Source organism: Hyphomonas polymorpha PS728, assembly GCF_000685315.1.
In the GTDB taxonomy this organism is placed as follows: domain Bacteria; phylum Pseudomonadota; class Alphaproteobacteria; order Caulobacterales; family Hyphomonadaceae; genus Hyphomonas; species Hyphomonas polymorpha.
In genome coordinates, this window is the sequence record NZ_ARYM01000018.1 from 1 (window position 1) to 81,560 (window position 81,560).

Annotated in this window: 67 protein-coding genes; 22 read left to right on the plus strand and 45 right to left on the minus strand. The window is 62.9% G+C overall.

The features are described 5' to 3' along the window. Positions 1–852, plus strand: an 852-nt coding sequence (locus HPO_RS14325; RefSeq protein WP_035600215.1) for a hypothetical protein, incomplete at its 5' end; no start/stop codon positions are given. 521 nt (positions 853–1,373) lie between these two features. On the opposite strand, the gene HPO_RS14330 is transcribed toward HPO_RS14325, so the two are convergent. The 3 genes from HPO_RS14330 to HPO_RS14340 are packed head-to-tail and all read right to left on the minus strand — an operon-like array spanning position 1,374 to position 4,153. Next, on the minus strand, positions 1,374–2,069 hold the full coding sequence (locus tag HPO_RS14330) for a DUF6498-containing protein (RefSeq protein WP_035600216.1): 696 nt from the start codon (positions 2,067–2,069) through the stop codon (positions 1,374–1,376). Between the two features lie 42 nt (positions 2,070–2,111). Further along, positions 2,112–2,825, minus strand: a complete 714-nt coding sequence (locus HPO_RS19895) for a M23 family metallopeptidase (protein ID WP_051612649.1) — start codon at positions 2,823–2,825, stop codon at positions 2,112–2,114. Next, entirely contained in the window at positions 2,822–4,153 is a 1,332-nt protein-coding gene (locus tag HPO_RS14340) for a flavin-containing monooxygenase (protein ID WP_035600218.1), read from the minus strand. Before HPO_RS14340 ends, HPO_RS19895 begins: the two co-directional genes overlap by 4 nt. A gap of 113 nt (positions 4,154–4,266) precedes the next feature. Here HPO_RS14340 and HPO_RS14345 point away from each other — a divergent pair, with 113 nt between their 5' ends. The 3 genes from HPO_RS14345 (at position 4,267) to HPO_RS14355 (ending at position 5,763) form a co-directional block, all read left to right on the plus strand. Then, positions 4,267–4,758, plus strand: coding sequence for a PaaI family thioesterase (locus HPO_RS14345; RefSeq protein ID WP_051612650.1), 492 nt, complete (start codon positions 4,267–4,269; stop codon positions 4,756–4,758). Beyond that, positions 4,755–5,183: a PaaI family thioesterase gene (locus tag HPO_RS14350; RefSeq protein ID WP_051612651.1), complete on the plus strand. Its 429-nt coding sequence runs from the start codon at positions 4,755–4,757 to the stop codon at positions 5,181–5,183. The genes HPO_RS14345 and HPO_RS14350 overlap by 4 nt, the downstream gene beginning before the upstream one ends. Positions 5,184–5,268: 85 nt before the next feature. After that, positions 5,269–5,763, plus strand: a complete 495-nt coding sequence (locus HPO_RS14355; RefSeq protein ID WP_035600220.1) for a DUF6265 family protein — start codon at positions 5,269–5,271, stop codon at positions 5,761–5,763. Positions 5,764–5,773: 10 nt separating this feature from the next. Here the strand turns inward: HPO_RS14355 and HPO_RS14360 are convergent, their stop codons facing one another. Together HPO_RS14360 and putA are read right to left on the minus strand one after the other, a co-directional pair. Next, on the minus strand, positions 5,774–6,658 hold the full coding sequence (locus HPO_RS14360; RefSeq protein ID WP_035600221.1) for an RsiV family protein: 885 nt from the start codon (positions 6,656–6,658) through the stop codon (positions 5,774–5,776). Positions 6,659–6,668: 10 nt separating this feature from the next. Then, positions 6,669–9,803, minus strand: a complete 3,135-nt coding sequence (gene putA / locus HPO_RS14365) for a bifunctional proline dehydrogenase/L-glutamate gamma-semialdehyde dehydrogenase PutA (protein WP_035600223.1) — start codon at positions 9,801–9,803, stop codon at positions 6,669–6,671. Positions 9,804–9,995: 192 nt separating this feature from the next. On the opposite strand from putA, the gene HPO_RS14370 reads away from it, so the two are divergent. Continuing rightward, the gene (locus tag HPO_RS14370; protein ID WP_035600225.1) at positions 9,996–11,102 is read left to right on the plus strand and encodes a glycosyltransferase family 4 protein; all 1,107 of its coding nucleotides are present in this window, start codon (positions 9,996–9,998) and stop codon (positions 11,100–11,102) included. 18 nt (positions 11,103–11,120) lie between these two features. On the opposite strand, the gene HPO_RS14375 is transcribed toward HPO_RS14370, so the two are convergent. Further along, entirely contained in the window at positions 11,121–12,218 is a 1,098-nt protein-coding gene (locus HPO_RS14375) for a substrate-binding domain-containing protein (RefSeq protein WP_035600315.1), read from the minus strand. Positions 12,219–12,489: 271 nt separating this feature from the next. Between HPO_RS14375 and HPO_RS14380 the strand changes: the two genes are divergently transcribed. Further along, positions 12,490–13,686, plus strand: a complete 1,197-nt coding sequence (locus HPO_RS14380; protein ID WP_035600227.1) for a type III PLP-dependent enzyme — start codon at positions 12,490–12,492, stop codon at positions 13,684–13,686. On the opposite strand, the gene murI is transcribed toward HPO_RS14380, so the two are convergent. Next, a complete protein-coding gene (gene murI, locus HPO_RS14385; RefSeq protein WP_035600228.1) occupies positions 13,629–14,501 on the minus strand; it encodes a glutamate racemase in 873 nt (290 codons plus the stop codon). The two genes, HPO_RS14380 and murI, sit on opposite strands and share 58 nt — an antisense overlap. A 110-nt stretch (positions 14,502–14,611) precedes the next feature. On the opposite strand from murI, the gene HPO_RS14390 reads away from it, so the two are divergent. Beyond that, positions 14,612–14,935, plus strand: a complete 324-nt coding sequence (locus HPO_RS14390; protein ID WP_035600230.1) for a hypothetical protein — start codon at positions 14,612–14,614, stop codon at positions 14,933–14,935. Positions 14,936–14,940: 5 nt separating this feature from the next. Here HPO_RS14390 and HPO_RS14395 read toward each other — a convergent pair whose 3' ends face one another. Next, complete coding sequence (locus HPO_RS14395; RefSeq protein ID WP_035600232.1) at positions 14,941–15,372, minus strand: ester cyclase; 432 nt, start codon at positions 15,370–15,372, stop codon at positions 14,941–14,943. Positions 15,373–15,510: 138 nt separating this feature from the next. Here HPO_RS14395 and HPO_RS14400 point away from each other — a divergent pair, with 138 nt between their 5' ends. Beyond that, on the plus strand, positions 15,511–17,895 hold the full coding sequence (locus HPO_RS14400) for a transketolase (protein ID WP_035600233.1): 2,385 nt from the start codon (positions 15,511–15,513) through the stop codon (positions 17,893–17,895). A 206-nt stretch (positions 17,896–18,101) separates the two neighbouring features. Then, on the plus strand, positions 18,102–19,838 hold the full coding sequence (locus HPO_RS14405; RefSeq protein ID WP_035600235.1) for a diguanylate cyclase: 1,737 nt from the start codon (positions 18,102–18,104) through the stop codon (positions 19,836–19,838). A gap of 15 nt (positions 19,839–19,853) precedes the next feature. Here HPO_RS14405 and aguB read toward each other — a convergent pair whose 3' ends face one another. The 3 genes from aguB to HPO_RS14420 all read right to left on the minus strand — a co-directional run bounded on the left by aguB (position 19,854) and on the right by HPO_RS14420 (position 24,959). Further along, entirely contained in the window at positions 19,854–20,696 is an 843-nt protein-coding gene (aguB, locus tag HPO_RS14410) for an N-carbamoylputrescine amidase (protein WP_035600237.1), read from the minus strand. Positions 20,697–20,712: 16 nt separating this feature from the next. After that, positions 20,713–21,696, minus strand: coding sequence for an agmatine deiminase family protein (locus tag HPO_RS14415; RefSeq protein WP_035600239.1), 984 nt, complete (start codon positions 21,694–21,696; stop codon positions 20,713–20,715). A 92-nt stretch (positions 21,697–21,788) separates the two neighbouring features. After that, on the minus strand, positions 21,789–24,959 hold the full coding sequence (locus HPO_RS14420; protein ID WP_035600241.1) for a TonB-dependent receptor: 3,171 nt from the start codon (positions 24,957–24,959) through the stop codon (positions 21,789–21,791). 261 nt (positions 24,960–25,220) lie between these two features. On the opposite strand from HPO_RS14420, the gene HPO_RS14425 reads away from it, so the two are divergent. Beyond that, the gene (locus HPO_RS14425; protein WP_035600243.1) at positions 25,221–26,798 is read left to right on the plus strand and encodes an ArnT family glycosyltransferase; all 1,578 of its coding nucleotides are present in this window, start codon (positions 25,221–25,223) and stop codon (positions 26,796–26,798) included. Between the two features lie 5 nt (positions 26,799–26,803). Here the strand turns inward: HPO_RS14425 and msrA are convergent, their stop codons facing one another. The 4 genes from msrA to HPO_RS14445 form a co-directional block, all read right to left on the minus strand. Then, entirely contained in the window at positions 26,804–27,451 is a 648-nt protein-coding gene (msrA, locus tag HPO_RS14430) for a peptide-methionine (S)-S-oxide reductase MsrA (protein ID WP_035600245.1), read from the minus strand. Between the two features lie 150 nt (positions 27,452–27,601). After that, the gene (gene pbpC, locus HPO_RS14435) at positions 27,602–29,668 is read right to left on the minus strand and encodes a penicillin-binding protein 1C (RefSeq protein WP_241767929.1); all 2,067 of its coding nucleotides are present in this window, start codon (positions 29,666–29,668) and stop codon (positions 27,602–27,604) included. Between the two features lie 16 nt (positions 29,669–29,684). Next, on the minus strand, positions 29,685–34,682 hold the full coding sequence (locus HPO_RS14440; RefSeq protein ID WP_035600247.1) for an alpha-2-macroglobulin family protein: 4,998 nt from the start codon (positions 34,680–34,682) through the stop codon (positions 29,685–29,687). A gap of 87 nt (positions 34,683–34,769) precedes the next feature. Further along, positions 34,770–35,633: an SDR family oxidoreductase gene (locus tag HPO_RS14445; RefSeq protein WP_035600248.1), complete on the minus strand. Its 864-nt coding sequence runs from the start codon at positions 35,631–35,633 to the stop codon at positions 34,770–34,772. Positions 35,634–35,696: 63 nt separating this feature from the next. Between HPO_RS14445 and HPO_RS14450 the strand changes: the two genes are divergently transcribed. Further along, on the plus strand, positions 35,697–36,353 hold the full coding sequence (locus tag HPO_RS14450) for a tetratricopeptide repeat protein (RefSeq protein ID WP_035600249.1): 657 nt from the start codon (positions 35,697–35,699) through the stop codon (positions 36,351–36,353). Positions 36,354–36,450: 97 nt separating this feature from the next. On the opposite strand, the gene HPO_RS14455 is transcribed toward HPO_RS14450, so the two are convergent. Further along, complete coding sequence (locus tag HPO_RS14455; RefSeq protein WP_035600251.1) at positions 36,451–37,821, minus strand: leucyl aminopeptidase family protein; 1,371 nt, start codon at positions 37,819–37,821, stop codon at positions 36,451–36,453. 120 nt (positions 37,822–37,941) lie between these two features. Here HPO_RS14455 and HPO_RS14460 point away from each other — a divergent pair, with 120 nt between their 5' ends. Continuing rightward, entirely contained in the window at positions 37,942–38,808 is an 867-nt protein-coding gene (locus HPO_RS14460; RefSeq protein ID WP_035600254.1) for a tetratricopeptide repeat protein, read from the plus strand. A gap of 12 nt (positions 38,809–38,820) precedes the next feature. Here the strand turns inward: HPO_RS14460 and amaB are convergent, their stop codons facing one another. The 10 genes from amaB to HPO_RS20330 form a co-directional block, all read right to left on the minus strand. Continuing rightward, positions 38,821–40,323, minus strand: coding sequence for an L-piperidine-6-carboxylate dehydrogenase (gene amaB, locus HPO_RS14465; protein ID WP_035600256.1), 1,503 nt, complete (start codon positions 40,321–40,323; stop codon positions 38,821–38,823). A gap of 39 nt (positions 40,324–40,362) precedes the next feature. After that, the gene (locus tag HPO_RS14470) at positions 40,363–41,382 is read right to left on the minus strand and encodes a type II secretion system F family protein (RefSeq protein WP_035600258.1); all 1,020 of its coding nucleotides are present in this window, start codon (positions 41,380–41,382) and stop codon (positions 40,363–40,365) included. A 13-nt stretch (positions 41,383–41,395) separates the two neighbouring features. Further along, positions 41,396–42,427 (minus strand): type II secretion system F family protein, encoded by a 1,032-nt coding sequence (locus HPO_RS14475; RefSeq protein WP_241767930.1) that lies wholly within the window; start codon positions 42,425–42,427, stop codon positions 41,396–41,398. Further along, positions 42,427–43,908 (minus strand): TadA family conjugal transfer-associated ATPase, encoded by a 1,482-nt coding sequence (locus tag HPO_RS14480; protein ID WP_035600259.1) that lies wholly within the window; start codon positions 43,906–43,908, stop codon positions 42,427–42,429. Before HPO_RS14480 ends, HPO_RS14475 begins: the two co-directional genes overlap by 1 nt. 25 nt (positions 43,909–43,933) lie before the next feature. Next, positions 43,934–45,337 carry a CpaE/TadZ family protein gene (locus HPO_RS14485; protein WP_035600262.1) on the minus strand — a complete coding sequence of 468 codons (1,404 nt, stop codon included), beginning with the start codon at positions 45,335–45,337 and terminating at the stop codon, positions 43,934–43,936. Positions 45,338–45,371: 34 nt separating this feature from the next. Further along, a complete protein-coding gene (locus HPO_RS14490) occupies positions 45,372–46,082 on the minus strand; it encodes a CpaD family pilus assembly protein (RefSeq protein WP_035600265.1) in 711 nt (236 codons plus the stop codon). A 13-nt stretch (positions 46,083–46,095) separates the two neighbouring features. Beyond that, positions 46,096–47,703, minus strand: a complete 1,608-nt coding sequence (locus HPO_RS14495; protein ID WP_035600266.1) for a type II and III secretion system protein family protein — start codon at positions 47,701–47,703, stop codon at positions 46,096–46,098. Positions 47,704–47,705: 2 nt separating this feature from the next. Further along, on the minus strand, positions 47,706–48,551 hold the full coding sequence (cpaB, locus tag HPO_RS14500; protein ID WP_051612652.1) for a Flp pilus assembly protein CpaB: 846 nt from the start codon (positions 48,549–48,551) through the stop codon (positions 47,706–47,708). Between the two features lie 98 nt (positions 48,552–48,649). Further along, positions 48,650–49,165 carry an A24 family peptidase gene (locus HPO_RS14505; RefSeq protein WP_035600267.1) on the minus strand — a complete coding sequence of 172 codons (516 nt, stop codon included), beginning with the start codon at positions 49,163–49,165 and terminating at the stop codon, positions 48,650–48,652. A gap of 143 nt (positions 49,166–49,308) precedes the next feature. Next, the gene (locus HPO_RS20330) at positions 49,309–49,482 is read right to left on the minus strand and encodes a Flp family type IVb pilin (RefSeq protein ID WP_084324345.1); all 174 of its coding nucleotides are present in this window, start codon (positions 49,480–49,482) and stop codon (positions 49,309–49,311) included. A gap of 306 nt (positions 49,483–49,788) precedes the next feature. Here HPO_RS20330 and HPO_RS14510 point away from each other — a divergent pair, with 306 nt between their 5' ends. From HPO_RS14510 to HPO_RS14520, 3 genes are all read left to right on the plus strand, one after another. Further along, a complete protein-coding gene (locus HPO_RS14510) occupies positions 49,789–50,232 on the plus strand; it encodes a pilus assembly protein N-terminal domain-containing protein (RefSeq protein WP_035600269.1) in 444 nt (147 codons plus the stop codon). Between the two features lie 102 nt (positions 50,233–50,334). Beyond that, on the plus strand, positions 50,335–50,901 hold the full coding sequence (locus HPO_RS14515; RefSeq protein ID WP_241767931.1) for a TadE/TadG family type IV pilus assembly protein: 567 nt from the start codon (positions 50,335–50,337) through the stop codon (positions 50,899–50,901). Then, complete coding sequence (locus tag HPO_RS14520; RefSeq protein WP_035600270.1) at positions 50,901–51,521, plus strand: TadE/TadG family type IV pilus assembly protein; 621 nt, start codon at positions 50,901–50,903, stop codon at positions 51,519–51,521. The genes HPO_RS14515 and HPO_RS14520 overlap by 1 nt, the downstream gene beginning before the upstream one ends. A 4-nt stretch (positions 51,522–51,525) precedes the next feature. On the opposite strand, the gene HPO_RS14525 is transcribed toward HPO_RS14520, so the two are convergent. The 15 genes from HPO_RS14525 to HPO_RS14595 all read right to left on the minus strand — a co-directional run bounded on the left by HPO_RS14525 (position 51,526) and on the right by HPO_RS14595 (position 67,796). Beyond that, positions 51,526–53,013: an MFS transporter gene (locus tag HPO_RS14525; RefSeq protein ID WP_035600272.1), complete on the minus strand. Its 1,488-nt coding sequence runs from the start codon at positions 53,011–53,013 to the stop codon at positions 51,526–51,528. A 93-nt stretch (positions 53,014–53,106) separates the two neighbouring features. Beyond that, positions 53,107–54,531 (minus strand): UDP-N-acetylmuramate--L-alanine ligase, encoded by a 1,425-nt coding sequence (gene murC / locus HPO_RS14530; RefSeq protein ID WP_035600274.1) that lies wholly within the window; start codon positions 54,529–54,531, stop codon positions 53,107–53,109. Positions 54,532–54,547: 16 nt separating this feature from the next. Continuing rightward, complete coding sequence (locus tag HPO_RS14535; protein WP_035600275.1) at positions 54,548–54,907, minus strand: hypothetical protein; 360 nt, start codon at positions 54,905–54,907, stop codon at positions 54,548–54,550. Next, on the minus strand, positions 54,904–56,004 hold the full coding sequence (gene murG / locus HPO_RS14540) for an undecaprenyldiphospho-muramoylpentapeptide beta-N-acetylglucosaminyltransferase (RefSeq protein WP_035600277.1): 1,101 nt from the start codon (positions 56,002–56,004) through the stop codon (positions 54,904–54,906). Before murG ends, HPO_RS14535 begins: the two co-directional genes overlap by 4 nt. Beyond that, the gene (locus HPO_RS14545; protein ID WP_084324347.1) at positions 55,997–57,148 is read right to left on the minus strand and encodes an FtsW/RodA/SpoVE family cell cycle protein; all 1,152 of its coding nucleotides are present in this window, start codon (positions 57,146–57,148) and stop codon (positions 55,997–55,999) included. Before HPO_RS14545 ends, murG begins: the two co-directional genes overlap by 8 nt. Further along, the gene (gene murD, locus HPO_RS14550) at positions 57,145–58,560 is read right to left on the minus strand and encodes a UDP-N-acetylmuramoyl-L-alanine--D-glutamate ligase (protein WP_035600279.1); all 1,416 of its coding nucleotides are present in this window, start codon (positions 58,558–58,560) and stop codon (positions 57,145–57,147) included. Before murD ends, HPO_RS14545 begins: the two co-directional genes overlap by 4 nt. A 10-nt stretch (positions 58,561–58,570) precedes the next feature. Beyond that, on the minus strand, positions 58,571–59,764 hold the full coding sequence (mraY, locus tag HPO_RS14555; protein ID WP_035600281.1) for a phospho-N-acetylmuramoyl-pentapeptide-transferase: 1,194 nt from the start codon (positions 59,762–59,764) through the stop codon (positions 58,571–58,573). After that, a complete protein-coding gene (locus tag HPO_RS14560) occupies positions 59,764–61,200 on the minus strand; it encodes a UDP-N-acetylmuramoyl-tripeptide--D-alanyl-D-alanine ligase (RefSeq protein WP_035600285.1) in 1,437 nt (478 codons plus the stop codon). Before HPO_RS14560 ends, mraY begins: the two co-directional genes overlap by 1 nt. Beyond that, the gene (locus tag HPO_RS14565) at positions 61,197–62,633 is read right to left on the minus strand and encodes a UDP-N-acetylmuramoyl-L-alanyl-D-glutamate--2,6-diaminopimelate ligase (RefSeq protein ID WP_035600287.1); all 1,437 of its coding nucleotides are present in this window, start codon (positions 62,631–62,633) and stop codon (positions 61,197–61,199) included. The genes HPO_RS14560 and HPO_RS14565 overlap by 4 nt, the downstream gene beginning before the upstream one ends. Continuing rightward, positions 62,630–64,261, minus strand: coding sequence for a peptidoglycan D,D-transpeptidase FtsI family protein (locus HPO_RS14570; RefSeq protein WP_035600288.1), 1,632 nt, complete (start codon positions 64,259–64,261; stop codon positions 62,630–62,632). The genes HPO_RS14565 and HPO_RS14570 overlap by 4 nt, the downstream gene beginning before the upstream one ends. Further along, positions 64,258–64,638 carry a cell division protein FtsL gene (ftsL, locus tag HPO_RS14575; RefSeq protein ID WP_051612653.1) on the minus strand — a complete coding sequence of 127 codons (381 nt, stop codon included), beginning with the start codon at positions 64,636–64,638 and terminating at the stop codon, positions 64,258–64,260. Before ftsL ends, HPO_RS14570 begins: the two co-directional genes overlap by 4 nt. Continuing rightward, the gene (rsmH, locus tag HPO_RS14580) at positions 64,635–65,663 is read right to left on the minus strand and encodes a 16S rRNA (cytosine(1402)-N(4))-methyltransferase RsmH (protein ID WP_035600289.1); all 1,029 of its coding nucleotides are present in this window, start codon (positions 65,661–65,663) and stop codon (positions 64,635–64,637) included. The genes ftsL and rsmH overlap by 4 nt, the downstream gene beginning before the upstream one ends. Then, on the minus strand, positions 65,663–66,157 hold the full coding sequence (locus tag HPO_RS14585; RefSeq protein WP_051612654.1) for a division/cell wall cluster transcriptional repressor MraZ: 495 nt from the start codon (positions 66,155–66,157) through the stop codon (positions 65,663–65,665). The genes rsmH and HPO_RS14585 overlap by 1 nt, the downstream gene beginning before the upstream one ends. A 412-nt stretch (positions 66,158–66,569) precedes the next feature. Further along, positions 66,570–67,112 carry an alkylhydroperoxidase, AhpD family gene (ahpD, locus tag HPO_RS14590; RefSeq protein ID WP_035600291.1) on the minus strand — a complete coding sequence of 181 codons (543 nt, stop codon included), beginning with the start codon at positions 67,110–67,112 and terminating at the stop codon, positions 66,570–66,572. A 126-nt stretch (positions 67,113–67,238) separates the two neighbouring features. Beyond that, positions 67,239–67,796: a peroxiredoxin gene (locus tag HPO_RS14595; RefSeq protein ID WP_035600292.1), complete on the minus strand. Its 558-nt coding sequence runs from the start codon at positions 67,794–67,796 to the stop codon at positions 67,239–67,241. A gap of 120 nt (positions 67,797–67,916) precedes the next feature. Between HPO_RS14595 and HPO_RS14600 the strand changes: the two genes are divergently transcribed. From HPO_RS14600 to HPO_RS14610, 3 genes are all read left to right on the plus strand, one after another. Next, positions 67,917–68,834 (plus strand): hydrogen peroxide-inducible genes activator, encoded by a 918-nt coding sequence (locus HPO_RS14600; protein WP_035600294.1) that lies wholly within the window; start codon positions 67,917–67,919, stop codon positions 68,832–68,834. A gap of 127 nt (positions 68,835–68,961) precedes the next feature. Continuing rightward, the gene (locus tag HPO_RS14605) at positions 68,962–70,152 is read left to right on the plus strand and encodes an MFS transporter (RefSeq protein ID WP_035600295.1); all 1,191 of its coding nucleotides are present in this window, start codon (positions 68,962–68,964) and stop codon (positions 70,150–70,152) included. A gap of 85 nt (positions 70,153–70,237) precedes the next feature. Next, positions 70,238–71,221, plus strand: a complete 984-nt coding sequence (locus tag HPO_RS14610) for a bifunctional helix-turn-helix transcriptional regulator/GNAT family N-acetyltransferase (RefSeq protein ID WP_035600297.1) — start codon at positions 70,238–70,240, stop codon at positions 71,219–71,221. Between the two features lie 24 nt (positions 71,222–71,245). Here HPO_RS14610 and HPO_RS14615 read toward each other — a convergent pair whose 3' ends face one another. Further along, positions 71,246–72,727 carry a sigma-54-dependent transcriptional regulator gene (locus HPO_RS14615; RefSeq protein ID WP_035600329.1) on the minus strand — a complete coding sequence of 494 codons (1,482 nt, stop codon included), beginning with the start codon at positions 72,725–72,727 and terminating at the stop codon, positions 71,246–71,248. A 269-nt stretch (positions 72,728–72,996) separates the two neighbouring features. Between HPO_RS14615 and HPO_RS14620 the strand changes: the two genes are divergently transcribed. Together HPO_RS14620 and HPO_RS14625 are read left to right on the plus strand one after the other, a co-directional pair. Beyond that, positions 72,997–74,508: an inorganic phosphate transporter gene (locus HPO_RS14620; protein ID WP_035600299.1), complete on the plus strand. Its 1,512-nt coding sequence runs from the start codon at positions 72,997–72,999 to the stop codon at positions 74,506–74,508. Between the two features lie 103 nt (positions 74,509–74,611). Continuing rightward, positions 74,612–77,140, plus strand: a complete 2,529-nt coding sequence (locus tag HPO_RS14625; protein ID WP_035600301.1) for a hypothetical protein — start codon at positions 74,612–74,614, stop codon at positions 77,138–77,140. Here HPO_RS14625 and HPO_RS14630 read toward each other — a convergent pair. Continuing rightward, on the minus strand, positions 77,137–77,487 hold the full coding sequence (locus HPO_RS14630; protein WP_035600303.1) for a DUF2200 domain-containing protein: 351 nt from the start codon (positions 77,485–77,487) through the stop codon (positions 77,137–77,139). The two genes, HPO_RS14625 and HPO_RS14630, sit on opposite strands and share 4 nt — an antisense overlap. 194 nt (positions 77,488–77,681) lie before the next feature. Here HPO_RS14630 and HPO_RS14635 point away from each other — a divergent pair, with 194 nt between their 5' ends. Both HPO_RS14635 and uvrB read left to right on the plus strand, forming a co-directional pair. Next, entirely contained in the window at positions 77,682–78,131 is a 450-nt protein-coding gene (locus tag HPO_RS14635; RefSeq protein ID WP_035600305.1) for a putative periplasmic lipoprotein, read from the plus strand. 134 nt (positions 78,132–78,265) lie between these two features. Further along, positions 78,266–80,449, plus strand: coding sequence for an excinuclease ABC subunit UvrB (gene uvrB, locus HPO_RS14640; RefSeq protein ID WP_035600330.1), 2,184 nt, complete (start codon positions 78,266–78,268; stop codon positions 80,447–80,449). Here uvrB and HPO_RS14645 read toward each other — a convergent pair. Next, complete coding sequence (locus HPO_RS14645) at positions 80,446–80,958, minus strand: hypothetical protein (protein WP_157532861.1); 513 nt, start codon at positions 80,956–80,958, stop codon at positions 80,446–80,448. The genes uvrB and HPO_RS14645 overlap by 4 nt on opposite strands. Further along, the coding region (locus HPO_RS20730) for a hypothetical protein (RefSeq protein WP_162174052.1) at positions 80,945–81,560 on the minus strand (616 nt) is incomplete at its 5' end. The genes HPO_RS14645 and HPO_RS20730, both read right to left, overlap by 14 nt.

Here is an 81,560-nt window from a genome sequence, read left to right on the forward strand (position 1 = left end):
TTAATTTCTGGGAGGATTACCGATGAGCATTTTGACGACGCTCGAAAGTACCTCGAACTTCGCTCACCAAGTTCAGGTCTTATGTCGTTTTTGTTATTCAGAAGTGAGGACATTTTGCTCAGCTGGCTAACGCAGATGCTCGAAAACGACTTATACCTCTTCGACGGGAAGCAGACAGTCGTCAAAGTAGATAAAGCAGCTTTAAGGCACCGCTGGTATGTAGATCTAAATTCCGCAGTTGTCGCTGGAGAAGAATACGCAATTGATGAATACTCCGATGAGCTATCCAAAAAATTCAACTTCTGTGAGGCCATCACCCAAGAACAAATCGATCACTACAATGAACAAATTGCTGGCACACACAATGATGAGGCGTGGTCTAAACTTCAATCAGAAATGCTGAGCCGTTTTGGATTTACCAGACCACCCTTATTCATGAATGCAATCACCTTCGAGATTGACACTGTCCTTTACGATTTCGTTTTATCAAAGGACATTGACAATCCCTTCGATTTTGACGTTTGCGAACATGCAAAAAACTTAGCTCAATATCAGGGTTGGTTCGTGGTTACTCCAGAACCCCAGGTGACCCGAAATTGGGATTCATACTGGGCTGGAATAGCACAACGTGAACTTCGAAAAGACGATGCTGCTCTGGGTCGGACGAGCAACGACCTTGGAAAGGTTGGTCGCCCGAGAAAGCAGGAAGACGTTGCGGCTATCTACGGCAAGCTCTTTCCAAATGGTCATGGCACTCTGAGCTACAAAGAAATCCTGAAGCAAATTGAACAGACAACGGGCCTGAGCGCGTCCGTAGATACGCTAAAGCGCGCAATTCTTCAGTCGGAGTGAAGCAAAACACAGCAATATGAGAATTCATCCCCGATACGGAGTATTGCTGATTTTGCTACCCTAGCAATCCCATTCATCCTGAGCGATCTCTGTACGGCGCAATGCAGAGGATCGACAGTGCTAGACACAAGCGCCAATCGTAGTTCACCAATATATAAACGCCCATTTGCAAAGCTCTTGGGAAGAAAGGCTCTATTCCTGGTGGTGACAAAGCTACTTTCGGAATTGATAGACTGGATTTCTCCGTAGTGGGCTCAGGAGATGAGTACTCTGACGGGCTTTGTCCGTCGAGTGTGGCGAGGGGTTGGGTATTGGCGCAGCCCCCTCCGTCCGCTTCGCGGCCACCTCCCCCATAAACGGGGGAGGAGAAGAAACGTGTGGTTTGGTTGAGGGGGCGCGGTGATATCCTCCCTTGCGAAGCGGGGGAGGTGGATTGCGCGGGACGCGCAAGACGGAGGGGGCCTTGTGACGGAGGGAAGGTCCCGGATAACCGCTTTCGCGGCTTCCAGGATGACACGGGGTTAGACGGTGGCGCCCTTCCCCTCCACACGCTCCGCCAACTGAGCATCGCGCCTCATCCGGCGGCGGAGGGTGAGGATCATGCCGAAGGCGACGCGGATGAGGATGAGGAGGAGGACGCCCATCAGGGGCTCTTCCGCGCCGAAGGCGAACATGGCGCCCAGGATGATGGCGACATGCAGGGTGACGATGCGGCCATAGGGGGCGGTCATTTCGGCGTCGAGTTTTGTGCGGGTGATTTCTCCACGGGCGATGAAATCTATCAGGAAGACGGCGAGGTTTGCCGCGAGGATGGCGCCGAGGAACCAGAGCATGTGGGGCCCCGTGCCGAGCGCCCAGACGAGTAGGCCCTGAGGCGAAGGCAGGCCGATATCCTGGTTCGAGAAATTTGCGATGAAGACGCCATGGCCCCAGCAGAAGGCGCCATAATGGAAACAGAAGAAGGGCACGAGAAAGAAGACAGCCGCCCCGCTCATTATCCCCTTGCTGAGCTGGGTGAGGCCGGCCCCCAGCATACGGGCGGCGGCAAAGAGGCCGATGACGAGATTTTCCAGCCAGTAAAGCGCCACCAGCGGTGTAGCGCCCCAGCCGAACTGGAAGATGGCCCAGATCGGCAGAAGATCAACCGCCAGATTGAGCCAGGACAGCGGATCGGCATAGGCGCGCGCGATCAGCGATGGCGTGTATTTTCCTGTCATGGCGCCCCCCCTGCCCCGATCTCCGCCGGGGAGAGTTGCAGATCAGTATCCGGCCTGCAACGCCCCTTCATAGGGGGGGAAGGAGAAGGGATCGTGCGAGGTGAGGCCGAAGGAGCCGCTGGGATTGTCGATATTGCCGGTGAGGATTTCGTAATGCAGGTGGGCGGCCTGGGCATTGCCGGTGGCGCCCATCTGGCCAACGGGCTGGCCAAAGCCGATGGAGACGCCGGGCGTGATGCCCGGGGCGAAGTAATCGAGATGGGCGTAGCGCGTGTAGACGCCGTGGCCATGATCGAGCACGACATTCAGGCCGTAGCCGGAGGAATTCCTCGCCTCGATCACCCGGCCGGGCGCGCCGGAGTAGACGATGCCGGGTGGGCGGTTTGTCAGATCAATGCCGGCATGCAGGCGCCCATCCCGCTGGCCATAGCCGGAGGAAAGACAGACATCATTCACCGGCGCCGACGCCAGGATCACGCCATAGACGACGATGATGGGCTTGAACTCGGTCAACCAGCGCTCGCCATCCATCAGCGGCGCATTGGAGACGCGCATGCCGGGACAGGCGCGCAGATAGGCGTTTGGCTGAAACGGGCCCTGGGGCGGATTGCGCAGGTCTCCCGGCGGGCCGAAATCCACCGGCGGCATCCGCAGGATGGCCCGGGAGGGGCGCTGGTCGATGGGCGCGGGCGCGGAGGCGCAGGCGGCGGCAAGCAGAAGCGCCGCCAGAGCCAGACCAGACGCCCCTGCCCTCACGCGCCGACCTTTGCCCGTTTTGCCCCGCGCTCGATCTCTTTCAGCAGGTCGCGGACATAGAGATTGAAATCCACCTGCATCCGGTGGCGCGGGCTGTCGTAGAAATGGCCCAGATGGGCCTGTTCATCGGCAATCGTCACGCGGTCCATCTCCTCATGAGAAGGGAAAGCGTAGCGCCCCTGCAGCGCGGCGGCCACCAACTTTGACTGTTGTTCTGCAAAGTTAACCAAAGTGGGCAGCGGCTGGGCGAGGCCGAGGAAGAACAGCGTCTCGCGGCCGGGCTTCACCATCCGCTTGTAGAGGGAGAAGACGTTGTCTTTCGGGGTCAGCTCATCCTGCTTGAAGAAGGGGAAGGTGGTGTTGTAGCCGGTGGCCCAGACGATGGCGTCGATTTCCTCGGTGGTGCCATCAGTGAAGTGGACGGTGTTGCCGTCGAACCGGTCGATACCGGGCTTGGGAAGAATGTCGCCGCAGCCAACGCGGGTGAGGAATTCTCCGGAGACGGAGGGGTGGCCTTCCAGCGGCTCATGGTCGGGCTTGGGCAGGCCGTAGTCTTCCATATTGCCGATGGTTTTCTTGATCTTCTTCTTGGCGAGCGACCGGCCGAGGCTGGGCGGCATCCAAGGCGGCAGCACGGCCTTATCGGCGGGGCGGCCATCCATGTATTTCGGCATCACCCAGACGCCGCGGCGCATGGAGATGAACAGCTTTTCCGCAATCGGACGCTGGGAGAGCTCAGACGAAATGTCCATCGCCGAGTTGCCCGCGCCGACGATCATCACGCGCTTGCCGCGGAAATCATAGGGGTCGAACGGGTCGCGGTAGTGGTGGGAGTGGACCTGATAGCCGGTGAAATTGCCCGGATAGGTGGGCGTGCGGGCATCCCAATGGTGGCCGTTGGCGACGCAGACGGCATCATAATCGCGGGTTTCGCCAGTGGAGAGGGTGACGCGGTAACGCCCGCCGGGCAGGTCGGCGACATCGGTGACAGAGGTGTTGAAGGTGATGGTCTCACGCAGGCCGAAATGGTCCACATAGTCGTGGAAATACTGCAGCAGCTGGGCATGGTGGGGGAAGTCCGGCCAGTCGGCAGGCACCGGGTAATCCTCAAAGGCAAGGCGCCATTTGGAGGTGTCGATGTGCAGGGACTGGTAGCAGGAGGAAACCCCGTTGGGGTTATTATAATACCAGTTGCCGCCGATATTGTCGGACTTCTCGAAACAGTCATACGGCAGGCCGGCATCTTTCAGGCGCTTGGCCATGGTGAAGCCGGAGCATCCAGCGCCGATGATACATGTTTTGGGCTTTGCCGCTGCGTCAAATGCCATTTGGGGCGTCTCCTCTTCCGCCGGGGCGGGTCACGTTTGCCGTTTCTTTGGAATTGGTGCGATGTTATCCGGCTTGGATAAAGCGTCAAATCCGGACGCGGGGTAAGCCTCTTATGAATGATGACAAAAACGATCCCGACCGTATCGCCGCCGTGATGCGCGAACATGTCGACCTGATGAACTCGGCCGTGCCCTGGGGCAATGAGGTGGGGTTCCAGGTGACGAAGGTGGAGCGTGGGCATGTCTGGGGCCTGCAGCCCTGGGCGGAGAATTTGGTGGGCGACCCGGAGACGGGCGTGATCCATGGCGGGGTGATCACCACCTTCCTCGACAATCTTTCCGGCATGGCCTGCACGGCGGCAATGACGAAGCTGCGCTTTGTGGCGACGATCGATCTGCGGATCGACTATATGCGCCCGGCTGAAAAGGGCCTCGACATCATCGGCGAGGCCGAATGCTACCGGGTGACCAAAAGCGTGTGCTTTACCCGCGCCTGGGCCTATCACGAGACGCGCGACCGGCTGATCGCGACATCGGCGGGCACCTTTGCCATCAACAAGCCGCGCTTTGGCTCTCAGAGCCCGCAAGGAAAGACGCTGCCATGAACCCGAACCTGACAAATCCGCGGGCGGATGAAGTGGACGCCATCCTGAAGCGCGTGCCGTTTGCGCAGACGCTGGGTATGCGCTGCGAGGTGATGGGCGACGAGATGACGGCGATCCTGCCCTTCCAGGAAAAGCTGATCGGGAACGTCACCATCCGCGCGCTGCATGGCGGGGCGATTGCGTCTTTCCTGGAGCTGACGGCGATGCTGCAGGTGTTCCTCGTTTCCGACATGCCGCGCCCGCCGAGGCCGATCAACATCACCATCGACTATCTGCGCCAGGGCCATGCCAAGGATCTCTATGCGCGCGCCTTCGTGATGAAGATGGGGCGGCGGATGGCATCAGTCCGGGCCGAGGCCTGGCAGGAGAACCGGACCGACCCGGTTTCGGCCATCACGGCGCATTTCATGGTGGCGCAGGACTGACCAGGGCCCCTGCCCGCCCCCGAGAAGCTGCACTCATGGCTTCACACCCGGCGCCGGGGTGGTATCCTTTAAGGGGAACTTGCGGATGATCCGCTCGCACGCAAAGCAGACAGGCCCGGACGGGCCGGAGATTGGTGGACATATGAAACGCGCCTTTGTAGCCCTCGCCCTTGGCCTGACGGCCTGTGCCAGCGCCCCTTCAGCGGCCCATGCCGACGATCTCGACTGGATGAGCGGCTGCTGGCGCAATGACGACCGCAGCTACAAGGAAGTGTGGACCAAGCCCGAGCATGGCTATCTGTTCGGCTATGCGCTGAACCTCAATGGGGAGGTGGCGACCTATTTCGAGCAGACGCGGATCGAGCTGGGCACGCCGGCAACGTTCAATGCCTATCCGGGTGGCTTCGGGCCTTCGGCTTTCACCGAAGCAAGCCGCGGCCGGAACACGATCACCTTCGCCAATCCCTCCCACGATTTTCCGCAGCTGATCACCTATACGCGTGATGGCCGCCGGATGACGGCGACAATCTCGCGCATGAATGGTGACCGGGCCCAGACCTTCCAGTTCCGCCGTTGCTAGGCAGCGCCTGTTACTTAGGGTTTTCGGCCGGCAGGTCGGGCTCGCCGCCGAACCGGCCTTCCCAGGCGGGTGTCAGCTTGCCGGAAAGCTCAGCCGCCGGAACAGTGATCTCATAGGACCCTTCCGCATACGGGCCGGCATCATAGGGCGAGAAGAGCACGGTGATGCCACCGAACTTGCCAGCCTCGGTGGAGGGGGCAAGGGTGAAGTTCTGCCCGAACTTGCTGGCCGCCTCAGCGTCGCTGCCGAGGATTTCCTCGACTTCAGCGGGCACATTCTGCCGATGGGTATCATCATAGGCGCGCTCTGATTTGGCTTCGATCAGATGCTTCTTCAGGCTGGCGCCATAGCCGGACATATCGGTGACGACCGCCTCCAGCGAAATGGGGTATTCATCGCCGCGCTCATGCACGAGGCCGGTGAGGATGTAGTTGGGGTGGGCCCCGCCGGTGTCGACCATACTGAACTGCTCGATGCCGATCACATCGTCGGCCTGGGCAGACGGGGTGAAGCGGATTTCCATCGAATAGGGGCGGAACCAGTTTTCCTCGCCTGTGGCGGCAGAACGCTCACGCGCAGCTGTGCCATCAGCGATGGCATCGGCCTTGAAGGCCTCAAGCCGGGACTTGGCGGCAGTCATCAGATCTTCCGCGAGCGCCGGCTGGAACGCTGCAATGCGGGAATCGACCACGGCGCGGATGGTGTAATCATCCGCCGTTTCCTCGAAAACCGGGCTGCCGAGGTCTACCGGCAGCGGCGCGCTTTCAGGCGAGACGGTACCTTCTGCCCCGGCCTCTTCTCCCGAAGCGGCATCCCCGGCGGGCGCCTCATTTGCCGGAGCGCAGGCGGCCAGCACCAGCGCAGCGATCGATGCGGTGAGGAAAAGAGGTTTCATCGGATATTCCTTACAGGCTGAGCAGTTCGGGGTCTCCGCCCTGAGCGGTGATGTTGACACTTACCACGCGCTCTGTGGCGAAACGATGGAGATAATGGGGGCCGCCCGCCTTCGGGCCGGTGCCGGAGAGCCCCTCCCCGCCGAAGGGCTGGACCCCGACAACGGCGCCGATCATCGAGCGGTTCACATAGGTGTTGCCGACGGGGCAAGCCGTTTTGACCGCGTTATGGAAGCTTTCGAGGCGCGAATGGATGCCGAGGGTGAGGCCATAGCCCTTGGCTTTCAGGCCCGCGGCGACGGCGGCGACATTATCCGGATCATAGCGCAGGATATGCAGGACGGGGCCGAAGGTTTCCTCGCTGATCTGGTCGAGCGAGGAAAGCTCCACCAGGGCCGGACCGAAGCCATAGCCTTCTGCGCCGATCCTTCCAGCGTCCAGCTGGTGGAGGATTTTTGCCTCGCGGCGCATGCGCTCCAGATGCGCCCCAAGTGCCTTGCGGGCATCCGCATCAATGACAGGGCCAGTATCGGTTTCCGGCAGCGCCGGATCGCCGAGGGCGAGTTCATTCATCGCGCCGATCAGGCCTTCGATCAGATGGTCTGCGGTCGCGTTCGGCAGGAAGGCGATGCGCAGGGCCGAGCAGCGCTGCCCCGCCGAGCCGAAGGCGGAGATGATCATGTCGTCGATCACCTGTTCGCGCAGGGCGGTGGTGTCGACGAAGAGGCCGTTGAGGCCGCCGGTTTCGGCGATCAGCGGAATGATCGGGCCATCGCGGCCTGCCAGGGTGCGGTTGATGAGACGCGCGGTGGAGGTGCCGCCGGTGAAGCAGACGCCGGAGACGCGCAGGTCTGCCGTGAGGGCGGCGCCGACGGTTTCGCCCCTGCCCGGCAGAAGATGCAGCGCATCGGCCGGCAGGCCTGCCTTGTGGAAGAGGCGGACAGCCTCGAACGCCGTCAGCGCCGTCTGTTCGGCAGGCTTGGCGATAACTGCGTTACCGGCGGCGAGGGCGGCGGCGAGCTGGCCGGTGAAGATGGCCAGTGGGAAGTTCCAGGGGCTGATGCAGCAGAAGACGCCGCGCCCATGCAGGGAGAGATGGTTGGTCTCACCCGTTGGCCCCGGAAGACGCACGGGCCCGGCAAAATCATGCTCTGCCTGCTGAGCATAGTAGCGGCAGAAATCGACCGCCTCACGCACTTCGGCGATGCCATCAGGCAGCGTCTTGCCAGCTTCTCGCGCCATCAGGGCGATGAGCTGGGCGGCATTGGCCTCCATCACATCTGCCATGGCGTGGAGATATTCGGCGCGCTTGGGGCCGCCGAGATGGTCCCATTCAGGCTGGAAGGCGGTGGCCGCGTCCAGCGCGCGATGGATGGCGTCAGTGTCTGCCTCTTTCACCGCGCCCAGCGCCCGGCCGGTTTCTGCGGGCATACGGACGAGGTCTCCGCCGCCGGTTTCAGGTTTTCCGGACACGATGGGGCCTGCTGCATAGGCCGGGCCGTCATCCAGCACTTTCACAGCGGCCGCAAACTGACCACGCACACCTAACTGGCTGAGATCATGACCGGCAGAGTTGCGGCGGCCGGCGCCATAGAGGCGCGGCGGCGTCGGGATGCGCGGATGGCGGCGGGGGCCGATCTCCACCTTTGCAATGGGATCCGCGACGACATGTTCTGCAGGCACATCGGGATCGAGGAACGAATGAACGAAGCTTGTGTTGGCGCCGTTCTCAAGCAGGCGGCGGACAAGATAGGGCAAGAGGTCTTCATGCGCGCCGACCGGCGCATAGACCCGCACACGGTTTCCGGCGTCCGCGGCTTCATAGAGGGGCTCGCCCATCCCGTGGAGGCGCTGGAATTCGAAATTGGTAACGCCGGCCGCCTGGGCGAGCAGATCAACGGCGGCCAGGCTGTGGGCGTTGTGGGTGGCAAAGGCCGGGTAGATCGCGGGAGAGGCTTCCAGCATGGCCTTGACGCAGGCGAGGTAGTGAACATCCGTACCCTGCTTTGTGGTGAAGACCGGGAAGTTCGAATAGCCCTCGACCTGGGCGTTCTTGATCTCGCTGTCCCAATAAGCACCCTTGACGAGGCGGACCATGAAACGGCGATTGGTTTGCCTTGCCAGGGCAGCGAGACGCTCAATCACGGCGCGGGCGCGTTTCTGGTAGGCCTGCACGGCGAGGCCGAGGCCAGTCCAGTCTTTCAGCGAGGGCTCGCGCGCCAGACGCTCGAAGATCTTTAGGCTGATGACCAGGCGGTGGGCTTCCTCAGCATCCAGGCAGAGACCGATATTTGCCTTGGCAGCGGCCTGACAGAGGGAGAGCACACGCGGATACATCTCCGCCATCACGCGCGCTTCTTTGACGGCGAGATAGCGCGGATGGAGGGCGGAGAGCTTGACCGAGACGCCATTGGCCTTCTCAGGCGGCAGCGCCGGATCTTTATCCGCTGCCACGGCGGCGATGGCGTCGTGATAGGCCTTGTAATAGCGGTTGGCGTCTTCGGTGGTGCGGGCGCCTTCGCCCAGCATGTCGAAGCTGAAATGGGCGGCATCGCCCGATTTCACCATGCGGCGGCCACGTTTGAGCGCTTCGGAGACCGTCCGCCCCAGGACAAACTGTTCCCCCATGATGCGCATGGCCTGCATCATGGCAGCGCGGATGACCGGCTCGCCGCTCTGGCGCACGAGGCCGGAGACGAAATTGCCCGCGCCCTTCTGGGCATTTTCCGGCGCCCCGATGACACGGCCTGTCAGCATCAGGCCCCAGGTGGAAGCGTTGACCAGCCAGCTGTCGGACTGGCCCTTATGGGCACCCCAATCGCCCGAGCGGATCTTTTCGGCGATGAGATCGTCTTTCGTCTCGGCATCCGGCACGCGCAGCAGCGCTTCGGCGAGGCACATCAGGGCAAGGCCTTCGGAGTTTGACAGGCCGAACTCTTCCAGGAAGCTTTCCATCATGCCTTTGCGGCGGCCCTTGGCGCGGGCGATCATGACCAGCTCCCTGCCCCGGCGGACCGCGCCTTCGCGGATCGGCTGCGACAGTACTCCTTCCTTCAGCAGGCCCTCGAGAAGGGCCTCCTCATCAGCGAATTTCAGGGCGTCGAGCGCATCCCAGTCGAGCGCGGTCTGAGGCAGGGTATCGGGCATAGTGTGGGTCCGTCTGGCGAGGTCGGGGCAATATTCTGCCGCTTATACCTGAGCCTTCAGACAAGAATACCCCCATCGGGGGAGTGTCCCAAAACACCCCTGCGCCGCAGTGTCCCCCTTTACGCCCCGCGCCAAGCCCGTCAGATTGCGCCCGCGAAAGGCCCGCGGGGGGCCCACAACCATGGAGCCGGCATGCGCATCATGCTCGTCACCGATGCCTGGGACCCTCAGGTCAATGGCGTCGTACGCACGATGAAGCGCGTTATCGCCGAGACAGAGGCCATGGGCCATGTCTGGGAGATCGTGCATCCGGGGGATGGTTTCATGACCATGCCGCTGCCGACCTATCCGGAAATCAAGCTGGCGCTGTTTGCCCGCCGCAAGATCCGCGAGCGGTTTGACGAGTTTGAACCCGACGCGGTGCATATCGCCACCGAGGGTACGCTTGGCATGGCCGGGCGCGCGGTCTGCTTGACAGAGAAACACCCTTTCTCCACCGCCTATCACACGCGCTTTCCCGAATATGTCTCGGCGCGCCTGCCGGTGCCGGTCAGCTGGGGCTATTCCTTCGTGCGCTGGTTCCACAAATATTCGGGCAAGGTGATGGTGGCGACACCGTCTCTGCTGGACGAGCTGCGCCAGCAGCGCTTCATCAACCTCGTCTCCTGGAGCCGGGGGGTGGATACCGAACTGTTCAATCCGGCCAAACGCATCGAGGAAGGCGCGCCGGGCGACCCGTTTGCGGGCCTGAAGCGGCCCATCTTCCTGAATGTCGGCCGCGTCGCGGTGGAAAAGAACATCGAATCCTTTGCCGAGCTGGACCTGCCCGGCACCAAGGTGATCGTCGGCGATGGGCCGCAGCTGGAAGAGCTGAAGAAGAAATACAAGGATGTCGTGTTCCTGGGCGCCAAGTTCGGCGATGACCTGGCCGCCCATTATGCCAGCGCGGACGTGTTCGTGTTCCCCAGCCTGACCGATACGTTCGGGCTGGTGGTGCTCGAAGCGATGGCCGCGGGGACGCCGGTGGCCGCCTATGATGCCACGGGGCCGCGCGATGTGATCCCTGGTTCGGGCGCGGGCACGATCACGCCGGTGGGCGGCAATCTGCGCCAAGGGGCCATTGATTGCCTGCGCCTCAGCCGCGAGACCTGCCGGGCCTATGCGGAGACCTATAGCTGGCGGGCCTGCGCCGAGGCGTTCATCGAGAACCTGCAGCCCCTGCCCGCGCCCGAGCGTAAACGCTTCTGGCAGAAAATCCGTATCCGGCGCCGCAGGCAGCCGGCAGGGCCGGGCTTCTAGGCGCGTAGCTCAGGCCGATCAGTAGCCGCGGCTTTTGGCAACAAGCCGGGCTGCGATCTGCTGCTGCTCAAGCAGTTCGTCTTCATGCAGCGGCACGAGCCCCTGCTCCAGAAGATAACCGTCCGGCCCGGCGGCGCCGTCATCGACCGAAAATTCCACGAACTCTGCCAGTCCATCGACCAGCGGCAAGTTCTGTTCCTTCACATAGAAGAACATCAGACGGGCAAGTCCGTATTCCCCGGAATTGATGTTCTCGAATGTGGGCGCAATGCCGCTGAAAGCCGTGCCTTTGATGCGGTCTGCATTCTGCTCCAGAAAGGAAAAGCCCAAAACGCCCAGCGCTTCTGGAGACTTCATCAGAGACTGCACAATCGCCGAATCATGCTCGCCGAAATCGATCCACCGGCCATCCGTGCGGATGGTGTGGGACCGCAGCTTGAACGCGTCGGAATCTGAAGCTTTCAGGGCGGCCAGCTCAGGGATGCCGAGGGCGCCCTTCTCCATGCCCAGCTCGTTGAAAGCGTCCCGCGTGCCGGACGTGGGCGGCTGGCCAAACACCAGGATCGGAACGTTAGGCAGTTCGGGCGAGACTTCGCTCCAGCGGGTGTAGGGGTTCGGGATGAAGCCGCCCTTGCCGTCCGGAATGTCCTTGGCGAGCGCAAGGAACATCTGGGTTTTTGTCATGCTGAAATCCGGGCCGCCCTTGGCGTTCGCCAGCACGATACCGTCATAGCCAAAGGCCACTTCGGTAATGTCTGTGACCCCCGCTCTCCGGCAAAGCTCGCGCTCGGAATCGGTCATTGGGCGGGAGGCGTTGGCAATCGAAGGGGTGATCGGGCCTACGCCTTCACAGAAGGCCTTAAAGCCGCCGCCGGTGCCGGTGGATTCCACAATCGGGGTCGAGAACCGCGTGACCACACCAAACCGCTCCGCAACCGGCCGGGAGAAAGGCGCCACCGTGGAAGACCCGACAATCTTGATCTTCTGATCGCGCGCGATCGCCGGGACAGGCTTGGTGCCCGGCTCACCGGTATCGAGCTGCGAGAGGTCGCTCTGGCTGCAGGCGGCCAGGGCAAGCAGGCCGGCGCCCAGCAGGCTGATACGGCGAAAGAACATCGGGAGACCTCCGGGAACAGCGCCAATGCCGCAGAGATCGCGGCTTTCGGAGCGCCATTTTACCATGTTTGCAAGCGCTATCTGGCGCAGCACCGTTACCCTTTTGTGACAAGCTTATGTAACGGGCAAAATTTCTTCTTGCATGCCCGGGCATTGTACACTATTTCGACCCCTGAAATTCGATGTGGCGGACATCTGGGCTAACCCGATAAGGGGGGCCCCCTGTACTAACGCCCAAAGCTGGTTTGAAGCCCTTTGGAGGTTAGGTGTCATGCACACTTACGCGACCCCGTATCATATTGCGCGCGAGCAAAAGCCCGAGCTGCCGACCTATTGCTTCCGTCCGGAGCGCGTGACGGCCGCTGCGAGCTGGTTCGTGGAGAAATTCCCGGCCCAGGCTTTCTATGCCGTGAAGGTGAACCCTGCCCCGCACGTCCTCGACGCGCTGTGGGAAGGCGGCATCCGTAGCTTTGACGCGGCTTCCGAAAAGGAAATCGAGCTGATTCGCGGCCGCTTCCCGGACGCCCGCATCGCTTTCCTGCACCCGGTGAAACCGCGTCAGGCGATCCGCCGCGCCTACTTCAATCATGGCGTGCGCATCTTCGTCACCGACTCGATGGCCGAGCTGCAGAAGATTCTCGACGCGACCGACTTTGCAAAGGATCTGACGATCCTTGTGCGCATTGCCGTGTCGAACGAAGGATCGGCCCTGCCGCTGTCGGGCAAGTTCGGCGCCGGCGCCGCGGAAGCTGCTGATATCCTCAGCGTTGCCCGCCGCTATGCCGATGAGCTGGGCGTGTCGTTCCATGTGGGCAGCCAGGCGATGAAGCCTTCTGCCTGGGCACAGGCGATGGCAGATGCCAGCCGCGTCATCATCGACGCCGGCGTGACCGTGGACATCGTGGATGTCGGCGGCGGCTTCCCGGCCATCTATGCCGACAAGAACCCGCCGGCGATGGACGATTATGTCGCCATGGTGATGCGTTCGTTCGAGAACATGTTCGTTCTGGAAAACGCTGACCTGTGGTGCGAGCCGGGCCGCGCGCTGGTGGCTGAAGCCGAAAGCCTGCTGGTGGGCGTCGATCTGGTTAAGGGCGATGCGCTCTACATCAATGAAGGCTCCTATGGCGCGCTGTATGACGCCGTGCACGAGAACTGGGTGTTCCCGATGCGCGCGATCTCGGGTGACGGGCGCAAGCTGGGCCGGATGGTGGAATACACCGTCTACGGACCGACCTGCGATTCAGCTGACATGCTTCCCTACAAGGTCTGGCTGCCGGCCGGGCTGACCGAGGGCGACTATGTGGAGATCGGCAATATCGGCGCCTATGGCCGCTCGATGGCGACGCGCTTCAACGGCTTTGGCGAGTCCGAGCTGGCGATTGTTCAGGATAGCCCCTGGCCGTCGCTCTATGGCTCGGCCGAAGGCGCCGAAGTCATCTCGATCGGCTCGATGGCCACGAACTGAACCTCGGGAAAACCGTAGCGTCTCAGGACGCGGACGGTGGCCTCTTCCCTTTCAGGCGGACTTGTGAGGCAGGCTGTGCCTCCCTGTCCGCCTGATTCATTTCTGGCAGGCAGTACACGGATCGTCTGGCGGGCGATGGCCGCGCCGCTGTCGATATAGCTGACGGCGCGGGGCGCGGTGGCAATGAGCTGCCCGCGCACCAGCGGGAAATGCGTGCAGGCAAGCACCACTGTGTCAATCTCATCGCCGCCCGGCGCTTCGAACAGGGGTGCCTGCGCGGCGGCAAAGGCCTCCGGCGGCACGTCCTCTCCGCGGGCATGGGCCTCGGCGAGTTTGACCAGTTCCAGGCTGCCATGGAGGATGACGCGCTTGTCGCCCGCAAACTCCTCAATCAGGCGGGCGGTGTAAGCGCGCCTTATGGTGCCGGGGGTGGCGAGGAGGCCGATGGTTCCGGTCTCGGTCAGCCGGGCCGCCGGCTTGATGGCCGGCACCGTGCCCACGACAGGGATATCCAGCACGGCGCGCACTTCGGCCAGCGCCAGCGTACTCGCCGTGTTGCAGGCAATGACGAACACATCCGGGCGCACATTCTCAACTAGCGCCTTGGCCACCACCGGCAGGCGGGCGCGCAAGGCGTCGTCAGACTTGTCCCCATATGGGAAAAAGCCGGTATCGGCGGCGTAATGCACCGAAAGCCGGGGCCCCAGCGCCCGGATTTCCCCGGCAACCGTCAGCCCGCCGACCCCGGAATCGAAGACGAGAACACGCCCCCTGGCGGGCGAAGGTTCAAACGGGAAGGGCGCGTCGGCGGTCATATTCGCCAATTAAGACCATTCCTCAGCGGCGAAAACGGGGCGGAACCGGGCTTTTGGCATGAGATTTGTTGTGCGGCGCACAATAGCGGCGTAGAAAAAGAGCGAAGCTGATGGATATGAAACCGATGTTTGACTTGTGGCTGGCGCCCTGGCGCGCCTCTCTCGCCCTGACCTCCGCATCGCTCGACACGATGCTGGCCGTGCAGAAAAGCATGATGAGCTTCTCCTCAATCACCCTTGCGGACGGTTTTGACAGCGCGGATGAAAACTATATGCGCCAGGCATTCCAGTTGACCGCTGATGCCAATGTGCGCCGCTGGGCAGATGCAGCCGGCGTGCTGCAGGCTATGCCCGACTGGTATCATCAGGCGGCCAACGGCCCCGGCGCGGTCCTGACCGACATGTTCGACAAGGCGCGCCGCTCACTCGACTAAATGCCTCAGGCGAGCTCCAGCGCCCGCAGAACGGCCCCCTGATCGAAATAGGGCCGCTCGCAGATGATCTTGTCGCCGCCGGGCGGAAATTCGAAACTCGCCGCCATGCGCACCTTGAAGCGCCGGCCCGTCGGCGCCACCACCCTGTCTTTCAGGCGCAGCGGCCCCAGATGGGTTCCCGTCAGCCAGAACTCGACCAGCACCGTATCGCCAGCATGGGCGATGGCGATGATCTCGTTGCCCTGATCGGGAAAAGGCGTGCGCGAAGCATCGAAATAGCCGCGCACGGCCGCCTCACCGTCAAACACATTGCCGGAGCCATACATTTCGTAGCGGGGATGCTCGAAAGTGGCGATGACGGCGTCCCAATCATGGGTCACCTCCAGTGCCATATGGTCCTTAACCAGCTGAATGCGGCGCTCTGCCAGATCCGTCATGATCGCTCCTCCCTGTTTTTCGGAGGCTAACCCAAGACGCCCGCAGGGGCCATGGTGATCAGACCCGGCCATGGACTTGCGCGCATTCCTGAATTAGGCGGAAGGAAATGCCCTTCCCCAGCGAGATGGCCGAAATCCATGCCCCTTTCCATCGATCAACTGAAAACCATCGAACAGCGCCTGCTCTGGCTTGCGGCCTGGACCGTTCACAACGCCAATCATCTTCGTGAGAAGGCCGACGATGATGTGAAGGTGGGCGGGCATCAGGCGAGCTGCGCCTCGATGGTGTCGATCATGACGGCGCTGTATTTCAATGTGCTGCGGCCGGAAGACCGGGTGGCCGTGAAGCCGCATGCCGCGCCGGTATTCCATGCGATGCATTATCTGATGGGCAGCCAGACGCGCGAAAAGCTGGAAAACTTCCGTGGGCTTGGCGGGGCGCAGTCCTACCCCTCCCGCACCAAGGACATTGATGACGTGGATTTCTCCACCGGTTCGGTTGGCCTTGGCGTGGCCCAAACCGCATTTGCATCGATCATTCAGGATTACCTCATCGCCCGTCCGTGGACGGATTTCGGGTCAGGCAAACGCCCCGCCGGCCGCATGGTGGCGCTGGTGGGTGACGCGGAACTGGATGAGGGCAATGTCTATGAATGCCTGCAGGAAGGCTGGAAACATGGCCTGCGCAACACCTGGTGGATCATCGACTATAATCGCCAGAGCCTCGACGGGGTGGTGCATGAGGGGCTGTGGGCGAAGATCGAAGCGATCTTCAAGGCGTTCGGTTGGCGCGTGGAAGTGTTGCGCTTCGGCGCGCTGCAGCGGGCGGCCTTTGCTGAAGCAGGCGGTGAACGGCTGAAAACATGGATCGAGGCGTGCCCGAACTCTCTCTATTCGGCGCTGACCTTCATGGGCGGCGCAGCGTGGCGCAGAAGGCTGATGGATGATCTCGGCGATCAGGGAGATGTGGCCGCCCTGATCGAGCGCCGCTCGGACGCAGAGCTCAGTGATCTGATGAACAATCTGGGCGGGCAATGCCTTGAAACGCTGCTTGAAGCCTTCTCCCGCGCGGATGATGACCGCCCCACCGTGTTCCTGGCCTATACGATCAAGGGCTGGGGCACGCCGCTGGCCGGGCACAAGGACAACCATGCCGGCCTGATGACCAAGGCGCAGATGGCAGACTTCCAGAAATCCATGGGTGTGGCCGACGGCGAGGAATGGGAGCCCTTTGCAACGGTTGCCGAGCCCGGCGAGTTGCAGGTCGCGCTCGCGCAGGTGCCTTTCTTTGCCAAGGGCCCGCGCCGGTATTCAGCGCCGCGTGTTCCCTCCCCCGGCCCGGTATTTCTGGATGACGAAATGCTCTCGACCCAGGCGGGCCTTGGCAAGATCCTCGACGCGCTCGCCCGCGGCGACAGCGAACTTTCCCAGCGCATCCTGACGACCTCCCCGGATGTGACGGTTTCGACCAATCTCGGCGGCTGGGTGAACCGGCGCGGCCTGTTTGCCCGCGAAGCGAAGGAAGATACCTTCCGTGAGGAGAGGATTCCTTCCGCGCAAAAATGGGCATTCTCTCCGGAAGGCCAGCATATCGAGCTGGGCATTGCAGAGATGAACCTTTTCCTGCTGCTGGGCGCGGCAGGCCTCTCCCACTCCCTGTTTGGCGAACGGCTCCTTCCGGTCGGGACGGTCTACGACCCCTTCGTGGCCCGGGGCCTCGATGCCATGAACTATGCCTGCTATCAGGACGCTCGCTTCATCATCGCGGGCACGCCTTCGGGCGTCACACTTGCCCCGGAGGGCGGCGCACACCAGTCCATCGGCGCGCAGCTGATCGGCATGAGCCAGGACGGCATCGTTTCGTTCGAGCCGGCATTCCTGGATGAGCTCTCGATCATCATGGACTGGAGCTTTGATTATCTCCAGCGCGACGGCGAAGGCGACCCGGACGAACGCACCTGGCTGCGCGATGAGACAGGCGGCTCGGTCTATCTGCGGCTTTCTACCCGGCCCGTGGAGCAGGTGCGCGCCTGGTCCCGCGAGGACGCCGCTTTCCGGCAGGGCGTGATCGATGGCGGCTACTGGCTGCGCAAACCCGGCCCGAATGCCGAAGTGATCATTGCCTATCAGGGGGTCATCGCGCCGGAAGCCATCAAGGCGGCCGCCCGCATCGGCGAAGCCCGGCGGGATATCGGAGTGCTGGCCGTCACGTCTGCCGACCGGCTGAACTCGGGCTGGACCGCTGCCCGCCGGGCCCGCGCGCGCGGACAAAAGACTGCCCTCAGCCAGATCGAACGGTTGATGGAGAGTGTGCCGCGCCATGCGCAGCTGATCACAGTGACAGACGGGCACCCCGCAACGCTGGCCTGGATTGGCGGCGTGAAGGGCCATGCCGTGACGCCGCTGGGCGTTGAGCATTTCGGCCAGACGGGCACAATCGCCGATCTTTACCGGCACTTCATGATTGATGCCGACGCGATCGTCTCGGCGGCCAGCCACCTGTCCCCCGGCAAGAGTCTTTAAGCCCTCAAGGGCCCATCCTGTTGCAGACAGGGCAGATATGCTGAAACTTTCTTGCGCTCGGGAGAAGAATTCACGCGTTAAAACAACGTGATATTTACCGGTTCATCATAAACCAGGAGTTGGAGCTGGTGCGGTTTATGATGATCTGCCTAAGGATAAAATCAGGCCTTTGGGCAGCCGCCGTCTGCGCGGCGCTAGGATGGCTGTTGCTACCGCTTGCGGCCTTTGCCGGCGAACCCCTCCGCGCGATGGACATAGCCGGCCTGCCGACCGACGCGGCGTTCACCCCCACTTTCCAGTTTGCTGAGGACATAGACCCTGCCCGCGCGCCTGAAGATGTGATCGCATCTGCTGGCACACTGGATTTCAAGCCAGCAAGTAGCAGGATACCCCAATTTTCCGCCTGGCAGAGCGATGTATGGCTTCGCTTTGCGCTGAAGAATTCCAGTTCGGATGTGCAGTCCGCAAAGTTTGCCCTGCGGTTTCCCTATCTGCAGCGCACCGATCTTTTTGAAGTACATTCTGACGGCAGTCTGCACCAGAGCACTGCAGGATCTGCAGTTGCGGTTACGGGCACCGGCGTCGCAGCGGCCTATCCCGCTTATCATCTGCTTGTGCCCCCCGGCGAAAGCAGGGAATATTTTGTCCGGGTACGCAGCTCCTCCCTGATCGTTCTGCCGGTGATTATTGCCTCAGAAGCCAATTTTGCGCGCCGCATCGCCTTGGAAACGCTGGTCTGGAGCCTGATTATCGGCGCGGCCCTCTCCTTTGCGGTCTATGCGGGCTCCATGTCGTTTGCGGCAGCCAACGGATCATTTCGCATCTACATCTGCTTTGCCCTCTCGGTGGCGATCTATATCCTGCTTTCTTCAGGGCTCGTCACCGCGATTTTCGGCATGCACTTGCATTTCAATTTCGGCCGGATCGTGTTTTTCACGCAGGCAATGATGATGGCCTTCGGCACCATGTTCATCATGGTGTTTCTCGGCATGGAGAAGCAGGCGCCGCGCCTTTATCGTATATTCTATGCTATTGCCTTCATCAGTGCACTGACCGCCATAAGCGCGGGCCTTCCCTCCTGGATCGGGCGAACCAGCTTTTACATCGCCACCGGAGCAGGTCCTGTCATTCTGGTGGCCGGGTTGGCGATCATGGCGTCGAGCGGGGTTGCGGGAGCACGCAGCGCGTTGATCGCCTGGCTGCCCTGCCTGCTGGCAACGGTATGGATTCACCTGCGCATGGCGGGCGTGACGCCCTATCTGCCGATCAACCTGTTCCTGCTGCCGCTCGCCTTTGCCTTCATGCTGGCCTATCTGAGCGCGGTGCTGGGCGGTCAGGCGCGGCAGGCCGAGTTCTGGTCAAACTCAGATGCAATGACCGGCCTTGGCAACCGGCGTCTGCTGGACCGGATCTGCGAACTGGAAAACCGCCAGACAAGCGAACGCTACAGCGCCGCCGTCGCGATTGATCTCGACAATTTCCGGCTGATCAATGAAACCTTTGGCCATACGGCTGGCGATGCCGTCCTCGTGTCGATGGCCGAAAAGCTGCGAGTGCACTTTGGCGGCCGGGGCGATATTTTCCGGACAGGCGGGGACGAATTCCTGATCCTCGGATACCACTGGCAGAGCCGAATGGACATCATCACCCAGGCCAACACCTTCCTGCAATCGGCCCAGGCCGCCCTGCAGCATGAGGGAAATTACATCAACGTGGGCGCGAGTATCGGCATCGCCTTCCACGATCACCGGACGGGCTTTGCTGGCATGCTGCGCCAGGCCGACGCAGAGCTATACCATGTGAAATCGTCCGGACGCGGCGTAATCCGCATCGCAGACCAGCGCAAACGCGATCGCCGCCGCAGCGAACCGGTTATCTTTGCCGACAATGATGACACTGAAGAACGCGTTGCCCGGATGTTCGGCACATCTAACCGGAACTGAATCGGCGCGCGGCGTCTAGACCAGAATTTCGTAGAGATCCGTTCTCCGGTCACGGAAGAAACCCCACGCAGCCCTTGCCCGGTCGACATGGTCCAGATCAAAGGTGGCAAGGATCACGCCCTCCTGATCGCGGTCCATATCCGTGACGATCTCACCTGTCTCGTCGGTGATGAAGCTGGTCCCGTAGAAAACCTGCCCTTGCTCGTTGCCCACACGGTTTGCTGCGACGACGGGAATGACATTCGCAACAGCGTGCCCCTGCATGCCCCGGCGCCAGCGCGCGGCGGTATCGAGGGAAGCGTCCTGCGGCTCGGCGCCAATCGCGGTGGGATAGAGCAGCACATCGGCGCCCATAAGCGCCATTGAGCGGGCCGCCTCCGGGAACCACTGGTCCCAGCAGATGCCGACGCCAATGCGGCCCTTCATCGTGTTCCACACGCGGAAGCCGGTATCACCCGGCCGGAAGTAGAATTTTTCCTGATAGCCCGGCCCATCAGGAATATGGCTTTTGCGATAGACGCCAAGCGGCGTTCCATCCGCATCGATCACCACGATGGAGTTGAAATAGAGCGGGCCTTCCTTCTCATAGATCGAGACCGGAATAACCACCCCAAGTTCTGCAGCAAGCTCCGAGAGCTGATGAACGGCCGGATGCTCCTGCCATTCGATCGCGCGGGCGAAATGCTCTTCTTCCTGCGTCTTGCAGAAATAATAGCCGCAGAAAAGCTCCGGAGGCAGAATGACATCTGCGCCTTTGGCGGCGGCATCGCGAACGAAACCGGCAACCCGGTCGATATTTTGCTGAGCATCATCGGTGGGCGTGAACTGGATGGCGGCGAGCGTGATCTTGCGGGTCATGGGCAGAGCCTCCTTCTCAGGCGGGGATTTCGCGGGTCATGCAGTGGAAGCTTCCACCGCCCGCCAGAATGGCGCGCGCTGGCAGGCCGATGACTTCGCGGCCCGGAAACAGCGCCTTGAGTTCAGACAGGGCCACCGCCGAGAAGCGGTCTTCATAGATTGGCACCAGCACGGCGCGGTTGGTAATCGTGAAGTTCATATGGCTTGCCGGAACCGGTACGCCATCCCCGAAATGCACAAAGCCCGGCGAGGGTATGCTCGACACCATCAGGCCATGGGACACGAGCGTCCGCTCTATCTCCTGCAGGGTCTCGGCATTGGGGTCGTTCTGATCAGAAGGATGCTGGCAAAGCACATGGCCCGGCGCGATGAAGCGCGCGATGTTATCGACATGGCCATCGGTATGATCGTTCATCAGGCCATCCCCCAGCCAGATGAACTCGTCCACGCCGAGGGCGGCTGTCAGGCTCGCCTCGATCTCCGCCTGGGCAAGGTGGGGGTTGCGATTGGGGTTGAGCAGGCATTGGCGGGTTGTCAGCAGACGGCCTTCGCCGTCCGCATCGATGCCGCCGCCTTCCAGGATCATGGCATGGCGGCGCATGGGCAGGCCTTCGACGCCGGCAACAGCGCCGGCCGTCTCGGTGTCGCCGTCCATCAGGTATTTTCCGCCCCAGCCGTTGAAGCGGAACACCTGTGCCTGGCGGGAAGCGCCGGCGCCGGTCACGATCGGGCCGGTATCCCGCAGCCAGATGTCGCCGGTCGGGATCTCGACGATCTCCCCTGCCCCGCCGGTGGCGAGCCGCGCAGAGGCGGCCGCCTCCCGTGATCCACAGGCGATCTTCACTGGGACGTATTCAGCCGCCTTGCGGATGAAGGCGGAAACTTCCGACCGGGCCGCTGTCAGGTCGCCGCCCCATTCCTCGGCAAGGCGGGGCCAGCCGGCCCAGAGGGCCGCTTGCGGGGCCCATTCGGGCGGAAGATGCAGGGTTGTATCAGTCATGTCATCCGGGCCTTGCCACAGCTTGGGTCAAACGAAAAGGGCGGCCCCGAAAGACCGCCCCCTCATATAGTGAGCCTTCAGCGAATTTCCGCTTAGAAGGTGTATTTCAGGCCGAGGCGAACCTGCCAGAGCGAAGCCGAGTTGATCGCCGAAGCGTTGTCGACCGCCGGGCTGAACGAAGTGACGATCAGGCGGCCCTGTGCGTCGATTCCGCTGATTCCGTACAGCTGGGCGTTGCCGGGGAAGCCATGCTCTTTCATCACGCCCCAGTCATCGTTCAGCAGGTTGCCGACATTGCGGATGACCATGAATGCTTCGGTGCGGTCATCAGCGCGCAGGCCCGGGAACTCCTGGGCGAGACGGATGTCGAAGCGCGAGCGCCACGGATCGGTCTGCGAGTTACGGTCAGCGATCGTACCGCGCATCGCGCTCAGGTCGCTGTTGCTGTTGATGTAGTTCACGAGGTTCTGCACAGCCGTGGCATTGGACGACGGCGACAGAACCGGGTCGTTCACGCCGGTCGGGATGTAGGCCAGGTTACGAGCGGAGTTGTTGCCCACAGTGAACGCGTTGGTGCTGCCAATCGTGTAGCTGTAAGGCGCGCCTTCGTTGGCCGTTGCGAACAGCGATGCCTTCGTGGCGAAGTTCTTGATGAACTCTTTACGGAGGTTCAGGTTGAACGTGAACCGGTGCGGGATCACGTAGTCGCTGTTGCCGAGGTCCATGTTCACCGGATCGAAGGTCTGGACGTTCGACCAGTTCGAGAAGGCCACCGATGAAGTCATCGGGTTGACGTCCTTGGCCTGGGTGAAGGCGTAGCCAGCGGTCCAGTCGATGCCGTTGCCATAGTCTTTCGACAGGCCAACCGACACAGTGCGTGCCCAGCCTTTTTCTTCGGCATTGGTGAGCAGGAAGTCGTTCGTGTTGCCCGTATAGACCGGGCGGCCATCCGCTGCGGTCCGGGTCTGGGTGAACGAGATCGGCAGGACGTAAGCGGCTTCGTTCGTTTTCGACACGAGGAAGTCGAGCATCAGGCGCCAGTCATCACCATACCAGGCATCTGCCGAACCGAAGTCGATCACGGTGCCGAGGGCAGCTTTCCACTCGGACGGGATTTCGAAATCAGGGTCGAGCGCATTGACCGGGCCCGCACCAGCCGACGCATTTGCGGCAGCCATGGCCGCAATCGCTTCGTCAGGCACAGTGAAGAAGGGATCGCCACTGCCGAAGGTGAAGGTGCTGAGGTTTCTGTTGCGAACGCGGTAATCGAACAGTGTCACGCCGTTGTTGGAGTAGTTGTTCGAGATCCAGACGTTCGGGTTGCCGCCCGAATAGAGACCGATGCCGCCATGGAAGCGGATGTCGTTCGTGTAGTCATACTTGAACCCAAGACGCGGCTGCAGAAGGTCGCGGCCATCCATCGTGGCATTGTTGGCGAAGCCGTAAGCCGTCTGGAAACGCGGGTTAAGCAGCGGCTCGTCGCCCGAGGTGTAGGTGTCGTAGCGCAGACCGGCCGTCAGTTCGAGGGCGGGCGTGACCTGCCATTTGTCCTGCAGGTAGAAGGTATTGATCTCATAGCCGAACTGGGCGGCGCCGTCGTTTGGATTGTTGGTGCCGGCGGCGTTCTGATAGCGGAAGTCGTCGATGTTTCCGGCTGCGAAATCGGAGATGCCGGTGATGCCGCCGTTGGCGAACTGACCGAAGATCCAAAGGCCACGCGTTCTCTGGATGAAGGCGTTGAACACATCGAGTTCTTCACGCTCCGCGCCGAAGGTCAGGCGGTGGTCGCCAAGCTGCCAGTTGGCTTTGGCCTTGTAGACGTCGGAGGTGTAGATCAGGTCGTTGAAGTGACGGCTGTCATCGGCGCCGAGATAGATGGTGGACGTGCCACCAGCCGTGTTCGGCACGATGACCTGAACTTCGCCCCAGCCGCTATTGCCGACAACCGGGTCTGCGACAGCGTCAAACTCGACGCGGGTAAAACGCAGCTCGGTGTTGAAATTGTCGGTCCAGTCAGAGTTCAGCGAGGCGGAATAGCTCTCGAGCAGGCCGCCGCGCTTATAGAAGTGGTTGCCATCGGAAACCTGCGTCGTACTGGAGTCAGACGGGTTGAAGTTGAAGGCTTCATTCTTGGTGTAGGAAACAGCGGCACGCTGACGGTCCGTGATGTTCCAGTCCAGTTTTGCAAAGATTTTCTCGTCTTCGACCGGGATGGAGGTCGGGATACCGCCGGCTTCGTAGCCGTACTGGTTCACGGCGATGTCGATGACCTGCTGGTACACAGCCGGGTCGACGCGGGCGAACGCCGGGGAGTTGTCGAACTGGTTGACCGCTTCATTCTTCTCGTAGGAGCCGAAGAAGAACAGCTTGTCCTGGATGATCGGGCCGCCGATGTTGAAGCCGTAGCGCTTGTCTTCAAAATCCTGGGTGGCAATCTTGTTGCCTTCCACGGAGTCGCCGCGCAGGTCCTGGTTGGTGTAGTCGAAGAACAGGCCCCCATGGAAGGAGTTGGTGCCCGACTTGGTGACGGCGTTGATGTTACAGGCGGTGAACAGGCCGTATTCAACGTCGAACGGCGCCAGCTCGACCGACACTTGCTGGATCGAGTCATAGCTGAACGGCATGCTCTCGGTCGGGTAACCGTTCGAGTTCAGGCCGAAGCTGTCGGAGAGGCGGGCGCCATCAACGGTCAGCGAGTTGTAGCGCGGGTTGGCGCCTGCGCAGCTGATGGCATCCACGAAACCATCATCGATGTAGATGCGCGGGTCGAGACGCAGGGCATCTTTCAGGTCGCGCGAGATGGCCGGAATGTTTTCAAGGGTGTCGAGGTTGTAGGAGCTGGACGGGCCGGTTGCGACGTTGGCGATGGCAGCAGAGCCGGTCACCACAACCGTGTCGAGACGGGCGGTGTCGTCGGCAGCAGCCGTCACGATGTTAACCACGGAGGTTTCACCCAGACCGGTGTACACGTTCTCGACGCGGCTTGTGACGACGTCATTGCCAGAGACGGTGAAGCTGAACGGACCGCCGATACGCAGGTTCTGCACCGTGTAGAGGCCGTTCGAACCGGTGGTAGCAGTCGTAACCGTACCCGTGGGCTGGTGAACGACGGTAACGGTGGCGCCAGCAACAGGCTGTCCTGCCGAATCCGTTACGACACCGCGAGCGTCAGACGTGGTTACCTGAGCGTAGACGGCAGCCACCGGCGCCAGGGCCGCGAGCGCTGCAATCGATGCGCTACGCGCAAAGAAATTCTTGATCATTTGGATTTCCCCGAATTTCGACCATCACCACAGCCCCCTCGCGAGACCGGGTTTGGCGAGGCCTTAACCCCGCTGAGTGACAGATTAGTGACAAGCGTTTGAAGGTTCAGCATCGCATTTCGGCTCGCGTACGGTTTTTCCGCTGCGATGCAAAAATGACACGCTGTTAATAACCCCGGAGGCCCCGGAAGCGGTCTCTGCCCCTGTATCTGTGCCGATAATGCGGCCATAAGACAGGCACCAACCTCCCTGGAAGTGGCAATGACCAATTTGACAGCACCCGCGCGCCCTCAGATCTTTGAGCGGCTCACCCTGGCCGCCCTTGGTCTGCTGCTGATTCTGCGAATCATTGCGGTTATCATCTCCCCGCTCGAACTGTATGCCGACGAGGCGCAATACTGGCGCTGGGGCCAAGCGCTGGAATGGGGTTACTATTCCAAACCGCCGATGATCGCCTGGGTGATCCATCTGACCACGGCGCTGTTCGGAATCCATGAATGGTCGGTGCGGCTGGCCGCGCCCCTGCTCCACACGGCTGCCGCAGGTCTGATCTTCCTGACGGGGCGCACGATGCTGGATGCGCGCGCGGGCTTCTTTGCCGCCCTGCTCTATGCGCTGATGCCCTCGGTGGTGCTCTCGTCCAATGTGCTGTCGACAGATGGCGTGCTGATGCCCTTCTGGTGCGCCGGACTTTATCTTCTCTGGCGCCTGCGCAGCGGTGAGGGACGTTGGGCATCTGCCGCGCTGCTCGGCGGCGTGATCGGCGCGGGAATGCTGTCAAAATATGCGATGCTGTATTTCCTGATCGGCCTGGCGCTTGCCTGCCTGATCGATGCGCCGACCCGGCGAGCAATCCTGACGCCGCGCGGCCTGCTGGCGGGCGTCATCGCCGCGCTGATCGTGGCGCCGCACTTTGCCTGGAATGCCGCCAATGATTTTGCCACCGTCAGCCACACGGTCGACAACGCCAATCTTGGCGGCGACCTGTTCAACCCGGAGAATGCGCTGACCTGGTTTGCAGACCAGCTCGGCATGTTCGGACCAGTCAGCTTTCTGGCGCTGCTGGCCGGCCTGTTCCTCTACCGGTCGCGCCGGGGCGAGGAGGCCAGCCCCGAGCGCTGGCTGCTCTGCTTCATCCTGCCGGTGCTGATCTTCATCCTCGGCCAGGCCGTTCTCTCGCGCGCGCACGCCAACTGGACCGCCACGGCCTATCCCGGCGCGGCGCTGCTGGTGGCCATCTGGTTCAGCCGGGGCACGGCCCTGACATTATGGGCGAGCCTGGGGCTGAACCTGCTGGTTGCTGGTCTGTTCATGGCGATGACAATGCTGCCGCCCGCCTCCACGACCGATCTGGGACTGGACAATGCCATGAAGCGGACCCGCGGCTGGGAGGCTTCTGCCCAGCAGGTGTTTGCAGAGGCTGAGCGCCTCGGCGCCACTGCCGTGCTGGTAGATGAACGCGAGGCCTGGCATGGGCTGGACTTCTATGCCCGAGACCGGAAGCTGCCGCTGATTTCCTGGCGCCGCTATGCTGGCCCGAAAAGCTTTTCGGAGAGGCAGCCGCTGGAGGGCGCGATTGCAGAGCGCGTGCTGATCGCTTCGGTTCATGCGGATCTGCGGCCACGCCTGCGCAGTGATTTTGCCAGCTTCGAGCCGGCTGGCCAGGTGCGGATAGACCTGGGCAAGCGCGGCAATGGCTGCCCGATCAGCCGGGTTTTCCAGCTCTATATAGGAGAAGGGTATAACCCGCCCGAACGCACGCGCGAATGGGAGAACCAGTTCATCGGCGAGATGGAATTCCCCGAACCGCCCTGCCTTTCAGCCGCCTATGGCGGCTGAAAGGCTCAGAGCGCCGGAGCCTGCGTACCCCACACTTCCATGAGCCGCTGATCGCGCCCGCAGGCTTCCCGCATGCTGGCGTATTTCGAAGCGTTCTTCACATGGTAGTCCTGATAATGGTCGTCGGCAGGCCAGAAGACCGTCAGTGGACGGATTTCTGTGACTACATCCTGGCCCAGCGCGCGCTGCGCACCGGACACGGTGGCAACTGCCGCATTCCGCTCGCTGCCCCCGGAAACGAAGATCGCGCTGCGGAACGGCTCGCCCTTGTCACAGAACTGGCCGGTATCGTCGGTAGGGTCGATGGTGCGCATGAAATTGGCCGCCAGGGTTTCGTAAGAAATCCGCGCCGGATCATAGGTAACCTTGACCGCTTCGTAATGTCCGGTTTCCCCGGATTCAACCTGCCTGTGGGTGGGGCGGTCAACGCTGCCGCCCGTATAGCCCACGACCGTCTCGATAACGCCATTCATCTGGTCGAAATCAGCCTCGACACAGGCAAGGCATCCGCCGGCAAAAACCGCCGTCGCCACGCGAATCGGGGCGTCTTCGGCCCGGCGATCCTCGACGCCTCCGCCAGACATGAACGCGATGCTCGAAGCGGCGAGCCCCGAAGCAATGGCAATAAGGACGGCGGGACGATTGGTAAGCACGCTGGACTGTTAACTCTTACTTTGCCGGCACCCGAAGGGGCACTTGTACACGGCAAATCCGAATTAGTTGCTACAGGCGGCACAAAAAAGGCATCAAATGCGTAATGCTGTATTTTATCCTGCGTATGTGACCTGATGCACACAAGGCAGTCAGGCGGGGTCTTCTGTCAGCACACGGACCCGCACCCGGCTGGACCGTCCGGCCCCATCGACCGCCGTCACAAGATAAAAGCCCGGCTGATCCGGCCGCCAGACCGGCGCGCCGGCGTCATCGAGGCTCGCCGGCTGCCCGTCAATGAACCAGCTGAGCGCCCCCGCGCCCCGTCCGGCGAGCACAAAAGGCCGCGGCGCGCGCCCGTCCACCGTGCCCGCCCAGAGTTCAGCGCCTTGGGGCGGAAAGAGAATTTCCGGTGGCCGGTCGGTTGAGAAGGCACGCAGGGCGCCTTTTGACGGGGTCAGCGGCGCAGCGCTGAGGCGCAGCTCGCTGTCGCCATCGTCGCGCAGATGATGTGCAGCGCGGTCAGCCATTTCGAAGAGGATGGGCAAAGCAATGTCGCGACCGGTCACGCCGGTGCGCGGGGCACCGTCTGCCCGGCCGACCCAGACAATGATCACATGCTGTCCGGAAACCGCCGCCGCCCAGGCATCGCGGTAGCCATAGGAGGTGCCGGTCTTGAACGCGATCTGGGGCGCGTCCTGCGTCAGCTGGCCCGGCATACGGCCCTCCGGCGAAGGCGATCCTTGCAGGATACGGAGAATTTCGGCTGCGCTGGCCTCCCCCATCAGGCGGCGGCCGGGATCGGCCAGGCTCGCGCGTTCTTCCTCTGCGCGCCAGACCAGCGGCTTAGCCACCCCGCCATCGCCCAGCGCCGAATAGAGCACGGCCAGTTCGCGCGCAGTGAGCCCGGCGCCGCCCAGGGCAATCGCCAGACCGGCCGCCTGCCCCCTGGCGCCGGACACACGTGGCCGCGCGCCGGCAATCGCCAGCTGCGCCGAGAAACGTTCGGCGCCAACGCGGTCGAGCATCAGAACCGCCGGCACGTTCAGCGAATGCTGCAAAGCGTCGGAGACGCGAACATCGCCATGGAACATCCGGTCGAAATTCTCCGGCTGATATCCGGCAAAGCGGCTGGGCAAATCCTGAATGCGCGTATCTGCAGAGGCAGTGCCATCATCGAAGGCGAGCGCATAGATGAAGGGTTTGAGGGTCGAGCCGGGCGAGCGCGGACGGTTGGTGAGATCGAGCCACCCCCCCGCACGCTCCCGCGAGGCGGACCCGACGAGGGCGCGCACGGCGCGGGTCGGGACATGCACGACGATGGCGGAGATCTGAACATCCGTCCCCTCAAGCTGCGCCCGCGTAAACGCGATGCGTTCCAGCTCCGCCTGCAGGGCGGCGTCCAGCGTCGAGCGGACATCCTCGCGCGGGCCGCTGGCCAGCACCGCGTCCGCCCCGTGCCAGGCGCGGTCCGGGAAATCGAGGCGCCGGGCTGGGATGGCGCTCGCGGCGACTTCCAGAACGTCATTTTCGGAGAAGACACCATAGCGGGCGAGCTTCTCTGCCACCCAGTCGCGCGCATGAGCGGCAAATGCCGGGCGGCGGTCCGGCCGGCGCACCTCGGGCGACTGCGGCAGGGCAATCAACAGGGCAATTTCGTCAGTAGACAGCCGGTCGGCCTCATGCCCGAAATAGCTCCAGCTGGCCGCGCGGACGCCTTCCAGGTTCCCGCCATAGGGCGTGAGCGAGAGATAGAGCTCAAGGATCTCTCGTTTGGAGAGGCGGCGCTCCAGCTGGTTTGCCCGCCAGATCTCGATCAGCTTGGAGCCGGCATTGCGCGGGCGCGGCTCCAGCATCCTGGCGGTCTGCATGGTCAGGGTCGAGCCGCCCGAGACGATCTGCCCGGCTGCGGCACTGTCAAACGCGGCGCGCAGCAGGCCGAGCCAGTCCGTGCCGTGATGATCCCAGAAGCGCTTGTCTTCAACGCGGATCAGCGCATCGACAAAATCCGGGTCGATCTGGTCAAGGTCTACATCGAAGCGCCAGCGGCCATCCGGCGTGGGGAAGGCCCGCAGAGGTTTGCCGGCCCTATCCGTCACCAGCACGGAAACGCCCCCCGCCCTTTCAAGGGGCGGAGGGAAGATCACGTCAATCAGCAGGACGGCCGCAATCAGCGCGGCCAGCCCGGCCAGGAGGCGTTTCGGCACATGCTGGCCCAAACGACCCTCCCTCCGGTCAGCGTCCGCCGGCTGCGCCCTGCGCGGCGAGCACGGTCACACGGCCGGGCGCCGAACGGGCGAAGACGTCGGGGCGGTACATATCTTCGGCCACAACACCGGGGATGGCAAAGCTGCCCGGGCTGACGGCGCGAACGACATAGGCAAGCGTCACCGGATTCTCGGTCACATCGATCGCCGCCACGAAGCGGTCATCCTGGGACTGAGAGCTTTGCGGCCGGGCGATTTCGCCCAGGAAACCGAAGGCCCCGGCGCGTACCCGGTCTTCTCCCGTCCGCCAGTCATACTCCACCAGGCGCCCATCTGCCGGGCGCAGGATCGCCTCGATCTCGAAGCCGGCCGGCAATAGGTCTGCCACGATGACCGGGTTCACGCGGCGCTCCTCCGGCGTGATGGTCAGGGCCACGACGACGCGCTCGCCCTGACGGATCTGGTCAAGCTGCATCTGCCCACCGCCCAGACCATAGAAGCGCTTGTCGACGCTGAGCTTGGACGAGGCGGCAGGCGGCGGCGCCGACGGGGCCCCGGTCACCAGCACGGTGCGGAAGAGAGGCGTATCGCCGCCGAGGCGGAGACTGACGCCGCTGCGGGCCTGGGCTTCGGTCAGGCTGTACTGACGCTGATTGTCATTGCCCGTGCCGAGCCCTTCGGCCTTCACTTGAACATTGGTTTCGCCCTTGCCGAGGCTGTTCACAGCAAGGAGAAGATAGGCCTTCTCCTGCGTCGTCAGACTGGGCGCATCGGGCACGTCCTTGCCGAGACGCTCGCCGAGACGGCCCACAACATCCGGGAGCTGAGCTTCGCCGGCGAGGGCCACGATGGCGGCCAGATCGCGCAGCGGGGTCTGATAATAATCGCCCGTATTGCGATAGCCGAGCTTCTGCTCCGCAGACTTGAACGCTGAGGCGGCGCGTGCCCGGTCGCCAAGATAGGCCAGGCCTGCCCCGATATGGGCACGGGCCAGAGGGCTCTCGATATTGCTCAGTTCCCGGTCATGCAGATAGCGCAGGCGGGAGATGTCGGCCTCGCCAGCCTTGGCCAGCACATACAGCGCATAGGCCGAGGAGCGGTACATCATCTGCTGTACGCTGTCGTTGGAATAGCGGCTTTCATACACATCGGTGTCGTAGCCATAGACGCGCCAGGTGTCCCCGGTGGCCACCGTGCGCAGCGCGCCATAGGCCCGCGTCAGGGCTTCTTCCGGCACGGCATAGCCTGCCTCCTTGGCGCGGAAAACGAAATCCGTCGCATAGGCGCCGAGCCAGGGGCTGGCATAGCCATCCCCTTCCCGCCACAGACCGAACGCGCCGTCCGCCCCCTGACGGTTCAGCACGGTGTTCACCGCAGTCTGAATCTTGTCGCGCGGATTGTCCCGCGCCTCCCTGGCGCCCATCGAGACGAGTTGTTCCGAATAGAGCAGCGGCACGGCGCGGCTGGTGATCTGCTCGGTGCATCCATAGGGATAGCGGTCGAGCGAGGCATAAAGCGTCGGCGCATCAATCGGCAGCGGCGAGAAGCCAACCGATATTTCTGCAGACCCTGGCACAAAGCCGGCTAGCGCCGCCTGGCTGATCGAGAAGGTCTCACCCGGCCGCATCAGCTGCGTGGTGGCCCGCGTTACCGGCAGGTAGGGCGAGCGCGTCTGGATTTCATAGGTCCGGTCGGTCTTGTAATTATCCGGGCCGCTGACATTCAGGCTGAGGCTTGAAATACCTTCACCCGAGGCCGAGACGCGCACCGGAATGTCCGCGCGCTGACCTTTCTGCAGGGTGCGCATCAGGGCTGCCTCAGCCACGCTGATCTGGCCGGTTCCGGCAACCCGCGCATTGAACTGGCCGCTGGCAAGCTCGACGTTATCGATGCTGGCGGTGATGATCGCCTCATCCCCCGGCGCCAGGAAGCGCGGCATGACCAGGTCGGCCGGTGCGCGGTCACGCACGGTCATCTTCTTGTCGGCAGACCCAACCCCGGCTTTCGACCAGGCCACCGCCATGATCCGCAGCTGGCCGTTGAATTCGGGGATATCAAGACGAATGCGCGCCTTGCCCGAGCGGCCAACCTCGACGAGGCCGGAATAGAGCACGACCGACTTCACCGGAACAACCGAGAGCCCTTCCCCGCCAAGCTGGTCGCCACCGGAGCGAACCTCTGCAGGCATGCCGAGATTGGGATCAAGCAGGCGCCCGTAATCGTCATAGAGCTCCACGCCGAGCGCCTTGCGGCCAAAATAATGGGCCACCGGATCGGGCGACTTGAACTTGGTAAGTTGCAGGATGCCTTCGTCCACGGCGGCCACAGTCAGGAAGACCGGTTCGCGCGGCCCGCCCTTGATGTCGACCTCCACCACCTGCTCCGCGCGGGGACGGGCAAGGTCAGGCGAATTGATCGTCAGGGCAAAGGTGCGCGCGGCCATATCCACCGGCACATGGGCAATGCCCACGGCGCGGCGCGGCTTTGCCCGCAGGACCGGATCACGGCCCGAATAGACCGTCACCATGACATAGGCGCCCTCACCCCATTCTTCCGTAACCGGAAGGGTGATGCGGGTGCCCGACGCGCTGACGGCCAGGTTCTGAACCGACAGCACACGGTCTGTAGCGACGACGACCTGCGCCTGGCCGTCATAGGGCGGCAGGATCGTCAGCTCGGCATTCTGGCCCACTTTAGGGGTCTTCTCGGCGGCGACAACCTTCACGCGGTCGGGCGCTTCGGTGCCGTCCGCGCTCGTCCAGCCGCCCCAGCCGACATAGAAGCTGGTAGAGGCGCCGACCGACGCATTCGCGCCCTGGCCCTCGACGACGAGTTCATGGCTACCCCAGTCGAGCGCGGGCACCTTGATCTCGGCCGTGCCGCCCGCAGGCGTGTTGACGACGCCCTCATTCACCTTGGTGACCGTGCGCGACCGGCGCCAGTTCCAGCTGTCGCCTTCCCTGTACCAGTCATAATGGAAGTCCACCTGCAGCACTTTCCAGCTGAGCCGCTGGGCCGAGGCCTGACCATCAGCATTCACAGCGACGACTTCGAATTTCGCTTCGCCGCCTTCCTGCACAGAGCTGTCAAAGCCCGGCTTCAGGCCGACATAGAGGTTCTCCGGCCGGTAGGGCACGCGGACACTTTCGGACACGGCGCGGCCACCGGGCTCCAGCACGCTGACAACCGTATTGAGGCGCAGCGGAATACCGGAATTGGAGCCAGCCGTGCCGGGCGACAGGCGCACCAGCGCCTTGCCCGCGCCATCGGTGGTCACGTCGTCAAATTCGAGGATCTGCTGCTCGAACGTCTGGTCATGGCGGCCATAGGTGAAGCCCTCAAACGCCTTGAAGGGTTTGGGGTCGGGCTCCATCCGCGCTTCGGTTTTCACCGTCAGGCCCGCGCCGGGCGCGCCATAGAGGAAGCGGGCGGCAATATCGACCGGGCGCGTGGCGCCCGCCTTCATTGGCTTTTCCTGATCGACGGTCACATCCACCGCAATGCGCTGAGGCACGAAATCCTCGACCGCAAAACGCATCTCACCCGCAGGCGCCTCGAGACCGTCGATCTCGATGCTGGCGCGCCATTCGCCGCGCGAGGCACCGCGCGGAACTGCGAAGCTCTGGGTCACCGCGCCGGATTTGGGATCGGTGAACCGGGTCTTGGAGGCGACAAGCCCGTTCGGGCGATAGATCACGAGATGGCCATTGCGGCCGGTAACCTGGCGGCCGGCCCGGTCACGCAGCATCGCCGTCAGCTCGACCGTTTCGCCCGGGCGGTAGATACCGCGATCGGAATAGACATAAGCGTCCACCGGGCCGGGCGTGCGCCGCCCGCCAACGGTGTATTCGGAGAGGTCCACCGGCGACCGGTTGAGATCGAGCGCGGCGAGTTCGCCCCTCGCATTGGTCGCAACGACCAGCCGGGGCGCCATTGTGCCCTTGCCGCTCATCAGCGGCTTGTCGAATGAAATGCGGCCGGAAGAATCCGGCTTCTTCTCAGCCAGAACCGTGTTGTTGGACGCGATCAGCTGGACGGTGGCATCGCTGACAGTCTTGCCATCCTTCAGGGAGCGGAGGGTCACGTCGAGCCCCTGCTCTCCATAATAGGCTGTCAGCGCCAGATCGGTCAGCAGGATCCAGCGGCCAGAGGCGGCGGCCGGGCCTTCGCTATCAGTGATCTTGGCGGCATCTTCAACGCGGACGAAATACGCGCCGGGCTTCATCGGGCCGACAACATCCTGCAGCGGAAACACCGTGATGACGGGCGCGTTCTGGACATTGGCCACATCCATCTTTCCGGTGAAGATTTCCTCGCCCACATCTTCCGGCGAGTCTTCTCCCCAAAGCCAGGACCATTGACCCTGCCGGGTCGTCTGCCCTTCGCTGACATTCTTGAACACGATGGCGCGGTCGTTGATACGGGTGACGGTGACTTTCACCTCATCGACGTTCACCGTTTCCACCGGCAGGCCGTCGGCATTCTCGCGGGGAAGGATCACGCCCGTGCCCTTGAAGCCGACAAAGGCGGGCCGGTCTGCAAAGTCGATCGGGACTGTTTCGCCGCGCTTCAGGGTGCGGCCGTCCGCGGCGGGGAGACCGGCGAGGATGGTGGCGGTGCGGCTGGTGCCGAAGGCGAGACCGCCGACGCACAGTTCGCGGCCTTCCACGGTGAGGGCGGCGCGGAAAGAGGGGCGGAACTCGACATAGGGAGAATAGTCGGTCTGCGGATCAAGGGCGGCAGAAAAGACAAAACAGGCAAGAGGTTGCTCGGTCGAGGTATCGATCCGGTAGCGGAAATAGGAGAAATCCTGCGTCTCGGCTTCCCGGGCCTTGCGGCGGGCTTCCTCGCGTTTGCGGGCAGCAACCTGGTCAGACGGAGAGCGTTCGACCATCACGGTGGCATCAGCGTCTTCATCCGCCGTCTTGCCGGTCTGAGAGCCGCCACATGCGGCGAGACCTGCCAAAAGCAGAGAAAAAACAACCGTCTTGAGACCCTTAAGAGTCCCGCGAGCCTGCAATGCCATGAATACGTCCTCCGAAGTCCGCCCACCTCACCTTACACCCGATAAGGTCGGCGCCAACAGGGCGCGAATGCGGCTAAGGCGCGAAAATCAGGGAAATATTTTGTCGGACTCTGCGGCCAGAATCGCGGCGAGGCCCTCCCGGTACGTCGGATAGGCCGGGCGCCAGCCCAGGGCGGCCTTGGCGCGCGTATTGGAGACGCGCTTACACTCGGCATAAAAACTCGCTGCCATGGGAGATAGGTCTGCGTCCTCAAACGCAATTTCCGGCGGAGGGGCGACGCCAAGCAACTCAGCGGCATAGGTGATGACATCCTGTGGCGGGGCGGGCAGCTCGTCACAAAGATGAAAAACCCCCGTAACTTCAGGGCAAAGCATCAGCGCCTCCAGGCCTGAAGCGATGTCATCGACATGCACACGGGAGAACACCTGGCCTTCTTTCACAACGCGGCGGGCGGTGCCATCACGCAGACGGTCGAAGGTAGACCGGCCGGGTCCGTAGATGCCCGGCAGGCGGACAAGGCGGGCCTTGCCCCCCGTCAGCGCCTGCCATTGTCCTTCAGCTTTCACCCGCGCCGCGCCCCTTGGCGAGGCCGGCGAAACCGGGCTCCACTCGGTCACCCAGCCGCCTTTCATGTCCCCATAGACGCCCGTTGTGGACAGGTAGGTGACACTTTCGGACAAATCCAGGCAGGTTGCGGCGGCCAGCGCGGCCGGGCAGCCCTCCTTGCCGGGCGGCAGGGTGACCAGCCAGTGCGCGCCCGGCGGTATGTCCACCGGCCCCTCCCCCGGCCAGACCTGCGCCGCGATGCCCCGCGCCCGGAGCGCGGCAGCCTTGGCCTCGCTGCGGACGGTTCCGGCGACCTGCCAGCCTGCTGCCATCAGGCGGCTGGCCAACTGCTGGGCAGAGTAGCCAAGTCCGAAAACAAACAGCAGAGATGGCTGAGATGTCATTTGCCAAGGGTGCTCCGATTGCGCCTAAGAACAATGAGATAGAGGCTTTGGAGTGTCCTGCCCATGTCGCTGATTGCCATGGCCGCCGGTGCGGCGCTTTTCCTGCAGCAGAATGCCGGCGCCGAGTTTGCCGCTGCTGAAGCCAGACGGCTGGAAGCTTGCGTAGCCAAGATCGAGCGGACGCCGGAAGAGGCCTATGAGGATGGCCTGGCCTGGACCTTTGAAGGCAACCGCCCCGGCGCGCGCCAGTGTACCGCGCTCGCCCTGATTGCCCTTGGCAGCGTGGAAGAAGGCGCCGTGCGGCTGGAAAACCTCTCGATGTCGAGCGATGGCGGCACGATGGAGCAGCGCGCGGTGTATCTTTCACAGGCGGGCAATGCCTGGCTGCAGATCGGCGCGGCAGAGGCGGCGGCCGTTTCCTTCTCCGAAGCGCTGAAACTGGCACCAGGCGAGAACGACCTGCTGCTCGACCGGGCAACGGCCTATATGCTGATCGACAAATGGGATGAGGCGCTGGTGGATCTCAACACCGCCATTGCCAACGAGCCTGGCGACGCGATTGCCCACCAGATGCGCGCCGAAGTTCACCTCAACAAGGACGCGCTCGACCTCGCCCTGAAGGATGTTGAAACCTCCATGGCCGCCGACCCGAAGAATATCGACACCCTGCTGGTGCGGGGACGTGTGCGGGAAGCCATGCGGATCAAGGCGGGGAACTGAGCCCTCCGCCCCTTCCGGTTTCTGCAGAAGTGTGGCCGTCGGCAGTGACAAACCGGAGAGGCCGGAAGTTCAACCGGCCAACCGGAATGCGGCGGAATCAAACAGCCGGATAGCGTTTTTCCAGCATGGCGAAGACGGCGCGCAGGCCACAGGCGGCGGCTCCGTCCGGGCGGCCATATTTGGCTTTGCGCCAGGCCCAGATGTCGAAATGGGCCCAGCTTTTGGCCGAAACGAACTGTTTGAGGAAGACTGCCGCCGTGATTGAGCCGGCCATGCCGGCGCCGCCGGAGTTTACAAGGTCTGCCACCGGGCTTTGCAGATAGGCAAGATAGGGATCCCAGAGCGGCATGCGCCAGACCGGATCGCCGGTCTCTTCCGAGGCAGCGAGAATGTCGGCGGCAAGTTGCTCATCATCTGTATAGAGAGGGGCAAGGTCTGGCCCCAGCGCCACGCGGGCCGCGCCGGTAAGGGTGGCAAAGTCGATCAGCAGGTCGGGCTGGTCCTCGCTGGCGCGGGCGAGCGCATCGGCGAGGACGAGGCGGCCTTCAGCGTCTGTATTGTCGATCTCGACGGTCAGGCCCTTGCGGCTCTGCAGGATGTCTCCGGGCCGGAAGGCGTCGCCCGCGATGGCGTTCTCGGCGGCTGACACGAAGAGGCGCAGATGGACAGGCAGGCGCGCTTCCATCACCAGCTGGGCCAGCGCGATGGCATGGGCGGCCCCGCCCATATCCTTCTTCATGATGCGCATGCCGTCACCGGTCTTGATGTTGAGGCCGCCGGTATCAAACGTGATGCCCTTGCCGCAGAGCGAGACTTTCGGCGCGCCGGGCGTGCCCCATTCCAGCATCAGGAAGCGCGGGGCCTTCGCCGCCGCGCGGCCAACAGCATGGACCATGGGATAGTTCTCTTCGATCAAGGCTTCGCCCACCACAGCGGCGACGCGAGCGCCATGGCGTTCGCCCAGGGCTGTCATGCGGGCGTGTATCTGTTCGGGGCCCATATCGGCGGCCGGCGTGTTCACGAGGTCACGCAGCGCGGCGACGGCGTCGGCCTCCTGTGACAGGCGGGCGGCGTTTGCGCTGGCCGGGATCAGGAGGCGCGGCGGGGCGGCCTTCTCGGTCTTGTAGCCGTCGAAACGGTACGCCCCGTCCGCCCAGCCGGCAGCGAGGCTGGCGAAGGGGTAGCCCCCGGCAGAGGCGATTTCATAGTCACCAGCCGGCAGCTTTGCCGACAGAGCGGCGGCGGCAAGCTGGTCTCGCCCGGCGCCAAGGCCATAGAGAACATGCGCCGTGCGCCCGTCCGGGCCGGGCACAAGCACGGTCTGCCCTGCCCCGCCGGTGAAGCCCTGCGCCCCGGCAATCGCCCGCGCATTGGGGAACGGATCGTTCTCCAGGGCGCCGAACTGGCCGGCCGTATAGAGCCAGACCTGGACGGGAGCGGTTGCTTCGGTGGTGAAGGATTTATGCATTTCGGCGCCTTTCCGGGCTTCTCGGTGGTTAATGGCTGGGGCTGCGGCGTTAACCGAAACTTGACCCAGGCGAGGGCAATGTCTGCCTGACCTTCAGGGATACATACACGGAGCCTGCTGATGTCCAGTGCCAAAAAACCCCTTCTTGGTTTTGCGCTCGCGCTGACCGCGCTGAGCAGCGCCTGCGCGTCCACCGGGATGACCAAGGAAGAGAAGGCGCTGGCCGAGGCGATGGAGGCCGCGCTGGCCCCGGCCTCGCAGGAGGAACGCGAGGCAGCCAACCGGGCCGATCCCCTCACCCGCGCGAACTTCTGGGGCAAGGAATACCAGAAAGACCCGCAGAACGTCGAAAATGCCCTTCAGTTTGCCGTCGCCCTGCGCGCCATGGGCAGCCAGGAGCGGGCAAAGGATGTGGTTAACAAGACGCTGATCCTCCATCCCGGCAATGCTGACCTGATGATGGTGAACGGGCGCATCCTGATGTCAGAGGGCAATTATGAAGCCGCCCGGGCGAGCTTTGAGCAGGTGACGCGCGCCGCGCCCGACCGGGCCGATGGCTGGGCGGCGCTGGGCACGGCGTTTGACCAGCTGGAAATGCACCGGCAGGCGCAGATGAACTACCAGCGCGCCCTGACCCTTGAGCCCGACCGGGTGACGACCCTGACCAATTACGGGCTTTCGCTACTGCTGTCAGGCGATCTGGCAGGCGCAGAAGCGCAGCTGCGCGCGGCGGCCGCCCAGCCGGGCGCGGGCAGCCGGGTGACGGAAAACCTGGCCCTCGTGATTGGCCTGCAGGGGCGGTTTGACGAGATGAAGGAAGTCAGCGCGCAGAACGCCCCGGACAAGGTGGCCGAGCAGAATGCCGCCCTGCTGCGCGGGCTGGTGCAGCCGGCACGCACCTATGACGCGCTGATCGGCGGGGGCAACACGTCCACCTCCACGGCACCGGGCACGAAGCGCCAGCTGCGCGGTACGCTGAACCAGTAATCTGCCTGCGGATTAGTCTGGCAGGTCAAAGCGGATGCCCTGCGCCAGCGGCAGGGCACGGGAATAGTTGATGGTATTGGTGGCGCGCCGCATATAGCCCTTCCAGGCATCCGAGCCGGATTCGCGCCCGCCGCCGGTTTCCTTCTCACCGCCGAACGCCCCGCCGATCTCAGCGCCGGATGTGCCGATATTCACATTGGCAATGCCGCAGTCAGAGCCTGCCGCCGAGAGGAAAGTTTCGGCTTCGCGCAGGTCTGTGGTGAAGATGGCCGAGGAGAGACCCGCGCTGGCAGCATTATTGAGTGCGATGGCTTCGGCAAGATCCGTATAGGGCAGAACATAGAGGATCGGCGCGAAGGTTTCGCGCAGCATGGGCCCCGCCTGACAGGGCATTTCCACGAGGGCCGGCCGGACATAGACGCCGGGACCAGGAAGACGCTCGCCGCCCATGACAATGGCGCCGAGGGCGCGGGCTTCTTCGAGCGCCGTCTGCATGGCTTTAGCTGCGGCCTCATCGATCAGCGGGCCAAGCAGCACCCCTTCCCCTCGCGGATCGCCTACCTTTGCCGAGGCAAAGGCAGTCTGCAGGCGCGCCATCAGCACCTCCTTTGCAGCATGATGCACGAAGAGGCGGCGCATGGTGGTGCAGCGCTGGCCGGCAGTTCCGAGGGCGGAGAAGGCAATCGCGCGAACCGCAAGGTCCATATCCGCAGACGGACAAACGATGCCAGCATTGTTGCCGCCCAGTTCCAGGATCGCCTTGCCGAAACGGGCGGCGACGATGGGCGCCACGGCGCGGCCCATGCGGGTGGATCCGGTGGCCGAGAGGACGGCCACGCGTTCGTCCGCAGCCAGACGGGCGCCGGTCTCCGCGCCGCCGATGAGGCAGGCGAGGAGGCCATTGGGCACGCCGCCGAACTTCTTTGCGGCGCGGGCGGCCACGGCGCTGACGGCGAGCGCGGTGAGCGGAGTTTTCTCCGATGGCTTCCAGATCACGGGATTGCCGCAGACAAGGGCGAGCGCAGCGTTCCAGGCCCAAACGGCAACGGGGAAGTTGAAGGCAGTGATGATGGCGGTGATGCCGGCGGGATGCCAGGTTTCCATCATCCGGTGCCCTGGGCGTTCCGACGCGATGGTGAGACCATGCAGCTGACGGGAGAGCCCGGTGGCGAAATCGCAGATGTCTATCATCTCCTGCACTTCGCCGGCCGCCTCGGCAGGGATCTTGCCCGCCTCCAGCGTGACGAGCGCAGCCAGGTCATCCTTGGCGGCGCGCAGCTCCTCCCCTAACAGGCGAACAAGTTCCCCTCGCCGGGGGGCTGGCACGTCACGCCATGCGACAAAGGCATCTGCCGCTGCGCTGACAGCGGACTCATGGTCCCGGCTTGTAGCGGCGGGAAGATATCCGAGCACGGAGCCATCAAGCGGCGAGCGGCAGGAAAGGCCGCCCTTGGCGGCGGGCATGGGAACGCCAAGGCGAGCGAGGCTGGCGGCAGCAAGGTCAACTGGGGTCATGCCAGCGGTCTAGCCGCCCGGCGCGGCGGGGGAAAGCCCTCAGGCCATATCGCGGGAAGGCGCAACCTGGGTAACCTGCGGGGCGACCTCGTTTTCCTTCTGCATCGCATTGTACTTGATGTAGGCCGGGCCAAGCACGACCAGGAACAGCACGGGCAGGAAGAAGAGGATCATCGGCACGGTCAGCTTTGCGGGAAGCGCGGCGGCTTTCTTCTCGGCTTCCGACATCCGCATTTCGCGGTTTTCCTTGGCCATCAGGCGCAGCGCGTCGCCGAGCGGCGTACCATACCGCTCCGCCTGACCCAGCGCCATACAGACGGCCTTGACGCCTTCATGCCCTGTGCGCAGGGCAAGGTTTTCATAGGCTTGGCGGCGGTCTGGCAGATAGGAAAGCTCAGCCACCGTGATGCCGAATTCTTCGGCAAGCTCGGGAGAGGCCGAGCCGATCTCCTGACTGACCTTGTTGAAGCCCATCTCGATCGACATGCCGGCCTCGACGCAGATCAGCAGCATGTCGAGCGCGTCTGGAAAGGCGCGCATGATCGACTTCTGCCGTTTCTGGGCAAGGTTTGAGATATAGAGGTTTGGCGCATAGAAGCCGGCGGCGGCACCGAAGATGACCGAGCCATATTTCATGAACTGGCTGAGGCCGAAGTCATTGACGAAGAAGATGTAGAAGAATGTCAGCCCTGCACCGGCGAAGGGCATGGCCATCCGCGCGAAATAGAAGGCCGAGATCGGCCCCGGGCCGCGCAGGCCGGCCTGGTTCATCAGTTTGACAACGTTGGGATCTTCCAGCGCTTGGGCAAGGTTGAGCTTGGAGGAAATCGACCCGACAACGCTGTCGTCCTTGCGGCGCAGACCTTTTTTCTCCAGCGCCGCGCGGCTCTGCTTACGGAGTTTTTCGCGCTGGCTGGCCACGGCCTTTAGGCGGGTTTCCAGTTTGTTGCCCTGCAGATAGGGCAGGAAAATCGTCACGAACGTGCCGAACACGGCCGCCGCCACCAGCCATGCGGCCAGCGTCTGGGGTTTGGTGAAGGAGAGCAGAAACTCATACATCCCGCGCCGCGCCTCACATGTCGAAGTTGATCATGTTGCGCATGACCGTGATGCCCGTGCCCATCATGCCGGCAGCCATCACGAGGATGACGTGCCCTGTCTCTGTACGGAAGAGTTCCATGATGTAATCGGGTGTGGTGAGGAAGACCATCAGGCCCACCGCGAAAGGAAGGCAGCCGATGATCATCGCGGAGGCCTTGGCCTCCGAGGAGAGCGCCTTCACCTTCTCGCGCATCATCTTGCGGGAGCGGATGACAGAGGAGAGGTTGTGCAAGGCTTCGGAGAGGTTACCGCCCGCCTTCGACTGGATCATCAGCACGATGGCGAAAAAGTTGATCTCCTGCAGCGGCATGCGCTTGTAAAGCGCAGCCAGCGAACGGTCGAGACCCGCGCCCATGGCGAGGTTGTCAGCGAAGGTCATGAACTCCTTGCGCAGCGGCTCGGGGCTTTCCTTTGCAATGACGCGGATACATTCGTTCAGCGGCAGACCGGACCGCACGCCGCGCACAATGATGTCCAGCGCGTCGGCGAACTGGTTCACCATCTTGGTATGGCGCCCTTTGATGAGGAAGTTCAGGATGAACTGCGGAACGCCCAGCGTGCCGCCGAAGAAGGCCGCCGCCACCAGAACGGGCCGGCTTTTCAGGGAAATGCCGTTGATAACCAGACCATCGGCGCCGGAAATATAGACAACCCCGGCACAGACCAGCCCGCACACAGCCGAAAGCAACCAGAACATCGGCACGGGTATCTCAAGACCCGCCTGGGTGAGCTTGGACCCGATATTCCGCATGGGATCATTCCGGCGGCGCTCTTTGTCCTGCTTGCGCAGCCCTTCGAGCATCTCCTGCGTTTTTGCCCGGCGGCGGGCGTTTTCGTCAGCAACCTTGCCGCCCTTGACCTGCCCCCCTCCCCGACCAGCGCTAATCGCCCTGGCACGCTTGCGGGCCGCGTCGTCATTGTTGCCGGTAAGCACAAGGCCCAGGCCGACAATCGCCAGGAAGGCGAGCGCCGCGACAATGTAGGGAACCATTGAACCAGCCATCAGCCGCCATTGACCTCATCAAGAGCAGCGGCGAGTTCGCGCTCAAGGTTATAGTAGGAGGCCCGCTCCCAGAAGCGCGGCCGGCCGATGCCCATGCCCCTGTGGCGGCCAGTGATCTTGCCGTTCTCGTCTTCGCCGTCGATCTCGTATTTGAGGATATCCTGAAGAACGATCGTGTCGCCCTCAAGCCCAAGCACCTCGGTGATACACATGATGCGGCGGGAGCCATCGCGCAGACGCGACGCCTGAACGACCACGTCAATCGATCCGACAATCATCTCACGGATGGTTTTTGCCGGCAGGGAGAAACCGCCCATGGTGATCATGGATTCCACACGGCTGAGCGCTTCGCGCGGGCTGTTGGCGTGCAGCGTACCCATCGAGCCGTCATGGCCGGTGTTCATGGCCTGCAGAAGGTCGAACGCTTCAGGACCGCGCACCTCGCCCACGATGATCCGTTCGGGACGCATACGCAGACAGTTCTTTACGAGTTCGCGCATGGTGACTTCGCCCGAACCCTCGATGTTCGGTGGGCGGGTTTCGAGGCGCACCACATGGGGCTGCTGCAGCTGAAGTTCGGCGGAGTCTTCACAGGTGATGACGCGCTCCCCCGGCTCGATGAAGCCGGTAAGACAGTTGAGCAGCGTCGTCTTGCCTGAGCCCGTACCGCCCGATATCAGAACATTGCAGCGGCTATGTCCGATTATGCGCAGGATCTCAGCGCCAGCTTCGCTGATCGATCCGAAGCGGACCAGATCGTCAAGCTTCAGCTTGTCCTTCTTGAACTTACGAATGGTGAGCGTGGGGCCGTCAATGGCGAGCGGCGGGGCAATCACGTTGACGCGGGATCCGTCGAGCAGGCGCGCGTCGCAGATCGGTGAGCTTTCATCCACGCGCCGACCAACCTGGCTGACGATCCGCTGGCAGATGTTCATCAGCTGGGCATTGTCGCGGAAACGGATATTGGTCCGTTCGATCTTGCCGTTGACCTCGATATAGGTTGTGTCGGCGCCGTTGACCATGATATCGGCAATGTCATCCCGCGCCAGCAGCGGCTCAAGCGGGCCATAGCCAAGCACATCGTTACAGATATCGTCGAGCAGGTATTCCTGCTCGGAGATCGACATCACGACATTCTTGATACTGATGATCTCGACGACAATGTCGCGGATTTCCTCACGCGCGCTCTCGGTGTCCAGCTGGGCGAGCTGGGAGAGGTCAATCGTGTCGATCAGGGCGTTGAAGATGGTGGTCTTGGTCGCGTAATACTGATCGGAATGCTGATTGACCTTGCGGACGGGCTCGGGCTTCACCTCCGGGGTCTTGAGCTTTGCTGCCGCAACAGGTGCAGGCTCGGGCGCGCGCGGCTTGACCGGCGCAGCCGGCGCGGCTGGCGCTGGGGCAGCCGGCTTCGGCGCCGCCGCAGGCGCCGGTGACGGCAGCGTTGCGGAAGATGTAACCGAGCGTTTGCCAAAAGCCATGATCTATCCCGTTTTCTTGAACGCTCTACTTACCCAGCAGTTTCTTGAGGAATGATTTCTCCACCCTCTGGATCGCCCGCCCGCTGAGCGCCGCAGCCAGCTGATCGATGGCCATGGCCGGGCGCGAGGCCGGGCCGGTTTCGGAAATCATCTGGCCATTATTGGCCGCCGTGCCGAACACTTCAGGATCGAAGGGCACGATGATCTCGGGCTCCACGCCGATGGCGGCGGCGAAATCCTTCACCGGAATTTCCGGCCGCTTGGGCACACCGCACATGTTCAGTACCAGCCGGGGCGGGTTGTCGTTGACCCGGTGGCCCTTGAGCTGGTCGATCAGGTTCTTGCCATTGCGCAGCGAGGCCAGATCTGGCTGGCAGACCACGATTACCTCGTCAGACTGAATCAGCGTGGTGCGCAGCCACTGGTTCCAGACATGTGGCAGATCCAGCACCATGAAGGGCACGTTCCGGCGCACGCCCTGGATGACGGTCGTGTACGCATCATCGGGAATATCGATGATCTGGTTGATATGGGCCGGCGCGGTGAACAGGGAGAGGCGCTCAGTGGCGCGCGCCAGCAGGCGCTCGATCACCGCGTCGTCAGCCCGTTCGGGCGCCAACAGCGCATCGGCGATCGTCTGGGGCGTTTCCTGGTTGAAGTCGAGCGCGGTGGTGCCGAAGGAGAGATCGAGATCGACCAGCGTGGTGTTGACCTTGATATTCTCCGCCAGCGACCAGGCAAGGTTGTGGGCAATGGTGGAGGCCCCTACCCCGCCCTTTGCACCGACCACGGATATCTGGCGGCCAACAAAGGGCGCGTCCGGATCGGTAAACAGGCTCGATATAGCGCGGATGATCTGAAGCGGCTGGAACGGGGGAACAAGGTATTCCGATACGCCCCGCGCCATCAGCTGGCGGTAGAGCATGATGTCGTTGACCGATCCGATGACGACGACCTTCACATGCTCGTCGCAATGCTCGGCCAGCGCGTCGACCTCGGCGATCACCTGCTCGGCCACCGAGCCGGACTCGATGAGGATGAGGTTGGGGGTGGGGTTCCCCTGCAGATAATGGATCGCAGACGGAATGCCGCCAGGCAGGCACTCGACGGTGGCCCGGCCCATGCGCCGGTCCTGCGCGCAAAGTTCCATCAGCAGACGGGTTTCTTCACGCTCATAGAACAGCTTGATCGAAATGGCCGGCAGCAGGGCGTCGCCACCCTCATCTCCGGAAGAGAAAACCGGCATATTGTAGTTGGCCGGACGAGCCGCGAGATCCACCACCGGCTGCACGGGCGCAGCTGCCGCGGGCGCTTCCCCAAAGATTGCCGCCGTCGCCTTGCCTATCGGTGTCGATGGCCCCTCTTCGCCGAAGACATCTTCGAACTCAGGGTCGATGTCGTCTTCGAACATCGGATTGTCTTTACCCATCTTCTTTGTGCTCCCCGAGGCTTGCGCCTAGACGTTACTGAACTGCCGACGAGACAGCGCCGGACTCCTGGCTCAACCGTTCGGACGCCGTGGATTCCCCAGCACGGAACTTCTCCAGAATGACCTCGCGGCGGGAAAGATCAGACGGGTCAAGCGCGCGCTTCCCGAGAAGGTCACCTGGATCAATGATCATGGCGGCCAGATTGGTGCGGACCGAACAGCCCAGCGTCGGCAGTTGGTTGTTGGAATCGATATTGCTGAAATCCACCGTCGACTTGGGTGGGCAATAGGGCGCAATCGCCTCATAGCTCTGATAGGCCAGAATCATCGGCTCACTGACGGGCGAGCCCGCGCCATGGGCGCGGCCTGTCATTTCTTCATACTCAACGCCGAGATCCCAGGCGATGGCGCGGGCCTCTGCCACGGCGGCAACCGCGAGCTGCGGATTGGCCGAGGCCTGGGGCATCGACAGGACCAGGGGCCCATGGCCGCGCTTCACATAGCCTGCCAGGAATTCGCGGATACGCGCCCGGTCGCTGCTGGAAAGCTCGCTGGACTGCGCGTCGATGGCGACTTCCAGAAACTCGGTGCGCTTTTCGACCTGAATGGCATTGAGATCGAGCGGCGAGGTTTCAAGATATGCCGCCGGCACGGCGGTCGGCGCGGCGCTGGCGCAGGCCGTTATGGCCGCGGCGCTTGCGCCGAGGGCGATGAGAGCTGGTAGCGAACGGATCTGACGGGTCATGGTCTGTCTTGCCCTACTCTTCCATAAAGCCCACAGGGGCACGATATTCGTCAGCCTTGATGGGGGCGCCATCGCGGCCATAGGTTTCATTCAGCTTGCCGAAGAAAATGGTCTTTGCGTCCGAGGCGTTGGCATAACCGTCGGCGGGCGATTTCATGTTCGCCTTGCTGGCCGGGCCGACGAGATAGGGCGTCACCATCACGACCAGTTCGGTTTCATCCGAGAGGAAATCCCGCGACTGGAACAGGGCGCCCAGAATTGGCAGCTTCTTGAGACCAGGCAGCTGGTCGACAGTCTGGCGGTCCTTCACCGAAATGAGACCCGCCATCATCATCGAGCCTCCCGAAGGAAGTTCGACCACGGACTCTGCCCGCCGTACCGAAAGGGCTGGCAGGGTGGCGCCCTGAATAATCGTGGTGTTGCCGTCCGGATCGGTAAAGGTCTGCGCCGCGCCCTGGAAGGCGCCTTGTGAAGTCAGCTCGGATACTTCAGTCGACACTTTCAGCGAGATGCGCCCCTCGGAGAGGACAACCGGCGTGAAGGCAAGGCCAACTCCGTAAGGTTTGAACTCCACCGTGATCTGGCCATTCTGGTTCTGGCCGACCGGCACCGGGAACTCGCCGCCCGCGAGGAATTTCGCGCTCTCGCCCGACATTGCCACGATGTTGGGCTCTGCCAGTGTACGGACAATGCCAATACGCTCCATCGCATCGATTGCCGCCCCGACAGAGGACTGCAAGCGGCCATTATTGTAGTTGGTGTAGCCCGTTTTCAGAGACACCCCGCCCAGAGCCTGGCCCTGAACGTTGAAACCATTGGACGCGCTTCCGGAGAAGGAATTGGTGAAGGGGCTGTCGGGCTGGAGCATCTCGACGGCATTGCCCTGTCCGGTGGTATTGTACTGCCCCGTATCCGGATCAAAGAACAAGGGCAGGCCGCCCTGGAACACCTGCTGCAGCGACTGGCTGGCAAGTTCTCCAAAGCTGGTGGAGCCGGAAAGATTGATCCCCAGCTGCTTGATTACGCTGCGCTGCATCTCGACGATGCGCACTTCAAGCAGAACCTGATCCGCCGCGTTGACGTTCAGCATATTGACGATCTGAAGGCTGCCGCCGGCAGCCGCTTCCGGGAAGAAGGCCTTGACCAGACGGCTGACCTGATCGGACTGGGAGAGATTATCCACCATCCCGGTCAAGATGATGCTGCCATTGATGCTTTCAATCTTTACCCGCGCATCGGGAACATGCCGGGAAATGGTGTCCTCAAGGGAAGCAAGATCGGTTTCAACGGAAATGTTGAGGTCGAGCAGCGTGCGCCCTGCCCGGTCGAAGATCAGCGCATTGGTCTGGCCGAACCGGATACCGCGGAAAATGATCCGCTGCGCGGTCTGGACAACGGCGTCTGCGATCTCGGGATTGGAAATCACCACATCGGCGGCTGGCGCTTCCAGATCGACGATCATCGACTTGTCGACCCCGAGCGTCACCCGGCGGGAAACGGCCTGGTCGCCCGGCTTCGTGATGCTGGTTCCCATCCCGTTCGGCACGGTCTGGGCCACCGCCAGCGGGCCTGCTGCGATTGTAATGAGGGTAGCGCAGGTCAGCGCCTTCATCATGCGCATAATCAGTTGCTCCCCATGGCCGTAAGGGTCGGCCTGCTGTTGCGAATAATCATCACGGCGCTGCCGGCATCGTCGCCGCCATTCAGCTCGAGGCGCGGCGTGCGCGCGGCGCTGACGGCTTCCTCGCTGAGCGGACGCAGTGCGAGGGAAAGCTGTCCCTTGCTTTGCGACAGGGCCACCAGCTCTGCTTCGGAGGGGGTTACCTCAAGCGTTGCGGTGCGGCCGATACGCGTGGACTCTTCCGGCGCGCCGGGTGCATAGGCCTGGTCAATCGCCAGCACACGCACATTCTGAAGGATGATCTTGGAAACGGTGCGCTCTTCCGTCAGGCCATTATTGGCGGTCGGCTTCTGTTCATAGGTAAGGATCAGATCCACCCGGTCATTGGGCAGAATGAAGCCCCCCGAGGCAGACTCAGGCGATATACCAACCGAGACAGCGCGCATGTCTGCGCCCATCAACACCGGCAGAAGGCCCGCCTCGCCGCGCTTGACGATGCGCTGGGGCATCAGGGGTTCCCGCTTGTAGACCGGCATTTTTACAACTGCGCCTGCGATGTCCTCGATCGCATTCGGGGCCGCCGCTTCGGTATACTGACCTTCGACAACGCCCTTCTCAGGCCAGACCGACCATTGGAGGTCTTCGGCCTTAATCTGTTCACCGATGGCGAAGTCCCGCTTGGCGGTCAGAACCTTGATCTCGGAGACCTGTTCTGTCTGGACGATGGTGTTGTCGCGGGTCACCGTCTCGGTGACGACCTGCGGCTGGCTCATGCGGCTTACAAGCAGGGCTGCCCCGCCGGCTGCCACAAGCGCCAGCAACAGGATAATAATGCGTATCGGCGACATGCGGCGCCTCTCCCTCCCAATTCCGTATGCAAAGGTAAACGCATACGGCCAGCCAGTTCATACTGTGGGGAAAATTGCACGCGCCGCCTAAAGGATCGTTAACCGGAAATTCCAGCTGCAGCATAGAGGCCGGCCAGGAGGGAAGAGGCCGCGCCCGCCAGCAGGGCGCCGGCTGCAATCGCGACCCCGTAAGGTACGGGCGCCTTGGGATGGAAGGGCGCGCGCATGAAGCCCGGAATGGTTTCGGCCGGGGCCGTGCGGCGCACCGCAAGAATCAGGGTGGCGAAGAGGCCGCCCGCAATCGCCATCTTGAAGGCAAACGGAAGCGCCGCTTCCGGCCCCATCCAGAGCACGACGGCGGGGATCATCTTGGCGTCCCCTCCCCCGAAAATGCGGAAGGCGAAGAGGCCAAAGGCGATCACGAAGGCCAGCCCCCCGGCCATCAGATGCCCCCCGATGATCTCCAGCGGCAGGCCGGACACGGCCGCCGCCGGAATGAACAGGCCGGCAAGGGTGAGGTTCAGCCAGTTGGGGATCTTCAGCTGGTTTACATCATAAAGCGCCGCCAGCACGCACAGGCAGAGGAAAAGAGCGGCGAGAACCATGAGCACCATAAGACGTCTCCCAAAGATCGAGATCAGCAGCCGACCATGGCGCAAAAGCCTGAAAGAAGCCTTGAGGCGCTTGGAGCGCATGCCGAAATGAAAAGAGCCGCCGGACGAACCGGCGGCTCTCTTAAACCATTGACTGGTTTTTATTAGGTCGGGTCAGGACGATCAGCCAGTGCGCCGGAAACGTCATCGAAGGTACCACGCGTTTCGGTACCAAGAGCCGAAACACCACCGATGATGGCGACAGCGATCAGAGCGGCGATCAGGCCGTACTCAATAGCGGTTGCGCCGGACTCGTCTTTCAGAAAACGTGCAAACATTGGAAACTCCCATCATGCGTTTGACAGTTCCGGCTAGAAACTTTTATTCCCGGAACAGGGATAGTTCTACACGAGCAACTTTGAGATCTCGTTTCCGGAGTCAGAAAATTCATGAAGCGAAATCAGGGGGTTGTTTACTGATTACGCCGCAGCAAGCCTGGGCCCTACGCGCGCGCGATTCCTTATATATATACCTTGAAAATCCCCCTTCCCGGCGGAATGCGTTAGCCATGCCGGCGGGGCATTAGGAAATAGGAAACCAAAATAGGCGAGGTTCCGGAAAACATGCGCCGGAGTTTCCGTATAATGAAGATCCTCGTGAAGCCTGCCCTTGCTGCTCTCGCCAGCCTGGTTCTCTCCGGCGCCGCCCTGGCACAGCACTTGTCCATCGAGGCTTCAAAAACCGTGCCCCTGCGCCTTTCCGGCCCTGCCTCCAGCATCGTGGTGGGCAACAAGAACATTGCCGATGTCGCCGTGCATGACGAGCGGCTGATCTTCGTGACAGGCAAGAGCTATGGCACCACCAATCTGATGGTGTTCAACAAGGCCGGCGAAGAGGTTTACAGCGCCGAAGTGGTCGTCACCGCCAATTCATCCAACCTGGTGACCATCAACCGCGCCGGCCAGAACCAGACTTATGATTGCGCCCCGGTCTGCCGGTCAGCGCTGACGCTGGGGGATGATCCGGCCTATTTCTCCGGCCTCATGCAGCAGCAGCTGCAAGCCCAGGCCTTGACCGAAGGCAACTGACCGCCAACCAGGCGATGCGTAAAATTGCATCGACCTGATCAACGGGCCACAAACCGGAACATGATAAAGCTTCAGGCTGATCCCATTGGGGGGAATAGCCTGATGATGCCCAGCATCCGATATAGCCTTGCGATGCGCCTTAAGGCGCGTTTTCGCGATTATGCCAACGACCATCGCGGCATCGCTGCGGTGGAGTTTGCGCTGATCGCCGCTCCCTTCTTTTTCCTGATCTTTGGCCTGCTGGAAGTCTGCATGATCTTCATCATGGCGGCGATCCTTGACCATGGAATTGCCGATGCCGCCCGGCCGCTGCGCACGGGCGCTGTGCAGCAGGCGGGCATGACACCTGAAGAGTTCCGGGAACTGCTCTGCAGTGAACTGATGGGTATGATGGACTGCCAGAACCGCCTTTATTTCGACGTCCAGACCATCGATGGCTTCAACCTCGTACCAACGGGCTCACCTCTAAACGACGCGGGCGCCATCAATGGCGAGGAATTCGGGTTCATTCCGGGCGGCCCCAACGATATCGTGGCCGTGCGCGTATTCTATGAGTGGAATCTGATGACTCCCGGTCTCACCGCCCCCCTCGCCAACATGGCCGGCCACAAACACCTGATCCAGTCCAATGTAGTGTTCCGCAACGAGCCCTTCGGGAGCGAATCCTAATGCTGCTCAATCACTATTTCAAAGCCCGCCTGGAGCGGAAGAACGCGCCCCGGCGGCTTGGCCTGAAAAGCCTTCTTCGCAATGAGGATGGAGTTTCGGCCGTCGAGTTTGCCTTTATCGCGCCCCTCCTAGTGCTGATCTTCTTCGGCTGTATCGAGCTGAGCTTCATGATGCGCGCCGATCGCCGCGTCACCGCGACAGCCTCCAGCCTGGGGGATCTCACCTCACGCCTTGCTTCGGTATCCGATGAGGACATGCGAGAGCTCTACAACGCCGCCACGGTGATGATGCAGCCCTATCAGGCATCGGAAACCCGTATGCGGATTACATCCATCGTCGATAACGGCAATGGCCAGAAGCGGGTTGCCTGGTCAGACGGGTACAAGATGGAGCCACGCGTGGTCAATTCCATCGTGCCGGTGCCGGAGGGCATTGTGCCCCAGCCCGGTTCGGTGATCCTGACCGAGATCGAGTATGACTACACAAGCGGCTTCAGCGTGGTGATCGATACATCGATCACGATGAGCGACACCTTCTATCTCCGCCCCCGGCGCGTTTCGAACATCGAACGCATCCGCCAAGGCGGCAGTGGCCCGCCTGCCTTCGGCCCATCGAGCTGAGAAGCTAGGCGGCGCGCCGCGCCGGCGGATCAGACTTGACCGTCAGCAACACCGCGAGCCCGAGGAAGAACAGCAGCGCGATGGCCGACATGCCGATCCGCTGATCGCCTGACCAGCGCGTGAACTGCTCGATCAGCAGTGGCCCGAGCCAGACCGTCACCGTTCCGGCAATCGCGAACAGGCCGAAGAATTCGCCCCGCATATGCGCCGGCGCGACATGGATCAGCATCGACCGGCTCGAGGAAATGTTCGCCGTGGCGAAGATGGCAATCAGCGCGCCTTGGAACAGATAGATAAGATCCGATGAGCCGGAGAAGAATGGCGCGTCCCATACCTTTACGTTTGGCACCAGGCCGAAGAAGGCAGAGTCTCGCGTGACCGAAAGACCGAGGAACAGGATCAGCACAATCGCGGCGATCTCGACGATCAGCGCATTCTTGGGACCGAGCCGCTGGTCCAGCCAACCACCGAAGATGCCGCCCGCCACGCCCCAGGCCGAGGCCCAGATGGCGTAGATGGTCAACTCGATCAGGCCCCAGCCGAGGAACAGGCTGACATACACCGCGCCGATGGTCAGCAGCGCGAACATCCCGTCCGCATAGATGGTCCGGGCAATGAGGAATTTGAACGCCTCGCGGTGATGCGCCGCCTGGCGAATGGTGCGGACCACGCCCTGGGCGCCTTCCCGGATCGCGCGTACCGGCGAAGTGCCCCGTACGCCCGTATCCCTCGCATAGAGGAAAAACGGGATCATCGAGGCCAGCATCCAGACCCCGCAGATCGGCCCGGCAATGCGAAACTGTTCGTACTGGGCCGGATCAATTCCAAACAAGGGGGCGGAAAAGGGCCAGCCAAGCACCTCCGGCAGCGCAAACATGAACACGATGGCGACAAACATCAGCGTCGCCATGCCATTGCCGAGCGCAAGGCCAAGTCCCGATACGGCCGGCAAAGCGTCCAGCCGCGCCGCATCCGGCAGCATCGAATTGTGCGCCACCTCGCTATAGCTGTAGCAGACATAGGCGATGATCAGCAGCGACATGATCGCGCCGGTCGAGAGGCCGACCGGTCCCGGAATGGCCCACCAGAGGGAAATTCCCACCAGCGAGATCAGCGACAGGCAAAAGAAGATCAGCGGCTTGCGGCGCAGGCCCCGGTCGAACGCGGCGCCGAGGAAGGGCGCGGTCAGGGCAGCGATATAGCCTGCCGTCTTGGAAAGATTGGCAACCATCGCCTGGCCTTCGGCGCCCGCAACGCGGCGGGCCTCCTCAGGCGAGAGCCCATCCAGCTTGCCGCTGGCGAGAATGTCGGCGCCGACAATGTCCCGCGCGAAATACGGCGCGAACACATAGATGACGATCAGGATGTAGTAGGGATTGCGCGCCGCCTCAAACCAGGCCCAGGAGAAGCCGGTCTTGCCGAGCGCGCCTCCTTCTCCCTTGTGAGTATGAGCCAGGTTGCCGCCACCGGCATCCACAATCGCTTGCGCCATTCGCATCCTCCCGGCGCGTGTGCTCCGCGCGTTGTGCGGCGAGACTAGTCGCAATTGCACAAAGCGGAAGGCGGTTTTGTCTGTGACCCAGCGTCAGCCCTGAAGCTTGCCGGCAAGCTCCCCGGCATAGCGGGTGATGTCCCCTGCTCCCAGGCAGACAACCATCGCGCCCGGCCCCGCCAGCGCCTTGACCGCTTCGGGCAGATCGGCGAGCGACGACAATGCCTGCGCGCTGCGATGGCCGTGGCGCTGGATGGAGCGGACAAGGGCTTCGTGCGTGATGCCGGGTATAGGCGTCTCGCCCGCCTCATAGACAGGGGCGACCAGAACATGATCGGCCTGATCGAAGCAGCGGGAAAATTCCTCAAAGAGGTCGCTCAGCCGCGAATACCGGTGGGGCTGGCAGACAGCGATCAGCGTGCGGTCGCCCTGCATGGCGCGCCCGGCCTTGAGCACCGCGGCAATCTCGACCGGGTGGTGGCCGTAATCATCGATGATCTTCACCGGATCCTGCCCCGCAGCGGGCACCCAGTCGCCCACCGGCGTAAAGCGCCGCTTCACGCCGCCAAACTTTGCCAGCGAGCCCCGGATCTGGTCATCACTCGCGCCGAGTTCGAGCGCCACGGTGATGGCCGCCAGCGCGTTCTGGACGTTATGCTCGCCCGCCATCGGCAGGGTCAGCCCTGCGATCCGGCGGGGCGGCTCGCCGGCCCCGCGCCGGATTTCGACGTCGAAATGCGCGCCGGAAAGATCGGTGCGCAGGCTCACCGCGCGCACATCGGCCTGCAGGTTGAACCCATAGGTGATGCGCCGCCGGTCGGTGACGCGGGCAGCCAGCGCCTGTACTTCAGGGTGATCCGTACAGAGAACAGCAAAGCCATAGAAGGGCAGGTTCTCGACAAAGGTGTCGAACGCCTCGCGCAGATTTTCCATGGTGCCGTAATGGTCCATATGCTCGGGGTCGATATTGGTGACGATAGCGCAGGTGGGGTGAAGCTTGGCGAAGGTGCCATCGCTCTCATCGCTTTCCACCACCATCCAGTCGCTTTCGCCCGCCTTATAGTTTGAGCCATAGGCATGGATGATGCCGCCATTGATGACCGTCGGGTCAATGCCCGCCCCGTCCAGCAGGCAGGCGACCAGCGAGGTGGTGGTCGTCTTGCCATGCGTGCCAGCAATGCAGACGGTGTATTTGAGGCGGGTGATCTCGGCCAGCATATTGGCCCGGCGCACAACCGGGATGCCTGCAGCGCGCGCGGCCTGCACTTCCGGATTATCGCGGCGGATAGCGGTGGAGATGATCACCGTGCCCGCGCCGGTCACATTCTCGGCTTTGTGGCCGATGAACACTTTCACCCCGCGCGCCCGCAGGCGCTCGACATTGGCGCTGTCGGCCACGTCCGAGCCCTGAACCTCATAGCCCATGGTCAGCATCACATCGGCAATGCCCGACATACCGATGCCGCCGATGCCGACGATATGCGCCGGGCCTACCGGAAACGGGGTTGGGGTGGTCATGGCAAACCTCGCGCCTCTAAATCGTCCGCCGCGTCAGTGACAACAAAAGCCCCGCAATCGCAACGATCAGCATCAGGCCCATCACCAGTGTCATCGGACCTTCGCCCTTATGCACACCGACGCCTTCGACCAGAACCTGCACATGCGTGAAATACGACATCCAGAAAATCCCGACCGTAACACCCCATGCCGCCGACAGCATGCGGGAGGAGCCCTGATACAGCGTGCGGATGGCGCCCCAGATCAGCGCCCCGGCCGTAATGAAGCTGACCAGCCAGAACGGCCAGGGCAGCCAATGGCCCCAATTGCGCACGACCTCGAAGATCGTGAGGAACAGGCCGAAGACGATTGCAATGTAGGCAGAGCGGCGGATCATAGTTCCGCGATCCTCTCCGCCATTTCCGCCAGTTTCTGGGCCGCATCCGGGCGGGCGGCAGTCTTTGCCGCGGCAGCGCGCGCCGCAAGGTCTGCGCCATCAGAGAGGCGCGCCGAGATCAGCTCGCCGAGCAGCCTGGGGGTCACATTGGCTTCCAGGATCATGTCGGCGGCGCCCACCTCGGTCAGCGCTTCAGCGTTCGCCGCCTGATGGTCATCCATGGCGATGGCGAGCGGAATGAGGATCGACGGGCGCCCGACAGCGGCCAGTTCGCTCACCGTGCCGGCACCCGAGCGCGCGATCACCAGATGGGACGCAGCGAGACGCTCCGGCATGTCGCGGAAGAAGGCAGACAGCTCGCAGGCAACACCAGCATTGCGGTAGATGTTCGAGACAATCTCATATTGTTCCTCGCGCACCTGCTGGACCACCTTGAGGCGCACACGCAGCGGCGCGGGAATATGATTGGCGATCGCCAGCGGCACGACTTCGCCAATGATGCGCGACCCCTGGCTGCCACCGGTGACGAAGATGTTCAGCGTCTCGTCCGTAGGCGGATAGGGAACCTTACCGGCTTCCAGGATGGGGGCGCGCACGGGATTGCCGATCGGCATGTGCGCCGATCCGGGGGGCAGGCGGTCGAGCCGCTCAAAGCCGCTGGCCACCAGCTTGGCATGTTTGGCAAACTGGCGGTTCACCCGGCCAAGCACGGCATTCTGTTCGTGGATGATGATCGGCACGCTGAGGCGGCGCGCCGCCGCCAGCGCGGGAAAGGCCGGATAGCCGCCAAAGCCGGCGACCAGCGCCGGGCGGTGCTGCTTCATCAGGCGGCGGGCACGGGCAATGCCGGCATTGATCTTCAGCGCCGCGCCGGGCACCGTCCAGGGTTTGCGGAAGTTGGGGCTGGCCGCCTCGATCTCTTCCTTCCAGTCTGCCGGAAAGTCGGCAGCGTATTTCAGGCCGCGGGAATCGGAGATCAGCGCCGTGTTCCAGCCGCGCGCGCGCATTTCGTCGGCAAAGGCGCGGGCGGGGAACATGTGGCCGCCGGTGCCCCCGGCTGCGATGATGACGAGTTTTGAATCGGGTGTGTCAGCCATACTGGCCACGGCTCCTTGTGCCTTCGCCGCGGACGAGAGCAAGCGCAAGGCCGAGCGTCAATCCCATACCCACCATGGAAGAGCCGCCATAGGAGACAAAAGGCAGTGTCACACCGGTTGGCGGCAGAACGGCCAGGTTCACGCCGATATTGACCGCCGCCTGGAGGCTGAACAGGGTGAAGAGGCCCGCCGCCGCCGTGCGGGCATAGCCGTCCTCGATACGGGCAGCCGCGCGGAAACCGCGGATCGCCATCATCGCAAAGATCGCCATCAGCACCACAATCGCCACGAGACCAAACTCCTCGGCCATCACCGCGAAGATGAAATCGGTATGCGCGTCCGGCAGGCGGGCCTTCACCAGCCCTTCCCCCGGCCCGACACCGAACAGGCCGCCCCGGCTGATGGCTTCGGCCGCCTTGTCGAGCTGGTAGCGGTCCACCGAAGCCGGGTTCACGAACACATCCACCCGCGCCTTCACATAAGGCAGCAGATTATAGAGCGCTATCGCCAGCACGCCGCCGCCCAGTCCAAAGATCCCCACCCAGCGCTTGGGCAGGCCGCTGACGAAGAAGGTCGTCAGAAAGGCGGCCGTCAGCAGCACCGACTGGCTGACATCCGGTTGCAGCAGCAGCAGGCCGAGCGTCACCGCATAGAAGATGAAGGCCACCAGCGCCCAGGGGCCCTTGGGATAAAGCTCGCGCTGCGCCAGCAGCCAGCCGCAGAGCAGGATCAGCGCCGGCTTCACCGTCTCGCTCGGCTGGATGGAGAAGCCGGCAAAGCGCAACCAGCGCTGGGCGCCCTTGGCCTCATGCCCGATGCCAAGCACGGCAATCATCATCATGATACTGACGAAGAAAATCGCGGTTGCCGCGCGCCGCGCCCATTTCCGGTCAAGCGCGCTGAAACTCATCATGATCGTAAAGCTGAGGGCCGCCAGTCCCGCCTGCCGGTAGACGAAGTAATAGGCGTCGCCATAGCCGATCCGCGCAGAGGCAGACGGCCCGGCGGCGAGCGACATCAGGAGACCGATCCCCATCAGCAGAACGGCGCCGGCCACCAGCCCCCAATCCAGCGTGCGGCGCCATTCGGTAAACCAGGATGTGTCCGAACGCGGCAGAAGCGGTGCGTTGGCCGTGTAGCTCACGCGGTCACCTTGAGACTGGCCGGCATCATGCCCTGCACAAGGCTGCGGAACGCGTCGCCCCGCTGCTCGTAATCCTTGAACTGATCAAAGCTCGCGCAGGCAGGCGACAGGAGGATGACCGCGCCCGGCTCTCCGGCCGCCTTGGCGTCGCGATAGGCCGCCTCCACCGCCCGGTCGAGCGCGCCGCACACCTGGCTGGGCACCTTGCCGTGCAGCGTAGCGGCAAAGGCATCTTCGGCCTGACCGATCAGGTAGGCCTTGGTGATGTTGGGAAAGAGCGGGGCGAGCGGGGCAATGCCCTCCGCCTTCGGAACCCCGCCGGCAATCCAGTAGATGTTCTTGAAGGCGCGCAGCGCCTGTTCGGCAGCCTGGGCGTTGGTTGCCTTGGAATCGTTGATGAAGCGGATGCCGCCGATCTCGCCGACCGCTTCCATCCGGTGGGCAAGGCCGGGGAAGGAGCGCAGTCCCGCCATGATCGTACCCGGATCAAGGCCCAGCGCCCGGCACGCCGCATACGCCGCCGCGGCGTTCTGATAGTTGTGGCGTCCGATCAGCGCCGGACATTCATCCAGCTTGCCGACGAATTCCGCCTTGCCGGACTGATTGTCATAAAGGCGGCCGTCCACCGCGCTGATGCCCTTGCCCAGCGTGTAGGTAGAGGAAATCTGCACCACCTTCTGCGGCCCCTTGGCCGACAGGCCGATGGCGATCGACTGGGAATAGACATCGTCAAACCCGATGACGGCGACATCCTTCTCCGTCTGGTTCTGGAAGATGCGCATCTTCGCGGCCTGATAGCCATCCATGCCGCCATGCCGGTCGAGATGGTCAGGCGAGAGGTTCATGAAGACGGCCACATCGCAGCGCAGGCTTTTCACCAGGTCGAGCTGGTAGGACGACATCTCCAGCACATAGATGGCATTGGAATGCAGCGGGGCGAGATCGAGCACGCCGGTGCCGATATTGCCGCCAACGCGCGCGTCGCGGCCCGCCTGTTTCAGTATATGCCCGATCAGCGCCGTGGTGGTGGACTTGCCATTGGTACCGGTGATCGCGACGATCTTCGGCCGCGCCCGCTCGGGCAGTGCCTGCACGGCGCGCGCGAAGAGTTCCATATCCCCGATCACCGGAACGCCGGTCATCTCCGCCATCCGCACCAGGCGGTGAGGTTGGGGGAATTTGTACGGAATGCCCGGCGACAGGACGAGCGCAGCAAAGGTCTGCCAGTCGCGCTTGTTGATGTCGGAGAGGGCGATGCCGGCCGCTTCGGCCTTTGCGCGGCTTTCCTCATTATCATCCCACGCATGGACGCGCGCGCCGCCAGCCTTGAGGGCTTTGGCCGCGCTGAGACCGGTGCGGCCAAGGCCGTACACCGCAACGTCTTTTCCCGCGTATTCGGTAATGGGGATCATGGCGCCTGCATCACCTCAGCTTCAGGGTGGCAAGGCCCATCAGGGCGAACAGGACGGAGAGAATCCAGAAGCGCACGACGACGCGCGTTTCCGGCCAGTTCTTCTTCTGGAAATGGTGGTGCAGGGGCGCCATCAGGAAGATGCGCTTGCCCTCGCCCGTCAGGCGCTTGGTGATCTTGAACCAGCCAATCTGGGTCAGCACCGAAAGCGCCTCCAGCACGAACAGGCCGCCGATCACGACCAGCGCAAATTCATGTTTCGTCGCCACGGCGACCACGCCGAGCATGGCGCCCAGGCCAAGCGAGCCGGTGTCGCCCATGAAGACTTTCGCCGGATAGGCATTGAACCAGAGAAAGCCCATGCCTGCCCCGATCACCGCGCCAAGGATCACGGCAAGCTCGCCCGCGCCCGGCGCAAATTGGATGCCGAGATAGGAGGCGAACACGAAGTTACCGGTGAGATAGGCAATCATCGCATAGGCAGCGGCGGCAAACGTCATCGGCACAATGGCGAGGCCGTCGAGCCCGTCGGTGAAGTTCACCGCATTGGCCGCGCCGACGATGACGATCATGCCGAAGAGGATGAAGAAGCCGCCCAGCGGCAGGAAGTAGTTGTTGACGAAGGGCACCGCCACGCCGCCGGAGAAATTCGGGTCGGCCGGCTGCACAGAGGTTTTCGGCGCAAAGCCGGCAATCCATTCTGCCAGCGGATTGAGCGGCCCCCATTCGGCATGGCCGGCGGGCGTGTGCGCCCCGTGCAGGCCCATGATGATGGCGCAGGCGAGCGCCGCGATGCCGAAGCCGGCAATCAGGCGCGCCCCGGCAGACACCCCATCGGTCGATTGCTTGGTGACCTTGGCATAGTCGTCAAGGAAGCCGAGGAAGGCATAGGAAAAGGTGACGACGAGCGTGACCCAGACATAGGGGTTCTGCCAGTTGCCCCAGAGGGCAACGGCGACGATCAGGCCCACCCAGATCAGCAGGCCGCCCATGGTGGGCGTACCCTTCTTCGAGAGCTGCGCTTCCAGCGAGAGATCGCGAATCGGCTGGCCCTTGCCCTGACGCGCGCGCAGGAAGTTGATCAGCCCCTCACCGATCAGCACCGTCACCAGAAATGCCGTGACGACTGCCGCACCGGTGCGGAAGGTAATGTAATTCAGCAGGTTGAATACGCCGCTGTCCGCGGCCAGCAGTTCATACAGCATCAGCTTACCCTCGCAGCTCCTTCTGAGCCGCCATCCATCTTGCCCAATCCGGCCGGCTGGCTCCATTGGCGCAGCCGGTCCGCTATCCGTCCCATCCCGGACGCATTCGACCCTTTGATCAAGAGCACATCCCCAGCGCGCAGTGCTTTTTGCAGCTGATTCCACAACTCATCCGCAGTCGGAGCAGATATCTGCTGCAGATCCTGCGGCAGAGCCTCAGAAAGGTGTTGCATTTCGGCACCAGCCAGGAACACCCCATCAACCCCTGCCTCAACGATCGGCCCGGCAAGGTTGCGGTGCTCCTCGGCTGAGGACTCCCCGATCTCGCGCATGTCGCCGAGCGCGGCGAGACGGCGCGCCCCCGCGCGTTGGGACAGCCCCTTGAGGGCGGCGCGCATGCTGGCGGGGTTGGCGTTGTAGGCGTCATCGATCAGCGTGATCTCGCCGATCTCCGGCAGGGTCAGCGTTTCGGAAGTGCCCCGGCCCGGCGGCGGGGCATAGCCCGACAGCGCCTCGGCACATTCGGTGACGGAGAGACCGGACTGGCTGGCCGCGAGCAGGGCGGCGGCGACATTCTGCGCCCAGTGCGCGCCGACAGCATCCAGCGTCACACTCACCCGGCGACCGACGATTTCCACGTCCACGCGGCTGGTGCGGCCATCGGTTTCATAGGCCACGATGCGGGCAGTGGCATCGGGCGAGGTTCCGAACGTCTCGACATTGCCCGTGGGACAGAAACTCCGTGCCCGTTCGGAGAGATAGTCCAGAAATTTATCGTCCGCCGGCAGAATGATTGTACCGCCCGCTTCCAGGCCAGCGAATATGTTCGCCTTCTCCTCGGCGATCCCCTCCACCGAGCCAAGCCCCTGAAGATGGGCGGCCGCAATGCAGGTCACAATGCCGGTATGCGGGCGCACCATATGGCTGCGCGGGGCAATCTCTCCGGGCGTGTTCATGCCGATCTCGAACACGGCGCGCTGGGTTTCCTCCGGCATCCGCGCGAGCGTCAGCGGCACGCCCCAGTGATTGTTGAAGCTCTTGACGTTCCAGTGGGCCGGGCCAAAGGCGCGGTAGATCTGCGCCAGCATCTCCTTCACGGATGTCTTGCCGGCAGAGCCTGTCACCGCCGTGCGATGGGCGCCGCAGCGCACGCGCGCCGCAATGCCCAGCTGCGTCAGCGCGTCCAGCACATCCTCAACCTGCACTACCGGTCCGCCCGGCATGGGCCGGGAGACAAGCGCGCCGGCAGCCCCCGCCTTGAAGGCGGCCTCCACAAAGTCATGCCCGTCGCGCTGATCCTTCAGCGCCACGAAGAGGTCGCCCTTCTGCAGGGTGCGCGTATCGATGGAGATCGAGCCTGTCACTTCAAAGGGGGCGCTGGCCGCGCCGCCGGTGACGAGTTCGATATCGCTGGAGATCCAGAGCGGGGCTGTCATCGCGCACTCGCTTTCAGGGCGGCCAGCGCCTCATCCTGGTCAGAGAAGGGCAAGACCTGCGAGCCGATGATCTGGCCCGTCTCATGCCCCTTGCCGGCAATCACCAGCGTGTCGCCTTTTTTCAGCTCACGGATCACGGTGTGGATGGCCTCGGCCCGGTCGCCAATCTCGCGGGCACCCTTCGCGCCGCCAAGGATCGAGGCGCGGATTCTGGCCGGATCTTCCGAGCGGGGATTGTCATCTGTCACGATCACATCATCGGCCTGGCGGCTGGCAATCTCACCCATGATCGGGCGCTTCTTCGCGTCCCGGTCGCCGCCACAGCCGAAGATCACCTTCAACCGTCCCGCCGTATGCGGACGGACAGCGCGCAGCAGCACATCCAGCCCGTCAGGCGTATGCGCATAGTCCACGAACACAGCGGCGCCCGTCTCGGTCTTGCCGACAAATTCGAGACGGCCTTTCACGGGCTTCAGATTGGCAAGCCCCTCGGCCACGGCCGGGAATTCCATGCCGAGCGACAGACAGAGCGCAGCGGCCGCCAGCGCGTTCAGCGTCTGGAACTCGCCGATCAGCGGCAGCTCGATCGGTTTCTGCTCCACATCTTTCCAGTAGAGGAACAGCGTCTGCCCGGTCGCTTTCGGCATCAGCTCGTCGATCCAGAGATCCTCGCCGCGCCAGCCGAATGACACCACCTGAAGCCCGGCCTTGCGCGCCGTCTCTTCGACAGTCTCGCGATGATCGCTGTCCGCGTTGACGATGGCTGGAATGCCCTTGGGCGCCAGATCACGGAAAAGGCGCAGCTTGGCGCCCAGATAGGCCTCCATCGTCGGATGGTAATCCAGATGGTCCTGGGTGAGATTCAGGAAGGCAACAGCAGAGAGATCCACCCCGTCAAGACGGTGCTGCTCAAGGCCATGGCTGGAGGCCTCCATCGCGCAGTGCGTCACGCCCTGGGCGGTCAGCAGTTTCATCGTTTCACTGACGGTTACCGGGTCGGGCGTCGTGTGGCCGATATCGATCTTGCCGCTCGGCCCGATGGCGCCCAGCGTGCCCATCGAGGCGGCCTTGATCCCTGCCCGGCCCCATATCTGACGGGCAAAATCGACTGTTGAGGATTTGCCATTGGTGCCGGTGACGGCCACCACGAATTCCGGCTGCGCGCCATAGAAGCGCTTGGCCGCCAGCGCCAGCGCGCGGCGCGGCTCGTCGGCAATCACATGCGGCACGGACACCTCGCCCGCATCGCCATCCGACAGGATCGCCGCGGCGCCCTGCGCGATGGCCTGGGGCACAAACCGCCCGCCATCATGCACACTGCCCTTGAGGGCCGCAAACAGCCAGCCCGGCTGAACCTTGCGGCTGTCAGCGGTCATTCCGAGGATCTCGGTCTCGCCATTCTCAGCGAGCGGGAAAAGGTCCGAGAGGTTCAAAGTTCACTCCTGTTCTGGGAGAGGGGTCTGGGCGGCGCGGTGGCAGGCCGGAGATCCTCAAAGCGCGGATCGACCTCGAGAAGCGGCGCCACGCGCTCAATGATACGCCCAGCAACCGGCGCAGCGTTCACAGCGGCGGTCATGGTTCCGTCCTCGATGGCCTTGGGCTCATCCAGCGTCACAATCAGGGCATATTGGGGGCTGTCTGCAGGAAATACCGCAGCAAAGCTCGCAACATTGCGGTCCTTGGCATAGCCGCCGGGGATCGGCTTCTCCGCCGTACCCGTCTTTCCCGCCACGCGGTATCCGGGCACCTCGGCGCGGCGCGCTGTCCCATTCACCACGCTCTGGCGCATCATCTCGGTCACCAGATGCGCCGTCTGCTGGGAGAAAAGGCGCACAGGCTCAGCCTTCGGTGCGGCCTCATCCTCCACCAGCACCGGCGCCGCCATCACCCCGTCATTCCCGAAGGCAGAAAACGCCACCAGAAACGCCATCGGCGTCACCGAGATGCCATGGCCATAGGAAACCGTCGCCGCCGTCACCTCATCCATGCGCGCGGGCACAAGCGGCGCGGCCGAGCCGGGCAGGCCGACGGGCGCGCGGCGGGTGAGGCCGGCCAGATCCAGAAACTGCTGCTGGCGCTGGGCCCCCAGCGCGTAATTCACCTGCACCGTGCCGATGTTGGAGCTTTCCGACAGGATTTTCCAAACGTCCGCCTCACGGGCAAACCAGTGCGTATCGGAGATGCGGCGTCCCTGGATCAGCAGGGGCTGGCCCACCGGGAACCGGTCTTCCGGCTTGATCGCGCCCACGTCCAGCGCGGCAGCAATCGTCAACGGCTTGAAGATCGAGCCGAGCTCATACACCGCGCTGATCGCCCGGTTGGTGCGGGAAGGGTCGTCCGCAGGCGTATCGCTCGCGCGGTTGGGATCAAATGGCGGCCAGCTTGCCATGCCGCGAATGGCGCCGGTGCGCGTATCCATCAGGATCGCGGCGCCGCCCTTCATGTCATAATCCATCGCAGCCGTGGCGAGCTCTGCCTCCAGCGCCGCCTGGGCGCCGATATCCAACGTCAGCCGGACAGGCGCCACCCCACCCTGAAGTGCGGCCTCCTGCGCCAGCTCGACCCCGGCGATCCCCTTCCCATCGACATTGGTATAGCCGAGCACCTGCCCGGCCAGCACGCCGCGCGGATAGGCCCGGCGGGCCTCTTCACGGAAATCAAGGCCCTCAAGGCCAAGCGCCGCCACCTGCTCGCGCTGGCGGGGCGTCAGCCCGCGCTTCACCCAGACGAATTTGCGTTTGGGATCAGACAGGCGAGCAGCAAGGTCGGCCTCGTTCAGGTCCGGCAGCACACGGACAAGCTGCCCGGCGACATCCGCGCCATCCCAGATCAGGCTCGGATTGGCCCAGAGCGACCAGGAGACAACCGACGTGGCCAGCAATTCGCCGTTCCGGTCCACAATGTCCGCACGCTGCTGAAGCGCTGCCGTCATCGGCCGGGCCGCTGCATTGGACGGCGCGTCCGACAGGGCCAGATAACCGCCCCGGCCCGCCATCAGCACGAAGAGCAGGCCGATGGCCAGCCCGGCGAGCCGTGTACGATGCCGGGAGGCTTCGCTCATCTGGGCGCCTCCGCAGCCTTGCCGGCATCTTCATCCGTGTCCGCCGTGTCAGCGGCCTCACTGGATACCGACATGACCTGCAGCGTGGTCACCGGCGGGCCGACCACTTCATCAAGGTCGCCCTCATTGGCCATCTGGCCGGGCTTGGGCGGGGCCATGCCCAGCTCCTTGCGGGCATATTCCTCAATCCAGTCCCGCCGGCTCATATGGGCGAGCTCGGTTTCCAGAAGCGCCTTTTCGCGTTGGGCTTCCTCAATCTGCGCTTCCACCGCCATCAGTTCGGCGGCGGTGTCCTTGGCACCATATTTTGCCCGGTAGAGGCTGAAAATCAGCAACCCGGCGACCAGAAGACCAAAGAAAAATACCTTGCGGCTCATCGCGACTTCTCCAGCTCCGCGAGCGGCGGCAAGTTCATACCGTCGCTCGCCTCATCCTGGGCCGCGTCCGCGTTGGTGCGGATCGCCGCCCGCAACTTTGCAGACCGTGCGCGTGGATTGGTTTCCACTTCCTTTTCAGACGGCTGCACCGCCTTGTTTTCCTGCAGTTCAAAGGCCGGCTGCGGCCCCTTGGAGAGCAGCGGCATGTGGCGCGAGCCAGACGGCACAGCGCCCGCTTTCTGCTTCATCCACTGCTTCACCAGCCGGTCTTCCAGCGAATGGAAGGTGACAACCACCAGCCGCCCGCCCGGCTTGAGGATATGCTCGGCCGCGCGCAGGCCGCGCGCCAGCTCGCCCAGCTCGTCGTTCACATACATCCGAATCGCCTGGAAGGTCAGCGTGGCGGGGTGAACCCGCGCGCCGCGCCGCCCGCCGACCGCGTCTTCAACCACAGAGGCGAGATCCGCCGTCGTCTCGAACGGCGCCTCCGCCCGGCGCTGCACCAGAACACGGGCAATCCGGCGGGCGTTTTTCTCTTCGCCCAGACGGAAAATCACATCCGCCAGGCCCTTTTCGCTCATTCTGTTGACCACATCGGCCGCAGACGGACCGCTTCCGCCCATGCGCATGTCCAGCGGGCCATCCTTCATGAAGGAAAAACCGCGCTCGGCCTGGTCGATCTGAAAACTGGAAACCCCGATATCGAGCACAACGCCGTCCACGGCAGAATGGCCCGCCTGCTCAGCCAGGGTGTCGAGATCGCCGAAGCAGCCGAGCAGGGGCACGAGGCGGGGATTGACCTCCGCCATCTTCTCGGCCCGGACAATCGCGTCGAGATCGCGGTCAATGCCGAGTACGGTGCAACGCGCCGCCTGCAGGATGGCAGTGGTGTAGCCGCCACCGCCGAAGGTGCCGTCAATGATGACATCGCCATCGGCCGGGGCGAGGGCGGTCAGCACTTCGGCCAGCATCACCGGCAGATGGCCGGGCTCAGCGGGCGTGCGGGGCGTGGCGCGTGTCGACATCAGCCCGCCTCCCCACGTCCGGCCGCGGCCCGGCGCTGGCGCACCTTATTATAGGCCGACGCAAAGGCATCGAGCGTTTCAGGCGCGTTGACGATCGAGCGCATCCGCATCTGATGCAGGCTGAAGCGCTCCGGGTTCCAGATGCGGAAACTGTCCATCTGGCCGGAAAACTTGATCTTGCCACTGAGGTCTGCCGCTTCGCAGAGATCCTCGGGCAGCTTCACCCGGCCGGTATCGTCGATCTTGAGATCGGCCGACGCGGCGATGATGCAGGTGACGATGGCTTCGCGGATAGGCGATTGCAGCGGCAGTTCGGCCAGGGTCTCGCGGTAGAGCTCCATCAGCTCCTCGCCGCCACCCTCAAGCGCGCCGGACCCATCCGGGGCCTGCCAGATGAAAACGCGATTTGACCCGCCCAATGCGGCGCGGAAAGGTGCAGGGATCGAAACCCTGCCCTTTGCGTCAATAGCGCCCTCATAGGTGGAAACAAACACCCGCCTAGCCCAATCTTATCTGCCTAAACCCCGCCATGGGTAAACCATGTGTAAATTTGGAGTATCATGGGCACGCATGGGCCTCAATGGGCACCACTGGCGAATCAGAATTTCCACATTGGACCAATTGAGGAACAAAAAGCGCTCATCATCGGAACGCTACGCAACTCTCAAATGGGCAGACATGGGAAACCCTGCAAAACCTTAGCAGAAACCGGGGCTTAGGTGCCCGTGTTGCGATGCCGCATCGCTTGCCCGCCAGAGATGCAATCGCGCAGCTTTTGCCGGTTTCCTTACCAAGAATACATGCGCGCGGCGGGGTATTGCCCACACCCGGCCCCTCCCCGCCCAAAAAGAAGCCCCCGGACCCATAAAGGCCCAGGGGCTCCCATTCGGGATTCGCGAAGTGCGGTCAGGCAGGCTCTGCCGCCAGCGCCGCTTCCGCCGCCAGGATGCGCGCCGCAGCGTTGACCACTGCGCCGATCCGGATCGCCGCCTGGATCTGCTCGCTGGTCATGCCGTGCTTGCGCAGCTCGGCCTCATGCGCGTCGAGGCACATGCCGCAGCCATTGATCGCCGACACCGCAAGCGACCACAGCTCGAAATCGGCCTTCTCCACGCCCGGATTGCCGATCACGTTCATCCGCAGGCGGGCGGGCAGCGTGGTGTAGGTGGTGTTCGAAACCAGGTGCGTGGCGCGGTAATAGACATTGTTCATGCCCATGATGGCGCTGGCGGCCTTCGCTGCAGTCAGCGCTTCGGCCGAGAGCTTGCCGCGCGCTTCGGCTTCGATGGCGCGCAGCGTCTGGGGCTCGCCTACAGCATGGGCAGAGGCCAGGTAGCAGCCATATTTCTGCTGGTCGTTCAGGATCGTTTCGTTCGCCAGAGAACCGATATTGAGACGGATATCCTTGGCATAGTCCGGAATCAGGGTCTTCAGGGTTTCAAGCGACATCGCGCACTCCTGTCAGTCTTCGAAAATGGAAAGGCGAATAACCAGCTGGTCCCGACCGCGCCCGCCATGGGCGGGGGGACGTGGGGGCAGGCGCAAGGCCCGGAACCAGCTGGCATTCAGTCTCGCTTAGGCGAGCTCGAGCGTCTTGCCGCCAACCGGACGGTTGCACGGGCAGAGCTCGTCCGTCTGCAGAGCGTCGAGCACGCGCAGGGTGTCCTGCGGATTACGGCCAACGTTCAGGTTGGTGACGTAGACGTGCTGGATGACATTGTGCGGGTCGACGATGAAGGTGGCGCGGTAAGCAACGCCGGCGCCTTCTTCGCGCACGCCGAGGCCATCGACGAGCGAGCCGTTGGTGTCCGCGAATTGCCAGATCGGCAGTTCTTTCAGGTCGCCATGCTCACGGCGCCAGGCGAGCTTCACGAACTCGTTGTCGGTCGAGCCGCCGAGCACAACAGCATCGCGGTCAGCGAATTCCGGGGCAAGACGCGCGAATTCGGCGATCTCGGTCGGGCAGACGAAGGTGAAGTCCTTCGGGTAGAAGAAGATGACTTTCCAGAGGCCGGGGAAGCTGTCCTGGGTCAGCGGCTCGAAAGCGCTTTCGCCATTCTGTTCGTGTTGCATGAATTTCGGTTTCACGCCGGTGATCTGGAAGTCAGGCAGTTTCTGGCCGATGCCAAGCATAGGGAGGTCTCCTCAAACGATTTGCTGGCCTGCTTCGGTGGCTGCAGGCAGCTCCCGAATTGGTGCAGCGCACGCAATAAAGAAAATTGATAATTCCGATTTATCGTATAGATTATCCCTATGATCCTTCCGACGCTCCGCCAGCTTCAATTCCTCGTCGCCCTCGGTGAAACGGGCTCTTTCTCCCGTGCTGCCGAGGCTTGTCACGTCACCCAGCCCACCCTTTCGGCGGGCATAAAGGAGCTGGAAGATCTCTTCGGGGTTGCCCTGGCCGAGCGGGAATCCCGCGGCGCCACATTGACGCATGCCGGGGAAATAGCCGTCGCGCGCGCTTCTGCCCTGCTGGCGGACGCCCACGCCCTCGTCCAGGCGGTCACCAGCGCCGGCGCCCTCTTCTCCGGTCCGTTCCATCTGGGCGCCATTCCCACCATCGCGCCCTTCGTGCTGCCCCAAATCGTCGGCCAGCTCACCCGGCGCTATCCCGACCTCAAACTCTACCTCACCGAAGACCGCACCCATCGCCTGATCGACCAGCTGCGCGCCCGGACGCTCGACGCCGCCTTCATCGCACTCCCCTGGGAAGCGCCGGGCATCGAGGTGATGACCCTGTTCGACGACGAGTTCCTGCTCGCTGCCCCGGCCAGCCACCCGCTCAGCCGGAAGAACGGCCTCTCCCCGGAAGACCTTCAGGGCGAAGACGTGCTGCTGCTGGAAGATGGCCACTGCCTGCGCGACCATGCTGTCTCGGTCTGCCGCCTGAAGGCCGGCGCCGGGCGCGAGCAGGTCGCCGCCACCTCGCTCGGCACGCTGGTCAACATGGTCGCCGGCGGTCTTGGTGTCTCGCTGATCCCGCGCCTGGCTGCGGATAACGGCCTCACCCTCGGCCCGGATGTCGCCGTGCGCTCCTTCGTCAACCCGATCATCGGCCGCCAGGTTGGCATTGCCTGGAAGTCCGGCAGCCCGCGCGAAGCCGAAGCCCGCAAGCTCGGCGAACTGGTACGCGAACGCCTGCGGCCCGATGGCAGCGCCATGACCTGAAAAGTCTTGAGCCGGGCCCCTACCGCACACTCACCAAGCAGAGTATCAGCGGAAAATCGGGGCTTCGGACAAGGGACTTTGCATCAGCCATGAGGGGGCACGCAGCAGGGGTCAGCGGTAAGCCATCATGGGCCTGAGCGCATCCTGGCGCGCCGCCCTGGCGGCGGGCGCTGTCAACCTCGTTCTCGGCGCAAACCTGCCCTACCTGCCGGTCTGGATGGAGCGCGCCGCCGGCATGTCCGGCGCCGAGATTGCCGGCGCCAGCACGCTTGCCATCCTCATCCGCATCTTCGCCGGCCCGCTGACGGCCGGAATCGCCCAGGATCACGGTCTGCGCGGCACGCTGGCCGCCGTCATGGCAATCGCGCTGGGCGGATATGTGCTGCTCTTTCCGGATACGCCGCGCGCGGTCGATTTCTTTCTCTGTGTCGTGATTTACAGCGCCATGAATGTGATGGGCCCGCTGTTTGAAGCGGTCCTGGTCTTCGGCACCCGCAATGGCCGGCCCGATTATGGCGAAGGCCGCGCCATCGCCTCGGCCGCCTTTGTCATTGCCAATCTCGCCGGCGGCGCCATCCTCGGCGCTTGGGGGCCGGACTGGGTTCTGGTCTATCTGATCGCCGCCTGCGTCGTCGCCGCCATCGCGCCCCTTTTCACCAAGCAGGGCGCCCGCGCCGCCGTCGCCCGCCGCCCGCTGATCTCCACCTTCACCGACTCCTTCACCCTCTACCGGATACCCGGCGTGTTCGTGTACCTGCTCGCCGCCGCCCTGATCCAGGCAAGCCATGGGGCGTACTATGCGTTCGCCTCCAATATCTGGATCGCGCAGGGCATCGATGGCAGCCATATCGGCGCGCTCTGGGCCATCGGCGTGGCGGCGGAAATCCTGCTGCTGCTGGTCTCCCGCCAGCTTCTGAAGAACATGAACTACTACACCATGCTCTGGATCGGCGGCCTCGGCGCCCTCATCCGCTGGACCGCCGCTGGCTTCGTCCTGCCGGTGGAAGCGGTCTATGTGTTCCAGACCCTGCACGCCGCCAGCTTCGCCATGACGCATATCGGAACGATGCGTTTCCTTCAGGCCGCCCTGCCGGATGACAAGCTCTCGCTCGCCTATTCGGCCAATGGCGCGCTGATCTTCGGCCCGGCCATGGCCGTCACCGGCCTCGCCGCCGGCCTCGCCTATGACGCCCTCGCGCCGGGCGGCATCGAGGCGCAGACGAAACTCTACTGGCTGATGGTCGTCATCATCCTCGCCGGCCTCGCCCTCACCTGGCGCGCCACCCGCCAGCCGATCCACCCTGTTTCTCAACCCTGACATCCCTGAAGCGCCCGCACGCGCGCCCGCTTGACACGCCCGTTATATAACAGGTTATATAACTCATGATTTGAAGGAGGCCCTGATGGCCAGAGACGTTCTTGCAGAGATGGGCTACCTCGCCCTCGGCAGCCGGTTGAAGCGCCTGGCCGAGAAGATGCAGGCCGACGCCACCAAAGTGTTTGCTGATCGCGGCCTGCCCATTCAGGGCACGCATTTTCCCTTGCTCGCCGCGCTCACAACCTATGGCCCGATGAGCGTCACCGAAGCGGTCGAGGCCGTCGGCATCAGCCAGCCGGCCGTGACCCGCATCCACAACGCCCTGCAGAAAATCGGCATCACCACGACCAGCCGCGTGAAGGGCGACAACCGCCAGAAGCTGATCCGCCTCACGCCCGAGGGCGAATCCCTGCTGGAAGAGTTGAAAGCCGATCTCTGGCCGCAGGTGCGCCGCGCCGCGCAGGGGCTCTGTGAAGGCGAAGAAACCGGCTTCCTCTCCTGGATCGCCCGGCTGGAAGGCGCGCTTCAGCAACGCTCCCTGCACGACCGTATCCGCGACGAGGGCGCCAGCAGCCGCCCGGCTTTGCGGCTGGTCGAGTTTGATGACCGCCTCGCGCCGGAGTTCGACGCCATCACCCGAGAATGGGTGGAAGCCATGTTCACGCTGGAAAAGAAGGACATCGAAATCATCGAAAACCCGCGCGAAAAAATTCTCGCGCCGGGCGGAGAGATCCTGTTCGTTGAGGCAGAGGGCCTCGGCATCATCGGCACCTGCGCGCTGATGCCGGTGGAGGGAAACATCTTCGAGCTGACCAAGATGGGCGTGCGCGCCTCCGCCCGCGGTCTGAAGGCAGGCGAATTCCTCCTTGACCGGACGATAGAACGGGCCCGCCAGATGCCGATTGGCGAGCTGTTCCTGCTCACTAATTCAAAATGCGCCGCCGCCATCCATCTCTATGAAAAGGCCGGCTTCGTGCATGACGCTGGCATCATGGCACGCTATGGCGCCAGCTATGCGCGGGCCAATGTGGCGATGTCCTACGATCTCTCGAAACCGCCCCGGACCTGATCCGGGCCGGCTTCAAAAGTCACATCAACCCGTTTCGCGTTCGCCGCGCACGTCGAGGTCGTATTCCCGCACCTTGCGGTAAAGCGTCGAGCGGCCAATGCCGAGACGGCGGGAGACTTCGCTCATATGGCCGTCATAGAAATCAATCGCATACTGAAGGAGATCGCGCTCGATGTCCTGCAGGCTGCGGATCTCGCCATCGGCGTCCTTGATGGCGACGGGCACATCCCCCACCATCGGCGCAGGTGCCGGGCGGGCATCATTGGCCGGCACCGGCGGGGGCTCTGATGCGCGCGCCGGCATGGCGGGCAGCATCTTCACTTCGCCCATCATGCTGGAAATCTGCGGGAAATCCTGCGGGCGCAATTCGTCCCCGTCACACAGCACCACAGCGCGGAAGACAGAGTTTTCAAGCTGGCGCACGTTGCCCGGCCAGTCATAGGCATACAGCATCTGCAGCGTGTCTTCGCCCGCGCCGGTCACCTTGGTGCCCTCGCTCGCATTGAAGCGCGCGATGAAATGGTCAACGAGTGCCGGAATATCCTCACGGCGCTCGCGCAGCGATGGCATGTCGATGGGGAACACGTTGAGGCGGTAGAACAGGTCTTCGCGGAACGTGCCGGCCTTCACCTGACCAGCCAGGTCGCGGTTCGTCGCCGAGATGATGCGCACGTCCACCTTGGTCGGGCGGCGCGAACCCACAGCGTCCACTTCGCCTTCCTGCAGGGCACGGAGCAGTTTCACCTGCGCGTCCAGCGGCAGCTCGCCCACCTCATCCAGGAACAGCGTGCCGCCATCGGCTTCAACGAACTTGCCGGGGGATTTGGAAACCGCCCCCGTAAACGCGCCTTTCTCATGGCCGAACAGGATCGACTCCACGAGGTTTTCCGGAATGGCGCCGCAGTTGACCGTCACGAACGGCTTGCCCGCCCGCGCACTTGCGCCCTGAATGCAGCGCGCAATCACCTCTTTACCCACACCGCTTTCGCCCAGGATCAGCATCGGAATATCCGACGCCGCGCCCCGCTCTGCCATGCGGATCACGCTGCGCATCGCCGGGGCCGAGGCAATCATGTCCTCGAACTTCATGCCGCCCTCGGCCTTGCGCGAAAGGCGTTTCACTTCGCCCGTCAGGCTCTGCATCTTCAGCGCGTTGCGGATCGAGACGACCACACGTTCCGGGTTTGCCGGCTTCACAATGAAGTCCACCGCCCCACGCCGCATCGTCTGCACGATCGTGTCGATGCCGCTCGTTGCCGTCAGCATGATCACCGGCAGGTCCGGGCGCTTGGTGTTCAGCCGCTCCAGCGTCTCCATGCCCGAAAGGCCCGGCATCGTCAGATCCAGCAGCACCACATCCACGCCTTCGCGCGCGTCAGACGCCAGCTGCAGGCCCGTCTCGCCATCGGGCGCTGTGCGGCAGGCAAAGCCGGCCTTCTCGACGGCTGCCTGAAGCAGGCGGCGCTGCGTCGGATCATCATCGACCACCAGGATCGTCTTGGCCATGGTCACACCCTTTTCATCCATTGCGGCCGGCACGCCTCCCTCGGGCGCCCCGTGCCGTTTCGTTACGCCCCGTTCTGACACAGACGCATGGAGTTACGGTTTCGCCAGCCGTTTGAATTTCATCGAAATCTTCGCGGACACCGCCCGGGGGTTTTGTGACAACCGTATGACATCTGCAGTTGCACGCCGGAATCTCGGGCGGTTCGGCTTGCAAATTGCCGGCGGTTGCGGCTTCTGCGCCTCACATCGTCTCGAGCGCGGGGGCTTCAATGGTGGATGGCAAGGAACCAACGATCGTCAAGGAGACGCTCGATAAAGACCTTGCGAAGATCGGGAAAGCCGAAGCCGCCACCGCCACCCTGGCGCGCGGCCTGGTGGCTCCCGGCTTTGCCTTCCTCTTTCTCGCCGCGATCGTGCTGATCGGCGGCACGCTGTTCGGCAACCAGACCAATGGCCTGCTGATCGTCGCAGCCGCCGCCATCGGCGGCTATATGGCGCTCAATATCGGCGCCAATGATGTGGCCAACAATGTCGGCCCCGCCGTCGGCTCCAAGGCGCTGACCATGACCGGCGCCATCATCATCGCCGCCATCTGTGAAAGCGCCGGCGCCCTGCTCGCGGGCGGGGATGTCGTCTCCACCATCTCGCGCGGCATCATCGACCCCACCAATGTCGCCAACACCGAAACCTTCGTCTGGCTGATGATGGCAGCGCTGATCTCCGCGGCCCTCTGGATCAACCTCGCCACCATCCTGGGCGCGCCGGTCTCCACCACCCATTCCATCGTCGGCGGCGTCATGGGCGCAGGCATCGCGGCGGCCGGCTTCGGCGCCGTCAGCTGGCCGGTGATGGCCGGCATCGCCGCCTCCTGGGTCATCTCCCCGGTGATGGGCGGCATCATCGCGGCGGCCGTCCTCGCCTTCATCAAGATCGCCATCATCTACCGGGAAGACAAGATCGCCGCCGCCCGCCGCTGGGTGCCCGTGCTGATCGCCGTGATGGCCGGCGCCTTCGGCACCTATATGGCGCTGAAAGGCGTCAGCAAGCTGGTCAAGATTTCCCTGCCCCACTCCCTGCTGATCGGCCTGGCCATCGCGCTCGTCGCCTGGGCACTCACCCACCCGCTGATCCGCCGCCAGTCCGAAGGCATGGAAAACCGCAACCAGTCCCTGCGCCAGCTGTTCATCTGGCCGCTGATCTTTTCCGCCGCCCTGCTGTCCTTCGCCCACGGCGCCAATGATGTGGCCAACGCCATCGGCCCGCTCGCCGCCATCGTCCATGCCCTGCAGGATGGGGAGGTGTCAGACCGGGTCACCATCCCGCTCTGGGTGATGATGATCGGCGCCTCGGGCATCTCCTTCGGCCTGATGCTGTTCGGGCCAAAGCTCATCCGCATGGTGGGCGACTCGATCACCAAGCTCAATCCGATGCGCGCCTATTGCGTCGCCCTGGCTGCCGCCGTCACCGTCATCATCGCCAGCTGGCTCGGCCTGCCAGTCTCCTCCACCCACATTGCCGTGGGCGCGATCTTCGGCGTCGGCTTCTTCCGCGAATGGTTCACCGCCACGTCGCAGACGCGCGTTGCCTATGTCCACATGAAATCCCCCAACGGCGCGTCCACCCAATTCTCCGGCCTCGCCCGCCGCAAATCGGCCCGCAAGCTCGTCCGCCGCCAGCACGTCACCAGCATCGCTGCAGCCTGGCTCATCACCGTCCCCGCCAGCGCCACCCTCTCCGGCGCCATCTACCTGACGCTGCAACACCTCTTCAGGATTGTCTGATCCCCTCCGCCCCGCCCACCCAAAACTCTCCCCTTGCGCGAAGGTTAACAAAGCGTAAAGGTAGAAATCCAAGAGGGGTACATCGGGTGAGGAGACGCGTGACATGGGCCGCCAGGGCACAGCCGCGAGCAGGGTCAGCTATAAACAATTCCGGGCAGAATGGAGCTGGAGCGCAACGGCGATCTTCTGCGGCCTGGCGCTCGCCGCCACCGGCGCCTTCCTCCTGGCCGCGCCCTTCTTCCCAGATGTCGCCCCAGCCAATGTCCGCGCCGACTGGCTCGCCCTCGCCACCCTGATCACCGGCCTCTTCACCGCCAACATGGCGCGGATGCTTCAGATATGGGCGAAGTTAAAGCCTGTTGTCCGCATACAGCCAATCAAACGACTGGAGGCGCAACGTAGAACGGCCGACCGCAGCTTCCGGGAATTATTCATTTATCTGTTTGCTGCTTTTGGCGGGCTCACCGCGTTTACTTTTCTGTCCGCCCAACCTGGCATGCTACCATGGGAAAATCTCGGCCTGCACGGCGTTGGAAGCGATATCACCAAGCCCCAGCATGTTGCGGCTCTGATCGCTTCGGTTGGTCTGGCGCTCATCCCTTTGATTTCAGGATTCTATCTGCAGTCTCGCGAGGAACAGGATGCCTTGAAGCGGGAGATGCTGCGTGATGACGCGATTTCCGCCTCTTCCTTCTGGATGGGTGCCGCTCTGTTGGCGGGCATCATCACACTGGCTAGTTGGGCGGCCCAGGTTTCACAGAACCAGCAAGAAGGTGTTGCCGCCAATCTCGCTTACTGGATCACATTTGCCGTCGTCGCGCTCTTCGTGGCCTTCATCTTCCTGCCCCACATCCAGCGTTACATTGATCATCTGGCCGAGAGCGAGCGAGAACCGGGAGACACAGCAGCCAACACTCCTCTACTGATCGGCGCGCCCGCGATCGCGCTGAGCTGGTTCGACTCAATTCTCGTTCGCTTTGTTGCGCCGCTGACGGGCGCGACTCAACACGGCCCACTAGTTCCCCATGGCTTCGTTATCCTGTCACTGGTTCCCTTGACAGCACTTGGGTTCATCCTGCCGCAACCTTTCGGACTAGCGCCTATTGCTCTAGGCATGCTGATGGTTATTGCTCTCGGCCGGCGCTGGGCGTGGATCGAAGAAGACCGCGAAATTGCTTCGCGCCTGTTGCGGACAGATGGCAAGGAAATCCAGATCGGCTTTGAGAATGACCTCAAAGACGAGGCGCTTCTCGGGTATGCCTTCCTGTTCATTCTGGTGCCGCTGGCGCTTCATCAGATAAATGGCGTTTTCCATGCGTTCACGGGTGCCGATGGCGCCCCGATTTCCGACCCGTTCTTTGCCTGGCTGAGCTTTTTTGGCGGGGAACTTGCCAAGGCTGTCCCATTCGTCGACTGGTGGGAAATCTACAGTGTAGATATCCGTACACCCGTCGCGGGCGCCTGTGTTACAGGAGACTGCTCCGGCACTCAGGCTCCGAATATTGTTCCGGCGGCGAAACACCTGACCTTTGCCGCACGCGCCATGGTTGATCTCGTGATTATGGCAGCGCTGTTCCAGGCCATCGGCATCTGGCAACGCAGCCGTGCGCAGGACCGGCTATACGACGCTGGCCAACTGGATGCTTTCGATCCGTTTACAGAAGTTCGTTTCTTCAAGCAGGGCATGAAGAAGGCGGAAAAAGCCGGAAAGACGGGAAAAGCTTACATTGCCCGCAAGAAATTCGAGGAGCGCGTTGAAAAGCACATGCAGCTCCGCAAGGATCTTCACCTGCCCAAGGTTCCCTACAATCAGTTCCGCCTCGGCGAACTGCTTCTACATGCAGACCCGGAAGTAAGAGCAGGCGCGGAGTGGATGCTCGATCAGTACGGCGTTCTTGCAGGCACGCCTTACCATAAATTGCAGCAGCTCTCCGAGCAATGGCGGAAGGCATGGTTTGAAGGCACTCCTGAGAGCGACGCAATCCGGAGCCTTGCGAAGGAGGAACAGCAAGTGTGGCGCCGCGCGGAAAAGCTGCGCCTGGAAGCGCTTCTGGACGAGTTGATAGATGATGAGGACGAAGAAATTCCGGCCTTCATGTCCCCAAGGGATGTTGCCAATGTTGTGCAACTCGTTGTGATCGCTGGCGCGGCGGCGGAGTTTCACTACGCACGGGTAATCGTTATGGAACTGCTTGCCCGCATTCCCGATCCTGGCGCCTTCTGGGCGCTTGCAGCTCAAGCCTGCCGGAATGGTCCCTGCCTCTCAGATTGGCGCAGCCGGATCGATGCGATGTTTGCTGATGATGTCCGATCTCAAAATGGCGTTTGCGCCAGTGCACATCACGGGCGTCAGGAAATGCGCGCCCTTTGTTACACAGCCATAGCAGAACAAGTGAACGGCTATCAGGAAGGCGATTTAATGAATCGTACCGTTCTCAACTTCCTTGAGGATGCCGAAGGCTGTGGCGAAGGAACTATTGCGGCCGAAGCGCTCAAGAAGGCCATCAGAGGTGTCCGCATCTTCGTGCCCCCAGCTCAGCAACGCCTAAGACCGCAGAGACCTTCTGCGCAGGCGGTTGAGCTCGAAGCCCAAACAGAAGAAGAGGACGAACCCGAGCTTGAACCCACCTAACCCCTCAAAATCTTCCCCATCGTCTTCCCCTTGGCCAGCTCGTCCACGAGCTTGTCCAGGTAGCGGATTTCCCGCATCAGCGGGTCTTCGACCGCTTCCACGCGCACGCCGCAGACGACGCCCGTGATCAGTTCCCGCGCCGGATTCATCGCCGGGGCCTCTGCGAAGAAGGTTTCGAAGTCCACCCCCGCCGCAATCTGCGCGTCCAGCTGCGCCTGGCTGTAGCCCGTCTGCCAACGGATGATCTCGTCCACCTCCGCCTGCGTGCGCCCTTTCTTTTCAGCCTTGGCGACATAGGCCGGATAGACCTTGGCAAATGCCATTGAGAAGATGCGGTGCCCGGCCATTTGTGCCTCCCTTTTGGCGGAGAACTTAACCGCGTCACGCCCGCCTGGACAGCCCAAACCAGCGCGCCGCCGCTCGCTCCGGTTGGGGCATTCCCGGAAAACTAGAAAGCGCTTGCCAACCTGAAGGAACACGATCTAGATGATCCGACCGGCTTCCGGTATTGATCTAAAACAAATATTCTGGGGAACCCCTAATGAAGAAAATTTTCGCGCTACTACCGGTGGTAGTGGCCCTGACCGCCTGCGCGACAGTCACACGTGGCACAACGGAAGCCTTCGTTGTCGAAACCACGCCTTCCGGCGCATCGGTCACCACCAGCTTGGGGCTGAGCTGCAGCCCAACCCCATGCGCCATCCCGAAAGTGAAGCGCGAATCCGAGTTCACCGTCACGATTGCGAAGGAAGGCTTTGAAACCACCACCCACAACGTCACGCACCAGATGTCTGGCGGCGGCGGTGCGGGCATGGCCGGCAACGTGATCCTGGGCGGCGGCATTGGCGCCCTGGTGGACGCCAATAACGGCGCCACGCAGGAGCTCGTGCCGAACCCGCTGCGCGTGACGCTCCAGCCGGCAGCCCCGGCTGTCGCTGCCGCTCCGGCGGCATCTGAAGCGGCGGCGATGGCCGAAGCGCCCACCAGCTAAGCGGGTTTCTCCCGGCAGCGGCCGGGCCGGGACGGCGCGAAGCCTCGCTTTGCCTCTTTCCGGCCCCGGTCCAGCGCACCGAACAATACAAGAACACCCTTTACTCTCTCCCCGCCCGGTCCAATATGGCCGGCATGGCCCGCTCCTCCCGTCCCCCCGCTCGCGGCGTCGCTGACGCCTCTGCTGCCTTCGCCCTTGATGGCGCCGCGCTTGATGCCGCCGGCCGCCTGCCGTCAGACCAGTGGACGCCCCACCGGCCGGACCGCGACTGGGTGAAGCTCGAAGGCGGCAAGCGCTTCCGCGTCGCCTCCGAATACGAACCCGCCGGAGACCAGCGCACCGCCATCCCCGAGCTTGTCGAGGGCATCACCAATGGCGAGCGCGACCAGGTCCTCCTCGGCGCCACCGGCACAGGCAAGACCTTCACCATGGCCAAGGTCATCGAGGCCACCCAGCGCCCCGCCCTCATCCTCGCGCCGAACAAGACCCTCGCTGCCCAGCTCTATGGCGAGTTCAAATCCTTCTTCCCGGACAATGCGGTCGAATACTTCGTCTCGTACTACGACTATTACCAGCCCGAAGCCTATGTTCCGCGGTCTGACCTTTACATCGAGAAGGAAAGCTCCATCAACGAGGCCATCGACCGGATGCGCCACTCGGCCACCCGCGCCATCCTGGAGCGGGACGATGTGATCATCGTCGCCTCGGTCTCCTGCCTCTACGGCATCGGCTCGGTCGAGAGCTATACCTCCATGACCTTCACCCTGAAGGCCGGCGACCGGATCGATCCCAAGGAGGTCACCCAGCGCCTCGTCGCCAACCAGTACACCCGCAACGATGTCGCCTTCGGCCGCGGCGCCTTCCGCGTCAAGGGCGATGTCATCGACATCTTCCCCGCCCACTATGAGGACCGCGCCTGGAAGCTCTCCTTCTTCGGCGACGAGCTCGAGTCCATCACCGAGTTCGATCCCCTCACGGGACGGACGATGCAGAAGCTGCCCCAGGTCAAGATCTACGCCAACAGCCACCACGTCACGCCGCGCCCGACGCTCAACCAGGCCATCGAGAAGATCAAGGCGGAGCTGAAGACCACCATCGCCCATTTCGAAAAGAACGGAAAACTCCTCGAAGCCCAGCGCATCGAGCAGCGCACCCAGTACGACCTCGAAATGCTCGCCGCCACCGGCTCCTGCAACGGTATCGAGAACTATTCCCGCTACCTCACTGGCCGCAAGCCCGGCGAGCCGCCGCCCACCCTCTTCGAATACCTGCCCGAGAACGCCCTCGTCTTCACCGACGAGTCCCACCAGACGATCCCCCAGATCGGCGCCATGTTCAAAGGCGACTTCTCCCGCAAGTCCACCCTCGCCGAATACGGCTTCCGCCTGCCCTCCTGCATCGACAACCGCCCCCTCAAATTCGAGGAATGGGACGCCATGCGCCCCCAGACGGTCCACGTCTCCGCCACCCCCGGCAGCTGGGAGCTGGAGCGCACGGGCGGCGTGTTCACCGAGCAGGTCATCCGCCCCACCGGCCTCATCGACCCGCCGGTCGAGGTCCGCCCCGTCTCCAATGACGGCGCCAACCAGGTCGACGACATCATGGCCGAGGCCAAGGCCGCCGCCGCCCGGGGCCACCGTACACTGATCACCACCCTGACGAAAAAGATGGCGGAAAACCTGACAGACTTCCTCCACGAGAACGGGGTCAAGGTCCGCTACATGCACTCGGATGTCGACACCATCGAGCGTATCGAGATCATCCGCGACCTGCGCCTCGGCGTGTTCGATGTCCTCGTCGGCATCAACCTGCTGCGCGAGGGGCTCGACATTCCCGAATGCGGCCTCGTCGGCATTCTGGATGCCGACAAGGAAGGGTTCCTGCGCTCGGAAACCTCCCTCGTCCAGACCATCGGCCGCGCCGCGCGCAATGCCGAGGCCAAGGTCATTCTGTATGCGGACCGGGTCACCGGCTCGATGCAGCGCGCGATGGACGAAACCAGCCGCCGCCGCGAAAAGCAGATGGCCTATAACGAGGAACACGGCATCACGCCGCAAACCATCAAACGCGCCGTGTCAGACATCCTCTCCGAACTCGGCGAAAAGCCCTCGGCCAGCCGCTCCCGCCGCAACCGCGAACGCGGCGTTTCGGAAGAAAAACCCTTGCCACTTCGGGGCGAAACCGGGCACAACCTCAAAGCTGCCATCGCCAGCCTCGAAAAACAGATGCGCGAAGCCGCCGCGAACCTCGAGTTCGAAACGGCGGCTCGGCTGAGAGATGAGGTGAAGCGGTTGAGGGAAGAGGATTTGGGGATTTAGAGAGCAGCAGATCTACTTAACAACTGAGAAACTGCCAAAACGTCCAATTTCAATTTGGCTGTTTTCTCAGAGTATTCACTTAGCTCTGCCAAACTCGGACAAGTTCTCGGAATAGCTAACGAGGCTATAGTTTCATTTAAAGCGTCAATCTTAGCTTGCTCCGTATCAGATTTAATCATTGCTGAAATTTCGATAGACAACAAAGATAATTTGAAACGCTCTTCTTTAGTCTGCCGCGCCAATTCCGATGTATCAAAATCGGACTCTAGCGAGCACGCAGTGACGAATTCATTGGTGAGAACAGCAATTTCATTTGATTGGGCATCAAGCTGGGTCAGCTTACCTAGAATAAAAGCGGTTCGGATTTTTTCGTTTTCAAAGCCGCGACTGAAATGCGGGACCACAAATAGCACAAAGATGCCTCCTGCGATTGCTGACAACAGCGAGGTGGCCAACGACCACCAGATGGGAACCGCTTCTCGCCATAGAAAATTCTTAATGTGGCTCATCGTCATGTTCCGTAACGGAAGTCTTTATCCCAATCTTTTCCTGTGCTGCCTCGCCGAGCCTAGCCATCTCAGCACGCTGGTCTTCGGTCATAACATCTTTCATAAAGTCGATCGAGCGGTTTACTCTTTCTAGCGTGTCTGCGGGGATTTCACCTTTGCTGTTTTGGACGTAGATATCCTGCTCAGGCGCACACCCTGTTAGCCCATTGGCACACATTGTCATTGCAATCGCAGCGAATAATGCTTGAGCCGCCTCTCTTGGCCGCGCCCGGATGAACCCGGGAGAAGCAAAAGAATATGCGTAGTCAAAAAAGCTGTCGCTATCCAAGTATGTTTCAATAATCTGATCGATACTCAGACCTCTGAATATTTCAGGGTCGACGCCGGACTGCGCCGCGATATGAACCGCCGCAGTGACTGCCGACAACTTTATAAACTCAAAAGTCTCTGTGGGATTTCGTCCCGAATATTCCGGAGCCCTTATAGTCACCTCGCTACGATCCGCCGAAATGAAAGTGTCATAGGCGTAACCAAATATGGTGTCAGAAAAGCGCTCTCTCGGAATAATATGGACAGCCGGGTGAACCACGCCGGGTTTGCCG

Bases quoted from the DNA above. Each gene is read 5' to 3' on its own strand.
- HPO_RS14475 (WP_241767930.1), bottom strand. From the start codon at position 42,427: ATGGCTGGTTCAATGGTTCCCTACATTGTCGCGGCGCTCGCCTTCCTG.
- HPO_RS14595 (WP_035600292.1), bottom strand. From the start codon at position 67,796: ATGCTTGGCATCGGCCAGAAACTGCCTGACTTCCAGATCACCGGCGTG.
- HPO_RS14515 (WP_241767931.1), top strand. From the start codon at position 50,335: ATGATGCCCAGCATCCGATATAGCCTTGCGATGCGCCTTAAGGCGCGT.
- HPO_RS14525 (WP_035600272.1), bottom strand. From the start codon at position 53,013: ATGGCGCAAGCGATTGTGGATGCCGGTGGCGGCAACCTGGCTCATACT.
- HPO_RS14350 (WP_051612651.1), top strand. From the start codon at position 4,755: ATGAACCCGAACCTGACAAATCCGCGGGCGGATGAAGTGGACGCCATC.
- aguB (WP_035600237.1), bottom strand. From the start codon at position 20,696: ATGACCCGCAAGATCACGCTCGCCGCCATCCAGTTCACGCCCACCGAT.
- HPO_RS14390 (WP_035600230.1), top strand. From the start codon at position 14,612: ATGGATATGAAACCGATGTTTGACTTGTGGCTGGCGCCCTGGCGCGCC.
- HPO_RS14505 (WP_035600267.1), bottom strand. From the start codon at position 49,165: ATGGTGCTCATGGTTCTCGCCGCTCTTTTCCTCTGCCTGTGCGTGCTG.
- HPO_RS20330 (WP_084324345.1), bottom strand. From the start codon at position 49,482: ATGTTTGCACGTTTTCTGAAAGACGAGTCCGGCGCAACCGCTATTGAG.
- HPO_RS14450 (WP_035600249.1), top strand. From the start codon at position 35,697: ATGTCGCTGATTGCCATGGCCGCCGGTGCGGCGCTTTTCCTGCAGCAG.
- HPO_RS14415 (WP_035600239.1), bottom strand. From the start codon at position 21,696: ATGACTGATACAACCCTGCATCTTCCGCCCGAATGGGCCCCGCAAGCG.
- HPO_RS14535 (WP_035600275.1), bottom strand. From the start codon at position 54,907: ATGATCCGCCGCTCTGCCTACATTGCAATCGTCTTCGGCCTGTTCCTC.
- HPO_RS14630 (WP_035600303.1), bottom strand. From the start codon at position 77,487: ATGGCCGGGCACCGCATCTTCTCAATGGCATTTGCCAAGGTCTATCCG.
- HPO_RS14420 (WP_035600241.1), bottom strand. From the start codon at position 24,959: ATGATCAAGAATTTCTTTGCGCGTAGCGCATCGATTGCAGCGCTCGCG.
- HPO_RS14370 (WP_035600225.1), top strand. From the start codon at position 9,996: ATGCGCATCATGCTCGTCACCGATGCCTGGGACCCTCAGGTCAATGGC.
- HPO_RS14375 (WP_035600315.1), bottom strand. From the start codon at position 12,218: ATGTTCTTTCGCCGTATCAGCCTGCTGGGCGCCGGCCTGCTTGCCCTG.
- HPO_RS14340 (WP_035600218.1), bottom strand. From the start codon at position 4,153: ATGGCATTTGACGCAGCGGCAAAGCCCAAAACATGTATCATCGGCGCT.
- HPO_RS14570 (WP_035600288.1), bottom strand. From the start codon at position 64,261: ATGAGCGAAGCCTCCCGGCATCGTACACGGCTCGCCGGGCTGGCCATC.
- HPO_RS14460 (WP_035600254.1), top strand. From the start codon at position 37,942: ATGTCCAGTGCCAAAAAACCCCTTCTTGGTTTTGCGCTCGCGCTGACC.
- HPO_RS14615 (WP_035600329.1), bottom strand. From the start codon at position 72,727: ATGGCCAAGACGATCCTGGTGGTCGATGATGATCCGACGCAGCGCCGC.
- HPO_RS14510 (WP_035600269.1), top strand. From the start codon at position 49,789: ATGAAGATCCTCGTGAAGCCTGCCCTTGCTGCTCTCGCCAGCCTGGTT.
- HPO_RS14520 (WP_035600270.1), top strand. From the start codon at position 50,901: ATGCTGCTCAATCACTATTTCAAAGCCCGCCTGGAGCGGAAGAACGCG.
- HPO_RS14395 (WP_035600232.1), bottom strand. From the start codon at position 15,372: ATGACGGATCTGGCAGAGCGCCGCATTCAGCTGGTTAAGGACCATATG.
- murC (WP_035600274.1), bottom strand. From the start codon at position 54,531: ATGACCACCCCAACCCCGTTTCCGGTAGGCCCGGCGCATATCGTCGGC.
- HPO_RS14425 (WP_035600243.1), top strand. From the start codon at position 25,221: ATGACCAATTTGACAGCACCCGCGCGCCCTCAGATCTTTGAGCGGCTC.
- HPO_RS14605 (WP_035600295.1), top strand. From the start codon at position 68,962: ATGGGCCTGAGCGCATCCTGGCGCGCCGCCCTGGCGGCGGGCGCTGTC.
- rsmH (WP_035600289.1), bottom strand. From the start codon at position 65,663: ATGTCGACACGCGCCACGCCCCGCACGCCCGCTGAGCCCGGCCATCTG.
- mraY (WP_035600281.1), bottom strand. From the start codon at position 59,764: ATGCTGTATGAACTGCTGGCCGCGGACAGCGGCGTATTCAACCTGCTG.
- HPO_RS14490 (WP_035600265.1), bottom strand. From the start codon at position 46,082: ATGACCCGTCAGATCCGTTCGCTACCAGCTCTCATCGCCCTCGGCGCA.
- ftsL (WP_051612653.1), bottom strand. From the start codon at position 64,638: ATGAGCCGCAAGGTATTTTTCTTTGGTCTTCTGGTCGCCGGGTTGCTG.
- HPO_RS14355 (WP_035600220.1), top strand. From the start codon at position 5,269: ATGATCCGCTCGCACGCAAAGCAGACAGGCCCGGACGGGCCGGAGATT.
- HPO_RS14625 (WP_035600301.1), top strand. From the start codon at position 74,612: ATGGGCCGCCAGGGCACAGCCGCGAGCAGGGTCAGCTATAAACAATTC.
- murD (WP_035600279.1), bottom strand. From the start codon at position 58,560: ATGATCCCCATTACCGAATACGCGGGAAAAGACGTTGCGGTGTACGGC.
- HPO_RS14345 (WP_051612650.1), top strand. From the start codon at position 4,267: ATGAATGATGACAAAAACGATCCCGACCGTATCGCCGCCGTGATGCGC.
- amaB (WP_035600256.1), bottom strand. From the start codon at position 40,323: ATGACCCCAGTTGACCTTGCTGCCGCCAGCCTCGCTCGCCTTGGCGTT.
- HPO_RS14610 (WP_035600297.1), top strand. From the start codon at position 70,238: ATGGCCAGAGACGTTCTTGCAGAGATGGGCTACCTCGCCCTCGGCAGC.
- HPO_RS14635 (WP_035600305.1), top strand. From the start codon at position 77,682: ATGAAGAAAATTTTCGCGCTACTACCGGTGGTAGTGGCCCTGACCGCC.
- HPO_RS14455 (WP_035600251.1), bottom strand. From the start codon at position 37,821: ATGCATAAATCCTTCACCACCGAAGCAACCGCTCCCGTCCAGGTCTGG.
- murG (WP_035600277.1), bottom strand. From the start codon at position 56,004: ATGGCTGACACACCCGATTCAAAACTCGTCATCATCGCAGCCGGGGGC.
- cpaB (WP_051612652.1), bottom strand. From the start codon at position 48,551: ATGTCGCCGATACGCATTATTATCCTGTTGCTGGCGCTTGTGGCAGCC.
- HPO_RS14330 (WP_035600216.1), bottom strand. From the start codon at position 2,069: ATGACAGGAAAATACACGCCATCGCTGATCGCGCGCGCCTATGCCGAT.
- HPO_RS14620 (WP_035600299.1), top strand. From the start codon at position 72,997: ATGGTGGATGGCAAGGAACCAACGATCGTCAAGGAGACGCTCGATAAA.
- HPO_RS14440 (WP_035600247.1), bottom strand. From the start codon at position 34,682: ATGGCATTGCAGGCTCGCGGGACTCTTAAGGGTCTCAAGACGGTTGTT.
- HPO_RS14560 (WP_035600285.1), bottom strand. From the start codon at position 61,200: ATGACAGCCCCGCTCTGGATCTCCAGCGATATCGAACTCGTCACCGGC.
- HPO_RS14400 (WP_035600233.1), top strand. From the start codon at position 15,511: ATGCCCCTTTCCATCGATCAACTGAAAACCATCGAACAGCGCCTGCTC.
- HPO_RS14360 (WP_035600221.1), bottom strand. From the start codon at position 6,658: ATGAAACCTCTTTTCCTCACCGCATCGATCGCTGCGCTGGTGCTGGCC.
- HPO_RS14445 (WP_035600248.1), bottom strand. From the start codon at position 35,633: ATGACATCTCAGCCATCTCTGCTGTTTGTTTTCGGACTTGGCTACTCT.
- murI (WP_035600228.1), bottom strand. From the start codon at position 14,501: ATGACCGCCGACGCGCCCTTCCCGTTTGAACCTTCGCCCGCCAGGGGG.
- HPO_RS14645 (WP_157532861.1), bottom strand. From the start codon at position 80,958: ATGAGCCACATTAAGAATTTTCTATGGCGAGAAGCGGTTCCCATCTGG.
- putA (WP_035600223.1), bottom strand. From the start codon at position 9,803: ATGCCCGATACCCTGCCTCAGACCGCGCTCGACTGGGATGCGCTCGAC.
- HPO_RS14485 (WP_035600262.1), bottom strand. From the start codon at position 45,337: ATGGGTAAAGACAATCCGATGTTCGAAGACGACATCGACCCTGAGTTC.
- HPO_RS14600 (WP_035600294.1), top strand. From the start codon at position 67,917: ATGATCCTTCCGACGCTCCGCCAGCTTCAATTCCTCGTCGCCCTCGGT.
- HPO_RS14495 (WP_035600266.1), bottom strand. From the start codon at position 47,703: ATGCGCATGATGAAGGCGCTGACCTGCGCTACCCTCATTACAATCGCA.
- HPO_RS14380 (WP_035600227.1), top strand. From the start codon at position 12,490: ATGCACACTTACGCGACCCCGTATCATATTGCGCGCGAGCAAAAGCCC.
- HPO_RS14470 (WP_035600258.1), bottom strand. From the start codon at position 41,382: ATGTATGAGTTTCTGCTCTCCTTCACCAAACCCCAGACGCTGGCCGCA.
- ahpD (WP_035600291.1), bottom strand. From the start codon at position 67,112: ATGTCGCTTGAAACCCTGAAGACCCTGATTCCGGACTATGCCAAGGAT.
- uvrB (WP_035600330.1), top strand. From the start codon at position 78,266: ATGGCCCGCTCCTCCCGTCCCCCCGCTCGCGGCGTCGCTGACGCCTCT.
- HPO_RS14480 (WP_035600259.1), bottom strand. From the start codon at position 43,908: ATGGCTTTTGGCAAACGCTCGGTTACATCTTCCGCAACGCTGCCGTCA.